The organism is Sphingomonas sp. GC_Shp_5, assembly GCF_026540855.1.
Lineage (GTDB): Bacteria > Pseudomonadota > Alphaproteobacteria > Sphingomonadales > Sphingomonadaceae > Sphingomonas.
Window position 1 is genome coordinate 1 of record NZ_JALNUP010000004.1, and the last position, 114,363, is coordinate 114,363.

The window sequence follows — 114,363 nt, forward strand, 5'->3', positions numbered from 1 at the left end:
CGCCGCCGAGGAGGAACTGGGCGCCGGCGCGACGCTCGACGCGCTGGTGCGGCTGGCGCTGCGCAAAGCGGCGAAATGATCGTCGTGGGCTAGGGAAGGGCGCGAGGCGATCGCGCTCGGCAGCGGCTGGCCGGCAAAGTGCGCGTCGAGGTTGGCGAGCACCAGCGCGGCCATCGCGGCGCGGGTTTCCTCGGTGGCGCTGCCCTGGTGGGGCGAGAGCATGACCTGGTCCATCGCCTTGAGCGCGTCCGGCACCGCGGGTTCGTCGGCGAAGACGTCGAGCCCGGCGCCGGCGATCGTGCCCGCCGCGAGCGCGGCGACCAGCGCGTCCTGGTCCACCAAACTGCCGCGCGCGATGTTGACCAGCACGCCTTGAGGGCCAAGCGCGGCGAGCACCGCGGCATCGACGATCCGCGCGGTGTCGGCGCCGCCGGGCGCGGCGAGGATCAGCACGTCGCTCTGCTCGGCGAGCGCGCGGATGTCGGGCACGAAGCGCCACGGCACCGGCTTGGCGGCGCGCGCGGTGTAGAGCAGCTCGCTGGCGAACGGCGCAGCGCGGGTGGCGATGGCGTGGCCGATCGCACCGAGGCCGAACAGGCCGATGCGGCGGCCGCTCGCCCGGCGCGCGAGCGGCACCGTCCAGCCGCCGGAGCGCACCGCGCGATCGTTGGCGGCGAGCCGGCGCTGGACGGCGAGCATCAGCGCGATCGCGAGATCGGCGACATCGTCGGTGAGCACGTCGGCGGTGATGGTGACGCGGACGCCGCGGGCGCGGGCGGCGGCGAGATCGATGCCGTCATGGCCGACGCCGTTGACCGCGACGATCTCGAGCGCGGGCAGGCGCGCGATCAGCGCCGCATCGACGCTCATGGTGCCGCCGCCGACGATCGCGCGGGTGGTGACGGGGGCCATGTGATCGTGGAGGGTGAAGCGCTCGGCGAGCGCGGCGCGGAGGGTGGCGGGCGCCGGGGAGGCGAGGAACAGGTCGGGCTTGGCGGTCATCATCGGGGTGTAGCATGGTTGCCCATGCGCGGTCAGGCCGACGTGCGCCGACCCATCGTCATCCCAGCGCAAGCTGGGATCTTGCTGGGGAGCGGACTTCCCTCGCCACCAGGAGATCCCAGCTTTCGCTGGGATGACGTTCGGGGAGTGACGGTCGGACCATCGAGCGCCGGTCTGTGGCTCGACCTCGCCGCCGGGAACGCCTAGGGAACGACGCGTGACCGATACCGATCGCCTGCTCACCCCTGCGCGCCGCCCCGAGGATGTCGATGCGGCGTTGCGCCCGCGCAGCCTCGACGAGTTCGTCGGGCAGAAAGCGGCGCGGGAAAACCTGCGGGTGTTCATTGAGGCGGCGCGCGGGCGCGGCGACGCGCTCGACCATGTGCTGTTCTTCGGGCCGCCGGGGCTCGGCAAGACCACGCTGGCGCAGATCATCGCGCGCGAGATGGGGGTGGGGTTCCGCGCCACCTCCGGGCCGGTGATCGCCAAATCGGGCGATCTCGCGGCGCTGCTCACCAATCTCGAGGATGGCGACGTCTTGTTCATCGACGAGATCCATCGCCTCCAGCCGGCGGTGGAGGAGGTGCTCTACCCGGCGATGGAGGATCGCGCGCTCGATCTGATGATCGGCGAGGGGCCGTCGGCGCGCAGCGTGCGGATCGACCTGCCACGCTTCACCCTGGTCGGCGCGACCACCCGCCAGGGGCTGCTGACGACGCCGCTGCGCGATCGCTTCGGCATCCCGGTGCGGCTGCAATTCTACACGGTGGAGGAATTGACCCGGGTGGTGACCCGCGCCGCCGGGCTGCTCGATCTCGGCATCGCCCCCGATGGCGCCGCCGAGATCGCCCGCCGCGCGCGCGGCACGCCGCGCATCGCCGGCCGGCTGCTGCGCCGGGTGCGCGACTTCGCCAATGTCGCCGGCGCGGAGACGGTGGATGCCCGCGCTGCAGACAGCGCGCTCAACCGGCTGGAGGTGGACGGCCTCGGCCTCGATGCGATGGACCGGCGCTACCTGCACATGATCGCCGACATCTATCGCGGCGGCCCGGTCGGGGTGGAAACGCTCGCCGCGGGGCTGTCGGAGCCGCGCGACACCATCGAGGAGGTGATCGAGCCCTATCTGATCCAGCTCGGGCTGGTGGCGCGCACCGCGCGCGGCCGGGTGCTCAACGCCGGCGGCTGGAAGCATCTCGGGCTCAACCCGCCAGCGGGCAGCCAGGACGGATTGTTCGACAGCTAGCGACCGCGCCGGGTCGGACACGCCCTCGCTTGTTCAAGGATCATCCGGCGCACGATCCGATCCGACGCTCTTTCACTGGGGTGTCGGCGAGGGCGCGTCTGTTCCCGGACCAATCCCCCAAGCAACGTCGCGAAGAAAAGATGCGGCGAACCGGATGCAATGTTGCGTGGCACCCGGGGCTTTCATCTGTTAGCCGATGATCATGCCCACCTCGGCCGTCGCCTCCGCCCGCGAAATCCTTACCCGTCTTCATGACGTCATGGCCGGGCGCAACCCCGCCCAGGCCAAGCTCAACGCCGTCGTCGCGATCATCGCCGAGGCGATGGATAGCGAAGTCTGCTCGATCTACCTGCTGCGCGAGGGCGCGCTCGAGCTGTTCGCGACCCGCGGGCTCGACCAGGCGGCGGTCCACGTCACCAAGCTCGCGCTCGGCGAGGGGCTGGTGGGGACGATCGCCGAGGACGTCGAGGTGCTCAACCTCGACGAGGCGGCGAGCCACCCCGATTTCGCCTACAAGCCCGAGACCGGCGAGGATCGCTACCACAGCTTTGCCGGCGTGCCGATCATCCGCCGCGAACGCGCCGTAGGCGTGCTCGCGGTACAGCACAGCGAGCCGCGCAAATATCAGGACGTCGAGATCGAGGCGCTGCAGACGGTGGCGATGGTGCTCTCCGAGCTGATCGTCAACGCCGGGCTGATCGACGAGGCGGGGGCGACCGCGCTGCGCCCGCAGACCACCGCGGCGACGCGGCTGCCGGGGCTGAAGCTGGTCGAGGGCATGGGATCAGGCTTCGCCGTGTTCCACCAGCCGCGGATCCACATCGAGCATACCGTCGCCGAGGACACCGACGCCGAGCGCCACCGCGTCTATGCCGCATTCGACAAGATGCGCGAGCAGATCGAGCGCATGACCCGCGAGGCCGAGTTCGGCGGCGGCGGCGAGCATGAGGAGGTGCTGCAGACCTACAAGATGTTCGCCTATGACGAGGGCTGGTCACGGCGGATCAACGAGGCGATCGATTCAGGCCTCACGGCAGAAGCCGCAATCGAGCGCGTCCAGCAACGTACCCGCCAGCGCATGCGCCAGATCGACGATCCGCTGCTCGCCGACCGGATGCATGACCTGGAGGATCTCGCCAACCGGCTGCTCAGGATCGTCTCGGGGCAGATGGGCACCGCGGCGCAGATGGGGCTGCGCCAGGACACGATCCTGATCGCGCGCAACCTCGGGCCTGCCGAACTGCTCGAATATGACAAGCGCCGGCTGAAGGGCGTGATCCTCGAGGAAGGATCGCTGACCGCGCATGTCACCATCGTCGCCCGGGCGATGGGCATCCCGGTGCTGGGCCGCGTCCGCGACGTCCGCCGGCTGATCGCCGAGGGCGATCTGCTGCTGCTCGATTCGGTGGCGGGCAACGTTTTCGTGCGGCCGTCTGGCGGGATGGAGGAAGCGTTCGAGGCCAAGCTGGCGCTGCGCCAGAAGCGCCGTGCCGCCTTTGCCGCGCTGCGCGACGTGCCGCCCCAAACCAAGGATGGGCATCGCATCACGGTGATGATCAACGCCGGTCTGCGCGACGACGTCGCCGCGCTCGATCTCACCGGCGCCGACGGCATCGGGCTGTTCCGCACCGAATTCCAGTTCCTGGTCTCGGCGACGCTGCCGCAGCGCGAGCGCCAGCAGCGCCTGTACCGCGAGGTGCTGGATGCCGCCGGCGACCGGCCGGTGGTGTTCCGCACCGTCGACATCGGCGGCGACAAGGCCTTGCCCTATCTGACCCACGATACCTCGGACGAGGAAAACCCGGCGATGGGCTGGCGTGCGCTGCGGCTGGCGATGGAGCGCACCGGACTGATGAAGGCGCAGGCGCGCGCGCTGCTCGAGGCGGGGGCGGGGCGGACGATCAACGTCATGTTCCCGATGGTCAGCGAGGCCTGGGAGTTCGACGAGGCCAAGGCCTTGTTCGAGGCGCAGCGCGACTGGATGCAGGCGCGCGGCAAGCGCCTGCCGCTCGAGGTGCGCTATGGCGCGATGCTCGAGGTGCCGGCGCTTGCCGAGCAGCTCGACCTGCTGCTGCCCAACATCCAGTTCCTTTCGGTCGGCACCAACGATCTCACCCAGTTCCTGTTCGCCGCCGATCGCGCCAGCCCCAAGCTCGCCGAGCGCTACGACTGGCTGAGCCCGTCGATCCTGCGCTTCCTGGTCCGCGTGCTCGGGCCGTGCCGCGACGCCGGGGTCGCGGTGGCGGTGTGCGGCGAGATGGGCGGGCGGCCGCTCGAGGCGATGGCGCTGATCGGGCTGGGGGTGGACCGCCTGTCGATCACCCCGGCAGCGGTGGGGCCGATCAAGGCGATGGTCCGCTCGCTCGACCGCGCGGCTTTGAGCGTGTTCATGACCGAGCTGCTGCGCCATCCGGTGCGCGACATGCGCGGCGCGCTGACCGACTGGGCGACGCAGGCGGGCGTCGATCTGGCGTAATCGGTCGCGGAACCGGGGTTCAAGCGGGCGCGGTGCGTTGACACGCTTCCGGGCCTCTGAGAGATGTTGACCCGACAGCCGTCAACCCTCCCTTGGAGATACGAATGGACGAGGTCGATCCCGGCCAGCCTTCCCTCACCCCTGCCGCGGCCAAGGCCGGCGACAGGCTGCGTGCGGCGCGGGAGGCGCGCGGGCTGAGCTTGACGGAGATTTCCGCACGCACGCGCGTGCCGCAGCGCCATCTGGAGGCGCTGGAGAGTGGGGATTACACATCGCTGCCGTCGCCGACCTACGCGGTTGGTTTTTCCAAGGCTTATGCGCGCGCCGTCGGCGCCGACGAGGTGGCGGTGGCGCAGGACGTGCGCCGCGAACTCGACCGGCTCGGGCCGCGCACGCCCGAATATGTGCCTTACGAGACGGCCGATCCAGCACGGGTGCCGAGCCGCGGCGTGACGATCGTCGCGCTCGGCATTGCGGTGGCGGTGCTGGTGCTGGTCGGGCTATGGTATGGCACCAGCCTGTTCCGGGGCGGCACCAGCCAGCAGGTCGCGGCAACCGACACCGCCGCGGCGCCCACCCCCGTGGCGGCATCCGCGCCGGTGCCGGCCGCCAAGCCGGCGGTGCCGACCGGCGGGCAGGTGACGCTGACCGCGAACGATGAGGTGTGGCTGCGCGTCTATGACGCCGACAACAAGGTGCTGCGCCAGGGCACGATGAAGGCGGGCGAGCGCTATGACGTGCCGGCCGATGCCAAGGACCCGATGATCAACGTCGGCCGCCCGGACAAATTGACGGTGACGCTCAACGGCTCGGCGGCGCCGGCGCTCGGTACCGGCGAGCGGCCGATCAAGGACGTGCGGGTGAGCGCCGCGGCGGTGGCGGCGCGGATCGCGGGCACGCCCGAGCCCGCCGCGGCCGCGCCGAGCGCGTCGCAGGCAGCGGGCGCGACGACCGGCAGCAATCGTCGCCGGACCGCGCGGCCGGCGCCGTCGAGCGCGCAGGGCGCGACGGCCGAACCGTCGACCGGATCAGGCGACATCGCCAATTCTGCCACGCCTTAAGGCTGGCGACAGCATGACGGTTGCAGGTAAGAGGCGGTGTGGACCATCGGTGCACCGGGGGGTGTGAGTAGCATGAAGACGTTATTGGCCATGTTGGCGGCGGCGACCGCGCTGATCCCCGCCGCGGCGCTCGCGCAGAGCAATGTCGAGGGTCGCGTCGGCAAGCTCGAGAGCGAGATGCGCGCGGTGCAGCGCAAGGTGTTCCCGGGCGGCGCCGGCCAGTATCTGCAGCCGGAGATCACCCGGCAGGACGTGCCGCAGGAGGCCGGCGGTTCGCCTGCGACCAGCGCGGTCGCCGATCTCACCAGCCGGGTCGCGGCGCTCGAGCAGCAGCTCGCGAGCATGACCAACCAGGTGGAGCAGAACGGCAATTCGATCCGCAAGCTGCAGGACCAGTTCGACGCCTACAAGCGCAGCACCGATGCCCGGCTGTCGGCGATGACCGCGGCGCCGGCGGGGGGCACCGCCGGCGGCGGGATGATGGGTGACGGTCCGGCGATGGGCGGTGGTGGCGATGACGAGGCGCCGCGGCCGTCGGGCACGGTGACGCGGCCGACGACGCGGCCCGAGGCGACCAAGCCCGCAGCCGCGGTGTCGACCGCGCCCGCGGCGACCGGGGTCGACAAGCCGTCGAGCGGCGACACGCCCGAGGACGAATATCTCTACGGCTTCCGGCTGTGGACGGCCAAGCGCTACCCCGAGGCCGAAGCGCAGCTCAAGAAGGTGGTCGCCACCTATCCCAAGCATCGTCGCGCCTCCTATGCGCAGAACCTGCTCGGCCGCGCTTATCTCGACGAGGGCAAGCCGAGCCTTGCCTCCATGGCGTTCTACGACAATTACAAGAAGATGCCCGACGGCGAACGCGCGCCGGACAGCCTCTATTACCTCGCCCAGGCGCTGGTGAAGCTCAACAAGCCGGCCGATGCGTGCAAGGTCTATGGCGAGCTCACCGACGTTTACGCCACCAAGATTTCCTCGCAGATGAAGGCCGATGTCGAGAAGGGCCGTACCACCGCCAAATGCCAGTGAACCGCTCGTCGCCGAAGCCGAGCGCTTTCACGCCGATCTGATCCGCGCGCTGGGGCACGAGCCCCGGCGGCCGGTGCTGCTCGCCGTCTCCGGCGGGCCGGACAGCATGGCGATGCTGACGCTGGCGCAGGCTGCAATGCCCGGGCGCATCGCCGCGGCCTCGGTGGATCACGGGCTGCGGCCCGAGGCGGCGGACGAGGCGGCGATGGTCGCGGCGCATTGCGCCACCCTCGGCGTGCCGCACGTGACGCTGGCGCCGGCGGCGCCGATCGAGGGCGCCAGCATCCAGGCCGCGGCGCGCTGGGCGCGCTATGGCCTGCTCGCCGCCCACGCCAAGGCGATCGATGCCGAGGCGCTCGCCACCGCGCATCATGTCGACGACCAGGCCGAGACCTTCCTGATGCGCGCGGCGCGCGGCTCGGGGCTGTCGGGGCTGGCGGGCGTGCGGCTGCGCGCGGTGATCGAGGAGGTGATCGTGGTGCGACCGCTGCTCGAATGGCGCCGCGCCGAGCTGCGCGCGATCGTGCGGCGGCAAGACGTCCATTTCATCGACGATCCCTCCAACCACGATCCGGCGCATGACCGTACCCGGTTCCGCCGGCTGCTCGACGAGCATGAGTGGCTCGGCTCGGCGCAAATCGCGCGCTCGGCGGCGGCGCTCGCCGAGGCTGATGGCGACGTGCGCGCGATCGTCGACTGGCTGTGGGCCGAGCGCTCGGTGGTTCATGGCCCGCTGGTGCGGGTGGCGATGGCGGGGCTGCCGCGCGAGTTGCAGCGGCGGCTGGCGCGCCGCGCGATCAGCGTGGTTATCGCCGCGGCGGGTATCGAGGCGCCGAAATGGAGCGACTCGGCCAATATCGAGGCGCTGCTCGACGCGCTCGGTGGCGGCAAGCGTGCGACCCAGAGCGGCGTGGTGGTGCTGCCGCAGCAGGGCGAATGGCGCTTCCGCCCCGCGCCGCCGCGCCGCGCGCACTGATCGGCGCCTGATCGGTGGCAGGATCAACTCTGTTCCATTGCCATTAACCTGTGGGCGCCTACATTGGCAGGCGAAAGGTACCCCATGAACGACAACGACAAGCAGCCCGAGAATAACGGCGGCGGTAACCCCTGGATGAAGAGCCTGCTCATCTGGGTCGGCATCCTGCTCGCGCTCGCGCTGTTCGTGACGATGTTCGATCGCCCGAGCGGCGGCACCGGCACCACCGTCGCTTACTCCACCTTCCTCGACAAGGTCGACGAGGGCACGGTGAAGGACGTCAACATCAGCCGCGATGTGATCTCGGGGACCTACTCCAGCGGCGAGAAGTTCCGCACCTATCCGATCCAGGATCCCAGCCTCGTGCCGCACCTGCGCGAGAAGAACGTGGTGATCGCGGCCAAGCCCGACGAGGGCACCTCGATGTGGATGCTGCTGCTCTATCAGTCGCTGCCGTTCCTGCTGTTCCTCGGCATCGCCTTCTTCGTGCTCAAGCAGATGCAGAAGAACACCGGCGGCGGCGCGATGGGCTTCGGCAAGAGCCGCGCCCGGATGCTGACGCAGAAGGAAGGCAAGGTCACCTTCGACGACGTCGCCGGCATCGACGAGGCGCGTGCCGAGCTGACCGAGATCGTCGACTTCCTTAAGGATCCGACCAAGTTCGCGCGTCTCGGCGGCAAGATCCCCAAGGGCGCGCTGCTGGTCGGCTCGCCCGGTACCGGCAAGACGCTGCTCGCCCGCGCCATCGCCGGCGAGGCAGGCGTGCCGTTCTTCACCATCTCGGGCTCGGACTTCGTCGAGATGTTCGTCGGTGTCGGCGCGAGCCGCGTCCGCGACATGTTCGAACAGGCCAAGAAGAGCGCGCCGTGCATCGTCTTCATCGACGAGATCGACGCGGTCGGCCGGCATCGCGGTGCGGGCCTGGGCAACGGCAACGACGAGCGCGAGCAGACGCTCAACCAGCTGCTGGTCGAGATGGACGGCTTCGAGGCCAATGAGGGCATCATCATCGTCGCGGCGACCAACCGCCCCGACGTGCTCGATCCCGCGCTGCTGCGCCCGGGCCGGTTCGATCGTCAGGTCGTGGTGCCGCGGCCGGACATCGAGGGCCGGATCAAGATCCTCGAAGTGCACATGAAGAAGGTGCCGCTGGCGCCCGACGTCGACGCCCGCGTGATTGCGCGCGGCACCCCGGGCTTCTCGGGCGCCGATCTTGCCAACCTCGTCAACGAAGCCGCGCTGACCGGCGCACGCAAGGGCAAGCGCCTGGTGGCGATGGCCGAATTCGAGGAAGCCAAGGACAAGGTCATGATGGGCGCCGAGCGCCGTTCCATGGTAATGACCGAGGACGAGAAGCGGATGACCGCCTATCACGAGGCCGGCCATGCGATCGTGTCGATCCACGAGCAGGCATCGGATCCGATCCACAAGGCGACGATCATCCCGCGCGGCCGGGCGCTGGGCATGGTGATGCGCCTGCCGGAGCGCGATTCGTACAGCTATCACCGCGACAAGATGTACGCGAACCTCGCGGTGGCGATGGGCGGCCGCGTCGCCGAGGAAGTGATCTTCGGTTACGACAAGGTGTCGAGCGGCGCGTCCGGCGATATCCAATACGCCACTGGTCTTGCCCGCGACATGGTCACCAAATGGGGTATGTCGGACAAGGTCGGCCCAGTCGAATATGCCCAGCCCGAGGGTGAATCGTTCCTGGGCTATTCGTCGTCGCAGCCGGTGCGGATGTCGAACTCGACCGCGCAGCTGATCGACGATGAGATCAAGGCGATCGTCGAGGGCGGGCTTGCCCGCGCCAAGACGGTGCTGAGCGATCACCTCGACCAGCTTCACTTGCTCGCCGGTGCGCTGCTCGAATATGAGACGCTGTCGGGCGACGAGATCAAAAAGCTGATCGCGGGTGAGGACATCGGCCGGGTCGACATCGGCCCCAAGCCGACGGTGCCGCGCGCCGGCACGTCGATTCCCAAGACCCGCCGGCCCAACGGCTCGTTCGGCGCACCGACCCCGCTCAGCGCCTGACGCCGCGGCAAACGGCACGGCGGTTCAGCCGCCGGACAGCATGACGATCCTAATCGGCGGCATTCCTTTCGGAGTGTCGCCGATGTCGTTCAAGCCGCTGTTCGTTCCCGTTGCCGCCCTCGCCATGGCGCTGGTCGCCGTGGCACCTGCCGAGGCCGCGATGAGCGTCGGCACCTTCCTCGCCAAGGCGGCGCCGCTGCGCGCCAACCCGTTCGCCGCGCTGACCTCGCCCGATTATCCGGCGTTGAAGGCCGAGGCGGGTGCCGCGACCAAGCAGCTCCGCGCCGAGAGCGCCGCCCGGGTGGCCGTGGGCAAGAAGCCGTATGCCTGCGTCCCCGAGGGCGAGAAGGTTGGCATCATGGAAATGCTCGGCGGGCTAGACGCGCTTCCGGCGGCGGACCGCAAGCTGCCGCTCAAGGATGGCTATGCCAAGGTGCTCGCGAAGAACTACCCGTGCCGGTGAGGGGCATGGCCGGCGTCGGCATCAGCTGACGCGGCGACCTTGGCGGGAAAGAGCAATGCTAGTCCGCCAGCCCGTGCAGCAGCAGCAGGGTGATGAAGGTCGCCAGCGCGAACCAGGCAAAGAACAGCAGCAGCGTCAGCCGCCACAGCGCCGACAGCTTGCCGAGTGAGTAGGCGCCGCGCAGCTGCGCGAACATGTGGACCGGCGGCAGCAGGAACACGGTGAGCGTGATCCAGCCGGCGGGCAGGCCCGCGGCGCCCCCCAGCGTCAGCGCGATCACCATCAGCATCATGAAGGCAAGGCTGTAGGTGACGAATACGGCATGGTCGTACAGCCCGAACCGGCGCCGCCAAAGGAACAGCATCGCCACGAACGGCGTCGAGATCGGGATCAGCAGCCAGCTGTATTTATACGCGCTGCTCTGGAGCTTGTAGATCGCCAGGCCCGGGTTGTTATTGGCCTTGTCGATGCCATGATCGAGGCGCGGCCACCCGGTCTTGATGTTCGAGAAGGTGAACCGATCAGCATCGTCGCCAGCCGCATCCGTGTCTTTCTGCCGGGCGCCGAGCACGTTGGCGGTGATCTCGAGCGCCTTGATGTCGCTATCGATGTCGGTGGTCGACTGGCCGGCGGCGATCAGCGCGGCGCGGCGCTGCTGGCGCTCGGTGACCTTCTGCCGCGCCTTTTCCGCGGCGCGCGCGAACTCGAGATGGCTTTTGCTCAGATTCCCGGGCGACACCGCCTCGGCGAAATCGCCGCCGACCGCGCTGAACGTCGCGAACAGCAGGAAGACGGTGAACAGGAACAAGGCGAGCGGCGAGACGAAGCGGGCGCGCTCGCCGGCGACGTAGCGGCGGGTGAGCGCGCCGGGATGGAGGATCACCATCGGCAGCGTGCGCCAGATCTTGCCCTCGAAGTGGAACACGCCATGCGCGATCTCATGGCCGATCGCGCCGACGGTGCGGTGGACATGGCCGCTCTGGCCGCAGGCATGGCAATGCGCGCCGATCAGCTTGGTGCCGCAGTTCAGGCACAAGGCAGCGCCATGCTCGCCCGAACCATGGTGCCCCCCGGCATCCGGCTCGACGCTACGGGCGGCAAGCGCGCCCGTGATGATGTCCGCTGCTGCGGCAATATCCCCCGACATGGCCGGGAGCGTAACAAGTTCGCAGGCGTGGCGCGAGGGGGCTTGGGATGGTAGGAATACGGGCATGGCCGATGCTGACTCCCCCGCCGCTTTGATCGCCGCCATGGGCGCCCGCGCCCGCGCTGCTGCCGGCACACTGGCGGCGCTGCCGACGGCGACCAAGGCGGCCGGGCTGCGTGCCGTGGCAGCGTCGTTGCGCAACGCGGAGGCCGCGATCCTCGCCGCCAATGCGCGCGACATGGCGGCGGGCGAGGCGGGTGGTCTGTCGCCGGCGATGCTCGATCGGCTGCGGCTCGATTCGCCCCGCCTCGCCGGCATGGCGGCCGGGGTGGACACAGTGGCCGGGCTTGCCGACCCGGTCGGCCAGACGATCGACGCCGCGACCCGGCCGAACGGGCTGGCGCTGGCCCGGGTGCGCGTGCCGATCGGGGTGATCGGGATCATCTACGAAAGCCGGCCCAACGTCACCGCCGATGCCGCGGCCCTGTGCACGATGGCGGGCAATGCCGCGATCCTGCGCGGCGGTTCCGAGGCGGTGCACAGCAATCGCGCGATCCATGCCGCCTTCGTCGCCGGGCTGGTCGAGGCGGGGCTGCCGGCGGATGCGGTGCAGCTGGTGCCGACCACCGATCGCGCCGCAGTCGGCGCGATGCTCGCCGCCGAGGGCGCGATCGACCTGGTCATCCCGCGTGGCGGCAAGAGCCTGGTCGCGCGGGTGCAGGCTGAGGCGCGGGTGCCGGTGCTCGCGCATCTCGACGGGATCAACCACGTCTATGTCGATGCCTCCGCCGATCCGGCGATGGCACGCAGCATCGTCGTCAACGCCAAGCTGCGGCGCACCGGCGTGTGCGGCGCGATGGAGACGCTGCTGATCGATCGCGGCTTCGGCGACGGCACCGCGTTGATCGCGGCGCTGGCGGATGCCGGCTGCGCGGTGCGTGGCGACGCGGCCGCGGTGGCGCTGGCACCGGAGATCGCCGCAGCCGACGCGGCCGATTGGGATACCGAATATCTCGAGGCGATCGCCTCGGTGGCGATCGTCGATGGGGTCGAAGGTGCGATGGCGCACATCGCCCGCCACGGTTCGCATCACACCGATGCGATCGTCGCCGAGGATCAGGCCGTCGCCGAGCGGTTCCTGGCCGCGGTCGACAGCGCGATCGTGCTGTGGAACGCCTCCACCCAGTTTGCCGATGGCGGCGAGTTCGGCTTGGGCGCCGAGATCGGCATCGCCACCGGGCGGCTGCACGCGCGCGGGCCGGTCGCGCTGGAGGGGCTGACCACCTACAAATGGATCGGTCGCGGCACGGGACAGATTCGCCCCTGACCGCGTTCTAGCGGGCTGATGCCGGCCACTCGCCGGCGCCGATCCGAAGGACTTCCCATGCGTTACAACCCGCTCGGCCGCACCGGCCTGTTCGTTTCCGAGCTGTGCCTCGGCACCATGACCTTCGGCGGCGAAGGCTTCTTCGCCTATATGGGCGGGGTGAAGCAGGACGGCGCCGACGCGCTGGTCAAGGCGGCGTTCGATGCCGGCGTCAACTTCATCGACACCGCCAACGTCTATTCGCAAGGCCTGTCGGAGGAGATCACCGGCCAGGCGATCCACAATCTCGGGCTCAAGCGCAGCGACGTGGTGCTCGCGACCAAGGTGATGGGGCCGATGGGCGAGGGGCCCAACGATCGCGGCACCAGCCGCGTTCATGTGCTCGACCAGGCCAAGGCGAGCCTCAAGCGGCTGCAGACCGATTATATCGATCTCTACCAGATCCACGGCTTCGATCCCGCGACGCCGATTGAGGAGACGCTGTCGGCGCTCGATATCCTCGTTCAGCACGGCCACGTCCGCTACATCGGCGTGTCCAACTGGGCGGCATGGCAGATCGTCAAGGCGCTAGGGATTTCCGAGCTCAAGCGGTTCGCGCGCTTCCAGTCGGTGCAGAGCTATTATTCGCTCGCCGGCCGCGAGCTGGAGCGCGAGATCGTGCCGATGCTCAAATCCGAGGAGCTGTCGTTGATGGTATGGAGCCCGCTCGCCGGCGGCTATCTGTCGGGCAAGTACCAGGCGGCGGGGCAGGGCGGCGATGGCGAGGGCGGCCGGCGCGACACGCGCGCGTTCCCGCCGGTCGACGAGGCGCGCGGCGACACGGTGGTCGCGGCGATGCGGCCGATCGCCGAGGCGAAGGACGTCAGCGTCGCGCAGATCGCGCTCGCCTGGCTGCTGCACCAGCCGCAGGTCACCAGCGTCATCGTCGGCGCCAAGCGCGAGGAGCAGCTGCGCGACAATCTCGGCGCGGTGGCGGTCGAGCTGTCGGCGGACGATCTGACGGCGCTGGACGCGGCGAGCGCGCTCCCCGCGGAATATCCCGGCTGGATGATGGAGCTGCAGGGCGGCTATCGCGCACCGCAGCTCGCGCAGATGCGGCATCGGCGGTGATGAGTTGAAGCGTCGCGGAAGCGGGCGTAAGGTATCGGCATGAATGCTCCTGCCTCGATTACTGCGTCCTTGGACCCGAGCGTTGCAGCGATGGTCGAGGAACTGGCGCTCGCGCGGGGCATTACGCGTGAGCAATTCGTCGCCGATGCGATCCGCGAGCAGGCCGAGCGAGGGCTGGCGTGGCGCGCCTTCGTCCAGGAAGGCATCGATGCTGCCGACCGTGGCGACGTGATCAGCCAGGACGAGATGGAAGCCTGGTTCGAGGAGCGCATCGCCGCCCGCCGCCAGGCATGAGCCGAGCCGTCTGGACGCGGCGGGCGCAGGTCGATCTGGTCCGTATCGACTCCTTTTATGAGCAGAACGCCCCGGACTTTGCCGACGCGCTTGGCCGCGCAGCGATCCGGGCTGGCAACTTCTTGGCAGAGCATCCCCATGCCGGCCCGGCGTTGGACGATGGCGAACGCAAGTGGCTGGTCCCTCACACGGACTATGTGCTCGTCTATCGGATCAACGAGCCGGGCGTAGAGATCCTCCGCGTCTGTCATGGACGCGAGGATGGGCGGTGATCCGCACCGGCCTGCTCGGCGGCTCGTTCAACCCCGCGCATCGCGGGCATCGCGCGATCACGCTCGCCGCGATCCGCGCGCTCGATCTCGACGAGGCGTGGTGGCTGGTGTCGCCGGGCAACCCGCTCAAGGCCGATGCGCCCGACATGGCACCGCTCGCCGCGCGGCTCGCCTCGGCGCGGGCGATGGCGCGGCGCGCGCCGATCCGGGCTAGCGATCTCGAGGTGCGGCTCGGCACCCGCTACACGCTCGACACGCTGCGCAAGATCCGCCGTCGCTACCCCAAGAAGCAGTTCATCTGGCTGATGGGCGCGGACAATCTGGCGCAGTTCCACCGCTGGCGGCAGTGGCGCGCAATCGCCCGCACGATGCCGATTGCGGTTATCGCGCGCCCGGGGTATGACGATGATGCCCTCGCGAGCCCCGCGATGGCCTGGCTCGGGCGCTTTGAACGGCCTGCGAGCCAGGCGAAGAACTGGACGATGTGGAGTTTGCCGGCCCTCGTGCTGCTGCGCTTTCGCCCCGATCCGACTTCCGCAACCGCGGCCCGAGCGGCCGATCCCGACTGGCACCGGCGCCTTCCGGCCCAGCAACCCAGGAGCTAACTTGGCGACTTCCACCCCTGCCCTTCGTGCGACCGATCCTGAAGAGGTCGAGGCACTGCTGCGGCTCGTCCTCGCCCTGCTGGACGATGATCAGGCGGTCGAGACCGTGTCGATCCCGCTCGCCGGCAAGACCTCGATCGCCGATCACATGGTGATCGCATCGGGCCGATCGACCCGCCAGGTCGCCTCGATGGCGCAGAAGCTCGCCGAGAAGATCAAGGCCGAGACCGGCCGCCTCGTCCGCATCGAGGGCCTGCCGACCGCTGACTGGGTGCTGATCGACGCCAATGAGGTGATCATCCACCTGTTCCGCCCCGAGGTGCGTTCCTTCTACAATCTCGAGCGGATGTGGCAGTTCGGCGAGACCGGCCCGAACATGTCGACGGCGCCGATCCCGCAGGCCTGACATCCTCCTCCATATCGTCGCGCGCGGGCGGATCGGGCGCTCGCCCGAGGCCGAGCTGGTCGACCGCTATCTCAAGCGGATCGCCTGGCCGACGCGGGTGACCGAGCTGCCCGATACCGGCGGCAAACTGCCTGCGCTCGATACCCATACCCGCCGCGTGCTGCTCGACGAGAAAGGCGAGGTGCTGGGCTCTGTCGCCTTTGCCGACAAGCTCGGGCGCTGGCGTGACGACGGCGTGCGTGAGGCGCGGTTCATGATCGGCGCCGCCGACGGCTTTGGCGATGCCGAGCGCGCCGAGGCGGACCTGCTGGTCTCGTTCGGCCGCGCGACCTGGCCGCACCTGCTCGCCCGCGCCATGCTCGCCGAGCAACTGTTCCGCGCCACCAGCATCCTTGCCAATCACCCCTATCACCGCGAAGGGTGACGCCATGCGGGCATGGGCGCCGATCATCGCGGTAATGCTGGCGGGCAGCGCGACGGGCGCGGTGCCGAGCCTCGCCGATCAGCAGCAGCGGCTGGCGAGCGCCAAGCGCGAGGCGGCGGCGGCGTCGGCTCGCGCGGCGGGGCTGGTGCGCCAGGCGGCGAACGAGCGTGACGCGGCCGACAAAGCGGCGGCCGACGAGGCCGCGCTGTCGGCCAATGTCACCGCGGCCGAGGCGCAGCTCGCGGCGGCGCGCGCGCGCAGCGCGATCGTCGCGCAACTGCTTGCCGCCCGCCGCGCGCAGCTTGGCGAAGCACAGACTCCGGTGGCACGGCTGCTCGCGGCGCTGCAGTCGCTCGCCCGGCGGCCGACGGTGGTGGCGATCGCGCAGCCGGGGTCGGTCGACGATCTGGTCCATGTCCGCGCGGTGCTCGGCGGCGCCCTGCCGGTGGTGCGGGCACGGACCGGGGTGGTGCGCGCTGAGATCGAGCAGACCCGGCGGCTCCAGGCCAGCGCCGCGCTGGCGGCGAGCGCGCTGCGCGATAGCCGGGCGCAGCTCGAAAGTGACCGGGTGGCGCTCGCACGGCTCGAGGCGGCGCACCGTCAGCGCAGTCAAGCGCTCGGCCGCCACGCGATCGGCGAATCCGATCGGGCGCTCGCGCTCGGCGAGCAGGCGCGCGACCTGGTCGATCAGCTCTCGGCGCGCGACCTCGCCCAGGCGACGGCGACCGATCTTGCCCAGCTCGACGGACCGTTGCCGCGGCCGGTGGCGACCGCAGCGGCAATGGCGCGGCCGAGCGGCGCGTACCGGCTGCCGGTCGGTGGGCGGCTGGTCACCGGGCTCGACGAGGTGTCGGCGGCGGGGGTGCGCTCGCGCGGGCTGACCTTTGCGGTCGAGCCGCGCGCGCCGGTGCGGGCCCCGGCGGGCGGGACGGTGCGCTACGCGCGGCAGTTCCGCGATTTCGGGATGATCGTGATCATCGATCATGGCGATGGCTGGACCTCGCTGCTCACCGGCCTTGGCCGGCTGGCGGTAACACCGGGGCAAGCGGTCGCGGCAGGCGCGATGCTCGGCCGCGCCGGCGTCGGCGACGATGCGGCGGTAACGGTGGAGCTGCGCCGCTGCGGGCGGCCGATGGATATCGTCGCGTTGCTCTAGGGCACCGCCGCTCAGCCGCGGTTCAGCCGCGTCCTGCTCTGATCTGGCTTTGCTCCTGCCCGGCAATCCCGCTACACTCGATCAGCATTTCCGCCTTCAGGATTTTCGATGGCCCGTCCGCTGCTTACCGCGACTGCGATCCTCGGCTCGTTGACCCTCATCCCGCTCGCCACCCAGGCGATGGCGGCGGTCGACACCGATACCTACCGCGAATTCGATCAGTTCCTCGACGTGTTCAACCGGATCAAGGCCGATTATGTTGACAAGGTCGACGACCAGAAGCTGATCAAGGGCGCGATCGCGGGGATGCTCGCCAGCCTCGATCCGCACTCGAGCTACGTCGACGCGCTAGATTACGACAACCTCCGCATCCAGACCGAAGGCAATTACGGTGGGCTCGGCCTGACGGTGCAGATGGAGGATGGCGCGATCAAGGTGGTGTCGCCGCAGGAGGATACGCCCGCCTATCGCGCCGGGATCAAGTCCGGCGATTACATCACCCATATCGACGGCAAGCTGATCTACGGCGAGACGCTGGACGAATCGATCGGGATGATGCGCGGCAAGCCCGGCACCAAGATCAGCCTCTCGCTGGTCCGCCCCGGCCGCGACAAGCCGCTCGACGTGACGATGACCCGCGAGGTGATCGTCCAGAAGCCGGTGAAGTGGGAAGTGCGCGGCCAGGTCGGCTATATCAACATCAACACCTTCTCCGAGAGCACCGGCGCGGATACCCGCGGCGCGATCATGGCGATCGACAAGAGCCTGGGCCACCGGCCGCTGGGCTATGTGGTCGACCTGCGCGACAATGGCGGCGGGCTGCTGACCCAGGCGATCGCGGTCAGCGACGCCTTCCTCGACCATGGCGAGATCGTCTCGCAGCGCGGCCGCGAGAAGAGCGACATCGAGCGCTATTATGCCAAGCCGGGCGACGACGCGCATGGCCTGCCGGTGGTGCTGCTGACCAACCCGGGCACGGCCTCCGCCTCGGAGATCGTTGCCGGCGCGCTCCAGGATCACCACCGCGCGCTGATCATGGGCGAGCGCAGCTTCGGCAAGGGATCGGTGCAGACGCTGCTCCAGCTCGGGCCGAGCACCGCGCTGCGGCTGACCACCGCACGCTATTACACGCCATCGGGGCGCAGCGTGCAGGAGGGCGGGATCGAACCCGACATCAAGGTGCCGCAGATCAGCGATCCCGATTTCAAGACTCGTCCGGTGTTCCGCGAGGCGGACCTGCGCCGGCACCTGATCAACGAGGTGAAGGCCGATAACGCCATCCTCGAGGAGGACACCAAGGACGATCCGCGCTTCACCGAGACGCCCGATGCGCTCAAGAAGCAGGGCATCGACGACTTCCAGCTCTATTATGCGCTGAAGACGGTGGCGCGGCTCGGCGGGCCGGTGCAGGTCGCCGCGGCGACCAGGCCCAAGCCCCAGGCGGTGCAGCCATCGGTGTCGGCCAAGTGACCGCACGCCAACGCCTGGCGCGGGCGATCGCGCTGCTGCTGCCGCTGGCGCTGCTCGCCGGTGCCTGGGGATCGCAGCTGATCGGCCATCTCTACCCGTGCGAGATGTGCCATTGGCAACGCTGGCCGCATTATGCCGCGGTGGTGGTCGCGATCCTGGCGTTTGTGGTGCCGCGGCCCGCGCTCGCCAAGACGCTGGTGATCGTCGCGGCGCTGCTGATCGCGCTGTCCGGCGCGATCGGCGTCGCGCATGCCGGGGTGGAATATCATTGGTGGAACGGCTTCACCGCCTGCACCCAGACGGTGGACCTGCGCGGCTTGAGCAGCGCCGATCGGCTGGCGGCGATCATGCACGCGCCGATCGTCCGCTGCGACACGCCGCAATGGACGCTGTCCGGCATCTCGCTCGCGGGGTTCAACGCGATCCTGTCGCTGGGCGGCGCGGTGGTGATCCTGGCATTGACGAGGAAAGCACGATGACGGGCAGCTGGAAGCCGGGCGACCGGCGCGAGCCGACGGCGGCGATGATCCGGGTCGACCAGGCCGGCGAATATGGCGCAACGCGGATCTATGCGGGGCAGCTCGCGGTGTTCGGCGATCGCCACCCAACGGCGCGGGCGATCCATCACATGGCGAGCCAGGAAGAGCGCCATCAGGCGTTCTTCGACAAGATGATCCCCGAGCGGCGGGTACGGCCGACGCTGCTGCAGCCGTTCTGGACGGTGGCGGGGTTCGCGCTCGGCGCGGTGACCGCGGCGATCGGGCCCAATGCGGCGATGGCCTGCACCGCCGCGGTGGAGACCGAGATCGACCAGCATTACCAGGAACAGCTCGATGTGCTCGGCACCAGCGATCCCGAGCTGACCGGCGCGATCGCCGATTTCCAGGCGGAGGAGCTCGAGCATCGCGATCACGCGCTCGCCCATGGCGCCGAGGACACGTTCGGCTATCCGGTGCTGAGCGGCCTCATCCGCCTGGGGTGCAAGGTCGCGATCGCGGCAGCCAAGAGGATCTGAGGAGAGCGTATGCGTAAGCTGTTGATCGCGCTGGCGGTGCTCGCCAGCCCCGCCGTCGCCCAGCAGGCGGCCCTGCCGGGGGCGGTCAAGCCCAAGGCGGACGCCGGCCCCGGCGAAGTCGCCAAGCGCGCACCGATCAATGGCGTGCTGGTGCTGTACGGCAACGAGCGCTGCCCGACCAACAACGACGGCAGCGAGATCGTGGTGTGCGAGCGGCGCGACGCGCAGGAGCAGTTCCGCGTGCCCAAGGAACTGCGCGAATTCCAGGTGACGCCGCAGAACGAGAGCTGGGCAGCGCGCGCGCAGGGTACGCTCGACACCGGCGTCGGCGTCAACGGCATCGGCAGCTGCTCGACCGTCGGCGCCGGCGGCCAGACCGGCTGCTTCGCCCAGCAGGCGAGCGCCGCCCGAGCCGAGAACAAGGCGCGCAAGGCAGAAGAAGCCAGCATCCCGTGATCCCTCCGCCAGGCGCGCTGCGGCTGATGCGGATCGTGCTGTTCGCGCTGGTCTGGTTCAGCTGCGCCTGGTTCGGCTCGTGGGAATGGAACCCCAACAATGCGGTGCGGCTGTTCGCCGCGATCAGCCTCGTCGAGGATGGCGACGCCACCATCGACGAATTTGCCGATCTGACGATCGACAAGGCGGTGTTCGGCGCCCACGCTTATTCGGACAAGGCGCCGGGCATGACGTTGATGTCGCTGCCGGCGGTGGCGCTGGCCGATGCCGTCACCGGCGAGCGCGCCACGGCGCTGCCAAAGATCTTCGGCGGGCTGGAGATGACCCGCTACCTGCGGCTGCGTACCCGGCTGGCGGTGGCGAGCGGGTCGGCGGTGCTGACGGCAATCGCGGCGGTGCTGTTGTTCGATCTGGCCTTGGCGCTGACGGGCAGCGCGGGCGCGGCACTGTTCGCCGCCCTCGGCTATGCGCTCGGCACGCCGGCCTGGGGCTGGTCCACCACCTTGCTGGGCCACGCCCCGGTGGCGGCGCTATACGTGATCGCGGTGGCGGCGTTCTGGCGAGCGGCGCGGACCGCGACGCTGCGATGGGCGGCGGTGGCGGGGCTCGCCTTGGGCTGGTCGGTTACGATCGAATATCAGGCGGTGCTGGCAGGGCTGGTGATCGCCGGCTGGATGCTGTGGCACGTTCGTGCCGCCGCATCGCGGTGGCGGTTGATTGCCGCCGTGGCCGCCGGGGGCCTGCTCGGCCTGCTGCCGCTGCTCGGCTACAATCTGGTCGCGTTCGGGACGCCGTTCCGAATCGCTTATTCGGGCGTGGTCGGCTGGGAGGGGATGCACCAGGGCCTGTTCGGGCTCGGCATGCCGCGGCTTGCGGCGCTGCGCGGCATCACCGTCGGCACGCAGCATGGTCTGGTGTGGGTGGCGCCGGTGCTGCTGCTCGCGATCCCCGGGCTGATGGTGTGGGCCGATCGGGCGCGCACGCGCGATCTCGCCTGGGTCGCAGGCGGGGTGGCGCTGGTCGTGCTGCTGGTCAACGCCGCTTATGTCTATTGGGAGGGCGGCAACGCCACCGGGCCGCGGCTGGCGATTCCCTTGTGCGGGCTGCTCGCGCTCGGGCTGGCGCCGGCCTGGGTGGCGATCGGCGGGCGTAATGTGCGGAGTGCCGCGGCGCTGCTGGCGCTCTCGATCGCGATCAACGCGATGATCGCCGCCGCGGAGGTGTTCGTGCCGCCGCTGTACCGCTTCCCGCTGTGGAGCGGCGTCTATCAGCAGCACGTCGCGGTCGGCGACCTGCGCACGATCGCATCGGAGTATGGCGGCTGGACGCCGTGGCACGGCTTTGTGCTGTGGACGGCGCTCGCGGCGGCGATGATCGGCTGGCTAGTGCGCGAGGCGACGAAGGCCATTGCCTTGCCCCGTTCGTGCTGAGCCTGTCGAAGCACGGCTGAGACCCATGCCCTTCGACAAGCTCAGGGCGAACGGCTGGGCCTTCAGTCAGGCCGCCGGCTTCTTGAGCCCGCGCACCCGGTGCCAGATGTAGAAGGCGACCAGCGCGATCACGACGATGCCGATCGCCAGATCGGCGCGGTGGAACGCCGCCTTGATCCGCGGATCGCTGTTCCACTGGGTGCCGAGCTTCATCCCCACCCAGGCGAGGCCGAAGCACCACGGCCACGAGCCGAGGAAGGTGTAGACGTGGAACGGCACCAGCCGCATCCGCGCGACGCCGGCAGGGAAGGCGATGAACGAGCGGATCACCGGCAGCAGCCGGCCGATCAGCACCGCGATCGAGCCCCAGCGCGCGAAGAAGCGGTCCGCGGTGTCGAGCTCGCCCGGGCCGATCAGCAGGTAGCGGCCCCAGCGCTCGGCAAGTGGGCGGCCGCCGCGCTTGCCGATCTCATAGCCGACGATCGAGCCGATGTTGCAGCCGATCGCGCCGGCGGTGGCGGCGAGGTACAGGTCGAACCGGCCGGTGGAGACGAGATAGCCGGCAAACGGCATGATGATCTCGGACGGCAGCGGAATGCAGGCGCTCTCGATCGCCATCAGGATGCCGATGCCGACGTAGCCGCCGCTGGAGATCACCCAGATGGTGAAGGTGGCGAGGACGCCCAGGATCTTTTCGAACATGGGCCGGAGGCTTGGCCGATCGCTTCTGGGAAGGAAAGGGGGAACCGCGCGGGCGCCGCATGCGCTTGGGGAAGATGACAGATCTCACCCTCAACGATGGCCGCAGCCTGCCGCAGCTCGGCTTTGGTACCTACAAGCTCGCCGATTCGCAGGCGGCGATGGTGGTGCGGCGCGCGCTCGACATGGGCTATCGGCTGATCGATACCGCCGCGATCTATGATAATGAGCGCGGCGTCGGCGATGGCGTCAAGGCGAGCGACGCGTTCGTCACCACCAAATTGTGGAACGATCGCCAGGGCGATCCCGCCGCGGCGCTCGACGAAAGCCTGGCGCTGCTCGGGCGCGACGCGGTGGACCTGTACCTGATCCACTGGCCGTCGCCCGCGCAGGGGCTGTTCGTCGAGGCGTGGAAGGCGCTGGTCGGCCTGCGCGACGCCGGCAAGGCGCGCTCGATCGGCGTGTCGAACTTCCTGCCCGAGCATCTCGACGCCATCATCGATGCGACCGGCGTGACCCCGGCGGTCAACCAGATCGAGCTGCACCCGCATCACCAGCGCCGCGCCGAGCGCGCCTATCACGAGGCGCACGGCATCGTCACCCAGAGCTGGAGCCCGCTCGGCCAGGGCGGCGAATTGCTCGCAGACGACACCATCGGCCGCATCGCCGCCGCGCACGGTCGCTCGCCGGCACAGGTGGTGCTGGCCTGGCACCTCGCCCACGGCCTGTCGCCGATCCCCAAAGCGGCGGACAGCGACCATATGAGCGACAATTTCGCGGCGCTGGATCTGGAGCTCGCCGCCGACGAGCTCGCTGCGATCGATGGCCTCGACCGGCAGGCGCGGATCGGACCGGACCCGCTGACCTTCTGACCCATGGCGTCACCCCAGCGAACGCTGGGGTCCTGTCATCAAGCGACACGCCTGCGGCATGAGATCCCAGCGTTCGCAAGGGATGACGGAGGAGGTTAGCCCAGCGCCGCCTTGGCGAGCTTCAGATCCTCGACGAACTTGGCGAACTCGTCCTCGCGCTGCGCCGGATCAGGCAAGCGCAGCAGATAGCTCGGATGCACGGTGATCCAGGCGTTGCTGCCGTCCGCCAACGCCATCGGCCGCCCGCGTTCGCGGCTGATCGTCACCACCCGGCCGAGCAACGATCGCGCCGCGGTTGCGCCGAGCGCCACCGTCACCTGCGGCTTGATCAACGCTTGCTCCTGCTCGATCCACCAGCGGCACGCCTCGATCTCGCCGGCGCCGGGCTTGGCGTGGATGCGGCGCTTGCCGCGAGCCTCGAACTTGAAATGCTTTACCGCATTGGTGACATAGACTCGGCTGCGATCGATCTCGGCCGCCGCGACCGCGCGGTCGAACACCTGGCCGGCCGGGCCGATGAACGGCTTGCCGGCGAGGTCCTCATTGTCGCCGGGCTGCTCGCCGACGAACATCATCGCCGCGTCCACCGGCCCCTCGCCGAACACCGTCTGTGTCGCATGCTTGTAGAGGTGGCAGCGGGTGCAGCTCATCGCCTCGTCGCGCAGCGCTTCCCAGGCGATCTGCGAATTGCCGCCGACGCCGTCATTGGGTGCGGCGCGTGCCTTGGTGATCATGCCGCTCTCCCGTGCCTGCGCGCCTGCGATCAGCTGCCCGACCAGGGCGGTCTCGGGCATGTTCTTCCAATATTTGCGCGGCATCTCCTTCAGCATCGCGCCGATCTTGACCCGCGCCGGATTGAAGATGCTCGCATAATAGGTCTTCCACACCTCCTCGGTGGGGTCGCCCTCCGGCGCATCGGCCTTGGTCGCGCCGGGGCCCTGGGCCAGCGCCTGGCCGTCCCAGTGCAGCGATACCTCGGGCGTCAGGATCGACCAGCGCATGCTGGCGAAGCGGTTGACGAAAAAGGCGGCGTTGGCGCGGACGATGTGATGCTCGGGCTCGAACCAGGCGACGTAGCGGCTGGTGCCGTCATCGTCGGCGACCTCGCGGAAGCGCAGGAAGGCGCGCATCTTGTGGATGTCCTGGCGCACCCGCTTGGCGATCACCTCGAGCCGGCGGATCAGCGGATCGGCATGGTCCTCGACCAGCTTTGGCTCGCGGCGCAACCGCGCGAGCACGGTGTAGAGCAAGGCGAAGCGCTCTGGCTCCGCCGAGAGGATCACGTCGCGGGCAAGATCGAGGAAGGCGCGCGGCACCGAGAAGCCGGGCGCAGCGGCGGCGGCGGGCTGCGCCGGCGCGGGGTTGGTGGCGAACAGGTCCGCGGCCTTGTCGCCGACCTGCCAGACCACTTGGTCCGGCGGCACGCCATCGGCGATCAGGCCGCGCGCTGCATCGCGCCAGGCATCAAAATCATCGGGTTCGGCAAGGGTAACGACGCGCATTGCGGTGTTAAGCCGCGAACAGCTCCAGCTGTTCCTTCTTGGGCGCCAGCAACGGTGCGACCAGCGACTTGAGCTCGGCCTTGTCCGACAGGATTACCGGCCGCCAATCCTCGGTGATGATGAACGGCCGCACCTTGGCGACCGACACCGTCAGCCGCGCGACATCGTCGAGCCGGAGCTTGCGCCAGCGGCGGCTGGCGATGATCCGGTCGACCGATTTTACGCCGAGCCCGGGGACGCGGAGCAGCCGCTCGCGCGGTGCCCGGTTAACGTCGACCGGGAAGTGCTGGCGAAACTTGAGCGCCCAGGCAAGCTTGGGATCGATGTCGAGCGGCAGCATGCCGGTGGCATCGTCGGCGGCGGCGACCACCTCATGCGGCTGGAAGTCGTAGAAGCGCATCAGCCAGTCGGACTGGTAGAGCCGGTGCTCGCGCATCAGCGGCGGCCGCTGGAGCGGCAGCACCGTGCTCGCATCGGGGATCGGGCTGAATGCCGAATAATAGACGCGGCGCAGCCCGAAGCGGTCGTACAGCGTCGACGCGCGGGTGACGATATCGCCATCGGTCGCAGCATCGGCACCGACGATCATCTGGGTCGATTGCCCCGCCGGCGCGAACTTCGGCGCCGATTTGTAGTGCTTCTGCGCATCCTTGCCGTCGGCGATCGAGCTCTTCACCTCAGCCATCGCCGTCTCGATCCGCACGCCGTCCTTCTCGGGGGCGAGCCGCTTGAGGCCGCTCACCGTCGGCAGCTCGACGTTGATCGAGACGCGGTCCGCATAGAGGCCAGCCTGATGGACCAGCTCGGGATCGGCATCGGGGATGGTCTTGAGGTGGATATAGCCGCGGAAGTGATGATCCTCGCGTAAGGCACGCGCGACCTCCACCATCTGCTCCATCGTATAGTTGGACGAGCGGATGATCCCCGACGAGAGGAACAGCCCCTCGATGTAGTTGCGCTTGTAGAAGGCGATGGTGAGCTTGACGACCTCGTCGGCGGTGAAGCGCGCGCGGCGGACGTTGCTGCTCTTGCGGTTGATGCAATAATGGCAGTCGAAGATGCAGCTGTTGGTCAGCAGGATCTTGAGCAGGCTGATGCAGCGGCCGTCCGGCGCATAGGCATGGCAGATGCCCATGCCCTCGGTGGAGCCCAGGCCCTTGCCGTCGCGGCTGTTGCGCTTGGCGGTGCCCGACGAGGCGCAGGAGGCATCGTATTTGGCCGCGTCGGCCAGGATCTCGAGCTTCTGCTTGGTATCGAGCTGGGCCATCTGTTCCATCTACGTTCTCGTGGCCAGCGATACAAGCACCGCCTCCGCAACGATCCCGACCGGAACGGGTTCGAATAGAACGACTTTGGCACACAATAGTGCGTCATCAAACACTTAGCTCGATTTTTGGTAAGCAGTTGGTGACGAGTTGCCGGTAGGCTCCATGGCATGGACGGACACAAAACCATCGCGCGGCTGCGCGAGCATCAGGCGGCGATCCTGGCCAATTTCGAGGCAACCCGGCGGTTGTTGAGCAAGGAGCGGCCGGAGGATCCACGCGCGCTGGCACGGCTGCGCGGCGACCTCGCGCGGATGCTGACCGCCTATCAATATTTCAAGCATCATGAGATCTTCGATCGGCTGATCGCCGATGGTCCTAGCGACAATGCGCGGATCGGCCGCCGGTTGAAGGCCGAGTGTATCAGCCTCGGCGAGGAGGTGCGCCAGCATGTCGCGCGCTGGAACGCGGTGGGCGCGGAGGAAAGCTGGACGGCCTATCGCCCGGCGGTCGCGGCGTTCATCGATCAGGTCACTACGCACATGGATTATGAGTTGCGCGCCGCCGAGGCGGTGCTGACCCCGCGGGCAGGCGACGGCGCGGTGACGCCACCGGCCGTTCACGCGGCCTGACGGCGTGAAGCCGCGGTCCCTGCTCGATCGGCTGGTGGAGCATCAGAATGTGGTGCGCGGGATCATTGCCCGCGCCGAGACCTGTCTGCGCCATCCGCATCAGCGCGACGCGCTGACGCTCGCCAAGCTGCGTTGGGAAGTGGCGCGCGCGATCGGCGCCTATACGTTGTTCAAGCATCACGAATTGTTCGATCCGCTGGTCGCCCATGGCACGGCCGAGCAGGCCCGGGTCGCCGCCGAGGCCAAGCGCGCCTGCCTGGCGATGGGCGAGCAGTTCCAGGCGCATGTTCGCAAGTGGAGTGGCACCCCGGTCGCCGATCACTGGGATGAATATAAGCCGGCGACGGTGGCGATCCTCGCCAAGCTGCGCGCGCATTTCGACACCGAACGGCAGGTGGTGGCATCGATGCTGGTCGCCGATCCACAGGCGGTGCGGGTGCGGCGGCCGGTCGCGATCGGCGCGGGAGACCGCGCCTAGCCTCATTCGGCGGCGATGAGGCTTTCCGCGCCACCGAGATCGACCGACACCAGCCGGCTGACCCCCTGTTCGATCATGGTCACGCCGAACAGCCGGTGCATGCGGCTCATCGTCACCGCATTGTGGGTGACGATCAGGTAACGGGTGTTGGTCTCGCGCGCCATGCGATCGAGCAGGTCGCAGAACCGCTCGATATTGGCATCGTCGAGCGGCGCATCGACCTCGTCGAGCACGCAGATCGGCGCCGGATTGGTCAGGAACAGCGCGAAGATCAGCGCCACCGCGGTCAGCGCCTGCTCGCCGCCCGACAGCAGGGTGAGCGACTGGAGCCGCTTGCCGGGCGGCTGGGCCATGATCTCGAGCCCCGCTTCGAGTGGATCATCCGAATCGATCAGCGCGAGATGCGCCTGACCGCCGTTGAACAAGGTGGTGAACAGGCGGCGGAAATGGCCGTCGACTGCCTCGAACGCGGCAAGCAGGCGCTGGCGTCCCTCGCGGTTGAGCGTCCCGATCGAGCCGCGCAGGCGGTTGACCGCCTGGCCGAGCTCGTCGCGCTCACGGGCGTTGCCGAGGCTGGCCGATTCGAGATCGGCGAGTTCCTGCTCGGCGACGAGGTTGACCGGGCCGATCCGCTCGCGCTCCAGCGTCAGCCGCTCATGCGTGCCCGCTTCGTCGGTGGGGCTGCGGACGGTGTCGCTGACAAAGCCGAGCCGCTCGGGCAGCACCGGCGCCGGGCATTCGAACCGCTCGCCGGCGAGGCGGCCCATCTCCACCCGCCGCAGCTCCTGATTCTCCCGGCGCGCGACCGCGCCGGCGCGGGTCTCGCGAGCGCGGGCGAGCGCCTCCCCGGTGCGGCGATGCGCGTCGTCGGTGGTGCGTAGCGCCAGCTCGGCGTCGCGTTCGGCGGCCGCGAGCGTGTCGGCGGCGGTACGGGCGGCGGCGTGTTCGCTCTCCAGCGCGGCGATGGTGGCGTCGAGTGCCGCAGGACGATCGGCGATCGCGTCGGCTTCCTCGGCGAGCGCGGCGTCGCGCTTGTCCATGTCGGCGATGCGCTTGGCGGCCTCGCCGGCGCGCGATCGCCAGCTGCGCCCGTCCGCTTGCGCCGCGGCGAGCCGCTCGCGATTGGCCTGCACCGCCCGGTCGAGCGCGCCCCGTTCGCCGCGTGCCTGGGCGACGTCGGTGCGGCGCCGGTCGGCATCATGGCCGAGGCTGGCGACCGCGGCGGCGCTGTCACGGCCATCGGGAAGGGCGTCGCGCGCCGCACGCGCGGCGGCGAGCTCGGCGGCGGCATCCCCGGTGTCGGCAGCAACCCGGGCGGCGCGGGCGTCGAGATCGGCGCGCTGACCGGCGAGCCGCTCGAGCGCGGCAATAGCCCGATCCTCGCTGCGCTGCGCGTCGCGGCCATCCTGGTCGGCACGCTGGAGCCCGGTACGCGCGGCCTGAGCGGCGGCGCGCGCGGCGGCGATCTGCGCGTCGATCGCGGCGCGGGCGGCATCGGCCGCCTCGACCGCCGTGGCGGCGGCCGGCCGTGCCGCCTGCAACGCCTTCAGCCGGTTGAGCCGTTCGAGCCGTTCCGCGGCGGCGGCGCCGCTGCCGGCCGCGACGAACCCGTCCCAGCGGCGCAGCAGCCCGGCGCGGGTGACGAGCCGCTGGCCGACGCTGAGCGGCTGGTCGGCGTCCTCATCGACCACGAACGATTGCTGCAGGCGGCGCGCCAGGCTGGCCGGCGCCGCGACATGATCGGCGAGGCTGGCGGTGCCGGGCGGCGGCGGCGGATCGCCCTCGGTGGGCGCGGCCCCATGCCAGGCGTCGAGCCCTGTTTCGAGGTCGTCGCCGAGCGCCGCGGCCAGCGCGCGTTCATAGCCGGGAGCAGGGTGGATATGGTCGAGTAGCCGGTCGCGGCCGCTGCGCTGCGTGGCGCGGGTCAGCGCCGCGACCTCGCTGTCGATTGCAGCGAGCTCGGCGCGGGCGACGGCGCGGGCATTCTCCGCGGCATCGCGGCCGGCGATCGCCGCACGCTCGGCGGTGTCCGCCTCGGTGAGCGCGGCGCGGGCGTGTTCGGCAGCGATGGCGGCGCTGGTGCGGCGGTGGGCAGCGTCGTCGCGCTCGGCGGCCAGCGGCTCGGAGCGGCCCAGCGCCGCGACCGCCGCGGCGATCGCGGCGCGGTAGCGCTCGCCGCGATCGGCGCGAGCCTGGGCGGCGGCGAGCGCGGCGGTGGCGACGCGCGCCTCCGCGGCCTCACTCGCCTGGCGGCTCAGCGCCTGGGCGAGCGCGACCTCGGCATCGCGGGCGTGGCGCTCGGCCTCGGCGAGCGCGGCGTCGAGCCGCGGTGCGACATCGGCTGCGCCGCCGATCGCCGCATCGAGCGCCTTGATCTCCTCGGCAAGGCGGGCGAGCGCGTCGGCGGCGTCGGCGGCGAGCGTGCCCTCGCGGGCGCGATCCTCGGCGATGCGGCGGCGCTGATCGGCCAGCTCGCTCACTCGCCGTGCGGCGGCGTCGCGCTCGGTGCGCAGCGCGGCAAGCCGGTGCCCGGCCTCGCTCGCCTGGTCGCGTGCGGCGAGCGCCGCCTGGCGCGCCTTGGCGACCGCCGCGACGCCGATTTCCCGCGCGGCCGCGGCCTCGCGCTCGGCGACGCTGGCAACCTCCACCGCGGCGTCGCTCGCCTGCGCCTCGGCCTTGGCGGCATCGGCGGCGGCGACGGCGTCGCGCCAGCGCGCGAAGATCATCCGCGCCTCGGCGACCCTGATCTGCTCGGACAGGGCACGATAACGTTCCGCTTGCCGCGCCTGACGGCGCAGCGCGGCGGCGCGGGCATCCTGGTCGGCGATCACCTCGTCGAGCTTGGCGAGATTGGCCTCGGTGGCGCGCAATTTGGCCTCGGCATCGCGGCGGCGGACGTGAAGGCCGGCGATCCCAGCGGCCTCCTCGAGCATCGCGCGCCGGTCGGCGGGCTTGGCGGCGATCACCGCGCCGATGCGGTTCTGGCTGACCAAAGCCGGCGAATGCGCGCCGGTGGCGGCATCGGCGAACAGCAGCGACACGTCCTTGGCGCGGACGTCGCGACCATCGATGCGATAGGCGCTGCCGGCGCCGCGTTCGATCCGGCGCACCACCTCGCGCTCGTCGGGGCCATCGGGGCCGTCGATCTCGGCGAGGATCGACACCTCGGCGAAGTCGCGCGGCGGGCGGGTGGCGGTGCCGGCGAAGATCACATCCTCCATGCCGGCGCCGCGCAGCGATTTCGCGCTGTTCTCGCCCATCGTCCAGCGCAGCGCTTCGAGCAGATTGGATTTGCCGCAGCCGTTGGGGCCGACGACGCCGGTCAGCCCGCGCTCGATCCGCAGGTCGGCGGCGTCGACGAAGCTCTTGAACCCGGCGATCCGCAGTCGCTTGATCTGCATGTCAGGCGCGCGTCCACGCCATGGCGAGCCGCCGGGTCAAGGTCAGTCGCAGGTCAGGCGCCGGCGGCCTTGATCGCCTGCTGCAGCTGATCCCAGCCGATCGCGTCGAGCTTCTTGCCGTTGAGGATGAAGGTCGGCGTGCCGGTAACGGTGCCGTCGGCGCTCTTGTCCTGGGTCTGCTTGGTCCAGCGATCGATCTGGCTCATATCGGCGAGGCACGCCTTCGCCTTGGCCTCGGGGATGCCGCGCTGCTTGGCGAAATCGACCAGGCCCATCTGCGTCGCCATCATCGCGATCGCATCCTGCGGCTTGGCGGTCTGCAACTGCTGCTGGAGCGCCGGCGGCATCTTCTGGAGGCCGTCGTTGAAGCCCTGCTGGTTCTGGTACATCTGCTCGAGGATCGGGAAGAAGGCGAGATCGTCGACGCAATTGCCGAGCAGCGCCGGCGGCAGATCGGGTGCGCCATGGACCAGGAACTCGCGATATTCGAAGCTGACCTTGCCGCTGGCGACGAACTTGTTGAACAAGGTCTCATAGCCGTCGCGCGCGACCTGGCCGCACATCGGGCACAGCCGCGAGCCATATTCGACGAGCTTGATCGGCGCATCGGGGTTGCCGACGACATGGCCCTCGGCGGTCTTGCTGACCGTCTCGTTCCAGGTCTTGCCGGCAGGTGCGGCGGCGGCGGCGACCGGCGCGGCGGGGGTGCTCGAATTGCCTTCCTGCTTGTTGCAGGCGGCGAGCGCCAGCGGCAGCAGGACGAGCGAGGCGAGAAGCTTCATCGGGGAACTCCAGTTGGGACGCGTCACTTGGCGCCGCGGGCGCGAAGCGTGGTTTCGAGCTCGGCCCAATGGACATTGGGCTGCTGCACGTTGTTGAGATAGAAGGTCGGCGTGCCCTGGACCTCGATCGGGGCATCGCCGGTCATCTTGGTAATGCGGTCGACCTCGGCCTTGTTGGCGAAACAGGCGTTGACCTGGGCGGGGCTGAGGCCGCGCGCGCGCATCGCCGCGGTGAGGCCGGAGCCATCGGCGAGCGCCCGCGCCTGCTGCACCGTCGGCAGCCGCGCGACCTCGGGATGCGCCTGCACGTAAGTGTCGAGCACCGGCACCCATTTGTCTTGGGTCGCGAACACCGCCGCCGAGGCACCGGCGAAGCCGCGGGTGCCGAAGCAGCGGGCGAGGATCGCGGCGCCGAGATCCATCGGATCGCGGATCAGGTGGCGATATTCGAGGCTGACCCTGCCGGACTTGATCATCTGGCCCTTGAGCACCGCCTCGCTCTCGCGCGAAAAGGCGCCGCAATGCGGGCAGGTGTAGCTGCTATATTCGATCAGCTTGAGCGGCGCAGCGGGATTGCCGAGCACGAAGGCGCCGGCCGGCGTCTCGCGCGTCACCGTCGTCCAGTCGGTGGGGGCGGCGGCGGTGAGCAGGCCGAGGCCGAGAACAGCGAGCGCGGCGCGCAAGGGGGCAGGAGTACGCATGGATCAGCCTATCTTGGGAATACCGCGGGTGGCGGCGACGCCGGCGGCCAGTGATTCGAGCACGGCGCGCAGCTCGGGATCGACGATGCCCTTCAATCCCTCACCGAGTTCGGGCGGCACCGCGGTCGGGTTGGTGCGCGGCGCCTTGGGAATGCGCTTGGCGACGTCGCCCTGGCGGATCTGCATCTTGGCGACCGCAGCATAGCCGAAGAAGCGGTTGACCCGCTCCATGATCTCGGGCGCGATATGCTGCATCATCGGCGCATGCGCGCCGCGCACCACCAGCGTCAGCACGCCGCCGCTCTTCTGCCCCATCGGAAAGCGGATCGATTCGGGGCTGGAGGCATTGGCCCAGCGCTCGCCGACGATCTCGGGCCAGCGGCTGACGATAGAACTCTGCACGAATCCGAACCGCTTGAACGCCGCCCCACCGATCGCGGGCAGCAGTTCGGATACCGCCCGGGAGCGGTTCTGGCGTTGCGGTTCATCCTTCGGGGCGCGGGCGCGCTTGCTCATCGCGCCGCTCATGCCATAGCGCGCGGGTGGACGCCACATCGACTTCTCAGCCTGAGGCCGTCGCGCCGGCACTGCTCACCTGGTACGACGGCCACCGCCGCGAGCTGCCGTGGCGTGCCCGCCCCGGCGCGGTGCCGGATCCCTATCGAGTGTGGCTGTCGGAGGTGATGCTCCAGCAGACCACCGTCGCCACCGTGCGCCCGCGGTTCGAGGCATGGGTGGCGCGCTGGCCGGATTTCGCCAGCCTCGCCAGCGCGCGCGACGAGGACGTGATGGCGGCCTGGGCGGGGCTTGGCTATTATGCCCGGGCGCGCAACCTGGTCGCGGCGGCCAAGGCAGTAGTCGCCGATCATGGCGGGGTGTTCCCGCCGACCGAGGCCGAGCTGCGCACGCTTCCCGGGCTTGGCGCCTATACCGCCGCGGCGGTGGCGGCGATCGCCTTCGGCCAGCGTGCGGTGGTGGTCGACGCCAATGTCGAGCGGGTGGTGGCGCGGTTGTTCGCGATCGCGACGCCGCTGCCGGGCGCGCGGCCCGCGATCCGCGCCGCCGCCGATCTGGTCACGCCCGCAACCCGCGCCGGCGATTTCGCCCAGGCGATGATGGACCTTGGCGCGACGATCTGCACCTCGCGCCGCCCGCGCTGCCTGCTCTGTCCGCTGCGCGACCACTGCCAGGGCTTTCGCGACGGCGACCCCGAGCGCTTACCGGTCAAGGCCACCAAGCGCGCGCGGCCGCAGCGTTACGGCACGCTGTTCTGGCTCGAGCGCGACCGCGGGCGCGGCGGCAACGCCGGCCCCGAGGTGCTGCTGGTGCGGCGGCCGGACAAGGGCCTGCTCGGCGGCATGCGCGCGCTGCCGACCGGGCCCTGGATCGAGCAGCCCCCCGGCCTTGCCGAGGCGCCGATGGCGGCCGAGTGGCGGCTGCTCGACGAGGGCGTCGAGCATGGCTTCACCCATTTCGATATCGGCCTTGCGATAGCGGTAGCCACGGCCCCCGCCGATCGGGCAGACAGCGCCGGCGAACCGGGCGGGGAATGGTGGCCGATCGCCGATCTGGCGGCGGCTGGCCTGCCGACGCTGTTCGCCAAGGCCATCCCGGCCGTGAGGAGGAGTGACCGATGAAGCTTGTCCATCGCATCGCCGGCGTCGGCGTCGTTGCCCTGATCGCTACCGCCGCCTTCGGCCAGGCGCAGCGCCAGCCCCAGCTTCAGTCGCCGCCGCAGGGTGCGCCGCAATCGGGCGCGGCGGCGCCGTCACGCACGCTGCTGCCGGCCACCCAGGCGCTGTTCGAGGGCTATGTCCGCGACGGCAAGATGCCGGGCATCGTCGCCGCTTATGGCGTCGGCGATCTGCCGACGCTGTTCCCGGCGGCCGGCGCGATCAGCGCCGATCCGGGCGCGGCGGCAGCGGGGCCGGACACGTTGTGGCGGGTCTATTCGATGACCAAGCCGATCACCGCGATGGCGGCGATGATCCTGATCGAGGAGGGCAAGATCGGCCTCGACGATCCGCTCGCCAAATACATCCCTGCGTTCAAGACCATGCGGGTCGCGACCAGTCCCGATACCAGCCTCGATTCGGTGCCGGCGACCAAGCAGATCACCATCCGCAACCTGCTCACCCACACCGCCGGGCTGAGCTACAACATCAACGCCAAGGGGCCGCTGCTCAAGGAATATGAGCGGCTCGGCATTTTGCCGGCAACCGTCAACGCCACGCTCGAGCAGCAGATGCGCCGCGTCCGCCCGGCGACGCTCGAGGCGTTCGCCAATCAGGTCGCCAAGGCGCCGCTGATCGCCGAGCCGGGCACCACCTGGCATTATTCGATCGGCCTCGACGTGATGGGGCGGGTGATCGAGGTGGCGAGCGGGATGCCGTTCGACCGTTTCGTCCAGACCCGCATCTTCGATCCGCTCAAGATGAGCTCGAGCTATTGGACGGTCCCGGCGTCCCAGGTCGGCCGGTTCGCGACCAACTATACCTTCGTCGGTGATACGATGAGCCCGATCGATCCGGCGCGCTACTCGCCCTGGCTTCAGCCGCCGAGCTTCCCTTATGGCGGCGCCGGGCTGGTGATGTCGGCGCGTGATTATGATCGCTTCCTCCACATGCTCCAGGACGAGGGTACATTGGATGGCGTGCGGATCATGAAGCCCGAAACCGTGCGTCTTGCGATGTCCAACCTCCTCCCTGCCGGCGTCACCTTCTCCGGCGTCGCCGGCACCACCGGCGGCACCCAGGCGACCGCGCCGATGGGCTATGGCGCGGGTGGTTCGGTATATTTGGCCGATGGTCCCGGCGGGATGCCGTCAAAGGGCACCTATGGCTGGGGCGGCGCGGCCGGGACGATCGCCTTCGTCGATCCCGCCAGGCATTTCCGCGGCACGATCATGGTCAACTACTTTCCGTCGGATCGCTGGCCGGTGCGCAAGGAGGCGGTGACCGCGCTGGTCCAGGACATGGCACGGTTACGGCGATGATCGGCTTTACCGGCAGCCCGCTCGATCGCGCCGATCGCCTGCGCCACGACCCGGCGGCGCTGGCCGCGGCGCGAGCCGATCCTGCCGCGCGGCTGCTGGTGATGCACGGCTATGATCCGCTGGTGACGACGGACGGGTGTCTCGGCTGGGTGCCGCTCGCCGAGGCGCCCGCCGGCGCCGAGCTGGCGCTGCTCGGGCTCGCTGCTGATTGCCCGCGGTTCGCCGCGGTCACCGGCGAGCGGGCGCCGCGGGGGCGCAGCCCGGCGCTGTTCGCGGCGCTCGACGACTTGCGGCCGGGCGAGGCGGCAACCTATGCCGCGGCGCGCTCGCTGCTCGATTGGCACGCCCGCCACCGCTTCTGCGCCAATTGCGGCGCCGAAACGGCGCTGTTCCGCGCCGGCTGGGGGCGGCAATGCGGCAATTGCGGCACCGAGCATTTTCCGCGGACCGATCCGGTGGTGATCATGATCGCCGAGCATGACGGGCGGGCCTTGCTTGGCCGTCAGGCCGCCTTCCCGCCGGGGCGCTATTCGGCGCTGGCGGGGTTCCTCGAGCCCGGCGAATCGATCGAGGAGGCGGTTGCCCGCGAGCTCGGCGAGGAGGCCGGGATCCGCGTGCACGACGTGCGCTACGTCGCCAGCCAGCCCTGGCCTTTCCCCTCGTCGCTGATGATCGCCTGCATCGCGCAGGCCGAGGATGACGCGATCACGCTCGACACCCATGAACTCGAGGACGCCAAATGGGTGTCGCGCGCCGAGGTGAGGGCGGTGCTCGCCGGCGAACCCGGCTCGTTCCTGCCGCCGCCGCCCTATGCGATCGCGCACTCGCTGCTGACGGTGTGGGCAGGCGAGGCCTAGTCCTGCTCGACCTCTGTCATCCCGGCGGAAGCCGCGATATCGTGCGGCTCTTGCCCTGCTCAACCGCCGGGATGGCGGCTGTCGGCAGGACCTATCCCCGCTTCCTCGCCTGGCGGTAGGTGCCGAGCACCCGCAGCCATTTGGCGTGGAACCCCAGCTCCTCCAGCGCCCGGTCCAGCCCGGCGTCGCCCGGCTTGCCCTCGACATCGGCGAAGAACTCGGTCGCCGCGAAGCTGCCGTTGCGCTGGTAGCTTTCGAGCTTGGTGATGTTGACGCCGTTGGTCGCGAACCCGCCCATCGCCTTGTAGAGCGCGGCGGGGACGTTCTTCACCTCGAAGATCAGCGTGGTCATCCACGGCCCGTCGCCGCTCGCCGGCTTGCTGCCGCGCGCGAGCACCACGAAGCGGGTCATGTTGTGATCGGCATCGGCGATGTCGCTGGCGAGCAGCTCGAGCCCGTAGATCGCCGCGGCGCCGGGCGGGGCGAGCGCCGCCACCGCGGGGTCGCGCTGCGCCGCCACCACTGCCGCGGCTCCCGCAGTGTCGGGGTAGGAGACCGGACGGATGTCATGCGCTTTGAGCCAATGGCGGCACTGGCCGAGCGCCTGGGGGTGGCTCATCGCCTCGCGCACGCCGTCGCGCGGGCCGACCCCCATCAGCGCATGCCTGATGCCGAGGAAATGCTCGCCGGTGATCACCAGCCCCGATTCGGGGAGCAGGAAGTGGATGTCGGCGACGCGGCCGTGGAGCGAATTCTCGATTGGGATGATTGCGCAATCGGCGCGGCCTTCCTGCACCGCCTCGATCGCGTCCTCGAAGGAGAAGCAGGGCAGCGGCAGGCCGTCGGGAAAGGCCTCCAGCGCCGCGACATGGCTGTTGGCGCCCGGCGCACCCTGGAACGACACCGCGCGATCGGGCGCGGCGGCGGCGGCCGCGGTCATCGCGGCGACGATCGGGCGGGCGGGGGCGGCGTAGCTGTCCATGCCTTGGCCGTTACGGTCGGCATCGCGTGCCAGCAAGCGCGCGCTTGCGGCGCCTCGCCGGCTTTCCTATGAAACCGGCACAATAATAAGAGGGGACCGCTGGCCTTATGGACAACCGTACCAACACCATCGCCGGCTGGACCCTCGCAGCCTGTGGTGCGGCCCTGGGCTTGTCCATCGTCGGCGGCATGATCTTTCACGGCGAGCGGCCAGAGAAGATGGGCTATGCCATCGAGGGCGTCGAGGCCGAGGGCGGCGCCGGTGGCGAAGCCGCCGCGGTGCCGATCGCGTCGCTGCTCGGCACCGCCGATGCCGCCAAGGGCGCCGAGGTGTTCAAGAAATGTGCCGCCTGCCACACCGCCACGCAGGGCGGCCCCAACGGCATCGGCCCCAATCTCTACGCGACGCTCGGCGAGGGGATTGCCCAGGGCAAGGCCGGCTTCGCCTTCTCCGATGCGCTGAAGGGCGTCGGCGGCAAGTGGGACTTCGACAAGATGAACGCTTGGCTGACCAGCCCACGCAAGTTCGCGCCCGGCACCAAGATGACCTTCGCCGGCCTGTCCAACCCGCAGGACCGCGCCAACGTCATCCTCTATCTCAACACCCAGGGCTCCAACCTGCCGCTCCCCGCCGCGCCCGCCGCCGGCGCTGCCGCCCCCGCGGTCAAGCCGGCGACCAACGCCGCCAAGGATTCGGTCACCAACCCCGCCGACACCAACAACCTGTCCAACACCGGCAGCCCCGCCTCGGGTGCGCCCTCGATCGATCCCGAAGCGGCGCGGCGCGGGGCCAAGGTGGGAAAATGAGGCAGTTCCTTCGGCGGGCTGTCGCCGACCATCTAATTCCGTCATCCTGAACTCGTTTCAGGATCCATGCCCACGGTCGCCACGCGCCGAAGCGGTCGGCCATAAATGCTGAAACAAGTTCAGCATGACGATGGAGATGCAGACCGGGTGCCCCCTCAATGCGCCAGGTGCGTCACCACCAGCATCACCATCACCCCCGCCACCACGCACAGGGTGGTGCGCAACCGCGAGTCGCGCGCCAGGCTGCGCGGGACCAGCTCGCAGGCGCCGATGTAGAGGAACACGCCGGCGAAGCAGGCGAGCAGCGGCGCCAGCACCCAGCCGGGCAGCTGTACGGCGAGGCCGAGTGCGACGCCGGCGAGCGGCGCCAGCGCGTTGGCGATCAGCCAGCGCAGCGCGGTCTTCTGCTGGCTTGCCGCCAGCGCCAGGCTGACGCTGTTGACCCCGTCGGCGACATCATGGGTGAGCACCGCCAGCGCGACCACCCAGCCCACCTCCGGCGCGATCTGGAAGGCGAGGCCCATGCCGAGGCCGTCGAGCAGGCTGTGCAGCGTCAGGCTGGCAGGGCCGAGATGCGCCTGCCAGTGCGCGGTGCGCTTGGCGCCGGCGAGCAACCGCGCCAGCAACAGATAGGCTGAGAAGCCGAGCGCCGCGCCGGTCAGCAGCGTCCGCGCGCTGTACATCCCCGCGCCGAACGACAGCGCCTCGGGCAGCAGGTCGAAAAAGGCGACGCCGAGCACGATCCCCGCAGTCGCCGCCAGCAATGGCGCGATCCGGTCGGCGAGCCGCAGCGCGAGCAGGCCGCCCAGCGCGGTCGCCGCGCTCGCCGCCAGCCCGAACAGCAGGGGTATCGCCACCGCCGTGCCCGGCAGGATCGTGGTGGCCTGTGCCGCCGGATGCATCGCGTCTCGTCCCGTCTCTCGTCCCGGCCGCGTCCTTACCGCCGATGGCGAACGGTACAACATATCCCTGGGAGAAAGATACATTATATCTTCAGGGGGCGGACCAGATCCTTGGCTCGGCGGAAAAAACGAGGGCACAACCATGCCGCACCGACGATTCCCGCGTCGTCGACCAAAAATCCTATAGTTTCACCGTGATCTTACGAGCCACGACCCCACGATCCTGCAACGACCTGCCGATAGTCGCACTGATGGCGCCGTCAGCTTGGGGGGGTGCCGATGTTTAGCTGACAATCGGAGTAGACCATGAACGTTAAGAACATGTGGCCCGCGGTCACCGCGGTGTTGGTCGCCGGCGCGCTGCCGGCTCAGGCGCAGACCGTGACCGCGCCCAAGACCATGACGATCAACGCCGAGGTCACCGGCACCTGCTCGCTCGACAGCACGCCCGATATTGATCTCGGCCAGCTGACGATGAATTCGGGCAACACCGGTCAAGGCGCGGTCAACGTCACCTGCACCAATGGCCTGCCCTATGACATTCTCGCGACGCTCGGCGCCAATGCGAACGGCGCCTATGCACAGCTGAAGGGCGACACCACCGGCACGCTGCTGCGCTACAATCTGTACAGCGATGCCACGCACCAGACGGTTTGGCCGCAGGCCGCGGTGTCCGGCACGCCTACGCAGGAAGGCGAGGGCAGCGCGCAATCGATCCCGGTCTACCTCCAGATCGTCGATGCCGATCTGAAGACGGCCAAGGTCGATACTTATCAGGACGCGGTCGACTTCACCGTTTCCTACTGAGCCCGCGATGACCATCGCCTCCAGGTCAGGCTGGGCGATCGTTGCGGCGCTGGGGTTCGGGGCGGCCTGTCCGCCCCGGGCCCTGGCCCAGGCGATCGTCGTCGCGCCCGTCACCCTGCATCTTGCCACCGGTCATCGCGCGACGCTGCTGCGGATCACCAACAGCGGTGCCGCGCCCACCCGGGTGCAGCTGCGCGCGTTCGGCTGGAGCCAGGGAACTAGCGGCGACGACCGGCTGGTGCCCGCCGACGAATTGGTGATCGGCCCGCCGTTCGCGACGCTGGCGCCCCGCGCCACCCAGGTGGTGCGGCTGTTGTTGCGCGCGCAGGACGCGGCCGCCGCGCCGGCGCGCGAACGTGCCTATCGCCTGATGATCTATCGCCTGCCCGATCCCGCCGCGGTCACCGCCGGCAAGCGCGCGATCCAGTTGCGGCTCAACCTGTCGCTGCCGGTGTTCGTCGATCCCGCTGCCGCGCCCGCCGCGGCGCCGCCCGCGTGGCGGATTGAGGGTGCGCCTGGCCATCGCGAGCTGGTGGTCGTCAACCGCGGCGTCCGCCATCTCCGCGTCGATGCGCTGGCGCTGGCGCAGGCTGGCGGCGCATCGGTGGCGCTGGCCGGCAACGGTAGCCGCTATGTGCTCGCCGGTGCCGAACGGCGCTGGCCGCTGCCGACCGGGCTGGCGCCTGGCGCGGCGCCCGTCACCCTCACCGTCAAGGATGGCGATGCCACCACGACGGTCGTGGTCGCGGCGCCCGCCTCCTGATCCGTGCCGTTCGACGTGCCGCCGGCGATCGTCGTGCCCCGCATGGCCATCGCTGACGCCATGGCGGAACCCGCGGCGCCGCTGCCGCCGATGGTGGCCGCGATCGTGCTCAACGGTCGCGACACCGGCGAGATCATCGAACTGATCGAGCGCGACGGCGGGCTGTTCGCCCAGGCCGACGATCTGCGCCGCATCGGCTTGATCCTGCCGGCAGGTGCGGCGGGGCCGGTCCGGCTCGACCGCCTGGCGCATGTTCGCGTCAGCCTCGATCGCGCCACCGGCATCGCCTCGATCGAGGCGGATGCCGGCGCGGTCCCCGCCAGCAGGCTCGGCGCGGGCGCTTCGCCCGCGGTGCTGGCGGGCGCGAGCGCCGGGACCGCGCTGGTGCTCGACTATGATCTCGATGTCGAAGGCGAGGGCACCGCCACGCCCACCATCCAGGGCGCGTTCGACGCGCGCCTGTCCCGGGGGCCATGGGTGGCGGAGACGACGATGACCGCGCGGCTCACCAACGATCCCGAATATCGCCGGCTGGAGACCAGCGTCACCTATTCGGATCCGGTCAGCCTGCGCCGCTACCGCGTCGGCGACGTCATCTCCGGCGGGCTCGATTGGACCCGGCCGGTGCGCATGGGCGGTGTCCAGCTCCAGTCGGATTTCTCGCTGCGCCCCGATCTCGTCACCTATCCGGTGCCGCACGCCAGCGGCACCGCTGCGGTGCCGACCACCGTCAGCGTGCTCGTCGACGGCGTCGAGCGCCTGTCGCAGCAGACGCCGCAGGGTCCGTTCGAGATTCCGCGGCTGCCGGTGATGAGCGGTGCCAACCAGGTCTCGGTGGTCACCCAGGACAGCCTCGGCCGTCAGGTGGTGCAGCAACTCGCTTTCTACGCCAGCCCGTCGCTGCTCGCCGAGGGGCTGAGTTCGCTGAGTGCCGAGGCAGGGCTGATCCGGCGCAACTTCGGCTCGTCGAGCGACCGCTACGGCATGCCGGCCGCCTCCGCGACGCTGCGCCGAGGTCTCGCCGACTGGATTACCGGCGAAGCGCATGGCGAGTTCGCCGAGCGGCTGGCCAACGCCGGGATCGGCGGCGCGTTCACGCTGGGCAGCTGGGCCACCGCCTCGGTCGCCGCGGCGGGCAGTGTCGGTGGCGGCAGCGCCGGGGCGCTGGTGTCGGCGGGGATCGAGCGGGTCACCCGCGGGGTCAGCCTCGGCGTCTCGGTGCAGCGCGCCAGCGACGGTTATCGCGATCTCGCCGCGATCAACGGCGAGCCGACCCCGGCGAGCTTGGTTCGCGCGCGGATCGGCGGCCGGATCGGTGGCTGGGGCTCGTTCGGGGCGAGCTATGCCGCGGCCGGCAGCGCCACCCGGCTCGTCTCGCTGAGCTGGTCGGGGTCGCTCGGCGCCGCGCTGCGCGCCTTCGCCACCGGCTATCACGATCTCGCCGGCCGAGCCGGGACCGGCGCCACCCTGTCGATGTCGCTGCGCTTCGGCGGCCGCACCACCGCGACCGCCTCCGGCATCCTGTCCGATGGCCGCGCGGGGGGCACGATCCAGGTCGCTCGCTCGCTCGATGGCGTCGACACGCTCGGCTGGCGTGCGGCGCTGACCCAGGACGGCGCCGCGACCCGGGGCTTTGGCGAGGTCCGCTACCGCTCGGGCATCGGCGAGTTCGGCGCCGGGATCGACCAGGGCTATGGCATCACCCGCTTCCGCGCGACCGCGACGGGCGCAGTGGTGGTCGCACAGGGCGGGGTATTCGCCGCCAACACCATCGACGACAGTTTCGCCGTGATCGACGCCGATCAGCCGGGCGTCGACGTGTTCCTCGAGAACCGCCTGGTCGGCACCACCGATAGTGAGGGACGCCTGCTCGCGCCGATGCTGCGTGCCTATCAGACCAACCGGCTCAGCATCGATGCCGCCGGGCTCGGTCTCGGCATGACCATCGACACCGTCGCGCAAACCGTGGTGCCGCCGGCCCGCGCCGGGGTGGTGGTGCGCTTCCCGATCCGCGTCGTCCATGCCGCGACCATGATCCTGGTCGATGCCAACGGCGCGGCGCTGCCGGTGGGTAGCACGGTGGCGGTGCGCGGCACCGATCTCGCGACCAGCGTCGGCTATGGCGGCGAGGTCTATCTCGAGGGGCTCGCCGCGCTCAACCTGCTTGACGTCACCGTCGCCGACACCGGCCGCCACTGTACCGCGCGCGCCGATTATCCGGTCGGCCAGCCCGATCTGCCACGGCTCGGAGCGCTCGTCTGCCAGGAGACACCGCCATGATCCGCCGCCTGCTCGCCCTCGTGCCGCTGTTGCTGCTGCTCGCCGCGACGCCGCCCGGCGTCGATTGCAGCGCCGACGTCTCGCCGTTGCAATTCGGCCAGTTCCGCAGCGTCGGCGGCGGCAGCGCCGATATCACCGCGACCATCCTCGTCACCTGCACCGCGACGCTTGCCGCGACGATTGCCTATGACATCCGCATCGCGCCGGCGCCCGGTGGCGCAGGCCGGGTGATGCACGGCGCCGCCGGCGATCTGCGCTACGATCTCTACACCTCGCCCAACTATCGCCAGCCGTGGGGAGACGGCACCGGCGGCACCAGCGTGGTCGGCGGCAGCATGGCGCTCGCCGCGGGCGAGCGGCACAGCGCCAGCTACACCGTCTATGGCCGCATCCTCGCCGATCGCCGCGTCCGCGCCGGAAGCTATGCCGATGCGCCGGCGGGGTATCTGGTGCTGCAGTGAGCGACCCTATTGGCCGTCCGCCATCAGCCCGGCGCGATAGGCGAGGCGGAGCACATCGGAGAGGTTCCGCGCGCCGAGCTTGGCCATCATGTTGGCGCGGTGCATCTCGACGGTACGCACGCTGAGCGCGAGGTGCGCCGCCAGCCCCTTGTTCGACATCCCCATGCCCAGCCCGCGCAGCACGTCGGTCTCGCGCCCGGTCAGCGCGCGCAGCCGGTCTTCTTCCTGGGCCAGCGCGCCGGCGGCCTGGATATGCTCATCGAGCTGGCGGAACACGCGATCGAGCGCACCGGTCAGCATGTCCTCGGCATAGGGCTTTTCGATGAAATCGGTGGCGCCGAGCTTCATCGCGCGCACCGCAATGTCGATGTCGCCATGCCCGGTCATCACGATGGTCGGGAACAGCGGCAGCCGTTCGCCGAGCTGTTCGAGAACCTGCAACCCGTCGCGATCGGGCATGCGGAAATCGAGCAGCACGCAGCCGGGTGGCAGGTGGCTGACATCGGCGAGGAAATCCGCGCCGTTCAGATATGGTCGGCTCTGCATCCCCACCGTGGCGAGGAACAGGCTGAGCGAGCGGCGGATCGCGCGGTCATCGTCGACCACGTACACCGTCCGCTTGTGATTGGCGGCGCGCAGCCCGAACAGGTGCTCGTCATGCTCGCGCGGCGCGGGGTCTACGCCGTCGTCGCCGAACAATGCGCGGCCTCCACCAGGTTCACGATTGTGCGCTTGTGGCGTCATGAAACTCATCAAGCGAGATCGCCTCCGAAGACTGAAGACCAGCGTGGTCGTTACGCACCCAACGCACTTCGCAGGTCAGCGGTCGCATCGTCCCGCAACACACCTGGACGTGCGCGCCGGGGGTGAGCTGGGCGTGGCCGATGATCAGGAAGCCGGTGGACGAGACATTGCCGATCTCGATGGCGAATTCCCGCCCGTCGCCATGGCGGACGGTGCCCGCCCGCGACGTCGAATAGCGCGGCGCGCGCTCGGTTCGCTCGTGGCGGTCGGTATCCTCCAGCACGTCGATCGACAACGGAAAGGGAAATTGGAAGCCGGCGACCTCGCCCTTGCACCAGCGCACCGTCGCCGGCATGCAATGGCCGCTCGCGAACACCATCGCCACCGCCGCGCCGGGCTGAAGCGGCTGGCTGACCTTGCCGGAGGCGCCGCGCAGCGACAGCGTCAGCAGCCGCACCGCCTGGTCGCCGCCATCGTCGATCACCGTTACCGGCCGCAGCATCTGCGCATGGCGCCGCTCGCTGCGCCGCTCGATGCGCGGTCCCGTCGGCACGGCCGCCTCCGCCACCACCTGGTCGGCAGCTTGGCTCGGCATCGAAAGCTTACGTATCGGGTGCATCGCGATCCTCGTCCGGGCCACGCGCGGCCACGTCCTCTCGTCGCCGAAAGGTTCGTATTCGACCTTAAACGTCAACCTCGTAAGACTACGGTAGCTGTCGATTGTTGCCACGAAAGCCGCGCTATCTGGCGCGGCCCGCGCGTGTGCACTGGCCGTCCTATGCAAGGAGCGGGCGGCGCCAAGGGCTTCTGCTTCGTATATAAAATATTCGTCGCGGAATGCTGGACGAAGCCGGGCCGGGCCGCTTATCGCTGCGTCACTCTCGTGATCGGGCCAATGTCGTAAATGCGCGTGTTTCATTGGAGTTGCGTCAGCGAACTGGTCCCCGGCCGGGAGCAGGTGGCGGACACGCTGGCGGCGATCCGCTGCGTCTCGCACGAGCGCAACCGAGAGCTCGGCATCACCGGCACCCTGATCTTCACCGGCCAGCGATTCGCGCAATATCTCGAGGGCAGCCAGGCCTCGTTGGCGTTGTTGCGCGGTAGCATCGAGCGCGATCCACGCCACACCGGCCTCGTCACCATCGCCGAGGGCCCCGCCGCGCGACGCCGGCTTAACCAGTGGGACCTGTCCTACGCCGGCCAATCCTCCTTTGTGGATCAGATTGTCGAGCGCGCGGTGCGTGATGCGGCGGGCTCCGCCCGGGCGCGGCTGGTGCGGCTGCTGGTCGAGCTGGCGGCGGGTGACGCCGACTGATCGGCGCTGCTGCGCTTCAGCGTGAAGCACATGTGGGTGCGGTGATCGCGCACCCGCTCCGCCCAGATCTGCCCGCCATGCGCCTCGATGATCGTGCGGCAGATCGACAGGCCGATGCCCATGCCTTCCGACTTGCTGGTGTTGAATGGCGCGAACAGTCGCTCGGCGATCTCGGGCGCCAGCCCCGGGCCGCTGTCGGCAACGCACACCTGGCACCAGTCGTCGGAGACGATGCTGGTCGAGATCCACAAGCGCCGCTCCTCGCTCTGCTGCACCGCCTCCACCGCGTTGCGCAGCAGGTTGATCAGCACCTGCTCGATCTGCACCCGGTCCACCCGCACGTCGATGGCGGCGGGATCGAGATCGTAATGCACGCGGATCCCGAGGCCCGGCGCGTCGATCAATGCGATTCGCGCGGCGTTGTCGATCAGTTTGGGCAGGCGGCTCAGTTCGCGGCGGCCATCCTTGTGGATCACCAGCTCGCGCAGGTGCCGGATGATGTCGCCGGCGCGCACCGCATTGTCGTCGGCCTCGTCGAGCGCGTCGCGCAGCAGCGCCGCCTCCGCGGCCTTGTCGGGCGTCTCGATCTGGCTGATCATCCGCCGGCCGCCGCGCACGTAATTGGCGATCGCGGTCAGCGGCTGGTTGAGCTCATGCGCCAGCGCCGAGGCCATTGCCCCCATCGCGCTTAGCCGCGAGACGTGGATCAGCTCGCGCTGCATCCGGCGCAGGTTGAAATCGGCCTGCTTGCGATCATCGATATCCTCGACGGTGCCATACCAGCGGACCACCTCGCCATTGGCATCGAGGCGAGGGGCGGCGCGGGCGTGGACCCAGCGGTAGCTGCCGTCGGGCACCAGCCCGCGCACCTCGACATGGTTGGCGGTGCGGCTGCGCAGCGTGTCGCGCCACGTCCGCATCAGCAACGCGCGATCCTCGGGATGCGCCATCCGCAGCACCTCGCGCGCACTGCGCACCGCGCTGTGCACCGCAGCGTCGTGCCACCGGGTGTGGAACGTCACGGTCATGCCGTCGGGCGAGGCGGTCCAGGGGTGGAAGGAGCTCAGCTCGATGGTGTGGCGGTACAGTTCCTCGCTTTCGTGGAGGATCTGCTTGGTCGCCTCGCTCTCGGCATGCGCGGCGTTGAGCTCGCTGGTCCGCGCCACCACCCGCGCCTCCAGCGTGGTCGCGAGCAGCCGCACCTGCTCCTCGGCTGCCTCGCGCTCGTGCAGATAGGCCTCGGCCCGGCGCTGTCGCTCGCGCCCGCGCAGCGCCGCGCGCGCCGCGCTGACCAGCGGTTCCTCGCGCAGCGGCCGGTCGATCAGGGTGAGGTTGCCCAGCGCCTCGATCGGCATCGGATAGGTCGGGCGCTCGATACCGATGCTGGCGAGCACCAGGAACGGACAGTCGGACCAGGGCGGCTGGTTCGCCAGCGCCGCTTTCAGCGCCGGCCATTCGAAGTCGGCGAGCGCCTCCTCGGCGATCACCGCCGCGGCGAGCATCGATCGGTTGATCGCATCGACGATATCGGCGGCGCTGGCAGCGACGTTCTTCATTCCCGCACCGGACAGCATATCGCGCACCAGCGCGCCTCCCAGGTCGTCGGGCACCAACACGAGCATGCGATCGGGCAACAGGTCTTCTCCGGAACCGACAAGGCAATGCGCTGACATCACGACCCCCAACGGTGCAGAGGGCCACGATCAGCTGCCCTAGCGGGCGATCCTAGCACATATGTTAAGGCGTTACGGCATGATCGGCGAGCGAGCGTTTGTGCAAGGGGAGTTGCGCGACGGGCACGGTGCCCGGCATAGGCGGCGCCGTCGCGGCGGTCCGGAGTGTTCATGACGATCAGTGATTCCGGCCTCGTCGTCGGCCTCGATTTCGGTACCACCAACAGCGTCGTCGCGCTCGCCGCCCCCGGCGAGGCGCCGCGGCTGCTGTCCTTTGCCGGCCCGCTGGCGAGCGAGGAGGTGTTCCGCTCGGCGCTGTGCTTCTGGCACGACGATGACGTCAAGGGCGGCCTTGCGGTGGAGGCGGGCCCCTGGGCGATCGCCGAATATCTCGAATATCCGCAGGACAGCCGCTTCCTCCAGTCGTTCAAGTCGGTCGCCGCCAGCGCCAGCTTCGAGACCGCCTCGGTGTTCGACAAGCGTTATCGCTTCGAGGAACTCGGCCGCCGGTTCCTCGCCGGCCTCGCCAGCCATGCCGGCGGCGCGCTCGCGACGCGGCCGCGCCGCCTCGTCGTCGGCCGCCCGGTCGAATATGCCGGGTCGCGGCCGGACGAAGCGCTCGCCCGCCAGCGCTACGATGCGATGTTTTCCGGCTTCGCCGACGAGGTGCACTATGTCTACGAGCCGCTCGGCGCGGCTTATGGTTACGCCGCGCAACTTGACCGCGCCGCGACGCTGCTGGTCGCCGATTTCGGCGGCGGCACCAGCGACTTCTCGGTGGTGCGGGTCGCCGAACCCGGTGCGGGGCGGCGCTGCGTGCCGCTCGGCCATGCCGGCATCGGCATCGCCGGCGACCGGTTCGACTATCGCATCGTCGACCAGCTGGTGCTGCCGATGCTCGGCAAGGGCGGGCTTTATCGCTCGATGGACAAGGAGCTGGAAATCCCGCGCAGCTATTTCGCCGATTTCGCCGACTGGTCGCGGCTGGCGTTGATGCGCAACCGGCGCACGATGGACGAGCTGCGCCGGCTCCAGCGCAATGCGCTCGATCCCGCGGCGATCGGGCGGATGATCGCGGTGATCGAGCATGAGCTCGGCTACCCGCTCTACGACGCCGTCGGCCGCCTCAAGCGTGCGCTGTCCGCCGACGAGACCGCGCATTTCCATTTCGCCGGCGCCGGGCTCGAGATCGAGGCCGATGTCACCCGCGCCGATTTCGAAGGCTGGATTGCCGACGATGTCGCGCGGATCGAGGCGACGGTGGATCGCGCGCTAGCCGCCGCAGCAACCAGCGAGGCCGAGATCGACCGCGTCTTCCTCACCGGCGGTACCTCGCTGACCCCGGCAGTGCGGCGGATCTTCACCCGCCGCTTTGGCGAGGCCGCGATCATGAGCGGCGGCGAACTCACCTCGATCGCCCATGGTCTCGGCCTGATCGCTCAGGAGGACGATCTCGCGCCCTGGACGGCGTGAGGCGTCGCAGTCGTCGCCGTGCCTAACCCTTCAGTGGCGCGAACCCGGCTGCAACAGCACGCCCTTGCCCGACGGCGAGGCTTCCACATCGTCGAGCTGCCGCAACAGATCCGCGAACACATCGTCGCATTCGATCGGAAATAGCCGGTTGAAGCCACCGCCGAGCACATCCAGGTCGCGCTGGGTCAGGAACCCCACTGCTACAATACGCTCGTCGACCACGTCAGCTCCTCCATTCGGAAGACTCTAACCTATGTCGCGCCGGAAGGTGCCATTCGTTACGGCCAAGGCCTGAATATGGATCAGGCGGTGCCCATCACTTGCGCCGCGAACCGTTCCATTTCCTGCTCCTGCGGGCTCATCTGCAACAGCAGCAGATCGAGCCCCGCGCCCTCGTAATCGGCGATGCGCTGCTTAAGCTGCTCGGGCGTGCCGACGAGATTGGGCCTGAGGCCTCGGTTGGACACCGAATATTCCTGGATCTTGAGCTCGCGCTCCAATTGCGTGCCCGACAGCCATTGATCGAAATTGGCATAGCCCGCGGGCAGCTCGCTGACGGTGGTGATCCGCTCCAGCTCGCGCTTGGCCTCGGCCTCGCTATCGCGGACGATCGCATAGGCAGCCATACCGTATTGCATCGGCGCGCCGCCGCCCCTCTTTTCGTTGGCCGCCTCGCGCCGCGCCGCCATGTCGGCGATCTTGGGCGCGATCGCCTCCACGGGGTCGCCGTGCATCACATAGGCGTCACACTGGCCCACGATCATCGCCTTGGCTTTTTCGCTCTCGCCGCCGGCATAGACGGTGGGGCGCTTGGCGGGCTTGGGCGAGCAGATCGCCGCATCGGTCTGGTAGAATTTGCCGGCAAAGCTGAACCGTTCCTCGGTCCACAGCCCGTCGACCACCGTCAGCCATTCCTCGGTGCGCGCATAGCGGTCGTCATGCTGATCGAACTGCAGGCCATATTGCTTGGCCTCGTCCGCCCACCAGGAGGAGACGACGTTGAGCGCCAGGCGCCCGCCCGAGATGCGATCGATGTTGGCGGCCGCCTTGGCGAACAGCGCCGGATGGTGGAAGTTGGGCCGCACCGCGACCATCAGCTCCACCGTCTCGGTGACCGCGGCGAGCGCCGCCGCGGTCGACCAGGCATCGAGCGCGGGCTGCTCGATGCCCTTGATGTCGTTGAGGTTGAGCTCGGCGATCAGGCTGAGGTCGTAGCCCCACTTCTCGGCATTCTGGGTCAGCCGCTTGGCATAGTCCCAGCTCGCGTCCATCCCCTCGTCGGGCACGTTGCGCAGCCAGCCGCCGAACACGGGCATCCAATAACCGTAGCGCATCAGGCTTCCTCGATCCGGCGGAGCAGGTAATCGACCAACTTGTCGTGCGGCTCCCAGCCGAGCACGTCCATCGGTTTGGCGACGAAGTTGGACAACGCATTGATGTCGTAGAAGCGCGGAATCCCGTCGCGATCGTCGATCATCACCTCGATCCCGCCGACATCGAGGTCCACCGCGCGGGCGATCCGCTCGGCGGCGTCGACCAGCGCGGGCGCGGGCTGCACCGCGGCCATGCTGATCCCCGAGTCTTCGACGCAGGCATCCGCCGGGCACAGGTCGAACGCGCCGCCGCCGGCGACGTCGATCGCATAAAAGAAGGCGCGGTCGAGCGTCTCGATCCGGGTGATCGTGCCGTTTCTTGCCGGCACATAATCCTGCACCAGCAGCACGCCATCGACGCTGCTCGGCAGTTCGCCGGCCTCGATCGCATAGTTGAGCTCGGCCATGTTGTCGAAGCGGGTGATCCCCGCGCCCGAGCCGCCGATATTGGCCTTCACCACCAGCGGGAACGACAGGCTAGCCGCCGCCGCGGCAACATCCGCGGCGCGGTGGACCACCCTCGTCTCGGGAATGGCGAGGCCGAGGCCGGCGATCAGCGACAATTGCCGCGCCTTGGAGGCGTCGATCGCGAGCACGTCGGCGCCGTTGACCACCTGCGCGCCCGCGCGGCGCCAATGATCGAACAATGCGGTGGCGTAGAAGATCGGATGCTCGCCGCTACGCAGGAAGCTCGACATCGCGATGCGGTTGAGCACGACACGGGCAGGGGGCGCCTGGTCGGCGGGATCCCAGAACCCCTCGGGGCGCAGCGCGGTGTAATCCACCCCCCGCCGGTCCAGCGCCGCGAACAGCGGCGTGAACCAGGCGGGATGCTCGAAGAGAACGGCAAGATCGGTCATGCCCGTGCGATTACCGGGGGTTGGCCGGCGCGCCAACCCCAGCGCCTGCGATTACCAGTTGAGCCCGGCGCGCACGTAGAGGAAGCGTCCGTTGAACCCGAACGGCGAGTAATAAGGATAGCCCACGGTCCCGGTCGGCGAACTCAGCCGCGCCGGATATTCGGTCGGGTAGACGTCGAACAGATTGTTCACGCCCACCGCGAACTGCGCGCCCTTGGTGGGCTGATAATGCAGCTCGAGATCGGTGATCAGATGCTCGCCGGTATGGACGTCGTTGGCGACCGTGTTGCTCGGCTGGGTGACGTTGCCATAATAGGTCACCCGTGCCAGCGCGCCGAGCTGCTCGAGCGACCAGTCGATCGTCCCCGTCACCTTCTCGCCAGGGGTGCCAGACTGGATGGTGTTGATGCGGCTGCGCGAGAACAGCACCGGCGCTGGGTCGAGCGCGGCCGTCGAGGTCGGCACCTCGGTCACCTCGATCTTGTTGACGTTGCCCGCGAGCGTGAAGTCGAAGCTGCCCGCCGCGTCGGTGCGCCAGCGGTAATGCGCCACCGCGTCGATGCCCTTGGTGTTGGAGCGCACGCCGTTGATGAAGAAGCGCGCCGCCGAGACGTTGTACGGCGCGAGGATGCTCGCCACCTCGGCATTCACCGCCGCGGTCTGGCTGGTCGATTGCTGGATCAGCTCGGACAGCGCGAGCTGGTTGCGCAGGCGGATGTAATAAGCGTCCACCGTCAGGTCGAAGCCGCCGAAGCGGATCACCGTACCGGCCGAGAAGTTGGTCGACTTCTCGGGCTCGAGCGCCTTGCCGCCGAGCGCCACCGCCACCGCGCTGGTCGAGGGATAGGTGCCGCTCAGCACCACACTGCCGTCCTGGATCACCGAGGCGACCGAGGTGAAATATTGCTGCTGGAGCGAGGGCGCGCGGAAACCGGTGGAGGCGGTGCCGCGCAGCGCGAACCACGGCGCGATGTCGTAGCGCAGCGATACCTTGCCGTTGGCGGTGGAGCCGAAGTCCGAATAATCCTCGACGCGGCCCGCCAGCCCGACCAGGAACTTGTCGGTGATCTGCCCCTCGAGATCGACATAGCCGCTGACGTTGCGGCGGCTGGCGTCGATCGCGTTGGCCGGCGAGAAGCCGCCAAAGCCCTGCGCACCTGGCGTACGGGCGTTGGGGCCGCTCGCGGGATAGTCGTAGGACGCCTGTTCGCCGGGGTTGATGGTGAACCACTCACGCCGCCCCTCGACGCCGAAGGCGACGTTGAGCGACTGGAAGACGTCGAACTTGCGGCTGAAATCGGCGCCGGCGACGAATTGCTGATAGACTAGCGAGCCATCGTCGAAGTCGGTCGGCGAGGCGGTGCCATAAGCGTAATTGATCGAATCAAGCGTGCGGAAGTCGATCTTGTTGCGGCCGTAGCTGACGCTGAGATCGACGTTGAAGCCCGCGGCCTCGCCCTTCAGCCCCAGCGCCGAATTGAGGTCGCGCGATTTGGTGTTGATGATCGGCAGGAAGCCGTCGGGGTAGATCGAGCCGACGCCGTTGGCGATCGCCGTCGCGGGGAGCCGCGGGAAGGCGGCGCTGCGGGTGTCGCGATCCTGATAGGTGGCAAAGCCGTACAGGCTCCAGGTGTCGGTGAGCGAGGTGCCGGCGTTGGCGGCAAAGGTATATTGCTCCACCTCGGGATCGCCGAACCGCGCGCGCACGGTGCTCGGGGTCAGCGTCGGGGTGAAGTCGGCGCGGTTGGTCGGCTCGCGCTTGGTATATTCGCCCGAGAGGGTGAGGAAGCCGTCACGCCCGAAGCCCAGGCCCTGCCATGCCGAGACGGTGGTGGTCGGCTCGCCCGTGGTGCGGCGGTCGCCGTTGGCGGTGTCGATGTCGGTGTTGTAGAAACCATAGGTCACCTGCGCGCCGCCACCCGAGCGCGCCTCGCGCAGTCGCAGGTTGATCACGCCGGCGATCGCGTCCGAGCCATATTGCGCCGAGGCGCCGTCGCGCAGCACCTCGATCCGGTCGAGCGCGGTGGCGGGGATGGTGTTGAGATCCACCGCCGCCGACCCACGGCCCACCGAGCCGCCGACGTTGAGCAGCGCCGAGGTATGACCGCGGATGCCGTTGATCAGCACCAGCGTCTGGTCGGGGGACAGGCCGCGCAGCGTCGCCGGGCGGATCGCGTCGGTGCCGTCGGTCGCCGAGGGGCGCGGGAAGTCGATCGACGGCGCGACGCTGGCGAGCGCGGCGCCGAGTTCGGTGGTGCCCTGCTGGCGCAGCGCGGTGCCGCTCAGCACGTCCACCGGCGATGCGCTGTCGAGCCTGGTGCGGCCCTCGGCGCGGGTGCCGGTGACGATGATATCGTTCTGCTCGGCGGCGCGCGGCGCGGTCCCCGGTTCGGAGTCGGAGGCGGCCGGCGGGCTCGCCTGGTCCTGGCCGGCAGCGTCCTGCCCGGCGGTCTGGGCGGCGGCGTCCTGGGCCGCGGCGGCCTGGGCGGCGAGCAGCGCGAGGGAGGAGCCGGCGATCGCCAGCACGGCGCGGTTAAACTTCACGAATGTCACCCTTTTATCCTGATCGGGCCAGGATAGCCGAGCGCGCGCGGGCAATCTCCATCATCTGTATAGGCGATGGCACAGATTTTCTTTGCGCCGGGGCGAGCCGCGCAGGGGATGAAAGGCGGCAATGCCGCCTAGTCGCCGCCCATTGTCACGAGCCGCCCGTCGACGACCTCTACCGGCCATGCCGTCAGCCGCGTGCCCGGGCAGGGGCCGCCGACGCACGCCCCGCTGGCGACGTCGAACAGCGCCGCATGCCAGCTGCACGCGATCAGCCCGCCGTCGGGTGTCAGATAGGCGTCGAGCACCTGCGCCAGCGGCAGCCCCATGTGCGGGCAGCGATCGACATAGCCGAACACGGCATCGCCGCGCCGGACCACGAAGCCGTGGAACCGCCCGGCGCGCAGCTGCAACACGAAGTTGCGCGCGCCGTCGTCGGGGACGATGTCGAGCGCGCCCAGCGTCACCCCCGCCGGCGTCGCCGCCAGCCGCGCATCGGCGCTCACCCTGGCAGCACTGCCTTGGGGAAGTCCGCCCACACCGCGTCATAGTCGAGCTGGGCATGGTCGAGCGCATAGGGCGTCGGCCGATAGGGCCAGCAGCTCTCGACCATGAACGCCATGGTGCCGTCGATCTTGTGCGGCGTGAGGTCGGCGGCGCTCGCACCCTGCCAGCTGGCGAGATCGGGCCCATGCCCCGCCATCAGATTGTGCAGCGACAGCCCGCCCGGCGCGAAGCCTTCCGCCTTGGCGTCATAGGCGCCGCGGATCAGCCCCATCGCCTCGCTCATCACATTGCGGTGGAACCATGGCGGCCGGAACGTCCCTTCCGCCACCATCCACCGCGGCGGGAAGATCACGAAATCCGCATTGGCGCGGCCGGGGACGTCCGACGGCGAGGTCAGCAGCGTGAAGATCGAGGGATCGGGGTGATCGAAGCTCACTGTGTTGATCGTGTTGAACCGCGACAGGTCATAGCGCCACGGCGCGAGATTGCCGTGCCAGGCGACCACGTCGAGCGGCGAATGGTCGAGCGTGGTGGTCCACAGCGACCCCATGAACTTCTGGATCACCTCGGTCGGCGTGTCGCGATCCTCGAACCAGGCCACCGGCGTCTCGAAGTCGCGCGGGTTGGCGAGGCCGTTGGCGCCGATCGGGCCGAGATCGGGCAGCCGGAACAGCGCACCATGATTTTCGGCGACATAGCCGCGCGCTTCGCCATCGGGCAGCAGCGCGCGAAACTTCACCCCGCGCGGCACCAGCGCGATCTGCCCGGGCGCGACCTCGATCCGGCCGAGCTCGGTGAGCAGCTCGAGCCGCCCCGCCTGGGGGATGAACAGCAATTCGCCGTCGGCGTCGGTGAAGACGCGGGTCGTCATGTCCTTCCCCGCGGCATAGAGATGCACCGCGACGCCCTCGAGATCGGCGGGGTCGCGATTGGCGATCATGGTCACCAGGCTGTCGACGAGGTCGAGCGGCTCGCCTGGCGCGGCAAGCGGGTCCCAGCGCAGCCGGTTGGGCGCGAGCGGCGCGTCGCCGGTGCCTGGCGCGAACAGCCTCGCCCCCTCGTAGCGCCGGTAGGGCGGATGCTCGGCTGTGGGCCGCATCCGGTACAGCCACGAACGCCGGTTCTCATGCCGCGGCGCGGTGAAGGCGGTGCCCGAGAGCTGCTCGGCGTAAAGGCCGAACGCCGGCCGCTGCGGCGAATTGCGCCCGATCGGCAGCGCGCCGGGCACTGCCTCGGTCGAGACATGGTTGCCGAAGCCGGGAATATAGTCGCTCACGGGCCGTCCTTCCTGCCGCACGCCTCGAGGGAGGAGCGGCCTCATGCGTCGACGGTGATCACCCCGCGGCGGATCTGGTCGAGCTCGATCGATTCGTACAGCGCCTGGAAGTTGCCGTTGCCGAACCCCTCATTGCCCTTGCGCTGGATGATCTCGAAGAAGATCGGCCCCACCATCGTCTCGGTGAAAATCTGCAGCAGCAGGCCTTCCTCGCCGACATTGCCGTCGATCAGGATGCGGTTCTTGCGCAGCCGCTCGAGATCATGGCCATGGCCCGGCACGCGCTTGTCGACGAGCTCGTAATAGGTCTCGATCGTGTCCTGCAGCTTCACCCCGCGGGCGCGCAATTTCTCCACCGTCTCGAAGATGTCCTCGGTGGTCAGCGCCAGATGCTGGATGCCCTCGCCATTATAGTCGCGGATGAACTCCTCGATCTGGCTCTTGTCGTCCTGGCTCTCGTTGAGGGGGATGCGGATCGCGCGGTCGGGCGCGATCATCGCCTGGCTGAACAGACCCGTCGCCTTGCCCTTGATGTCGAAATACTTCTGCTCCTCGAAGCCGAAGATCTGGCCGTAGAAGGCAGACCAGGTGCGCATCTGGCCGCGGCGGACATTGTGGGTGAGATGGTCGAGCAGGTCGAGCCCGACGCTGTTCTCCGCCTCGGCCTGCTCGGCGCCGGGCACCTGGTGCCAGTCGTCGTACAGGGTGGCGCCATTGCCGTGGCGGTCGACCAGATACAACAGCGAGCCGCCGATCCCCTCGAGCACATAGCTGTTCTCGCCGAGCGCGCCGCCCGCCGCATCGCCGGGCTTCGCCCCGCGCGCCAGCGCCGCCTCATAGGCCTCGCGCGCATTGCCGACGCGAAACGCCATCCCGCTCGCCGATGGCCCGTGCGCGGCGCGGAAGTCCGCGGCATGGCCGCTCGGTTCCTGGTTGAGCAGCAGGTTGATCCGGCCCTGCTTGTAGCGCGTCACCGCCTTGGTCGGGTGCACCGAGGCGGCGACGAACCCCAGTTGCTCGAACTGGTGCGCCAGCGCATCGGGATCGGGCGAGGTGAATTCGCAGAACTCGAACCCGTCGAGGCCCATCGGATTGACGTCCATGTGATCCATGACGGCATTCTCTCCTAATATTTTTTGGTATCGTTCGTTACCAACTCTTCTGCGTGATTGCCCGGATCGTGTCAACTGATACTAACCTGGAGCATGACCGGACTGGCGCTCGACGACTTCATCCCCTTCCGCCTCTCGGTGACCTCCAACCTGGTCAGCGACTCGATCGCGCGCGCCTATGAGGCACTGTTCGCGCTGACCATTCCCGAATGGCGGCTGGTCGCGGTGATCGCCGAGACCGGCGGCATCACCCAGCAGGCGATCGGCCAGCGCACGCTGATGGACAAGGTGACGGTGAGTCGCGCCGCGATCGCGCTGGTCGAGCGCGGGCTGCTCGCCCGCCGCGCCAACCCCGACGACCGCCGCTCGCACCTGCTCGATCTCACCGACGCGGGGCGCGACCTCTATGCCGCGGTCGCGCCCAAGGCGCTCGACCTCGAACGGCGGCTGTTCTCCGGCTTCTCAGCGCAGGAGATCGACGGCTTCGTCACCATGCTGCGCCGCATCGACGCGGTGACGCTGGCGCTACGTAACGAGCGCGACGGGCGCCCCGGCTAGCCGCAATCCGCCGGCACGCGCTGGCGCACGAGCCGATCATCCCGCCTTCACCCGCGCGCGAAAGCGGTGCAGCACCGGCTCGGTATAGCCGTTTGGCTGGCGCGCACCCTCGAACACCAGCGCCCGCGCCGCCTGGAAGGCGAGGCTTTCGCCGTCCGGCCCGGCCTCTAGCCCGATCAGCGGCCGGTAGGCAGGGTCGCCGGCATTTTGCGCATCCACCTTGGCCGCCATCCGTCGCAGCGCACCTTCGGCCTCGTCGGCGGTGGCGACGCCGTGCAGCAGCCAATTGGCCATGTGCTGCGAACTGATCCGTAGCGTCGCGCGATCCTCCATCAGCCCGATGTCGTGGATATCGGGCACCTTGGAACAGCCCACCCCCTGGTCCACCCAGCGCACCACATAGCCGAGAATGCCTTGCGCGTTGTTGTCGAGCTCCGCGGCAATCTCGTCCGGCTGCCAGTTGCGCCCACCCGCCACCGGCGGCGTCAGCAGCGCGTCGAGCCCGGCGACCGGCTCGGCGGCGCGCGCCTGCTGCCGCGCCGCGACGTCGACGCCGTGATAATGCATCGCGTGCAGCGTCGCCGCGGTGGGGGAGGGCACCCAGGCGGTGGTCGCGCCGCTCAGCGGGTGGGCGATCTTTTCCGCCAGCATCGCCGCCATCCGGTCGGGCGCCGCCCACATCCCCTTGCCGATCTGCGCGCGGCCGGCGAGCCCGCAGGCGAGGCCGATCTGGACGTTGCGATCCTCATAGGCGCGGATCCACGCCGCCGCCTTCATCTCGCTTTTGCGCACCATCGGCCCCGCCGCCATCGCACTGTGGATCTCGTCGCCGGTGCGATCGAGAAAGCCGGTGTTGATGAAGACGATGCGGTGGCGCACCGCGTTGATGCAGGCGGCGAGATTGACCGAGGTCCGCCGCTCCTCGTCCATCACCCCCACCTTGATCGAATGGCGGGCAAGGCCGAGCAGATCCTCCACCGCGTCGAACAGCGCATTGGTGAACGCCGCTTCCGCCGGCCCGTGCATCTTCGGCTTGACGATGTAGATTGATCCGGTGCGGCTGTTCGCCAGCGGGCCGCGGTGCTGGAGGTCGTGGAGCCCGATCAGGCTGGTGACGATCGCATCGAGGATCCCCTCGGGCGCCTCGCCGCCATCGGGGAGCAGCACCGCCGGCGTCGTCATCAGATGGCCGACGTTGCGCACGAACAACAAGCTGCGCCCCGGCAGCACGATGTCTTCGCCGGAAAGGCCGACATAAGGGCGATCCTCGGCCAACCGCCGGGTCATGGTGCGGCCCGCCTTGGCGAACGTCTCCTCGAGCGTGCCGGTCATCAGCCCCAGCCAATTGCCATAGGCAGCGACCTTGTCGGCGGCGTCCACCGCGGCGACCGAATCCTCGAAGTCGACGATGGTGGTCAGCGCCGATTCGAGCAGCACGTCGGCAACCCCCGCCGGATCGTCGCGCCCGATCGGATGGCGGTCGTCCACCACCAGCTCGATGTGGAGGCCACGATGGCGGAACAGCCAGTTCGCGCCGCGCCGCCCGATCAGCTGCGCATCGTCCATGATCAGCGCCGGTATCTCCTCCGCGGCGACCAGGTCCGCCCAGTCGATCGCGAGCGGCACCGCCTCGTCGAGAAATGCCTTGGCCCGCGCCACCACCGCGGCGCCGCGCGCCCCGTCGTAGCCGCCACCCACCGGCGGCGCGCCGAGCGCGTCGGTGCCGTACAGCGCGTCATACAGGCTGCCCCAGCGCGCATTGGCGGCATTGAGCAGGAAGCGCGCGTTGAGCACCGGCACCACCAGCTGCGGGCCCGCTAGGCTTGCCACCTCGTCGTCCACCCCGCGCGGGTCGATCGCGAACGGCGCCGGCTCGTCGACCAGATAGCCGATCTCGCGCAGGAACGCCTGATAGGCTTTCTGATCGACCGGCTGCCCGGCATGGGCGCCATGCCATTGGTCGAGCGCCGCCTGCAGCCGGTCGCGGGTGTCGAGCAGCGCCTGATTCTCGGGCGCGAACGCCGTGAAAATCGCCGCCGCCCCTTCCCAGAATGTCTCGGGCGCGATCCCCGTGCCCGGCAGCGCCTGCCCCTCGATGAACGCGGCCAGTTCCTCGGCCACCTGCAATCCTGCTCGCTCGATCATCCCGGTCCTCGTTCGTGGGTGGGTGTGGAGGAACTATAGCATGCCCGCGAGGAGTCGACCCGTCTCCAACCGTCCGGCCGCAGCACCACGAGCCAGGGCTCTGGCTAGCGGTCACCCGGCGATCGGTGGTGACATCAGCCACAAAATCGTCATCCCAGCGAAAGCTGGGGTCTCCCGCGGCTACTTCCCCGGCGAGACCCCAGCTTCCGCTGGGATGACGGTCGATCTCGTTACCGCAAACCCCTTGCCTCGCTCCCCCGAGCGGCGCAGAGCCGCCCGAAAAATAGGAGAGCATGCCATGCGCATCATCGACCATCACATCGTGGGTGGCGGCGCCGGATCGAACGTTGGCGGTGGCGCCAGCCGCACCGGTGACGTGTTCGATCCCAACACCGGCCAGGTCCAGGCCACCGTCACCCTCGGCACCAAGGCCGATCTCGATCGTGCGGTCGCCGCCGCGCAGGCCGCGCAGCCTGGCTGGGCCGCGACCAACCCGCAGCGCCGCGCCCGCGTCATGTTCCGCTTCAAGGAACTGGTCGAGGCCAGCATGGACGATCTCGCCCACCTGCTCTCGTCGGAGCATGGCAAGGTAATCGCCGATTCCAAGGGCGACATCCAGCGCGGGCTCGAGGTGATCGAATTCGCCTGCGGCATCCCGCACATCCTCAAGGGCGATTATACCCATGGCGCCGGCCCCGGGATCGACGTCTATTCGATGCGCCTGCCGATCGGTATCGGCGCCGGCATCACCCCGTTCAACTTCCCCGGGATGATCCCGATGTGGATGTTCGGCGTCGCCATCGCCTGCGGCAACGCCTTCATCCTCAAGCCGTCCGAGCGCGATCCGTCGCTGCCGGTGCGCCTCGCCGAGCTGATGCTCGAGGCCGGCGCGCCCGAGGGCATCCTCCAGGTCGTCCATGGCGACAAGGAGATGGTCGATGCGATCCTCGATCATCCCGCGATCGGTGCGGTCAGCTTCGTCGGCTCGTCCGACATCGCCCATTATGTTTACCGCCGCGGCGTCGAGGCCGGCAAGCGTGTCCAGGCGATGGGCGGCGCCAAGAACCATGGCGTGGTCATGCCCGATGCCGATCTCGACCAGGTCGTCGCCGATCTCGCCGGCGCCGCCTTTGGCTCGGCCGGCGAGCGCTGCATGGCGCTGCCGGTGGTGGTGCCGGTCGGCTACAAGACCGCCGACGCGCTCCGCGAGAAGCTGATCCCCGCGATCGACGCGTTGCGCGTCGGCGTCTCGACCGATGCCGAGGCGCATTACGGCCCGGTGGTCAACGCCGCGCATCGCCAGCGCATCGAGCAATGGATCCAGACCGGGGTCGACGAGGGCGCCGAGCTGGTGGTCGACGGCCGCGGCTTCGCGCTCCAGGGCCATGAACAGGGCTTCTTCATCGGCCCGTCGCTGTTCGACCATGTCACCCCGCAGATGAGCGCCTACCAGGAAGAGATCTTCGGCCCGGTGCTGCAGATCGTCCGCGCGCCCGATTTCGAGACGGCGCTGCGCCTGCCGAGCGATCACCAATACGGTAACGGCGTCGCGATCTTCACCCGCAACGGCCATGCCGCGCGCGAGTTCGCGGCGCGGGTCAACGTCGGCATGGTCGGGATCAACGTGCCGATCCCGGTGCCGGTCGCCTATCACAGCTTCGGCGGCTGGAAGCGCTCGGCGTTCGGCGACACCAACCAGCATGGCCTCGAGGGCGTCAAGTTCTGGACCAAGGTCAAGACGGTCACCCAGCGCTGGCCCGACGGCTCGGCGCTCCCCGGTGGCAGCGAGGACGGCGGACCCTCGCGCGTCCAGGATGCGTTCGTCATCCCGACGATGGGCTGACCGGCCCGCAACGGATGAGGACTTCCATGCGCACCCACCTGACCGCGACCCTGCCGATCGCCACCGCCCTGCTGCTCGCCGCCTGTGGCGGTGGTGGCGCTGCGGGGGGCAATGGCTCGTCGCAGTCCGAGCCCGCGGCGGCACAGGCCCAGTCGCAGCCCGACGATCTGATGGAGGACCAGCAGAATACGCTGGTGCCGGTCGCGGCGCCGTCGCCGAGCCCGGTGGCCGGCATCCCTGCGGGCTTCCAGGGCCGCTGGGGCCTCACCGACAGTGATTGCGAACCCGGCCGCGCCGACGCCAAGGGGCTGATGACGATCGCCGGCGACAAGCTCTCCTTCTACGAATCTCGCGGCACCGCGACCGCGATCAAGGCGGTCGCCGCCACCACGCTCACCTTTACCCTGCCGGTCAGCGGCGAGGGCCAGACCTGGAACGAGGCGACCACGCTCACCCTGCTCGACGAGGGCAAGACGCTCCAGCGCCAGGTCGCCAAACCGGCTGGATCCTTCCGCTACTCGCGCTGCCCCAGCTGAGGACCATCATGCAATTCGACCTCACCGACGATCAGCGCGAGATCCAGGAGCTCGCGCGCCGCTTCACCGCCGATCGGATCACCCCCCACGCCGGCGAATGGGACGAGAAGCACATCTTCCCGCGGCCGACGATCAAGGCCGCCGCCGATCTCGGTTTCGCCGCGATCTACGTCTCCGAGGAGTCGGGCGGCATCGCGCTCGGCAGGCTCGAGGCGGCGCTGATCATGGAGGCGATGGCCTATGGCTGCCCGTCGACCTCCGCCTTTATCTCGATCCACAACATGGCGAGCTGGATGATCGACCGGTTCGGCTCGGCGAGCGTTAAGGCCAAATACCTGCCCGATCTCGTCACCATGGATCGCCTCGCGAGCTATTGCCTGACCGAGCCGGGCTCGGGCTCGGACGCTGCCGCGCTCAAGACCCGCGCGGTGCGCGACGGCGACGACTATATCGTCACCGGCACCAAGCAGTTCATCTCGGGCGCCGGCGAGAATGAGGTCTATGTCGCCATGGTCCGCACCGGCCCAGATACGCCAGAGGGGCAGGGGCCGAAGGGCATCTCCGCGCTGGTGATCGAGAAGGGCATGCCCGGCGTCAGCTTCGGCGCGCAGGAGAAGAAGCTCGGCTGGCATTCGCAGCCGACCGCGCAGGTCATCTTCGACAACGTCCGCGTGCCCGCCGAGAATCTGGTCGGCGCCGAGGGCGAGGGCTTCCGCATCGCGATGATGGGGCTCGACGGCGGCCGGCTCAACATCGGCGCCTGCAGCCTCGGCGGCGCGCAGCGCTGCCTCGACGAGGCGATCCGCTACACCAAGGATCGCCAGCAGTTCGGCAAGCCGATCGCCGATTTCCAGAACACCCAATTCACCCTCGCCGACATGGCGACCGAGCTCGAGGCCGCGCGCGCTCTGCTCTATATCGCCGCCGCCAAGGTCACCGCCGGCGCGCCCGACCGGACCCGCTTCGCTGCCATGGCCAAGCGCCTCGCCACCGACACCGGCTCGGCCGTGGTCGATCGCGCGCTGCAGTTGCACGGTGGCTACGGCTATCTGCAGGATTATCCGATCGAGCGCTTCTGGCGCGACCTGCGCGTCCATTCGATCCTCGAGGGCACCAACCAGGTAATGCGGATGATCGTCGGCCGCGACCTCACCCGCCAGTAATCAGGAGAGACTTATGGCACGCGTCGCCTTTATCGGCCTCGGCAACATGGGTGGCGGCATGGCCGCCAACCTTGCCGCCAAGGGCCATGACGTTCGCGCCTTCGACCTCAGCGAGCCCGCGCTCGCCAAGGCTGAGGCGGCCGGTTGCCTCCGCGCGGCCAGCGCCGCCGCGGCGATCGAGGGCGCCGAGGCGATCGTCACCATGCTCCCCGCCGGCAGCCATGTCGCGGGCGTCTATGCCGACGCGATCTTCGCCGGCGCGGCGCCCTCGGCGGTGCTGATCGATTGCTCGACGATCGACGTCGCCACCGCCCGCGCGCTCGGCGAAGAGGCCGCGACGCGGGGCTTTGCCGCGGTCGATGCGCCGGTCTCGGGCGGGATCGCCGCCGCCCAGGCGGGCACGCTCACCTTCATGGTCGGCGGCAGCGCCGCAGGCTTCGAGCGCGCGCGCCCGTTTCTCGACGCCATGGGCAAGGCGGTGATCCACGCCGGCGCGAGCGGTGCCGGTCAGGCCGCCAAGATGTGCAACAACATGATCCTCGGCGCGACCATGATCGCCACCTGCGAGGCGTTCGCGCTCGCCGACAAGCTCGGGCTCGACGCGCAGCGCTTCTACGACATCGCCTCGGTGAGCTCGGGCCAGAGCTGGTCGATGACCACTTACTGCCCGGTCCCCGGCGTCGGCCCGGAGACGCCCGCCGACCGCGACTACCAGGGCGGGTTCGCCGCGGCGCTGATGCTCAAGGACCTGCGCCTCGCGAAGGAGGCCGCCGCGCAGGCCGGCGCCACCGTGGCGCTGTCCAGCGAGGCGACCGAACTTTACGAGCGCTTCGTCGCCGCGGGGCAGGGGAGCACCGACTTCTCCGGCATCATCCGCACGCTCTAGCTGCCCCCGTCATCCCAGCGAACGCTGGGATCTCGCGCCGCGAGGGAAACCCTCCGGGAGACCCCAGCTTCCGCTGGGGTGACGGCATCGCCCGCAGGGTCCGCGACCTTTACTGCGCCGCGCCGGTCAGCTGATCGCCATTGGCATTGGCGGTCTCGGTGCTCGAATCATAGGGCACCGGCGGCGACCAGCCCTCGCCGGCGGGAAGATCGGTCACCTCCACCATGCTGCCGACGCTGGTCACCGCGAACAGCTTCTTGGCGAACGCGGTCGGCACCCGGATGCAGCCGTGGCTCGCGGGGAAACCGGGGTTGTTGCCGGCATGGATGGCAACGCCATCCCAGGTCAGCCGCTGCATGAACGGCATCGGCGCGGAATCGTACAGGTTGCTCTTGTGGCTCTCCTCCTTCTGGAGGATCGGGAACACGCCCACCGGCGTCTCCTTGCCATCCTTGCCGGTGGAGACGGTCGACGCCGCGATCAGCTTCTCGCCGCGATAGACATAGGCCTTCTGGTCGGCGATCGAGATCACCACGCTGACCGGCTGCATCGAGGCGCCATCGGCCCAGACGAACTTGTTGGGGCCGAGCGTGGCGGCCTCGCCCGCCAGCGCGACTCCGGAGTCGCCGCCGCCGCTGCCGGCCGCCGTCGCCGCGAGCACGCTCGCCGGCGCGATGATGAAAAGCGCCGCGCCGCAAGCGGCAAGCAATTTCTTCATCTTTTCAGTTCCTTCGTAACCCAGAAGACTCGCCGGCCCAACGCACCGCGGCCGGGTTGGTGCCATCGCCCAAGTCGGCCAGGCGGAGGCCGCAATGCGGCCAATGGAGGGACCGCTGCGGCAACCTGCGGATAAGGTTGCGGAAATTTAAGGTAGAAAATGCTATATAAAGTCTCGCGGGAAACGACCGGGGCTTAGATTAACTCGATGATGAACGAGCGTGATGTGGCGCGTGATCGGCGCGCGATTGTGAAGAACGGCCTGCTGCTGGCAGGCGTGTTGGCCGTGCCGGGCACCGTGTCTGCCGCCGCACGCAAGTTGACGCAGCGTGATCTGAGGCCGATCGGCGAACCGCCGGTGCCGGCACCCCGCGCGATCGCCGTCGCGGCGCGTCCGATCACCTCGCCCAAGGTCGTCCGCCCCGATCTGATGCGCCAGGCGATGGCCGCGCTCGATCGCCACGCCGGCAGCATCACCCGTCGTGACCGGATCGCGATCGCCGACATGTCGGCGCCGTCGGGCCAGGCGCGCTTCCACCTCGTTGATCTCGCCAACGGCAAGAGCCAGTCGTTCCTGGTCGCGCATGGCAGCGGCTCGGATCCGTCGCACACCGGCTATCTGCAGCGCTTCTCCAACGCCGAGAATTCCAACGCCAGCTGCGAAGGCGCGTTCGTCACCGCCGATTACTATGTCGGCAAGCACGGTCGCTCGCAGCGCCTGATCGGCCTCGACCGCACCAACGACAACGCCCTCGCCCGCGCCATCGTCGTCCACTCGGCCTGGTACGCCAACGCCGATATGATCAAGTCGCACGGGATGCTCGGCCGTAGCCAGGGCTGCTTCGCGGTCGGCGAAGGCGAGCTCGACAAGGTGTTCGCGCTGCTCGGCCCGGGCCGGATGATCTACTCCGCCAAGGTGTGACGCCGCTGGGCCCGTCATCCCAGAGGATGCCGTAACAATGTGCCCCAGCTGTATCGCTCCCCGCCAAAGACCCCAGCTTTCGCTGGGGTGACGGATTGGGGGGCGGACCGTCATCCCAGCGCAAGCTGGGATCTCGTGCCGCGGGCGTGTCGTTCGCCCGCCACGCACCCAACCCAGCATTGCTACGGGATTGGCATCCGCCAACGCCGTCCATAGCCTCCCCCGCATGGCACCGGCCGGCTGGACCTACATCATGGCGAGCAAGCCGCGCGGCATGCTCTACACCGGCGTCACGGCCCATCTCGCCGCGCGGATCGACCAGCACCGCCGCGACAGAGGCTCGGCCTTCTGCCGTCGCTACGGCATCAAGACGCTGGTGCTCGCCGAACCGCACGCGACAATCGCCGATGCGATCCACCGCGAGAAGATGCTCAAGGCCTGGCAACGCGCCTGGAAGATCGCGCTGATCGAGGCGAGCAATCCCCGGTGGCGGGATTTGTACGACCAGATCGCGTGATGCAACGTCATGCTCCCTCGTGAAAGACCCCGGCGTTCACTGAGGTGACGGGTGGGGGCACTCCGTCATCCCAGCGAAAGCTGGGATCTCGCGCCGCAGCGTCTCGCTTTCCGCCAAGCACCAGCCCCCGGGCGGGCGTCCTCACCCCCGCCAGCGCCGCACCGCGCCGACCGCGCCGCTCCACAGCAAGGTCTCGATCCCCGCATAACCCAGCCCCAGATGCGCTGGCCGCGCCGCGAGCACGTCGGCGACGCTTATTGTGCCCGAGCGTAGGCCGGCGCGGCCGATCGCGCGCCAGCGGCGGGCGGTTTCCCAGCGGATCAGCCTGAGGCTTTCGGCATCGGGCCGCTCGGCCGCGACGAACGCCGCCTGCAGCGTCGTGATCGCCGCGCCCAGGCGGATCAGCGTCGCGCGGTCGGGCACCGGCTCGCGCGCCATATTGTGCCGCACCATCAGCCGCGCCGCCGCGTCGCTACCGTCGCCCAGCACGGGCCGATAGCGATCGGCGAGCACCTGCGTCGCGCTCGTCTCCATGCTGTCGACGAAGCGCTTGGAGATGCCGCCGGCGTGCTGGCGGTAGAGCAGCAGCGGCGCGTCGAGCCGGGCGACCGCGCCGAACGTCGCGATGCGATGGTAGAGATCGAAATCCTCGGCATAGAGAACCTCCGGCCGGGTGAACGGCGTCAACGCTCGCGCCGCGCTGCCGCGCACCGTCACGGTCGACCACACCAACGGGTTCTCGATCCACAATAGCCAGGCGATCAGCGCCGGCGTGCTGTGCGGCGCATGCGCCATCGCCGAGACGCGCCCGGCGGCGAGCTGCTCGGCCTGGGTGCCGAGCAGCACCACATCGGGATGCGCCTCGAGATAGGCGACCTGCCGCGCCAGCCGCTCGGGCCGGCACAGATCGTCCTGGTCGAGCCCCGCGATATAGCGACCGCGCGCCGCGGCGACACCGCGGTTACGCGCCTTTACCGGGCCGCCATTCTCCGGCTGTTCGAGCAGCCGCACCCGCGGGTCCGGCCAGGCGCGCACCAGCGCGCGCGTGTCGTCGCTCGAGCCATCGTCGATCACGATCGCCTCGAAATCGGTGAGGGTCTGCCGGCCCAGGCTGTCCAGCGTCTCGCCGATCAGCCCGGCCCCATTGTACGCCGGGATGACGACGCTGACGATCGGATCGGTCATGCCGCGGCGCGGGCCTCCCGCGCGAGCAACTGGTCGACGATCATCTGGCCGACGTCATTCTGCCACAGCCACAGCCCGTTGGCCTGGCCGGTGAAGCTCGCCTCGCCGCCGAGCGGCCCCCACGGCACGAACCCCGCCGACAGGCCGATGCCATAGGCACCGGGCACGGGCCGGTCCTGCGCGTCGAGCAGCCGGCAATGCTTGTCCACCATCGGCCGCCCCGCTTCCCAGGCGAGCGCCAGCGGCGTGCCGTCGCTCGCGAACAGCGGCAACGACAGCGGCCGATAGCCGAGCGCGCCGATCACCAGATCGGCCCGCTCGATCAGCGCGCGTGCCGCGAGATCGTCGTCGCGATCGATCCGGTGGGTCGCCACCCGCGGATCAGGCGTGCGCCCGCCGAGCGACAGCATCCGCAGCACCAGCTCGCGCGATTCGAGCCGCAACCCGGCCAGGCGCAGCACGAAGCCGCTCACCGGACAAATGTCGTCGTCGTCGAAATCGTGAAAGCCGTCGGCATGCGCGGCTTCGCGGGTCGGGTAGAAGGGCTTCAACGGCTGGCGATGGAGCAGCGTCACCGCCCCGGCACCGAACGCGAACGCCGGGTTCGCCTTGAGCAGCAGCACCGCCGCGGCGATCGCGCTGGTCGAGGCGCCGATGATCGCCACCCGCGGTGCCGGCCGTGCCGCCAGCCGATCGCGGACTGCCTCGATGCCACCGAGGCGCAGCAGCGTGTCCGATCCGATCAGCCGGTCGCCGGCAAGATCACCCAGCCGGGCGCCCGCCACGGTCTTGTCGGCGATATCCGCGAGCGGCTGGTGGCCGCCGGTCGCGACCACGATCGTGTCGGACAGGAGCACGCGGCTGCCGCCATCGGGCGTCCGCAGCGTCGTCCGCCAGCGGCCGTCCGGGGTGCGCTGCGCGCCGGTCGCCTCATGCCCGGTCAGCACCGCGCCGCCCTGGTCGGTGACGATCCCCGCCAGCCGGTCGGCGGTCGCGTCGAGCAGCGGCGCCGCCTCGGTCAGCGGCGCGCCGAGCGCGCCGATATAGCGTGCCATCCGTTGCCCCGCCGGGTGATGCTCGAGCGCCGCCAGCGCCGGATCGGGATGGTTCTTGACCGCGCTGAGGAAGGTCTCGGCGGTGGTGTCGGAGGTGATCGCATAGCCGCCGATCCGGCCGGCGCCGAGCCGCGGCCCGCGCTCGACGATCGCCAGCCCGGCGCGGGCGAGCGGCGCGAGCTTGCCCTGCCTGCTCGCCGCGGTCAGCATCGCGGTGCCCGCCGGGCCGCCGCCGATCACCACCGTGCCATGGTCGCTCGTCGTCATCCTGTCTCCCACCCGCTGCGCCTGCGCATCGGCGACCCGCTCGATCGCCGCCACCAGCCGGCCGGCGATCACGCCGGCGTCGGCAGGGGTCATCGCGTCGGTGATCGGCAGCGACAGCATCCGCGCGCCGATCGCATCGGCCACCGGGGTTGGCTCGATCTGCGCGGTGGTGCGCAGATAGGGCTGCTCGCCGAGATGCGGGCTGAAATATTGGCCGCTGCCGATCCCCTCGGCCGCCAGCGTTGCCGCGATCGCGGCGCGGTGCGGCGCCAGGGCAGGGGGCAGCAGCATCGGCATGAACTGCGTCGCCTGCCGCCGCCCGGTCGAGCGCTGCAACCCGAAGCCGTCGAGCGCGGCGCGATAGGCGGTGTCGATGGCGGCACGGTGGTCGCATACCGCATCGATCTCGCCGAGCTTGGCGCGCGCCATCAGCGCGATCACCTCGGGCAATTTGGCGTTGATCCCGGGCAGGGTGGCGGTGCGCCCGGCCTCGAAGCCGAAGTTGATCATGCTGCGCAGCTGATCCACCAGCCGCGCGTCGCCGCTGTAGACCAGCCCGCCCTCGGCAACCGCGAAGGTCTTGGTGGCATGCATCGAATAGACGATCGCGAACGGCGCGCCGGTGCCGAAGCCGCGGCCGGCGTCGTCGATGGTGCCGAGCGACGCCGCGGCGTCGATCACCACGCCGACGTCATGGTGCCGCGCCAACCAGGCATAGCGCTCGAGGTCGATCGCGGTGCCGAAGGTCGCATAGGGCACGATCACGCCGATCCGCGCGCCATGGCGGCGCAGCAGCGCCTCTTCCTGCTTCGGGTCGGCGGTCCAGCCATCGGGCTCGACGTCGCACACCAGCGGGGTGAGCCCCACCCAGTCGGCGGCCTGCGCGGTGGCGGCAAAGGTCAGTGCCGGCATCAGCGCCAGCGTTCCGGGCTTGGGCCGCATGCCCGCCGCCTGGCGGATCGCGACCATCAGCCCCAGCGTCGCGTTGCACACCGCGAGGCTCGCGCCCTCGCCGCCGAACATCGTCGCGGTGATCTCCGCCTCGAACGCGCGCACCTCTGGACCGTTGTTGCTGAACACGCCCGAGGCCTCGACACGCCGCAGCCCGTCGACATGCTCGCTCAGTCGCGGCGGCCGGGGGGCAATCAGCGGGTATCTCATCGGGCGGGCGTCCTGTAGCGGTCGCCCCTTTCCTAGGAAGGTGCCCCTAAGAAGCCGTTACCCGTGATTTACCACTCTTTTGCGAATCGTGTTTGCCCGCCGTTCCAGCAACATAGCGTCACACTATTGACTGCCGAGGCAATGGTTGCCAAAGCAACGACATGGGTTTCTACTCCGAATCGTCCACGCCTGAATTCTGCCAGGATAATTCGATCGGCTATCTGTCGCGTCGCGTGTTCCAGCTCGCCCAGGTCAATCTCGAGGCGGTGTTCGCGCCGGAGGGGATCAGCTATCTGCAATGGTCGGCGCTGTCGTCGATCGGCACCGGTCAGGGCAACACCTGCGCCGAGCTCGCCCGCGACATTGTCTATGACAAGGGCGCGACGACGCGGCTGGTCGATGCGCTGGAGGCGAACGGCTGGGTGACGCGCCATCGCGACGCCGACGATCGCCGCATCGTCAACCTGGCGTTGACGCCCGCCGGCACCGCGATCGCCCAGCGCTGCCGCAGCCGCGTCATCCAGCTTTGGAACGGCTGGCTAAGTGACTGGGAAGAAACAGAAGTTAATCAGCTGATCCGCCTCCTCCAGCGCCTCCGCGGCACCCTTCAGCAGGCCGCAACCGATAGGTCATTTGCGTGAACTTAGCCAAGTTATCCCCCGCGCTGCTGCTCGCCGGCTGCGCCATCCCGCACACCCAGCCGGCGGTCGCGCCGGTCGCCCCGTCGAGCCTCGGCCTTGCCGCCGAGGCCGCGCCGACGATCGGCGAGCGCTGGTGGGCAGGCTTCGCCGATCCGCAGCTCGATCGCATCGTCGACGAGGCCACCGCGGGCAACCCGACGCTGGCGGCGGCGCTCGCGCGCATCGCCCAAGCCCAGGCGGTGCTCTCCAGCCGCCGGGCGGACAACGGCCCGGACGTGGCGCTCGACGCCAACGAGCAATATGCCCGGCTGTCGGGCCGCTACACCATCCCGCCGCCTTATGCGGGAACCACCCGGTTCGTCGGCCAGGGGCTGGTCAACCTCAACTGGAACCTCGATCTGTTCGGCCGCCAGAAGGCGGCGATCGAGGGCGCGCGCGCCTCCACCCGCGCCGCCGCGCTCGATCTCGCCGCGGCGCGGCTCGCCATCGCCGGCTCGGTGGTGCAGACCTATATCGATCTCGCCCGCGCCGAAAATGAGGCCGCGCTCGCCCGCCAGTCGATCGCCACCCGCGAGAATTCGCTGCGCCTCACCAACATCCAGATCCGCAACAAGCTCGCGAGCAACCTCCAGGCCGCCGCCGCGCAGACCTTGCTCGCACAGGCGCAGGGCGAGTTGGTCCGCGCCACCGGTGCCCGCGCGATCGCCGCCAACGCGCTCGCCGCGCTGGCCGGCCGCGGTACCGATTATGCCGCCGCGCTCGCGCCCACCGCGATGCGGCTCGATGCCGCGTTGCCGCTGCCGGCACAGGTTCCCGCCGATCTGCTCGCCCGCCGGCCGGACATCGCCGCCGCGCAGGCGCGGATCGATGCCGCGGTTGCCGGCCGCCGCGTCGCCCGCCAGGCCTTCTATCCTAACATCAACCTCGCCGCGATGGGCGGCTTCCAGGCGCTGGGGATCGGCAATCTGTTCAGCCTCGATGCCGGCACGGTCGGCGCAGGCCCGGCGATCCACCTGCCGCTGTTCGACAATGGCCGGCTCAAGGCCGATTATGCCGGCGCCACCGCGGCGCTCGATCTCGCCACCGCCGATTACAACGACCGCGTGATCGGCGCGGTGCGCGAGGCGGCCGACGCGATCGCCCAGGTGTCGAACCTCGCCGCCCAGCGTGACCGCAACGCCGCCGTCGTCCGCGGCTTCGCCGAGACCAACCGATTGAACGCGATCCGCATCTCCAGCGGGCTCGAGAGCCGGCTCGACGTGGTCGACAACGACATCCGCCTGCTCGACGCCCAGCTCGCCCAGACCAACCTCGCCGCCGACGCGGCCCGCCAGCGCGTCGCGCTGGTGCTGGCGCTCGGCGGCGGCTTCACTCCCCAGGAACCCCGCTGATGACCGACAATCGCGCTCCCGATCAGGCCTCGGACAACCAGCCCGCGGCCGAGCCAGCACCGCCGCCACCGCCGCCGCCCCCACCGCCGGCCAAGGGCAATGCCAAGGGCCGCAAGCGCTGGCTGCTGGTGCTCGGCGTCATCGTCGCCATCGGCCTGATCGTCTGGGCGGTGTTCCACTTCCTGCTCGCCAAGCCAGAGGAGGAGACCGACGACGCCTATGTCGCCGGTGACGTCATCGCCATCACCGCGCGCGATCCGGGGCAGATCACCGCGATTCATGCCGATAATACCCAGACGGTGAAGGCCGGGCAGCCGCTGCTCGACCTCGACGCCGCCACCGCCGACGTCAACCTCGCCGCCGCCGAGGCCGATCTCGCCAAGGCGGTGCGCGCCACCCGCGCCGATTTCTCGCAGGTCAATGCGAGCGGCGCCTCGGTGGTCCAGGCGCGCGCCTCGCTCAGCGCCGCGGTCGCGGACTATGGCCGCCGCCAGGGCGCCGCGGCGCAGGGCGCGATCTCGGGCGAGGAACTCGCCCATGCCGCCGATGCGGTGAAGGTCGCCCGCGCCAACCTCAATCTCGCGATCAGCCAGCAGGCGCAGTCGCGCTCCGCGGTGCAGGGCACCAGCACCTCGAACAACCCCGCGGTGCTCGCCGCGATCGCCGCCTACCGCCGCGCCGCGATCGTGCGCAGCCACATGCACATCGCCGCGCCGATCGATGGCGTCGTCGCCCAGCGCACCGTGCAGATCGGCCAGCAGGTCGCGCCGGGCACGCCGCTGATGGCGGTGGTGCCGCTCAACCGGGTGTGGATCGACGCCAACTTCCGCGAGACCCAGCTCAAGGACCTGCGCATCGGCCAGCCCGCCACCGTCACCTCGGACACCTATGGCGGCGACGTCGTCTATCACGGCAAGGTGATCGGCGTCGGCGCCGGATCGGGCAATGCCTTCGCGCTGCTGCCGCCGCAGAATGCCAGCGGGAATTGGATCAAGATCGTTCAGCGCGTGCCGGTGCGCATCGCGCTCGACGTCCGCGAACTGCAGCGCAGCCCGCTGCGGGTCGGTCTGTCGGTCGATGTCACGGTGGACACCGCCAATGTGTCCGGCGCGCTGCTCGGCGAGCCCGCGACCCAGGCCTATCAGGGCCGCGCCACCGACGGCAACGATCCTGCCGTCGAAGCCAAAATCCGCCAGATCATCGCGGCCAACCGGTGATGAGCCTGGCCATGTCACCCTGCCTCTCCCAGGCGGAGAGGGGCGAGCCAGCGCAGCCGGCGCAGCGCGCGGGTGACGCCTGATGGCCTCCGCTCCTCCCATGCAGGCCCCGCTCACCGGCGGCAAGCTTGGCCTGGTCGCCTTCGCGCTCGCGCTCGGCACCTTCATGATGGTGCTCGACACCACCATCGCCAACGTCTCGCTGACCACCATCGCCGGCAATCTCGGCGTCTCCAGCGACAACAGCACTTGGATCATCACCGCCTTCGCGGTGGCGAACGGAGTCGCGGTGCCGCTCACCGGCTGGCTGATGGGCCGGTTCGGCGTGGTCCGCACTTTCTGCACCGCGGTGGCGCTGTTCACGCTCGCCTCCTTCCTGTGCGGCATCGCCTGGAGCCTGCAATCGCTGATCTTCTTCCGCATTCTCCAGGGTGCGGTGTCTGGCCCGATGATGCCCGGCAGCCAGGCGCTGCTGATCTCGGTGTTCCCGCCCGACAAGCGCTCCACCGCACTTGGCGTCTGGTCGATGACGACGCTGGTCGGCCCGGTGATGGGCCCGATCCTCGGTGGCTACATCTCCGACAATTACCACTGGAGCTGGATCTTCCTGATCAACGTGCCGTTTGGCATTTTCACCGCTTTGGTGTGCTGGAACGGCCTCAAGAGCCGCGAGACGCCGACCCGCAAGCTGCCGATCGACACCGTCGGCCTCGGCCTGCTCGTCACCTGGGTCGGCGCGCTGCAGATCATGCTCGATCTCGGCAAGAATGCCGATTGGTTCAACGATCCGGCGATCTGCGTGCTCGCGGTGATCGCGGTGATCGGCTTCCTTGCCTGGGTGATCTGGGAACTGACCGACGCCAACCCCGCGGTTGATCTGTCGCTGTTCAAGAGCCGCAACTTCGCGATTGGCAACATCGCCTTCTGCCTCGGCTATGCGGTGTTCTTCGCCAACATCCTCATCCTGCCGCTCTGGCTGCAGACCCAGGTCGGCTATACCGCGACCTGGGCGGGGCTGATCGCGGCACCAAGCGGGATGGTCGCGGTGGTGCTGTCGCCGTTCGCGGCACGCCTGTCGGGCAAGGTCGACGCGCGCATCCTGGCGACGATCTCGTTCCTCGCCTTCGGCCTCTCCTATTGGATGCGCTCAGGATATACGCCGAGCGCCAGCGCCTATGATTTCATGCTGCCGCTCGCCGTCCAGGGCGTGGCGATGAGCATCTTCTTCCTGTCGATGCTGACCATCTCGCTGGACAAGATCCCGCCCCAGCAACTGCCCTCGGCGACCGGCCTGTCCAACTTCGCGCGCATCGTCGCCGGCTCGTTCGCCGCCTCGATCATCACCACGGCGTGGGACCGGCGCGAGGCGCTGCACCAGAGCCGGCTCGCCGAGACGATCGGCCAGGGCATGCCGCTGCAGATGGCGTTCCAGTCGCTGCAGAAGCTGGGCATGACTTCCACCCAGGCGGCGGGTGCGGTGACGCGGCAGATGGTCCAGCAGGCCTATCTGCTCGCTTCCACCGATCTGTTCAGGCTGTCGGCCTGGCTGTGCGTCGGGCTGACGATCATCGTCTGGTTCACCCGCCGGCCAGGAGCGATCAGCGGGCATGTGGCGGCGGATTGAGGTTGTTCGCATCGGCCAGCAAGTGAGGGCCGCCGTCCTCGGTCAAAGGCGGACGACGACCCTCACCTGTGTTACAAAACGTTACTGGCGGTATCCCGTTCCGCGCCGGCCCCGGGGGGGAAGAGGCAGGGCGCGGAACGAGAAGTCAGTCGCGCGCAGTGACAGCGGCTAGCGGGGTGGGGCGAAGCTTGTCGTTGGCGGCGATCGTCTGCGCCTTGGTCTTGCAGAAATAGACGGGCGCGTGGCTGCCGATCTTGCCGGCGGGCATATGCACCTGCTGCTTGGTGCAGCCGGCGGCGACCTTGGCGTCGCTCGGCGCGGCGAGGGCGGGGGCGGTGGTCAGCAGCGCGGCGGCGGTCAGGGCAATGCGAATCATGGGTCATCTCCTCGGGGATGGTCTTGCCCTCATCATCTAAGCACCCGTGATGTCGCACCATTGGCCCGCCCGTGACGAAGTGTGTCCTTGTCGCCGCCGCGTTGACCCCCGCCGGCGCCGCGCCTACCTCTGGGCCATGACCGCCCCTACCATCCTCCTGGTCGAGGACGATCCCGCACTCCGGACCCTCACCACCCGCGCCCTCCAGGAAAACGGCTACACCGTGCGTCCCGCCTCGGCGGCGCCGGAGATGTGGCTGGCGCTGGACGCCGGCCCCGTCGACCTGATCCTGCTCGACATCATGCTGCCCGGCACCAGCGGCATCGATCTGTGCCGCAGCCTGCGCCAGAAGAGCGACGTGCCGATCATCTTCATCAGCGCCAAGGGCAGCGAGACCGACCGGGTGGTCGGCCTCGAGCTCGGCGCCGACGATTATCTCGCCAAGCCGTTTGGCACCCGTGAGCTGATCGCCCGGGTCCGCGCGGTGCTGCGCCGCGGCAGCCTCGATCGCAGCCAGGGCGAGCGCGAGCAGGGCGTGCTCACCTTTGCCGGCTGGACGGTGACGCTGCCGCGCCGCGAGCTCAAGTCGCCGACCGGGGCGATCGTCGATCTCACCGGCGCCGAATTCGATCTGCTCGTCAGCCTCGCCGACCATGCCGGCCGGGTGATCGCGCGCGAGCGGCTGATCGAACTCTCCCGCACCCGCCTCGGCGACAGTTCGGACCGCAGCATCGACGTGCTGGTCAGCCGCCTGCGCCGCAAGCTGTCGAGCGCGGGCAACGAGGCGCCGATCATCACCGTCCGCGGCGTCGGTTACATGTTCAACACCGAGGTCACGCGCGTATGATCCGGGGCCAAAGCTCCGGGGGCCAATGATCCTGCGTGACTGATGCTGGCCAGCGCGCCTTGAAGCGGCTGGTGCGCCCCTCGATCGGCCTGATCGGCCAGATCGTCGCCATCCTGCTGCTGACGATGGTGATTGAGTTCGGCGTCAGCACGCTGCTCTACGAGCGCGCCAGCCAGTTCGCGGTGCGCGACGACGAGGCGCGCCGGCTCGCCGAGCATCTGGTGATCGCGCGCCGGCTGGTCGCCGAGCAGCCTGCCTCCAATCGCGCGCAGATGGCGGAGGATCTCACCACCGAACGCTATGCGATGCACTGGCAGCGCGCGCTGCCGCCGCCGCCGCCGATCGCGCCGGCGCTCGACAGCATGCGTCACCAGGTGGTCGAGTGGGAGCCGTCGCTCGCCGAAAGCGATATCCGGCTGCGCTTGCTGCGCCCGGGCCGTAGCTCGGTGGTGAGTGGCGGAGTGCGGCTGACCGATGGCAGCTGGCTCTATTTCCGCACTCTCGAGCCGATTCACAACCTCAACCTCGCCGCCGAGCGGATCGCGCTGGCGCTGATCCCGGCGCTGGCGCTGATGATCCTCGGCGGGCTGCTGATCCGCCACGCGTTGCGGCCGATGCGCCAGCTCGCGGTCGCCGCCGACAGTTTCGGCGACGGCGCGCACGAGCCGGTGCCCGAGGCAGGGCCCGCCGATGTCCGCCGCGTCGTCGCCGCGTTCAACCGGATGCAGGCGCGGATCCAGCGGCTGATCGCCGATCGGACGCAGGCGCTCGCCGCGGTTGGCCACGACCTGCGCACGCCGCTCGCGCGGCTGCGGCTGCGCACCGAGCGGGTCACCGACACTGAGATCCGCACCGCGATCGACCATGACATTGCCGAGATGGAGGCGATGGTCGCCTCGCTGCTCGCCTTCCTCGGCGGCGACAGCGACCCCGAGCAACCCGCGCTGACCGACGTCGCGGTGCTCGCGGCGACGCTGATCGACGGCGTCGAGGACCGCGGCCTCGAGGGCTGCTACGTCGGCCCGGATCATTGCGAGATCACCGTCCGCCCCACCGCGCTCAAGCGCGCGCTCGGCAACCTCGTCGACAATGCGCTCCATTATGCCGGCAGCGTCACGCTGGCGATCGACAGCACGCCCGCGGGTGTCACCTTTCGCGTCGAGGACGATGGCCCCGGTATTCCGGACGAGGCGCTGCGCCGCGTGCTCGATCCGTTCGTCCGCCTCGACACCGCGCGCCCGCGCGACACCGTCGGTTTCGGCCTCGGCCTGCCGATCGTCGCCCGCATCGTCGACACCGAGGGCGGCACGCTGACCCTCGCCAACCGCCGCGAAGGCGGCCTGCGCGCGGCGATGTTCCTGCCGCGCTGATCCCGGCGATCCCGGCGGCGGCAACAATTCCTAACGAACGTGCGGCGCTGCAGCAAAACGTGCCGGCTACATACCATCCTCAATGCGGCCGCCTCGGTCGCGGGTGAAGGAGTAGGCCCCGTGAACGAACTGCTAGGCCGGGTTGTCAGTTTCGAGAAGAAGGTGTTCCAGGATCAGCACGCGCTGTACCACACCCTCGCGCACAACGGTCAGAGCCCCAAGGCGCTGATGATCTCCTGCGCCGATTCGCGCATCGTTCCCGAACATATCATGCAGGCCCAGCCGGGTGACCTGTTCGTGTGCCGCAACGCGGGCAACATCGTGCCCCCTTATGCCACCCAGCTCGGCGGCGTTTCGGCGACGGTGGAATATGCCGTCACCGCGCTCGGCGTGCGCGACATCATCGTCTGCGGCCACAGCGATTGCGGCGCGATGAAGGGCCTGTCGGGCGATCCCGCCGATCTCGCCGCGATGCCCAACGTCGTCGGCTGGCTGCATCACGGCGCCGCCGCGCGACAGGTGGTCGACCAGAGCTATCCCGAGCTTACCAACGGCGAGCGCGTCCGCGCGCTGAGCCTCGAGAATGTTGTCGCCCAGCTCGCCCATCTGCGTACCCATCCGTCGGTCGCCGCCGGCATCGCCAAGGGCCATATCTCGCTCCACGGCTGGTTCGTCGACATCCACGAGGGCGTGGTGCTCGGGCTCGACGGCCGCACCGGCCGCTTCGTGCCGATGCGTGACGGCAACGACCTGCCCGTGGCGCATCCCGCCGCGCAGCGTCTCGCCTCCGACGTCGACTATCCCGAGGCGGCGGAATGACCAGCCAGGGGAAAAGGGGGCTGACGCTTCCTTCCTTTCAGACGGTCACGCGTGATTTCACCGCGTCGATCGTCGTCTTCCTGGTGGCGATGCCCTTGTGCATGGGCATCGCCATCGCCTCGGGCGTCCCGCCCGAAAAGGGCCTGATCACCGGGATCATCGGCGGTCTCGTCGTCGGCGCGCTCGCCGGCTCGCCGCTCCAGGTCAGCGGCCCCGCCGCGGGCCTAGCCGTGGTGGTGTTCGAGCTGGTTCGCGATCACGGCCTTTCCGCGCTCGGGCCGATCCTCGTCCTCGCCGGGCTGATCCAGTTCGTCGCCGGCGTCGCCCGGCTCGGCGGCTGGTTCCGCGCGATCTCGCCCGCGGTGGTCCACGGCATGCTCGCCGGAATCGGCGTGCTGATCGTCGCCGGCCAGTTCCACGTCCTGTTCGATGCCAAGCCGCTGCCGAGCGGCGCACAGAACCTCGCCGCCATGCCCGGTCGCCTGCTCGGGCTCCAGCCCGGCAACGCTCAGGCCGCCGAGCTCGCCTTTGCGGTCGGGCTCGTCACCATCGCCGCGATGCTCGGCTGGGAAAAGCTGCGTCCCGCGTCGCTCAAGCTCGTCCCCGGCGCGCTGATCGGCGTGCTCGCCGGCACCTTCGTCGCGCTCGGATTCGGGCTGCAGGTCGCGCATGTCGCGGTCCCTGAATCGATCACCGCGGCGCTGGCGCTGCCCGATGCCACGCTGTTCGCGCGCTGGCTCGATCCCGCCGTGATCACCGCCGCGATCGCGATCGCCTTCATCGCCAGCGCCGAGACGCTGCTCTCGGCCGCCGCGGTGGACCGGATGCACGACGGCGTCCGCACCAACTACAACAAGGAGCTGCGTGCCCAGGGCATCGGCAACCTGCTGTGCGGCTTCGCCGGCGCGCTGCCGATGACCGGCGTCATCGTCCGCAGCTCGGCCAACGTCCAGGCCGGCGCCACCAGCCGGCTCTCGACCATCCTCCACGGCGCCTGGATCCTCGGCTTCGTCGCGCTGCTGCCCTGGCTGCTGCGCGAGATTCCGATGGCGGCACTAGGCGCGATCCTGGTCGTTACCGGCGTTCGCCTCGTCAGCATCGCCCATGCGCGTCACCTGTTCACCCATTATGGCGTGCTCCCGGCGCTGATCTGGGCGGCGACGCTGGTCACGGTGGTGGCGGCGGATCTGCTCACCGGCGTGCTGGTCGGCATCGGCCTGTCGCTGCTCGAGCTGGTGCCCCACCTCCGCGGCCTCAAGCTCAACGTCGCCGAGCGTCAGGAGAATGGCGCGCACGAGATCGATCTCGCCGGCGCCGCCACCTTCGTGTCGCTGCCCAAGCTCTCCGACACGCTCGATCGCGCGCCGCAGGGCTCGACGGTGCGGCTCGATCTGTCCAGGCTGCGCACCGTCGATCATACCTGCGCCGAGCTGCTCAAGGAGTGGTTCCAGCGCCGCCGCGCCGCCGGCGACCTGATCGAGGTGACCGGCGCCTCCGGCCGCATGGTCGCCTTCGCCCACTGACATGCCTGACTGACCTTCCCCCTCCGTTCGTGCTGAGCCTGTCGAAGCACCTGAGTCTCATGCCCTTCGGCAGGCTCAGGGCGAACGGGGGCGGGGGGCGCACCCGGCTGTCGCTGACCCCGAGCAACACTTCGTCACCCATCGGCAACCCGCCGGCAGTACCGCTGCCTTAGCGTGGCCTGCGTCCGGGAAAGACCGGCACCCGTCTCATCCTCCTCCGAGACGAGCGTGCCGGCGGCCCGGACGCAGGAGGGATCTCCCGTCCATCATGTGCCAAGGGGTCCCAATGTACCGTTCGCTACTCGTTGCCGCCGGCCTGCTGGCCGCCGCTCCCGCCGCCGCGCAGGATACCGCGCCGCCGGCGCCGATCACCGTCACCGGCAGCGTCGCCCTCGTCTCCGACTATCGCTTCCGCGGCGTCTCGCAGAGCGACGAGGAACTCGCCGTCCAGGGCGGGCTCACCGTCACCCACAAGAGCGGCCTCTACATCGGCGCCTGGGCGTCGAACCTCGCCGGCTGGGGCACCTTCGGCGGCTCCAACACCGAGCTCGATCTGATCGGCGGCTACAAGCTGCCGCTCGGCGGCGGCGCGCTCGATGTCGGCCTCACCTGGTACATGTACCCCGGCGGCGCCTCCAAGACCGATTTCGCCGAGCCCTATGTCAAGCTCTCGGGCACGCTCGGCCCTGCCTCGCTGCTCGCCGGCGTCGCTTATGCCCCCAAGCAGCAGGCGCTCGGCAATTGGTACGCCACCGGCGCCGCCGCGCAGAGCGGGGGCTACACCGATCCCGGCGACAAGGAGGACAATCTCTATCTGTGGGGCGACGCCACGGCAGGGATCCCCACCACGCCGCTCACCGCCAAGGCGCATATCGGCTATTCACACGGCAACCCCGGGCTCGGCCCCAACGGCACCTCGGTCACCCCGACGGGCAGCTATTGGGACTGGATGATCGGCGCCGACTTTGCGGTGAAGGGCACGCCGCTCACCCTCGGCGTCGCCTATACCGATACCGACATCAGCCGCCGTGGTTCGGCCTATCTGCTGCCCAACTTTTCCAACACGGAAGATGGCAGCAGCATCGCCGGCCCGCAGGTGGTGTTCTCGGTCGCGGCGGCGTTCTGACGCCGTCGCCGCCGCCCCGGATCACCTCTGGGGTGGCGGACGACGATGGGCGAGGTGGTCGTGTCGCCCCGTAACGAAGGAGGGAGCAAGATCGGAGGCGAGGGAACCTCACCCCCGCCGTGTCGGTACTGCCCCCATGGCCTTGCACGACGCGCTGATCTTCACCCCCGACCAGGTCGATCTGACCCGCTCTCCCCTCCGCCGCGGCATCGCCGAGCCCACCTATGTGCTCGGCGCCTTCAATCCCGGCTTCACCCGGCTCGCCAACGGCAATCTGCTGCTGATGGTCCGCGTCGCCGAGGCGCTCAGCCAGCCGGTCAGCGGCGCGCATGTCCGCGCGATCCGCTGGACGCCGGCGGGCTATGTGCTCGACAACCACCGGTTAAGCGGCGTCAACATGGCCGATCCCCGCCAGTTCGAATTGGGCGGCTCTAAGCACCGCATCCTCGGCCTCACCTCGCTGTCCTGGCTGCTCCCGGTAGAGCTGAACGCCGACGGCACGGCCATCGTCGCGATCCATTATGACGCCGCGATCGAGCCCGCCGCGGCCTTTCAGGACTATGGCGTCGAGGACGCGCGCATCACCCGGATCGGCGACACCTGGTACATGACGACCTGCTCGGTCAGCGCCGAACGCCATTGCACCACGCTCCACACCTCGCGCGACGGGTTGCATTACCGGCTCGAGGGCATCGTCCTCGATCACCAGAACAAGGACATGATCCTGTTCGAGGGCAAGGTCGGGACCAAGTTCATGGCTCTGACCCGGCCGCTCGGCGAAGTCTATTTCGCCTATCCGGAAGACAGCCCCTATGTCGGCGGCCCCTCGATCAACTTCGCGCAAAGCCCCGACGCGCTCCACTGGAAGCCGCTCGACGCGCCGGGCCTGCGCGCACGCAAGGGCTCGGCCTCGGCGATGAAGATCGGCGGCGGCACCCAGCCGGTGCTCACCGCCGATGGCTGGATGATGATCTACCATGGCGTCGAGGCGCGCGAGACGGTCGGGATCTACCGCAGCTTCTGGGCGCTGCTCGACCGCGACGATCCCGCGCGGATCCTGCGGGTGGAGGACGAGGTGCCGCTGCTCGAGGCAAACCCGGCGCTCATCGCGCCGATCGCCCACCAGATGTACCTGCCCACCCCGGTGGTGTTCACCACCGGGGTGGTCGAGGCCGGCGACGACTATCTGGTGGCGAGCGGCGAGGCGGATCTGGCGTGCCGGATGACACGGATCGCCAAGGCGCGGTTCCAATGACCCGTCCGTCACCCCAGCGGAAGCTGGGGTCTCAAGCCACTCCTTCTTGTCCTCCCTCGCCAGAGATCGCAGCGTTCGCCGGGATGACGATCAACGCCGCAGGAGCGCAGCCATGACCGACACTCCCTGGTGGCAGACCGGCACCATCTACCAGATCTACCCGCGCTCGTTTCAGGATAGCGACGGCGACGGCGTCGGCGATCTTAAGGGCATCGAGGCGCGGCTCGACCATCTCGTCGCGCTCGGCGTCGACGCGATCTGGATCTCGCCGATCTTCCCCTCGCCGATGCGCGACTTCGGCTATGACGTCGCCGATTACTGCGACGTCGATCCACGGTTTGGCACACTCGCCGATTTCGACAGCCTGCTCGCCGCCGCGCACGCGCGCGGGCTGAAACTGCTGCTCGATTTCGTCCCCAACCACAGCTCCACCGATCACCCTTGGTTCCAGGAGAGCCGCTCGTCGCGCGACAACCCCAAGCGTGACTGGTACATCTGGCGCGACGCCAAGCCGGACGGCAGCCCGCCCAACAATTGGATCAGCGATTTCGGCGGCTCGGCCTGGGAGTGGGACGCCCACACCGGCCAATATTACTACCATGCCTTCCTCAAGGAGCAGGCCGACCTCAACTGGCGCAACCCGGAGCTGCGGCAGGCGATGATGGACGTGCTGCGCTTCTGGTTTGCGCGCGGCGTCGACGGTTTCCGCATCGACGTGCTCTGGCACATGATCAAGCACGCCGAGCTGCCCGACAACCCGGCCAACCCCGCCTATCTGCCGCAGATGGGCGAGATGCACGCGGTGCTTCAGCTCCACTCGACTGACCAGCCCGAGGTCCATGGCATCGCCGCCGAGATGCGCGCGATCACCGACAGCTATCCCGGTGACCGCGTGCTGATCGGCGAAATCTACCTGCCGATCGAGCGGCTGATGCATTATTACGGCCTCGAAGCCCCCGAAGTGCATCTGCCCTTCAACTTCCAGCTGATCGAGGCGCCGTGGCACGCCCGCGAGCTCGCCGCGATGATCGGCGACTATGAGGCCGCGTTGCCGGCGGGCGGCTGGCCCAATTGGGTGCTCGGCAACCACGATCGTCCGCGGATCGCGACCCGCGTCGGTGAGCCCCAGGCCCGCGTCGCCGCGGTGCTGCTGCTCACCCTGCGTGGGACGCCGACGATCTATTACGGCGACGAGCTCGGCCTTTCCGATGTCGCGATCCCCTCCGACCGGGTCCAGGACCCGCGCGAGCTGCGCGAACCGGGGCTCGGCCTCGGCCGCGATCCGGTGCGCACGCCGATGCCGTGGAACGCCAGCGACCATGCCGGCTTTTCCACCGCCGAGCCGTGGCTGCCGCTCGGCCCCGACTGGCCGACCCGCAACGTCCAGGCCGAGGGCGCGGACCAGGGCTCGATGCTCGCGCTCCACCACCGGCTGCTCGACCTGCGCCGCAAGCACGCCGCGCTGGCGGTGGGCGACTTCCGCCTGCTCGACGCCGAGGGCGACGTGCTCGCCTATGAGCGCCGCCACGGCGACGAGCGGATCGCGGTGGCGCTCAATCTCGGCGCTACCGACCAGCGCGTCGCCGTGCCCGCCGGCGAGGCGCTGCTCTCCACCGTCGATCTGTCGCTGATCCGCGACGAGGGCGATCAGCTCGTGCTGCGGCCCGACGAAGCTGTCATCCTGCGCATAACCGGCTAAGCCCCCGCGCATGAAGATCGCGATGCTCGCCCCCATCTCGTGGCGCACCCCGCCACGCCACTATGGCCCTTGGGAGCTGGTGACGAGCCTGCTCACCGAGGCGCTGGTCAAGCGCGGGGTCGATGTCACCCTGTTCGCCACCCAGGACAGCCTCACCGCCGGTACCCTCGCCGGGGTCGTCCCTGCGCCTTATTCCGAAGACCCGTCGATCGACGCCAAGGTCTGGGAGTTCCGCCACCTTGCGCATCTGTTCGAGCGCGCGGGTGAGTTCGATCTGATCCACAACCAGGCCGATTTCCCGGCGCACGCCTTTTCGCATCTCGTCGACACGCCGATAGTCACCACCATCCACGGCTTCTCGTCGGATCGCATCCTGCCGATGTACCAGCCCTATCAGGATCGGGTGCATTATGTCGCGATCAGCGAGGCGGATCGCTCGCCCAAGCTGCGCTACGCCGCGACCATCCACCACGGCATCGTCCTTGACGAATTCCCGTTCAACGCCGCGGGCAGCGACGACCTGCTGTTCTTCGGCCGCATGCATCCCGACAAGGGCGCCGCCGAGGCGATCCGCGTCGCGCACGCCACCGGTCGCCGCCTCGCCATGTACGGCATCGTCCAGGATTCGGGCTATTACGAGCGCGAGGTCCAGCCCCATCTCGACGGCATTCGCATCACCCATCCCGGCGCGGTCGGCGGGCCTGAGCGGGTGAGGGCGCTCGGCGCGGCCGCGGCGTTGCTCCACCTGATCAGCTTCGACGAACCCTTCGGCCTGTCGGTGATCGAGGCGATGGCCTGCGGCACGCCGGTGATCGCGATCAACCGCGGCTCGATGCCCGAACTGATCGATCATGGCGTCACCGGCTTCCTCGTCGACAGCGAGGCCGAGGCGATCGAGGCGGTCGCGCGTTTGCCCGAGATTGATCGCGCCGCCTGCCGTGCCGCTGTCGCCGACCGCTTCACCGTCGAGCGCATGGCCGATCGTTATCTGGAGCTCTACCGACGCATCCTGGGCTGATGGCCGCGCCTGCCGTGCCGCCGCTCTCCTCCTAAGTCATGCGATTACCGACCGCTCGTTTTCGGCGGATCGCTCGGGCCGCCGATACGTTGGGCGCGCGCAAAGCTGGTTTTCCGCGGTGGATCGGGCCGCCGGTGCGAGCGTGCCACGCCCGCCGTCGTGACAGGTCGGCGCGAGCTGGCTAGGCAGCGGTGGCCGTATGGCCCGGCAAGTGACGTGCGTTTGAGAGGCGAGTATTCATGCCCGAGGGGGTTGAGGACAGCGAGATCGGCGAGCGCCGCGGCAGCGGTGCCACCGCGCGCAGCATCGGCAGCTGGGAGTGGGACGTGGTCGCCGACCGCGTCACCGCCGATCCTGGTTTCGCACGCCTCTATGGCGTTGATCCTGATCTCGCGCGGCGGGGTGCCCCGATCAGTGCCTTCTTCGCCGGCATCCATCCGGCCGACCGCCCGCGCCTGGAGACGGAGATCGCCGCGACGCTGCGCGCCGGCGGCGAGTTCGAAAGCGAATACCGCCTGCTCCAGCCGGACGGTCGCGCGCGCTGGGTGGCGGCGCAGGGCTCCTGCGAACTCGATGGTGCCGGCACGCCGGTCCGCTTCCCCGGGATCAGCTTCGATATCGATGCTCGCAAGACCCAGGCGATCCGCTCCGCCGCGCTGGTGGAGCTCAACGATCGGCTGCGGGCCGGCGGCGATCCCGCCGACCTCGCCTTCGCCACCGCGGAGATCCTCGCCCGCACCCTCGAGGTCAGCCGGGTCGGCTATGGCACCATCGATCGCGTCGCCGAGACCATCGTCACCGATCGCCAATGGTGCGCGCCCGGCGTTGCGGCGCTGCCGACGACGCTGCATTTCCGCGACTATGGATCCTATATCGAGGATCTGAAGCACGGCCACACCGTGGCGATCGGCAACGTATTCGATGACGATCGCACCCGCGCCACCGCCGAGGCGCTGCGGGGGCTCGCCGCGCTTGCCTTCGTCAACATGCCGGTTACCGAGCAGGGCGGCTTCGTCGCCCTCCTCTACATCAACAACGCCGAGCCGCGCGCCTGGCTGCCCGAGGAGATCGCCTTTATCCGCGATGTCGCCGAGCGCACCCGCGACGCCGTCGAGCGCCGCCGCGCCGAGGCCGATCTCGCCGATCTCACCGCCAGCCTCGAGCGCCAGGTGGAGGATCGCACCCGCGAGCTGATGATCGCCGAGGAGCATCTGCGCCAGGCGCAGAAGATGGAGGCGGTCGGCCAGCTCACCGGCGGCCTCGCGCATGATTTCAACAATCTGCTCACCGGCATCTCGGGCGCGATCGAGATGATGCAGGTGCGCATCAAGCAGGGCCGGATCGGCGAGCTGGAGCGCTACGCCAATGCCGCGCAGGGCGCCGCGCGCCGCGCCGCCGCGCTCACCCACCGCCTGCTCGCTTTCTCGCGCCGACAGACGCTCGATCCCAAGCCGACCGACGTCAACAAGCTGGTCCACGGTCTGCACGATCTCGTCCAGCGCACCGTCGGCCCGCAGATCGGCGTCGAGGTGGTCGGCGCGGTCGGTCTGTGGCCGGCGATCGTCGATCCCAACCAGCTCGAGAATGCGCTGCTCAACCTGTGCATCAACGCGCGCGACGCGATGCCCGATGGCGGCCGCATCACCATCGAGACCGCCAACAAATGGCTCGACGAACGCGCCGCGCGCGAGCGCGATCTGCCGCCGGGCCAGTATCTGTCGCTATGCGTGTCGGACACCGGCACCGGCATGACCCCCGAGGTCCAGGCCCGCGCCTTCGATCCCTTCTACACCACCAAACCGCTGGGCGAGGGCACCGGCCTCGGGCTGTCGATGATCTACGGCTTCGCGCGCCAGTCCGGCGGGCAGGTGCGGATCTATTCGGAGCTGGGGGAGGGCACCACCATGTGCATCTACCTGCCGCGCTATTACGGCGAGACCGACAATGCCGACGAGCATCAGGTCGTCCGCGCCCATGAGGCAAGCGGCGATGACCGCCGCACCGTGCTGGTGGTCGACGACGAGCCGACCATCCGCATGCTGGTGATCGAGATCCTTGAGGAACTCGGCCACACCGCGCTCGAGGCCGGCGACGGCGCCGCGGCGCTGCGCGTGCTTAACACCGGCGTCGGCATCGATTTGCTGATCACCGATGTCGGCCTGCCCGGGCAGATGAACGGCCGCCAGGTCGCCGACGCCGCGCTGGCGCTGATCCCCGATCTCAAGGTGCTGTTCATCACCGGCTACGCCGAGAATGCCGTGATCGGCAACGGCCAGCTCGCCCCCAACATGGCTGTGGTCACCAAGCCCTTCGCCATGGACGCGATCGCCAGCCGGATCAGTGCGCTGCTGGATCAGGCTTAAGGCACGTCGCGCCCGACCGTCATCCCAGCGAAAGCTGGGAGCTCAGGCCACACGGGAAGCCCCCGACAAGATCCCAGCTTTCGCTGGGATGACGGCACGTGGCTAGCGGCCGCCCTCACGCCGCCGCCCAGCGCACGATCCGCCGCGCCTCGTCGAGGTGCAGCCGCTCCACCATCGCGCCGCCGAGCTGGATCGCGCCGCGATCGGCATTGGCAGGGCTGTCGAATGCCGCGATCACCTCTTGCGCCCAGGCGATCTCCTCCACCGCCGGCGCGAACGCCCGATTGGCGATGTCGATCTGCGAGGGGTGGATCAGCGTCTTGCCATCGAACCCGAGCATCGCGCCCTGCGCGCATTCCGCCGCCAGTCGCTCGGGCGCGTGCAGCGCGTTGCACACCCCGTCGAGCACCGCGAGATTGGCGGCGCGCGCGGCGGTGACGATGGTCGCCAGCGCCGGCACCAGCGGCGCGCGGTCGGTGCCCGGGCGGCAGCGCATCTCCTTGGCGAGATCGTTGGTGCCCGCGATCAGCAATTCGGTGCGGGTCGCCGCCGCGGCCGCGACGATCGCCGGCAGCTGGAGGATCGCGCCGCAGGTCTCGATCATCGCCCAGATCGGCGGGCCATGCTCGCCGAGCGCCGCGCGCGCTGCGGCAAGATCGTCGACGCAACCGACCTTGGGCAGCACCGCCGCCTGCGCGCGCGACTGGCTCACCGCCGCGGCATCGTCGAGCCCCCAGGGCGTGTCGAGCGCGTTGAGCCGGATCGCCCATTCGCGCGCGCCGAACCCCTCCACCGCGACCGCCGCGCCGCGCGCCGCGAGCTTGGCGTTGGGCGCCACCGCATCCTCGAGGTCAAGGATCACCACGTCGCATGCCAGCTCGCGCGCCTTGGCGATCGCGCGCGGGTTTGATGCCGGCATGAACAGGGCGGATCGCCGCCGCACGCTCGCCGCCGCGGTCATGAGCATTGTGCCGCGGGCAGCGCAGCGCCCGGTGCAGGGATCAGATGGTCTGCGGCCGCTGTCGGCGCAGCGCGAACGAAAGCGCGGTCGATCATGGCGCAAGTATAGCGCAGCGAAACGCTCGCGCAAATAGGCCGATCGAAGCGACGATCGGCCATGATCATGCCTTACATAGGTTAACCATGGCAGCCGATTCAGGTGTCCCGGACATTAGCTGCGAGTAACCGACAATGACATCTATCAACAGCGCAGCGCCAAGATGCAAAAGATCCAAGACTAATCAGCGAAACGTCTCGACCGGCGACTGTAGTGATCGGTAGCGTTAAACCGCTTCGCCCACCGCAGCCGTATTAGTACGGCATGCCCCGCCGACGCGCCTCCATGGCGCACCACGCGTGGCCAAAGCAAGGCGCCGACCTTGTCGACCGGATCGGTCGCGACTCGCCCGGCGTCAGCCGACCGCCTTCCACTGCTCGCCGACGATCAGCCCCGGCACCACCGCCGCCGGCACCGCGCGGCCGAACAGATAGCCCTGGCCCTCGTCGCAGCCGCCCTCGCGCAGGTGGCGCGCCTGCGCCAGCGTCTCGACGCCCTCGGCGACCACCTTCATTCCCAGCCGGTGGCCGAGCCCGACCACCGCGTCGATGATCGCGGCGTCGCCGGCATCGGTATCGAGGCTGCTGACGAAGCTGCGGTCGATCTTGATCACATCGACCGGAAACGCCTTGAGATGGGTCAGCGAGGCATAGCCGGTGCCGAAATCGTCGAGCGCGATGGTCACCCCGGCGCGGCTGAACGCGTCGAGCGTCTGGCCGACGCATTCGGCGTCGCGGCCGAGGAACACGGTTTCGGTCACTTCCAGCTCGAGCCGCGATGGCGGCACCCCGGCGCCGTGCAGCCGTTCCATGATCCGGTCGGCAAGGCTCTCGTGTCGGAATTCGGCGGGCGACAGGTTGACCGCGACCCGGCCGAAATCGATCCCGCGGTCCAGCCAGTCGCGCATATCGACGACGATCCGCTCCAGCATCCGCTCGCTCAGCGCCACCGCGAGGTCGAGGTCCTCGAACGCCGCCGCGATCGTGCCCGGCAGGTGCAGGCTGCCCTGGCGGTCGCGCCAGCGCAGCAGCGCCTCGAACCCGCTCACCCGGCCGCTCAGCAGCTGCACCTTGGGCTGATAGAAGGGGGTGATGCGATCGTCATGCGCGGCGTCGCGGGCGATGCTGATCATCGACGAGCGGCGCTGGACATCGGCGCGCATGTCGGCGCGGAACATCAGCAGCCCGCCGCGCTGGCGGCCCTTGGCCGCATAGAGCGCCATGTCGGCCGCCTTGAGCAGTTCGGCGGCGTCGCGGCCGTTGACCGGAAATATCGATCCGCCCGCGGTCGCCTGGCAGTCGAGGATCCGCCCCTCGTGCGTGAACGGCTCGCGCAGCACGCGCAGCACGCGCAGCACCAGCTCGCTCACCGTCGCTTCGCCGTCGACGTCGGTCAGCACCGCGGCAAACTCGTCGCCGCCGAGCCGCGCCACCGCGCAGTCAGGCCCCAGCGCCTCGCGCAGCCGCTCGGCGAAGGTCCGCAGCAGCAGGTCGCCGGCGTCATGGCCGATGGTGTCGTTGGTTTCCTTGAGGTGATCGACGTCGAACAGCACCAGCGCCAGCCGGCTGCCGTCGCGTTCCGCCTGCGCGATGCCGCGCTCGAGCCGCTCGCCAAACGCGGCGCGGTTGGGCAGCCGGGTCATCGCATCGTGGCTCGCCGCCCAGCGGATGCGCTGCTCGGCGGTGCGCTCCTCGGTGACGTCGCGGACGGTGACGAGCACGCGGCCGAGCTGCCCCGCCGCGCCCTCGATCCGCCAGCCGCCGGTCTGCATCCAGCGCAGCGCGCCGTCGTCGGCGCGGTGGATGCGCAGCGTCACCTCGAAGCGGTGGCCGCCGTCGCCCGCCGCCACTGCGGCAACCAGGCTTTCCAGCGCGTGGCGGTCTTCGGGCACCACCAGCGCCAGCGCGGTGGCGACGTCGGGCCGCGCATCGAGCGGCACGCCCATCATCCGCTTCAACTCGTCGGACCATTCGCGCCGGTCATGGACCGCGTCATAATCCCAGATGCCGAGCCCCGCGGCATGCGCGGCGAGGCGGAACCGCTCCTCGCTTTCACGCAACGCATTCTCGGCAAGCTTGCGGTCGTCGATATCCTCGAGCGTGCCGTACCAGCGCACCGCGCGGCCCTCGCCGTCCAGCCGCGCCGCGGCGCGCGAGCGGAACCAGCGATAGCTGCCGTCGCGGGTGCGCAGCCGATATTCGATGTCGACCGGCCGGCAGCTCGCCAGCGCCTCGGCCCAGGCGGCCATGGTCGGCGCCACATCGTCGGGGTGGAGCGCCTCCACCCAGCGCTCGCCGAGCGCGTCGGCGGGCGCGCCGCCGGTGACGTCCTCCCACCGCGAGCTGACCTCTTCGATCGCACCCTCGGCAGAACCGATCCAGTTGATCGTCGGGCTGAGGTCCACCGAATAACGGTAATGCCGCTCGCTCTCGCGCAGGCCCTCCTCGGCCGTCCGCCGGCTGGTGATGTCGCGCAGCACGGTGATCGTCGAAATCGCCTGGCCGGCGGCGTCGCACACATAGGAAATCGAGATCACGCACCACACCACGCTGCCGTCGCGGCGCACGAAGCGCAGGTCGCGGTCGTAGGGCGTCGCGGTGGCGGTATGATGATTGTATTCGGCGTTGGCGGCCGCGGCGTCGTCGGGGTGGATGTAGGCCTCGAGCGACACGCCCGCCAATTCGTCGACGCTGCGTCCGATCAGCTCGCAGAACCGCTCGTTGACCGCGAGCACGCGGCGTGCCGAATCGCGGTGGAGGATGCCGATCCGCACCCGGCTCAGCGCCCGATCGAGATCGGCGCTGCCAAGGTCGCCGGTCGACCCCCATGGCGTTGACGGCTGGTCGGCACCGGCGGCGGCCAGCGCAGGGTGGCGGGCAAGCGTGTCATAGATATCGGCCAGCGTGGCGGAGATTTCGCCCCCGTCATCGCCGCTGTCGACGAAACTGCGACCCTCCACCTGATCCATCCGATCTCTGCCCTCTTCACCTGGCCCGGTCCGAGCCTCGTCCGCTTTCCCCGTTTGCTGCTTAATGAACTGTAACAGAACCGTTTTGGGTAGACGGGCAGCGTTATCTTGGCCCGCAACAGCGCCGCCGCTACACGCCGAGCGGCGTCGCGCAATTGCTCTTCACCGGGTGCGCGCTGTCGCCGGAAACGCTGAACTGGTTCTTGCGCATCCGGAAGTCGGCGGTGCGGGTGATCACCAGCGGCGCCTTGAAATAGCTGAACACGCTGGTCGGCAGCAGCGGCTGGTAGCGATAGCTCACCTGCGCGTGCGCCATGATCTCGCCCACCGGCAGCACCCGGCTGAAGCTCGGCAGCGTCTGGGTGGTGTGGCAGCCAAGCTTGGGCGTCGCCGCGACATAGCCGCCGTCGAACTGCTGGGCGTAGGTCGCGTCGGCAAAGACGTTGCGCACCACCCCGTCTGACTGGCGCTCGGCGCGCACCACGGTGAAGATCACCCGGCCATATTGGCGCATCTTGAGCGGCTGCGCGGAGACGTCGATCGCCTGGAACAGATCGTAGATCTGCGCCTCGGAGGTGGCGATCCCGCCCACCCCGGTCTGCGCGACCATGTCGGCGACCATCGTCGCCAGCCGCTGCGTGGTGTTGGAGGCGAGGATGTAATTGGCCATCTCCAGCCCGCCGAGCGCGAAGCCGAGCAGCAGCGGCATGGCGAGCGCGAACTCGATCAGGCTCACCGCGCCGCGATCGCGCGCCAGCCGCGCCAGCAAGCCGGGCGGCCGCGCAGCCGGGGCGGGTGAAGGGGGCGGCACCAGGCTCATTGTGTCTTCACCGGCTCGTTGCGCACCACCGAGGCCGCGCGCAGCGTCACGCCGCGCGCACCGGGGCCGCCGAGGTTGAGGAAGCCGAACAGATGCTGCACCGGGAAGGTCGCGGTATAGGTGACGACATCGCCCTCGGCGCCCACCGTGCTGTTGGCGATCGGCAGCGCCGGATCCCACACGCCATTGCCGTTGCGATCGGTATAGGGCTCGCCGACGAACGATCCCGAAGGGCCGTCATATTTGCCGTTGCCGTTGGTGTCGGTGTAATCCTCGGGCCGGGTCTCGCTGAAGTTGCGATAGGCGGTGGCGACGACGTTGAGATGCTGGCCGGGGACGAGCAGGAACCGGTTCATCGTCCGCGCAATCGCGGTCTGCATCGCGGCGTTGCGATCGGCCTGGCTGCTCTCCTGGGTGGCGCTGCTCGCACGCGCCGCCGCGGCGACGGCGCCGGTCAGGCTGCTCTGCGCGACATAGATATAGCCCAGATCGATCGTCCCGCAGATCAGCAGGATCAGCACCGGCGCGAGCATCGCGAACTCAACGGCGGAGATGCCGCGCAGGTCGGCCGCGAGCCGGCGGAGCGGAAGCAGCGCGATCATTGCGTGAGATGCACGTCGACGAGGGTGCGGGCGATCTGGGTGAAGGCGTTGCTGAGATCGGTTGGCGTGGTGCTCAGCCAATAGCCGTTCTTGCCGCAATTCTTAAGGCGTGCCTGGCTGTCGGCATCGATGTCATTGGCCCGGTTGATGGCCACCACGTAGATCTGGGCGGCTTTCTGACTGTCCGGAAAGACATAGGAGTTGGCGATTGCACAGGCTTTGGCGAAGCGTAGATTGGCCGCGTCGCCGATCTTGGTGGTATTCTCGGTTGCGGTGGTGATCGACTGGTCGTTCACTGAGCCGTAGGCGGTGTAGACCTTGTCATTCTCTTTGCTGCTGCCGCCCAGCTCCGTCTTGCCGTCGGTCATGAACACCATTGCCCTCACCGGTGCGCCTGAGCCGTCGGGCTTGGTGCGCACGAACTTCGTGTAGCGCGACAGGATTCGCCAGCCCCAGATGAAGCCGGTGTGGTGCATGGTGCCGTTGGCGGGCAGGATGGCCCAGACCTTCTGGTCGATGAAATTATCGAAGGTCGCGCGGCTGACGTTGTAGGTAATCGGCAGGCCGGGCTCCGGGCACTGCCAGTTGGGCGAGGGCATGTTGGTGTTGTTGGATGTCACCACATAAGGGGCGGCGGCCTTGAACGAGCTCAGATAAGGAATTTTGTCGGCGCGAACATAGAAGTCGGTGCCGGTATTGGTGAGCGGATTAAACGCATTTGGCGCGGTTGGGTCATAATAGCTGGTCTTGTCGGCGGCGACGATCACGTCATTGGTCATATCGGCTGCGCCATTGTTGATGGCGATGTAGTAGCGGTAGAAAAAACGCTTGAACGAAGCTGAATTGGCCAGTGCCGACACTGCTGCCGTTCCGGTCCCCGCCTTGGGGTCCCAGTACAGGTTGTTGGTGGAATTAGGGTTGTAATAGCTCGATGTCGTGGTCTGGTCATAGTCGTTGTAGGTAGACAGCCACAGCGGCGGCATGATGAGCGGCCGGATGGGGTTCATCGCGTGGGGCGAGCCTGGGCGGGGCGTGTCGCCGGGCAGCTCATTCGTGACGTCATAGGCGCCCGGCTCGATGGTGGTGGCGGAACTGGACATGGTGTTGACGGTCTCGTCGTTGGCGACGCACCCCTTCCAGCCCATTGCGTCACCGGATGCCCAATCGCGATCGGAGAACCCTGGGATCGTCTCGATCGGGATGTTGGCCGCTTTCAGCAGCGAGCCGACGTTCACCTGATTGGTATAGTTGATGATCCCCATCGCCAGGTTCGGCTGAGCGTTCTGCGAGCCCTGGTAAAGTACGTTGATGAAGCTGTGCATGGCCGATTTGAGCGCGTCGATCTTGGCGACGCCGTTGATCGTCTGTTGCATCGATCCGGTATTATCGAGCACCACCATCACCTCCAGCGGGTGCGGCTGGAATTCGGCGTGCGCGGTGACGGACACCGTGTGCGGCGCGATCCCGAAGATGCTCATGAACGTCATCGGCACCAGCCCGACGGCGTTCACCACCGTCTGGCTGACGCCGTTGTTGGTGGTGAAGATCGGGTCCTCCAGCGCCTTGGTGCCGCCGATCGGCGGGGTGCCGCCGCCTTGCTGGACGCCCATGTAGCTGTCCGGGAAATTGTCCCGGAAATAGGCGATCACCTGCTGCTTGCGGCCGTTCGGATCGCTGTCATCCTTGTTGTCGAAAGCATTGGCGCCAGCCAGCGCCGCCGCGTCGACGCCGGCCTGCATCTGGCTGGTGGTGATGTAGAGCCGCGCCAGGTCGATCGCGGCCCCGACCGAGGCGATCATCGGAAACAGGCCTGCCGCCATCAGCGCCAGTGTCGAGCCGCGCCGGTTGCGGCGCAGCGCGCCGACCGCCAGCACCAGCCTCGCCACCATGGTGCCGCGCGCTAGCGGCCACTTTCCCAATGACACCGTCATCTTGCCCCGCGACGTAATCTTCGCCGCTGGCAATTGACCCAATTCGGTTAATATCCAGTATGGACAAAACTTAGTTTGGTATTGATCCGTATCATCTTCACGTTGCTTTGCCACTCAACTCAGGGGCTTGGCGTTGCTGGAAGCATGCGGCGGCGCCCGGCGGTAACATGATATCCCGGCGCTCCTACGGTATGCGCCCGGCAGCGATGTTTACCGGCCCGCGTCGGAACCGCACGACAAGGGGCGACGGTCACGACCGCCGCCCCAACAGCATCGACCATCCGGCCGATCCCAATTGCCTCTAGAACTTCAGCCGCGCGCCCATCGTGAACGATCGCCCGATCGGATCGTACAGCGTCGGAAAGGTGTTGCCGCTGTTGAAGGCGGTGCCGCCGACGCCCGAGCCGGCCGCTGGCGGATCCTTGTCGAGCAGATTGTCCACGGTCAGGCTGAGCTCGAGATTCTTGGTCGGCATCACCCGCACCGCGAGATCGAAGTAGTTGTACGCGGGGATATTGCGATAGGCGGCAAGCACCGTGCTCGGATTGGGCCCGCCGGGTTGCGCCGTGTCGCCGGGCAGCCGCGTTGCCAGGAACGGTTCGAGCGATACCGGGCTGATGTGCGTCCATAGCAGCGAGATGTCGAACGTCTCCTGGCTGTAGGTCAGCCGCCCGTTCCACTTCCACTCGGCCCGCGGGTTGGTGCAGCCGCTGGCGCTGTAATAGCCGGTGCAATCACGGTTGATCGCGTTCGGCGTCGCCTGGAAATGATAATAATCGAGCCAGGTGGCGTTGAAGCTCATCGCCAGCTCGCCCGGCACGTTGACGCCGAGATCGTCGAGCTTGGCGCGCTGGCTCACGCCGAAGTCGATCCCTGCCGTCTCGATCCGGCCGAGGTTTGAATAGCTCAGGATCACGCCCGCGGTCTCGCCCGCGCCGTTGAGCGAGCCGGTCAGCGGGTTGCGCTGGATCAGCGCGCAGAAGGCGTTGTTGGTGAAGCCTGGATTGAGCGACGCCGAATAGCAGCCGTTGAGGATGTCGGCCTGCGCCGGCTGGGTGATCGCATTCTTGACGACGATGTTGAAATAGTCGGCGTTGAAGGCGAACCCCGGCAGGAAGCTCGGCTGGAGGATCCCGCCGAGCGTGTAGGTGGTCGCCCGCTCGACATCGAGGTCGTTATTGCCCTGGGTGGTGACGTTGATCTGGCCCGAGGTCGGCGCCGGGATCTGGCCGATGGTGTTGGTCGGCGCACCGGTGGCGACGCACAGCGCGGCAATACCGGGATTGGCCGCGGCGTTCGCCAGCTGGTTCGCCTGACAGGGATCGACGGTCAGATTGCCCAGGCCCTGGACGGCAGACTGGAACAGCTCCTGGATATTGGGCGAGCGCACCGCCTTTTGATACATCGCGCGGAACTTGAAGCCCTGGAACGGCTCCCAGCCGCCGCCGGCCTTCCACGTCGTGCTGCTGCCGGTGGTCGAATAGTCCGAATAGCGGATGCCGCCTTCTGCCTGCAGACTGTAGAAGAAGGGCACATTTTCGACGAGCGGGACGATCAGCTCGCCGAACACTTCCTTGACGTTGTAGCGGCCGCGATCGGGCGGGGTGCGCGCACCGGTGCCGAGCACCTCGCCCTGGATCTGCGATGGTGCATCGGGCGTGCTCGCCGCGGAAAGGGTGCGTACCTCGCCGCCGATCGAGAAGCCCACCACCTTGGAGGCGAACGGCGAAGTCAGGCCGAACAGGTCGCCGCCGATGTTGCCGGTGATCACCGACAGCTTGGTCTTGCGGTTGATCAGCGCGTCGAGGTCGATGAACGCCAGCTGGTCCGCGGTGATCGAGCCGTTGGGGCCGAACAGGTTGAGCGGGACGCAGCCGTTGGCACCGTCGGTGCACACCGCCTGGCCGCCGGCGGTGCGATAGGCGCGCAACGCCTGCTGCACCTTGCTGAACGATCCCCAATTCTCGCGGACCTGATTCTGCGTGGTCTCGCCATATTGGCCGGAGAGATCATAATGGAGGGTAGGGGTGATGTCGCCGCGCACGCCGCCCTGGATCTGGAACACCTGGCTGGTGATCGGATTGCCGCGCGGCCCATATTCGGTAAAGCGCCGCTGCGCGATCACCGGCACCTCCACATAGCCGGCCGTGCCGGGGCCACCCTGCGCAGCGGCTGCGGCGTTGCAGGCAGCCACCGAGATCGAGCGTGCCGTGCACAATTGGCTGCGGACGCCGGCGGGCAGATAGGGGTTGTTGAGCGACAGCTGATAGGTGTTGCCGAAGGTGCCGGACGGCGCCAGCTGCAGCCGCACCTCGTTGCGGACGTAGAAGGCGCTGGTGTACAGTTCGATGCCGTCGGTCAGCCCGTAATGCGCTGCGGCATAGACGTTGATCCGCTCCAGGGGAGTCTGGAAATAGGTGCCGTTGTTGGTGTTGTAGGTGTCGGCCGCCGTCGCCGCCTGCAGCCGCCCGGTAGCGGGATTCACCACCGCGCCAAAGCTGCTCGCGGGCAAGCCGAGTTGGGCGTTGGTCGGCGCGGCGAAGATCGTCACCTGCGCCGCCGTCGCGCCAGAGAACAGCCCGGTGGTCGAGCTCACCGGAAAGGCGCTGATCGCTCGCTGGGTGTGGAGCAGCGGGTCGGCCTTGGTATAGCCGATGCCGAGCACGGCATTGCCGCGGCCGTCTCCCAAGTTGCCACCGATCGTGATGTCGCCGTTGAAGCGCGCCGCATCGCCGCGTTCGGCGATGCGATATTGAGCCGAAGCATCGACGCCCGAGAAATCGCGACGAGTGATGAAGTTGACCACGCCGGCCACCGCGTCGGCGCCGTAGACTGACGAGGCACCGCCGGTGACGACGTCGACCCGCTCCACCAGCGCCACGGGAATGACGTTGGTGTCGGTCAACCCGTCCAGCCCGAACGGCACGATGCGTCGTCCATCGAGCAGCACCAGCGTCCGGTTGCTGCCGATGCCGCGCAGGTCCAGCGTCGATGATCCATCCGAACCATTGTTGACGCCCGGGCCCAGCGACGGGCGGATCGCCGGCAGATCGCGCAGCAACTCTTCGGCCGTGGCGGGCTGGCGCAGGGTGATTTCCTGCTGGCCGATCACGCTCACCGGGCTCGAGGTTTCAAGATCGGGACGACCGATCCGCGAGCCGGTGACGATGATCTCACGGTCGTTCTCGGCCGATGCCTGCGCCACTTCGGGTGCGGCTTCTGCCGGCACGGTCTGGGCCAGCGCTGGTCCGGTCAGCGCCGCGGCACCGGCAAGAAGCGTAGACGCAAGTAGAGAACGCTTAAAAGCGAGTGTGATCATGTAGTTTACCCCCGTTTCAACCATATCCCTGTGTGGGATTACGGCCGAATCGGAAGTTGCCTGATGATCTCTCGCGTAACAACATGAATCATATTGTTACAAGCCATGGCCAGATGGCGTGACATTGCCGTCACAAAGCGGCAGCGCATCTGCCACTTTCACAGGCCTAGTAATTATACGGTAGTAAGGTGGCTGATCAGACTGTGGTCTTCAGGCGAAACGACTGTTGCTGCGACGATGGCCGCTGCGGCGCTCAGCGACGCGTCCCGCCGAACAACCGACCCAGCATTGCTTCGGCAGCCTTGCCGACGGCCTCGGCAATCGCCTGCGGGTCGGGCTGGGTCTGGGTGCCCTGCGCGCCGGGCGGCGGTGTTGATGCATCGGCCGCCGGCCCGTCGGGGGCTGGGGACGTAGGCCGGGCGGCCTGCCGCTGCGCCTTGCCCTTGGCCACCGCCGCGCTTGCTGCCGCAGCCGCCATGGTCAGCCCCGCCGCGAGCATCTCGCGCCCGTGCGGGCTGTTGGCCTTCTCGAGTAGCGCGCCACCCACCTCGCGCACCTCCTTGGGCAGCCGGATTCCCAGCACTTCCTTGGGGAGCTTCGCCTTCTTCTGCTTCTTGTCCTTGGCCATGCCGGTGCCTCTCGTTCGTGTGTCGCCAACATAAGACACTGGCGCAGGCTTTCAATTGCTGCCGGGCGCGGGTGCTGGCAGCGGCTCCCGTGCGTTCCTATCTGCCAGACTAGCCTCGCCCCCAGAACAGAAGTAGAACTGCCTCCATGAGCCTCACCAAGATCTCCGTCCGCGGCGCGCGCGAGCACAACCTCAAGGACGTCGACGTCGACATCCCCCGCGATACGTTGACGGTGATCACCGGCCTGTCGGGGTCGGGCAAGTCGAGCCTCGCGTTCGACACCATCTATGCCGAGGGCCAGCGCCGCTATGTCGAGTCGCTGAGCGCCTATGCCCGCCAGTTCCTCGAGCTGATGCAGAAGCCCGATGTCGACCATATCGAGGGGCTCAGCCCCGCGATCTCGATCGAGCAGAAGACCACCAGCCGCAACCCGCGCTCGACGGTGGCGACCGTCACCGAAATCTACGATTACATGCGCCTGCTGTGGGCCCGCGTCGGCGTGCCCTATTCGCCGACCACCGGCGAGCCGATCGCCGCGCAGACGGTCAGCCAGATGGTCGACCGGGTGATGGCGCTGCCCGAGGGCACCCGGCTGTACCTGCTCGCGCCGGTCGTCCGCGGCCGCAAGGGCGAGTATAAGAAGGAGATGCTCGAGTGGCAGAAGGCGGGCTTCACCCGCGTCCGCGTCGACGGCCAGATCCACGAGATCGACGAGGCGCCTGCGCTCGACAAGAAGTACAAGCATGACATCGAGGTGGTGGTCGACCGCCTCGTCGTCCGCCCCACCGACGGCGACCATTCGATCGCGACCCGCCTCGCGGAAAGCTTCGAGACCGCGCTGAAACTCGCCGACGGCCTCGCCTATGTCGACCCCGCCGACCCGGTTGAGGCCCACACCCCCAAGTCCGAGGTGCTCGGCGACAACGCGCCCCCCGGCCGAATCGTCTTTTCCGAGAAGTTCGCCTGCCCGGTGTCGGGCTTCACCATCGCCGAGATCGAGCCGCGCCTGTTCTCGTTCAACGCCCCCCAGGGCGCGTGCCCGGCGTGCGACGGCCTCGGCGAGAAACTGATCTTCGACGAGGACCTCGTCGTCCCCAATCACGCGCTGTCGATCAAGAAGGGCGCGGTGGTGCCCTGGGCCAAGTCCAACCCGCCGTCGCCTTATTACATGCAGGTGCTCGGCTCCCTTGCGCGCGCCTATGACTTCAGCCTCGACACGCCGTGGGACGATCTCGCCCCCGCGGTCCAGGACACCATCCTCCACGGCACCAAGGGCAAGCCGGTCGTCCTCACCTTCGTCGACGGCAAGAAGAAATATGACGTCAACAAGCCGTTCGAGGGCGTGATCGGCAACCTCAACCGCCGCCTGCTGCAGACCGAGAGCGCGTGGATGCGCGAGGAGCTCGCCAAATACCAGTCGTCGCGCCCGTGCGAGGTCTGCCACGGCGCGCGGCTCAAGCCCGAGGCGCTCGCGGTCAAGATCGCGATGCGCGACATCGCTTATGCCACCCATCTCTCGGTGGTCGACGCGCTCGCCTTCTTCACCGACATGCCCCGGCACCTCGGCGACCAGCAGAATGCGATCGCCGAGCGCATCCTCAAAGAGATCGTCGAGCGCCTGGGCTTCCTCAACAACGTCGGGCTCGATTACCTCAACCTCGATCGCACCTCGGGCACGCTGTCGGGCGGCGAATCGCAGCGCATCCGCCTCGCCAGCCAGATCGGCTCGGGGCTGTCGGGCGTGCTCTACGTGCTCGACGAGCCCTCGATCGGCCTCCACCAGCGCGACAACGACATGCTCCTCGCCACCCTCAGGCGCCTGCGCGATCTCGGCAACACCGTGCTCGTCGTCGAGCATGACGAGGATGCGATCCGCACCGCCGATTATGTGATCGACATGGGGCCGGGCGCGGGCGTCCACGGCGGCGCGATCGTCGCGCAGGGCACGCTCAAGCAGATCCTCAAGAGCAAGACCAGCATCACCGCCGATTACCTCAACGGCACCCGCGAGGTGCCGGTCCCCGCCACCCGCCGCGCCGGCAACGGCCGCGAGATCACCGTCCACAACGCCACCGCCAACAACCTCACCGGCGTCACCGCGTCGATCCCCTTGGGCACCTTCACCTGCATCACCGGCGTCTCGGGGTCGGGCAAGTCGAGCTTCACCATCGACACGCTGTTCGCCGCCGCCGCGCGGACCCTCAACGGCGCGCGCATCAGCCAAGGCAAGCACGACAAGATCACCGGCCTCCAGCACCTCGACAAGGTGATCGACATCGACCAGTCGCCGATCGGCCGCACCCCGCGGTCGAACCCGGCGACCTATACCGGCAGCTTCACCCAGATCCGCGATTGGTTCGCCGGCCTCCCCGAGAGCCAGGCGCGCGGCTACAAGCCCGGGCGCTTCTCGTTCAACGTCAAGGGCGGCCGCTGCGAGGCGTGCCAGGGCGATGGCGTGCTCAAGATCGAGATGCACTTCCTCCCCGACGTCTACGTCACCTGCGACGTCTGCCACGGCGCGCGCTACAACCGCGAGACGCTCGAGGTGAAGTTCAAGGGCAAGAGCATCGCCGACGTGCTCGACATGACGGTCGAGGATGCCGCCGAGTTCTTCAAGGCGGTGCCGCCGATCCGCGACAAGATGGAGATGCTGGTCGAGGTGGGCCTCGGCTACGTCAAGGTCGGCCAGCAGGCGACGACGCTGTCGGGCGGCGAGGCGCAGCGCGTCAAGCTCGCCAAGGAGCTCGCCCGCCGCGCCACCGGCAACACGCTCTACATCCTCGACGAGCCGACCACGGGCCTCCACTTCGAGGACGTGCGCAAGCTGCTCGAGGTGCTCCACGCGCTCGTGGAGCAGGGCAACACCGTGGTGGTGATCGAGCACAACCTCGATGTCATCAAGACCGCGGACTGGGTGATCGACCTCGGCCCCGAAGGCGGCGTCAAGGGCGGCGAGATCGTCGCGGTCGGCACGCCCGAGGATGTGGTCAAGGAACCGCGGAGTTACACGGGCAAGTATCTCAAGCCGTTGCTCAAGGGGCGCGGGCCGGAGGCGGTGGCGGCGGAGTAGGTCGCTGTTGACGACTGCTGGTGAAGACGGCAGCATATGCCATAAGCGGAGAGTATATGGCAGAAGATGAAGATTGGGACATCGAGCCTACGGAAGAACCTCCGGAGGACGAGCAAGAGCCTAAGCTTGAATATGAGATTATGAACTACCCAGCTGATATCACGCTGGGCGGGTATGTTGACCTTTGGGACAGAAAAGAGCTGGAAGTTCCAGAGTTCCAAAGAATGTATGTTTGGGATAGAATAAAAGCGAGCAAGCTAGTTGAGAGCTTTTTGCTTGGGCTTCCTGTTCCGGGCACGTTCTTGTATAAGAAGCGCGTTAAAGCGGGTTACTTGATAATTGACGGTCAGCAGAGGATAACCTCGGTTATCAGGTTTATAAAAGGTACGTTTGAAGAGTCTGTTTTCAGACTAAAAAATGTCCATCCGCGCTACGAAGGTAAATCCTTTGGCGAGCTATCTGAAGATGATCAGTTCAAGCTAAAGGGCGCAACTCTGCGTGCTACTATCATCCAGCAGATAAATCCAAACGATGATACCAGCATTTATCAGGTATTTGAACGGCTAAACACGGGAGGCGTTAATCTCAACCCCATGGAGGTTCGCCAATGTGTTTCATATAGCCCATTCGTAGCAGCTCTTAAGCAGATGAACAGTGACCAAAACTGGCGTCTGATCGTTGGGCAGCCCAAGGTCGATAAGCGATTGCGCGACGTTGAATTGGTGCTGAGGTGTATAGCTCTTTCCGAAGACGGCGCTTCCTATGAGAAGCCGATGAAAGGGTTTCTAAACAAATATATGGAGAGCCGGAGGAATGATAGTGATGATTACTCCGATCTAATTGACAACTTCGAACGCTCGACGGCCTATGTGGTTGAGCAGCTGGGGCAAAAGCCTTTTCACTTGCGTGGGCGACTTAATTATGGCGCCTTGGACTCGATGATGGCCGCCGTCCTTGCTGACGTTGCGCCCGAAGACTTGAGTGATCGTTATGAGCGGTTGCTTAATGATGAGGACTACGATCAAGCTACAAGCTTCAACACTAGTGATGAGGCAGTGGTACAGTTGCGGCTCGCCAAAGCAGTCGAGTATTTGAGCTAATATGCGGCTGCAGCGGACAAGTTTTGCGTATGAGGAGACGTTATCGCATTTGCAAAACGTTGGGCGAAACCCGCTGATAGAAATATATCTAGTCCAATTTCTACTTGTTGCCTTTTATGCGGAAGTTGAAGAGAAGGTTAAAGAGATCGTCTCCGCAAGGCTAAATAGCATCAGTGACCCGAAGGTGGCTTCGTTTATATTTAAATCACACGAGGGCATGTTAAAGAGGGTAAAAAAGGCAGATATAAATGATGTGTTGCAGCGGTTCGACTGTGGCACGGGGGATATTATTTCTGGTCTTGTCGATGGGATGAACCTTCAGCCATATTTCGATGCAATCACGAATCGGCATAAAGTTTCCCATGATGATGGGGCTTCAATGACGCTTGAGTACTTTGGGCAAGCGCTGCCGTGTGGTGAAGCGATTCTCGAAGCTCTTGAAAGCGCTTTGGCGGCATAAGCGTACGTTGAGCACCTATTGGGCTACAATCCCGCCGCCCTTCGTAGCGCCTCGTTAATCCGCCCCTGCCACCCCGGCCCGCCCTCACGAAACCACTCGATCACATCCGGATCAAGCCGCAGTGTCACCTGCCGCTTCGCCGCCTCACCCAATGGCGGCCGCCCGACTCGCGTCAGCGTACCCTGCGCCGGCCGCACCACGTCGGCACCAATCGCCAGTTCCGCCCGGTCGAGCTGATCGTCGGTCCATTCCGGCGTATCCTCGTCATCCCAGCCGGGGGATGACGCGGCGGCTTTCCTTGTCATGACAGTTCCTCATCGACATCACGCGGATGCCCGTTTCGGTTGGGGTCCACACCACCAGCACCAGCCGCTCACTGAGCCAGCCATAGGTCTGGAACCGCGGCTCGGGATAATCGAACCGATCGTCCTCCTGGGTCAGCCTCGCGCCGGCGAACACCTGGTCGGCGTCAGTGAAGTCGAGACCGCGCTCGGCCAGCGTCCATGCCCGCTTGGCGGGATCGAAGCTGATCGTCACCGCTAATATGTAGTTACAAAAACAAGGCCGTCAATGCGCATCGCCGCCAATCCCCGTCCGCCCCTGCAACGATGGCGGAGCAGGGCGGTCGGAACAACATGATCGATCGGGGAAGGCGCCGGAATGGATGCAAAGCTCCGCCGCGGCAAAGCCGTGTCGTCAGTCGGCGCTGCAGCGCCGCTGGCCGATCGCGCCGGCGCCGTCGCGCCGCGCTGGCTTTAGCTGGCGCTAAACCCTAGCGTTCGCGCGATGTGCAACGAAGTCGCCCGCCGCATCGCGCTCGGCCAGCTCCGCGAGGACTGGTCGGAGCTCAAGGTGCCGCTGCTCTTTCCCGAGGGGCTGCCCAATCTCGCCACGCTCGACTCGATCCGCATCACCGACCCCACGCTGATCCTCCGCGCCGCGGCCGACGGCGCCGGCGTCGACGGCGTGATCCGCCGCTGGAGCTGGCCCGGGCCGAGCGGCAAGCCAGTGTACAATTATCGCTCGGAGGGCCGCGCCTTCGCCGCCGGGGACAAATCCGGCCGCTGCCTGATCCCGGTCGACGCCTTCTACGAGTTCACCGATCCCCCCGCCGACCTGCTCGGCGCCAAGCCCAAGCGCGCGCGCAAGACCAAATGGCGCTTCACCGCCACCGACGATGCCTGGTTCTGCGTCGCCGGCTTCTGGCGCACCGAACCCGCGCTCGGCGAAGGCAGGGCAGGCGAGGCCTTCACCCTGCTCACCTGCGAGCCCGGGCCGGACATCGCCCCCTATCACCACCGCCAGATCGTCCTCCCCCCGGCTGAGCAATGGGCCGGCTGGCTCGACGGCTCGCTCGCCGCCGCCGACGTCTGCCGCCCGGCGGCCGCCGGCCGGTTCGCGGCGGAGCAGATGGGGTAGGGATCCCGGGCGCCTGCGCCCGCCGCAGCCCGCCGCGGCGAAGCGGCGATGGTCGCGTGCCGGCCTAACGCGGCTCGATCACGACGCCACGGCGATCGACAGCGCCCCAGCGCCTCCCCCCGTTCGCCCTGAGCCTGTCGAAGGGCCTGAGACTCACCACGCTTCGACAGGCTCAGCGCGCACGACGTGGGGGATGGCCTTCCCAAACCCAACACCACGCCACCCCCAAAAAACCCGCTGTCCTACAGCCCCGCGTTCCGCATACGTTCCCCATCCTCCGCGCCATCGCGCGCCGCACAGGAGGAAAGGCTCGTGCTCGACGACTATCCCATCCCCGCCGCCATCCCGCTCCCCGACGCCGCGCGGGTCCCCGCCGACCCGCTCGGCGACGAGCCCTCCGCCACCGACAGCTTCGGCCGCGCAATGCGGCATGACGGCTGGACCCCGGGCCGCCAGCGCCGCTTCCTCGAATTCATCGCCGACGGCCACACCGTCGATCATGCCGCGCAGATGGTCGGGCTTACCGCCACCTCGGCCTATGCGCTGCGCCGCCGCCCGGCCGGCGCCGGCTTTGCGCTCGGCTGGCGCGCCGCCAATCTCGTCGCGCGCGATCACCTCGCCGATACCATGCTCGCGCGCGCGCTCCACGGCTCCACCGAGACGATCACCCGGCCCGATGGCTCGACCGTCGAGCGCCACCGGCTCAACGATCGCCTCGGGCTGCAGCTGCTCGCCCAGCTCGATCGCCAGGCCGAGGCCGCGGCGACGCCCGGCGCGGTCGGCGAGGCCGCCGCCGCGCGCCTCGTCGCCGGCGATTTCGAGACCTATCTCGATCTCGTCGCCGGCGCCGCGGGCCCGGCGCGCGCCGGCCTGTTCCTCGCCGCGCGCACCGATGCCGCCGCCGATCTCGCCGACATCGCCGCGCTCGCCCGCGCCGATCGCGCCCGCCGCGCGCTGCCCGACGGCACCGGCGACGATCTCGATCCCGCCGAGCGCCACCGCTGGACCGCCGAGCAATGGGCCCGCGCCGAGGCCGCCGGGCTGATCGCGCTCGCACCGCCGCCGCCCGAACCGGCGCCCGAGCCCGAGCCCGAGCCTGCCGCTGCCGCGGGAGCGTCTCAACTTCCTCAACTTGTCACCGACGCCGCGGCCCAGGAGGCGTTCGAGCGCAACGTCTGGTGGTCGTCCGAGGCGGACGATTACCGCACCCATTTCCCGCCGCCCGACGATTTTCTCGGCGACGAGCAGGGCAGCTGGGGAGACGACGATTATGAGCGCGCGCTCTCCGACGAGGAACGCGCGCTGCTCGATCTGCCGGAGTATGATCCCGATCGCCCCTGGCTCGAGGCCGCCGCCGAGCGCGACGCCTGGTTTGCCGCCAATGCGGTGACGGTCGACGACGATCCCGCGCCTGATCCCGCGCCTGATCCCGTCGCTGGTGCGGCGGCCGAGGCCGTGACCTGGGCCGCGCCGTCGGCGGGCGAGACCGGAACACCCCCGTCACCCGCCCGTTAACCGTCCACGATCAGCGACAACGGAGTGACGCCATGGATATCAAGAAGATCGGCATCGGCCTTGGCGCCTTTGCGGTGGGCGCGGTGGCCTGGACGGTGGGCACCGCCAAATTCGGCCCCAAGCCCGGCAGCACCCGCGGGCTGCGCGCGCCGCGCCAGCCGCGCCCGACCACGCCGATCGATTACAGCGGCCAGGCGGCCGCCGACACCGGCCCCGACGCGGGCGCCGGCGCGGTCGTCGGGGACAGCATCACCGCGCCGATCGCGCCCAAGCCGGCGGACATGGCCGCCGCACCGGTCGGCATGGCCGAGACCGAGAAGCATTTCCACGAGGGCACGGCCAATCCCGCGGCCGAGCACGTCCCGAGCGATCTGATCGGTGGCCGTCACCCCGGCGCCGGTGACCGCGCGCCCGAGGCGTTCCGCCCGGACCCGACCGCGGTGCCGACCGACGCCGAAAAGGAAGCGCTCCGCCCCGCCACCGGCCCTGCGCCGACGCTGGTCGCCGATCGCGGCAGCGGCTTCAGCGAGGCCGCCGGCGCGGCGTGACGCTGGTGGATGCATGGTGCGAATCGGGACTCCCACCCCGTTCGTGCTGAGCCTGTCGAAGCACGGTGAGTCTCAGGCCTTTCGACAGGCTCAGGGCGAACGGGAAACTCCCTCCACCCGTTCGTGCTGAGCCTGTCGAAGCACAGTGGGTCTCAGCGCCGTTCGACAGGCGCAGGACGAAGGTAAGGTGACAAGCCTGGATTGGGTGGCTGGAACGGGGGAAGGCGGGCACAGCCTCCCCCCGTTCTGCACCTGCCGCGGGGAGGACGCGACCGGTGCGATCCGCTGCGAGTTCGCGCCTGAAGGGGAGGGGGGCACGAACCGCGACGTCATCCGCGGCACCGCCGGGCGCCGCGACTCCTTCATAGCAACGGGAGCGATAAGAAACCGTCAACTATTACAACAGCTTCCGGTGTAAATCCGGCTCATTCCGGGGGCGAATTTGGGGAGGGCGCCAGCATGTGGCTTGTGGCGGTGGGCGCAGCCGCTAAGCATCGCGGCTCCCCTTTCGGAGACCCCGATGCGCCTCACCGCCGCCGCTGCTGTTGCCACCCTGCTCGCCACCACCGCCGCCATCGCCGGCCCGGCGGCGCCGATCCCGCCGCTCCATCAATATGGCGGGCTGATGATCTCGCCGCGGGGCGACCGGCTGGCGGCGATCGAGTCGAGCGGCGGCCGCGGCGGCCATGCCGCGATCACCCTGCGCTCGGCCACCGACGGCCATGTCCTGCGCACCCTCGACCCCTGCACCGCCTGTTCCTATGCCGGCCTCGCCTTCGCCCCCAATGGCGACCTCGTCTTCCTCAGCCGCGATCGCACCGCCGGCACCGTCTCGCTCCAATTGGCCACCGACAAGGCAATCCGCACCCTCGCCACCATCCCCGGCATTGCCCAGACCCCCCGGGTCTCGCCGGACGGCCGCCGCGTCGCCCTGCTCGTCACCCTCGGCGCCGCCAAGGAGAGCGGCGCCACCCAGGCCGGCGCCCGGCAAGTCGGCGAGATCGGCGAGAAGAGCGACGAGCAGCGGCTGGCGGTGTTCGACATCGCCGCCACCGTTCCGGCGGCGGCGGTCACCCCGGTCTCCCCGGCCGGCCGCTATGTCTATGAATATGACTGGACGCCCGACAGCCGGGGCTTCGTGGCGACCACGGCACTCGGCAACGGCGACAACAATTGGTGGGTCGCCACCCTCGACGCCATCGACGCCGCCACCGGCGCCGTCCGCCCCATCGCCAAGCCCGCCACCCAGCTCAACCAGCCCCGGGTGTCGCCCGACGGCAAGACGGTGGCCTATATCGGCGGGTTGATGAGCGATTTCGGCTCGGTCGGCGGCGACGTCTTCACCGTCCCCTTCGCCGGCGGCAAGCCCCGCAACCTCACCGCCGGCGCCAAGTCGACGGTGACCACCATCGCCTGGACGCAAGGCGGCCTGCGTACCGTCAGCCTCGCCGGCGACGCGGTCGAGCTCGCCTCGCTGACCCCCGGCGCCGCCCCGGTCGTCGGGTTCAGCCGCCCGGTCAGCACCGCCGCCGGCGACGGCCGTGCCGTCTTCTCGGCCGACGGCAGGGTGGCGGCCGCCGTCGTTCAGGATTTCGAGCATGCCCCGGCGATTTACACCGGCCCGCTCGCCGCGATTCGCCAGTTGACCCATGACAATGACGCCGCCGGCTCGCTCGTCGCCGCCCGCAGCATCAGCTGGAGCAGCGAGGGCCACAGCGTCCAGGGCTGGCTGCTGGCGCCTCGCCAACCCGCGACGGCGTCGGCCGGGGCGAAGGCGCCGATGATCGTCAGCGTCCACGGCGGCCCCGCCGCCGCCTCGACCCCCTCCTATGTCACCGCCGGCAGCTCGACTGCGGCGATGCTCGAGGGCGGCTATTATCTGTTCCTGCCCAATCCGCGGGGCAGCTATGGCCAGGGCGAGGCGTTCACCGCCGCCAACCGCCGCGACTTCGGCGGCGGCGACCTCCGCGACATCCTCGCTGGCGTCGATGCCGCCGAGCGCGTCGCTCCGATCGACGATGCCCGACTCGGCCTTGCCGGCTGCAGCTACGGCGGCTTCATGGCGATGTGGGCAAACACCCAGACCAACCGCTTCAAGGCGATCGTCGCCGGGGCGGGACTGTCGAACTGGGTGAGCTATTACGGCACCAACGGCATCGACCAGTGGATGCTGCCTTATTTCGGCAAATCGATGTACGACGACATGAAAGCCTATGAAGATGCCTCGGCCATCTACCAGGCCGGCAAGGCGAAGACGCCAACCTTCATCTACGTCGGCGAACGCGACATCGAGGTGCCGCCGACCCAGTCGATCGAATGGTGGCATGCCCTCAAGGACCGCGGCGTCCCTGTCAGTCTGGTGATCTACCCCGATGCCGGCCACTGCGTGACCGCTCCTGACCAGGCCGCCGACGTCCGCAAACGCTCGCTCGCCTGGTTCGACACCTATGTGAAGAATGCAAAATAGGGCGGGTTAGAACAGCGGCTTGCCCGAATCCTTCCACCGGTCGAGCACCTGCGCGGCCGGTGGAAGATGGTCGTCGGCTGCGACAGGCACTGGCGCCGCGGCCATTGATTTGGCATCGGCCAACGGCATCGCCGCCAGCGGCGCGGTTGCCGCAATGATCGTGGCGGTCGGTGCTGTCGGCAGATGCGGCCCTGGCATCGGCTCGCCACCCCGGTACACCTGACGGAACGCTGCCGCGGTACCCCAATAGCCCTTCCAGCGATGGAAGAAATGGGCGCCCACCACGTCGGTCATCACCATACTGCGGTTCCACGCCGGCGTCACAGCATAGGTGTGGTAATGCGTCGCCAATCCCACCGGGGCGTAGACATAACCGGCGAGCGCCATCCCGGCAGCCCGCCCGGCCCGCAACCAAGCTGCCCTCGCTGGGATCCTGGCCAACGCGCCGTCGCAAGCGAAGCTAAACTGGCAGCCGGCGTGCTCGGACCCCTGATAAACCACCCCGCACACCGTCGCCGGAAACGCGGGGAGGCGAACCCGGTTGAGGATCACTTGTGCCACTGCGGACTGGCCCGCATCCGGTTCGGACGCGGCCTCATAGTAGATCGCCGCAGTCAGGCATTCGAGCGCGCGGGCTTGATCGACATAGCTTGCCGACCGCATCGAGAATGGAGCCGCCGGCACCACGCCACTGTCTCCCATCCCCGTGGCGGCAGCCGCCTCTGCACCAGCTGGCAGAGTCGGCAGAGCAATCGTCCCTGTGACTCCTGCCGCGGGCGCGGCCGTCTCGGCCACCGGCTGGGCGTTGCCGATCGGGGTGCCGCCGGTGGGATTAGCAGTGGTCTCGTCGCTAGCGGCGGTCGAGGAGCGCGAGCCCTGGTGCTCGATCACTGCTCGACAGGCGGCTTGGGCCGACAACAACGCAAGCAGCAGCAGTCCGGTGCCGGCGAGCATCAGCCAGACCCGCATCATTGTCCGGAACGTCTGCTGCCGTACCCTCAAGCCTGCCTCCGCGGCTGCCCCGTGCAGCGCGGCCGCGGCGTAGCGCATAATGGCGGCATCGTCCGCCCCGGATTCCGCTGCGTCCCGGGCTGGGACGCAGCGGATCGGCGGTAAGACTTTTACTTCAACGTCGCGCTGTCGAGCTTGAGCTCGGCCTCCGTCAGCGTTTCGACTTGCGGATAGGACCGACGCAGCGGATCAATGAACTGCTTGGCGTCGCCGACCACGACGATGCTCGCCGCCTTGGGATCGAGGAAGGCGGCGGAGGCGGCCTGCACCGCTGCCGGGGTGACCGCTTCCACCTTGGCGGTGAACTGCTGCAATTCGCCGAGTGGGACGTCGTTCTGGACGTAGGCGCCGATGATGCCGGCGATGCCGCCGGTGGTCTCGATCGTCCGCCCAAAGTTGCCGACCAGCACCGCCTTGCGGGTGCTGAGCTCGTTGGCCGACACCGGCGCCTGCCCCATCTTGGCCATTTCCGCCGTCATCAGCGTCGCGACGTCGGCCGCCGTCTGGTTCTTGGTTTGGGTCCGCGCGGCGATGGTGCCCTGGACCCGACCGGCGTCAAACCCGCTGCCGGCGCCATAAGCCAGCCCGCGCTTGATCCGCACTTCCTGGTTGAGCCGCGACGAGAAGCCGCCGCCGAGCACGGTGTTGGCGACCCCGAGCGGGTAATAACGGGGATCCGAGCGGGCGATCGCCGGACGCTCGACGACGACGCCGGCCTGCCCAGCGCCGGGCATGTCGATGACGATAACGCGCGGTGCTGGATAGGCGGCCGGTGCGGTGGCGGCGGCGGGGGCGCTGCCAGCGGCTCGCCAACCGCCGAGCTGGCGCTCGGCAAGCGCCTCGGCCTGGGCCGGGGTGACATCGCCGACCATGATCAGGGCGCTTCGCTCGGGACGGAAGGTGCGGGCGTAGGCGGCGGTTACGTCGGCGCGGGTGATCGCCTTGAGCGAAGCCGGGGTGCCGCCCTCGGGCGCGCCGAAGGAGGAGGCACCGAAGGTTGAGCGGTCGGCCACCAGAGCCGCCAATTGCGACGGGTTCTTGAGCGAGACGGTGACGGCGTCGATCCGCTGGGCCCGGGCACGCTCCAGTTCTGCTGGAGCGAACACTGGATGGGTGGCGACATCGGCGAGGATCGCCATTGCCGGGGCAAGCTGATCGGACTTGACGGTGACGTTCACCGAGCCGCCGTCGGTGGCGATGTCGCTGTCGATCGAGGCGCCGAGGCTCTCGATCTGGCGGGCGATGTCGGTCGCCGAGCGGGTCGTCGTGCCCTTGGTGAGCAGCTCGGCAGTGAGGTTGCCGACCCCGGCCCGGTTTGCCGGGTCGAGCGCCGATCCGCCGGTGGAGACCAGATAGGCGGTGACGATGGGCAGGTCATGCCGCTCGACGGTGATGACCCGCAGGCCGTTGGCGAGACGGGTTTCCACCGGTTGCGGCAGGCTCGCGGCGACGGGTGCAGCCGGCGCCGGCGGGGCGATCCGCTGGCTGTCGGGTGCCGGGGTGACGATTGGGATGTCGGCGGGCGGCGTCAGCGCCGCGGTTTGGACGCTGGCTGCGACCTGGATGACGTCACCGGCGACGCCGGCGGGCTTGGCGGTGTCGGGCAGGTAGCGAATCGTCGCCGACTGGTTGTCGCCGAGATACTGGCGGGCAACGCGCTGGACATCGGCGGCGGTGACCCGGGCGATCGCGGCGAGCTGGCGGTCATTGTCGCGGGGGTCGCCGTCGATGATCACCGAGGAGGCGAGCACCCGAGCCTTGCCCTCGGCGGTCTCACGCTGCTTGATCGCGGCGGTAAGGATCTCGTTTTTGGCTTCGGCGAGTTCCGCCGCGCTCACCGGAGCGTCGCGGAAGCGACCGATTTCGCGCTTCAACGCCGCCTCGCCCTGGTCGACGGTCTTGCCGCCGGCGAGGATGGCATAGGCGATCAGATTGCCGGTGCCCTGCTTGCTGTCGAGGAACGACGACGCATCCTGGGCAAGCTGATCGCGATAGACGAGGCTTTCGTAGAGCCGCGAGCTTTCGCCGGTGGAGAGGATCCCCTGGAGCACCGTCAACGCCGGGATGTCGGCGGCGCGGTCGGCGGGGATGTGCCAGCTGATCAGCACCGCGGGCAGCGGCGTGTTGGGTTCGTAGACGGTGTAGCTGACCGCCTTGGTGCGGTCCGGCTCGGTGACGGTGACGCGGGGGATGACGGCGGCCGGCTTCTTGATGCCGGCGAAATACTGGTCGATCCAGGCATTCAGCTGCTGCTCGTCGAAATTGCCGGAGACGACCAGGATGGCGTTGTCCGGCCGGTAATAGGTCGCATGGAAGGCGCGGACGTCGTCGATCGATGCGGCTTCGAGATTTTCGATGCTGCCGATCGTCGAGCGGGCATAGGGATGGGTCGTGTAGGCGGCGGCCGACGAATAGGTGGAGAACAGCTTGCCATAGGGGCGGGCGAGCGTGCTCTGGCGCAGTTCCTCCTTCACCACGTCGCGCTCCGAGCCGAAGCTGGTGGGCTCGACCACCAGGCTCGCCATCCGGTCTGCCTCGGCGAACAGCAGCCGCTGCAGGTGGTTGGCGGGGATCACCTCAAAATAGTTGGTGTAATCGTCGTTGGTGGAGGCGTTGTTATAGCCGCCGACATCCTCGGTGAGCCGATCCATCTGCTCGGAGACGAGATTGCGCGTCGCCTTGAACATCAGGTGCTCGAACATGTGGGCGAAGCCCGAGCGGCCCTTGGGATCGTCCTTCGAGCCGACGTCGTACCAGACCTGTACCGCCACGTTGGGTGTCGAGGTGTCGCGCAGCGCATAGACGCGCAGGCCGTTGGCGAGCGTGCGCTCGGTGAATGCCAGCGGCTTGACCGCCGCCGCCGTCGTCGTCCTCGCGGGCGCGGTTTGCGCGGCAGCGGCGATCGGGAGCAGCGCTGCACCCAGCAGCAGGGCGGCACGAACTAGGCGCATGGGGGTCTCCGGTCGGGCAGGATGGAGCCTGGCGTTCAACCGGAGCGGGAGCGGGGTGTCAATCGGCCGCGATCATCGCGCGGCCGATTCGCTCAATCGTTCTTCTTGCCCGAATTGGCGAACAGCACCGCGGCGGCGACCGCGGCTGAGCCGATCCCGACACCGATGATCCGCATCGGCCAGCGGCTCTTGCTCGCCGGATCGGCGGTACCGGCCGCGGCATGGTCGCGCGCGTGCTTGGCCGCGGCGGCTGCTTCCAGGATCTCGTTGGGTTGATCGGCCATGTTACTCTCCCTGTCCTCCGCCATAACGCGCGCGGAAGTCACTGGCGAAGGTGGTTAATTGCGCCGCTGCAATGGCCTCCCTGAGGTCCGCCATCAAGGCCTCGTAGAAGCAAATATTATGCTCGGTCATCAGCATTGCACCGAGAATCTCGCCGGCGCGGACGAGATGATGGATGTAGGCGCGGCTCCAGGTGGCGCAGACCGGGCAGCCGCAGGCGGGGTCGAGCGGACCGGTATCCTCGCCGAACTTGGCGTTGCGCAGGTTGATCGGACCGGTGCGGGTGAACGCCTGGCCGGTGCGGCCCGAGCGCGTCGGCATGACGCAGTCGAACATGTCGATGCCACGCTCGACCGCGCCGACGATGTCGGTGGGCTTGCCGACCCCCATCAGATAGCGCGGCTTGTCCGCGGGGAGCTGCCCAGGCGCGAAATCGAGGCAGCCGAACATCGCCTCCTGGCCCTCGCCGACCGCCAATCCGCCAACCGCATAGCCATCAAAGCCGATGTCGATCAGCGCATCGGCCGACGCCTTGCGCAGGCCTTCGTTGAGCGCGCCCTGCTGGATGCCGAAGATCGCATTCTCGGCGCCATGTGCGCCCCCGGCATCGAACGCGGCGCGGCTGCGCCTGGCCCAGCGCATCGAGCGCTCCATGGCGGCGGCCTGCACCTCGGGCGTCGAGGTGGTGGGCACCAGCTCGTCGAACGCCATGACGATGTTGGAGCCCAACAGCCGCTGGATCTCGATCGAGCGTTCGGGGCTGAGCAGGTGCCGGGTGCCGTCAAGGTGCGACTTGAACGACACGCCCTCTTCCGACCGTTTGGTCAGATCGGCGAGACTCATTACCTGATAGCCGCCGGAATCGGTAAGGATCGGCTTCGACCAGCCCATGAAGCCGTGCAGCCCGCCGAGGCGCGCCACCCGCTCGGCGCCGGGGCGGAGCATGAGGTGATAGGTGTTGCCGAGGATGATATCGGCGCCGCTGGCGGCGACATCCGCCGGCTTCATCGCCTTGACGGTGGCGGCGGTGCCGACCGGCATGAACGCAGGCGTGCGGATGGTGCCGCGGTGCATCTCAATCGTGCCGGTGCGCGCACGCCCGTCGGTGGCGGCGATGGTGAAGGCGAAACGCGAGGTCATGGCGGCGGCTTCTGGCGGAGCGGAGCGATGGTGTCGAGCCGCGGCGTGGTGAGTCGGCGCCTCGCCGGCGTGGGTCGAGTACCGTAATTATGCGGTGGTTTTGGCGACAAGTTGAGAAAGTTGTCAGTCACGGACGAACCGGTTGCGGACAATCGGTTCGTATCGTTTGACGATGGCAAAGAGCGGCAGCGTGTTGCGGCGAAAGCGTAGCAATAATGCGCGGCTGTAGGACAGCGGTTGTTCGGCGTAAGTCCAACAACGCCGTTACTCCGGCGCAGGATGGTCGCGTGCGGCGTCTGTGCTGCGCTTGCGGGTCAAGATCCCAGCTTTCGCTGGGAAGACGGGAATTTGGCTGACCGATCGTTGCGGGCGTGGTCGGCGACGACTTTTGGCCTAGCGCTTCTTCTTGCGGCTCGGCCGGTCGGCGGCGTTGGTCATGGCGCGGATGGTGAGCAGTTCCTTGCGGGTGACATAGCCGTCGTGGTCGCGATCGAGCCGGTCGAAGGTGTGGGCGAGGTTCGCCTGCAGCTCGGCGAGGGTGATGCGGTTGTCGCCATCGGCGTCGATCTCGAACGGGCTCGGCAGCGCGTTGCGATCCCCAAGCCAGCGCTCGGCCCAATCGGCGAAGGCGATATAGCCGATCGCGCCGGCATGCGCGGTGTCGATCGCGGCGAAGCTGCGCCGCACCCCGGCCTCGAGCTCGGCGCGGCTGGTGCGGCCATCGCCATCGGCATCGAAGGTGGCGATCGCCATCGCGATCGGCTCCACCACCATGGTCGCCGGCGGCTGACCGGGGCCGGCGGGTGGCAGACCGGGCGGACCCGCGGCCTGGCTGGGCGAGGCGGCTTGGAGCAGCAGGGCAAGCAGCATGGAAACCTCGATGTTCGGCGACGCTACCCTAGTGCGGGCAAGCGACCGGCCGTGCAAGCGCAGCGTCGCGGCACGGCGTCGGCGGCATTTGCGATGCAACATGCGCGGCGCTGCCGGGTTGGGAGACGCTGAACCTGCGGATAATCGGAGCCTCTTCATGCAGATCGACCTCAGCAACCGTGTCGCGCTCGTCACCGGCGGTGACTCGGGCATCGGCGCCGCCTGCGCACGGGCGCTCGCCGAAGCCGGCGCGGATGTCGCCATCATCTATCATTCCGACGAGGAGGGCGCGCAGCAGACCGCGCGGGCGATCCGCGCCGGTGGCCGCAACGTCGAGGTGATCCAGGGCGATGTCGGCCGCGAGGAGGATGTCGAGCGCGCGTTCGACACCACCGTCGCGGCGCTCGGCGCGCCGACCATCCTGGTCAATTCCGCCGGGCTCAACATGAGCGACACGCCAGTGGCGGAGATGGACCTTGCGCAATGGGAGCGCGTGCTGCGCACCGATCTCACCGG

The 114,363-nt window shown here is 68.7% G+C and carries 100 protein-coding genes and 2 pseudogenes (1 of these 102 only partly in view); 62 read left to right on the forward strand and 40 right to left on the reverse strand.

All coding sequences use genetic code 11. The features are described 5' to 3' along the window. Nucleotides 1–79, forward strand: a pseudogene (locus OXR60_RS19955) (Holliday junction branch migration protein RuvA); the annotation flags it as partial. Between the two features lie 41 nt (nt 80–120). Here OXR60_RS19955 and OXR60_RS04250 read toward each other — a convergent pair. Continuing rightward, nucleotides 121–1,005 (reverse strand): annotated as a pseudogene (locus OXR60_RS04250) (2-hydroxyacid dehydrogenase); the annotation flags it as partial. Between the two features lie 214 nt (nt 1,006–1,219). Here OXR60_RS04250 and ruvB point away from each other — a divergent pair. From ruvB to OXR60_RS04285, 7 genes are all read left to right on the forward strand, one after another. Continuing rightward, entirely contained in the window at nt 1,220–2,245 is a 1,026-nt protein-coding gene (gene ruvB / locus OXR60_RS04255) for a Holliday junction branch migration DNA helicase RuvB (protein ID WP_267394398.1), read from the forward strand. 202 nt (nt 2,246–2,447) lie between these two features. Then, nucleotides 2,448–4,721, forward strand: coding sequence for a phosphoenolpyruvate--protein phosphotransferase (ptsP, locus tag OXR60_RS04260; RefSeq protein WP_267394688.1), 2,274 nt, complete (start codon nt 2,448–2,450; stop codon nt 4,719–4,721). A 104-nt stretch (nt 4,722–4,825) separates the two neighbouring features. Then, complete coding sequence (locus OXR60_RS04265; RefSeq protein ID WP_267394400.1) at nt 4,826–5,782, forward strand: helix-turn-helix domain-containing protein; 957 nt, start codon at nt 4,826–4,828, stop codon at nt 5,780–5,782. A gap of 72 nt (nt 5,783–5,854) precedes the next feature. Beyond that, nucleotides 5,855–6,811: a hypothetical protein gene (locus OXR60_RS04270; protein ID WP_267394402.1), complete on the forward strand. Its 957-nt coding sequence runs from the start codon at nt 5,855–5,857 to the stop codon at nt 6,809–6,811. After that, nucleotides 6,774–7,787, forward strand: coding sequence for a tRNA lysidine(34) synthetase TilS (gene tilS, locus OXR60_RS04275; protein WP_267394404.1), 1,014 nt, complete (start codon nt 6,774–6,776; stop codon nt 7,785–7,787). The genes OXR60_RS04270 and tilS overlap by 38 nt, the downstream gene beginning before the upstream one ends. Nucleotides 7,788–7,871: 84 nt before the next feature. Then, entirely contained in the window at nt 7,872–9,824 is a 1,953-nt protein-coding gene (gene ftsH, locus OXR60_RS04280; RefSeq protein ID WP_267394406.1) for an ATP-dependent zinc metalloprotease FtsH, read from the forward strand. Between the two features lie 40 nt (nt 9,825–9,864). Then, nucleotides 9,865–10,287, forward strand: a complete 423-nt coding sequence (locus OXR60_RS04285; RefSeq protein WP_267394408.1) for a hypothetical protein — start codon at nt 9,865–9,867, stop codon at nt 10,285–10,287. Nucleotides 10,288–10,345: 58 nt separating this feature from the next. Here OXR60_RS04285 and OXR60_RS04290 read toward each other — a convergent pair whose 3' ends face one another. Further along, nucleotides 10,346–11,434, reverse strand: a complete 1,089-nt coding sequence (locus OXR60_RS04290) for a DUF3667 domain-containing protein (RefSeq protein WP_267394410.1) — start codon at nt 11,432–11,434, stop codon at nt 10,346–10,348. A gap of 64 nt (nt 11,435–11,498) precedes the next feature. Between OXR60_RS04290 and OXR60_RS04295 the strand changes: the two genes are divergently transcribed. The 13 genes from OXR60_RS04295 to OXR60_RS04355 all read left to right on the forward strand — a co-directional run bounded on the left by OXR60_RS04295 (nt 11,499) and on the right by OXR60_RS04355 (nt 21,399). Continuing rightward, a complete protein-coding gene (locus OXR60_RS04295; protein WP_267394412.1) occupies nt 11,499–12,761 on the forward strand; it encodes a glutamate-5-semialdehyde dehydrogenase in 1,263 nt (420 codons plus the stop codon). A gap of 57 nt (nt 12,762–12,818) precedes the next feature. After that, nucleotides 12,819–13,871 carry an aldo/keto reductase gene (locus OXR60_RS04300; RefSeq protein WP_267394414.1) on the forward strand — a complete coding sequence of 351 codons (1,053 nt, stop codon included), beginning with the start codon at nt 12,819–12,821 and terminating at the stop codon, nt 13,869–13,871. Nucleotides 13,872–13,910: 39 nt separating this feature from the next. After that, nucleotides 13,911–14,165 (forward strand): ribbon-helix-helix protein, CopG family, encoded by a 255-nt coding sequence (locus tag OXR60_RS04305; protein ID WP_267394416.1) that lies wholly within the window; start codon nt 13,911–13,913, stop codon nt 14,163–14,165. Next, nucleotides 14,162–14,437, forward strand: coding sequence for a type II toxin-antitoxin system RelE/ParE family toxin (locus tag OXR60_RS04310; RefSeq protein ID WP_267394418.1), 276 nt, complete (start codon nt 14,162–14,164; stop codon nt 14,435–14,437). Before OXR60_RS04305 ends, OXR60_RS04310 begins: the two co-directional genes overlap by 4 nt. Continuing rightward, nucleotides 14,437–15,042: a nicotinate-nucleotide adenylyltransferase gene (locus OXR60_RS04315; protein WP_267394689.1), complete on the forward strand. Its 606-nt coding sequence runs from the start codon at nt 14,437–14,439 to the stop codon at nt 15,040–15,042. The genes OXR60_RS04310 and OXR60_RS04315 overlap by 1 nt, the downstream gene beginning before the upstream one ends. Before the next feature lies 1 nt (nt 15,043). Beyond that, entirely contained in the window at nt 15,044–15,448 is a 405-nt protein-coding gene (gene rsfS, locus OXR60_RS04320; RefSeq protein WP_267394420.1) for a ribosome silencing factor, read from the forward strand. A gap of 1 nt (nt 15,449) precedes the next feature. Continuing rightward, complete coding sequence (locus OXR60_RS04325; RefSeq protein WP_267394690.1) at nt 15,450–15,872, forward strand: 23S rRNA (pseudouridine(1915)-N(3))-methyltransferase RlmH; 423 nt, start codon at nt 15,450–15,452, stop codon at nt 15,870–15,872. Between the two features lie 4 nt (nt 15,873–15,876). Then, nucleotides 15,877–17,028 carry a peptidoglycan DD-metalloendopeptidase family protein gene (locus OXR60_RS04330; protein ID WP_267394422.1) on the forward strand — a complete coding sequence of 384 codons (1,152 nt, stop codon included), beginning with the start codon at nt 15,877–15,879 and terminating at the stop codon, nt 17,026–17,028. Nucleotides 17,029–17,136: 108 nt separating this feature from the next. After that, nucleotides 17,137–18,498 carry a S41 family peptidase gene (locus OXR60_RS04335; protein WP_267394424.1) on the forward strand — a complete coding sequence of 454 codons (1,362 nt, stop codon included), beginning with the start codon at nt 17,137–17,139 and terminating at the stop codon, nt 18,496–18,498. Beyond that, a complete protein-coding gene (locus OXR60_RS04340) occupies nt 18,495–18,977 on the forward strand; it encodes a disulfide bond formation protein B (protein ID WP_267394426.1) in 483 nt (160 codons plus the stop codon). The genes OXR60_RS04335 and OXR60_RS04340 overlap by 4 nt, the downstream gene beginning before the upstream one ends. Next, complete coding sequence (locus tag OXR60_RS04345) at nt 18,974–19,513, forward strand: demethoxyubiquinone hydroxylase family protein (RefSeq protein WP_267394428.1); 540 nt, start codon at nt 18,974–18,976, stop codon at nt 19,511–19,513. The genes OXR60_RS04340 and OXR60_RS04345 overlap by 4 nt, the downstream gene beginning before the upstream one ends. 9 nt (nt 19,514–19,522) lie before the next feature. Further along, a complete protein-coding gene (locus OXR60_RS04350) occupies nt 19,523–19,969 on the forward strand; it encodes a hypothetical protein (RefSeq protein WP_267394430.1) in 447 nt (148 codons plus the stop codon). Further along, complete coding sequence (locus tag OXR60_RS04355; protein WP_267394432.1) at nt 19,966–21,399, forward strand: hypothetical protein; 1,434 nt, start codon at nt 19,966–19,968, stop codon at nt 21,397–21,399. Before OXR60_RS04350 ends, OXR60_RS04355 begins: the two co-directional genes overlap by 4 nt. Before the next feature lie 66 nt (nt 21,400–21,465). On the opposite strand, the gene OXR60_RS04360 is transcribed toward OXR60_RS04355, so the two are convergent. Next, on the reverse strand, nt 21,466–22,101 hold the full coding sequence (locus OXR60_RS04360; RefSeq protein ID WP_267394434.1) for a DedA family protein: 636 nt from the start codon (nt 22,099–22,101) through the stop codon (nt 21,466–21,468). A gap of 74 nt (nt 22,102–22,175) precedes the next feature. Between OXR60_RS04360 and OXR60_RS04365 the strand changes: the two genes are divergently transcribed. Continuing rightward, on the forward strand, nt 22,176–22,970 hold the full coding sequence (locus OXR60_RS04365) for an aldo/keto reductase (RefSeq protein WP_267394436.1): 795 nt from the start codon (nt 22,176–22,178) through the stop codon (nt 22,968–22,970). Nucleotides 22,971–23,065: 95 nt separating this feature from the next. On the opposite strand, the gene OXR60_RS04370 is transcribed toward OXR60_RS04365, so the two are convergent. Both OXR60_RS04370 and OXR60_RS04375 read right to left on the reverse strand, forming a co-directional pair. After that, entirely contained in the window at nt 23,066–24,472 is a 1,407-nt protein-coding gene (locus tag OXR60_RS04370; RefSeq protein ID WP_267394438.1) for a UdgX family uracil-DNA binding protein, read from the reverse strand. Nucleotides 24,473–24,479: 7 nt separating this feature from the next. Further along, nucleotides 24,480–25,739, reverse strand: a complete 1,260-nt coding sequence (locus OXR60_RS04375) for a putative DNA modification/repair radical SAM protein (RefSeq protein WP_267394691.1) — start codon at nt 25,737–25,739, stop codon at nt 24,480–24,482. A 168-nt stretch (nt 25,740–25,907) separates the two neighbouring features. Here OXR60_RS04375 and OXR60_RS04380 point away from each other — a divergent pair, with 168 nt between their 5' ends. Continuing rightward, nucleotides 25,908–26,369, forward strand: coding sequence for a hypothetical protein (locus OXR60_RS04380; RefSeq protein WP_267394440.1), 462 nt, complete (start codon nt 25,908–25,910; stop codon nt 26,367–26,369). Between the two features lie 4 nt (nt 26,370–26,373). Next, complete coding sequence (locus OXR60_RS04385; RefSeq protein ID WP_267394442.1) at nt 26,374–26,847, forward strand: hypothetical protein; 474 nt, start codon at nt 26,374–26,376, stop codon at nt 26,845–26,847. A 2-nt stretch (nt 26,848–26,849) separates the two neighbouring features. Here OXR60_RS04385 and OXR60_RS04390 read toward each other — a convergent pair whose 3' ends face one another. Genes OXR60_RS04390 through OXR60_RS04405 form a run of 4 tightly spaced genes read right to left on the reverse strand, consistent with a single transcriptional unit; the run spans nt 26,850 to nt 32,247 of the window. Then, the gene (locus OXR60_RS04390; protein WP_267394444.1) at nt 26,850–30,248 is read right to left on the reverse strand and encodes an AAA family ATPase; all 3,399 of its coding nucleotides are present in this window, start codon (nt 30,246–30,248) and stop codon (nt 26,850–26,852) included. A 53-nt stretch (nt 30,249–30,301) separates the two neighbouring features. Next, the gene (locus tag OXR60_RS04395; RefSeq protein WP_267394445.1) at nt 30,302–31,030 is read right to left on the reverse strand and encodes a thioredoxin domain-containing protein; all 729 of its coding nucleotides are present in this window, start codon (nt 31,028–31,030) and stop codon (nt 30,302–30,304) included. A gap of 23 nt (nt 31,031–31,053) precedes the next feature. Further along, nucleotides 31,054–31,731, reverse strand: coding sequence for a thioredoxin domain-containing protein (locus OXR60_RS04400; RefSeq protein ID WP_267394447.1), 678 nt, complete (start codon nt 31,729–31,731; stop codon nt 31,054–31,056). A gap of 3 nt (nt 31,732–31,734) precedes the next feature. Continuing rightward, entirely contained in the window at nt 31,735–32,247 is a 513-nt protein-coding gene (locus tag OXR60_RS04405) for a DciA family protein (RefSeq protein ID WP_267394449.1), read from the reverse strand. A 26-nt stretch (nt 32,248–32,273) separates the two neighbouring features. Here OXR60_RS04405 and OXR60_RS04410 point away from each other — a divergent pair, with 26 nt between their 5' ends. From OXR60_RS04410 to nudC, 3 genes are read left to right on the forward strand one after another with little or no spacing between them, the layout of a single operon-like run. After that, complete coding sequence (locus OXR60_RS04410) at nt 32,274–33,368, forward strand: A/G-specific adenine glycosylase (RefSeq protein WP_267394451.1); 1,095 nt, start codon at nt 32,274–32,276, stop codon at nt 33,366–33,368. Beyond that, the gene (locus OXR60_RS04415) at nt 33,365–34,726 is read left to right on the forward strand and encodes a serine hydrolase domain-containing protein (protein ID WP_267394453.1); all 1,362 of its coding nucleotides are present in this window, start codon (nt 33,365–33,367) and stop codon (nt 34,724–34,726) included. The genes OXR60_RS04410 and OXR60_RS04415 overlap by 4 nt, the downstream gene beginning before the upstream one ends. Then, nucleotides 34,723–35,583, forward strand: a complete 861-nt coding sequence (gene nudC / locus OXR60_RS04420; protein WP_267394454.1) for an NAD(+) diphosphatase — start codon at nt 34,723–34,725, stop codon at nt 35,581–35,583. Before OXR60_RS04415 ends, nudC begins: the two co-directional genes overlap by 4 nt. Nucleotides 35,584–35,674: 91 nt before the next feature. Here the strand turns inward: nudC and OXR60_RS04425 are convergent, their stop codons facing one another. Next, nucleotides 35,675–36,565 (reverse strand): prephenate dehydratase, encoded by an 891-nt coding sequence (locus OXR60_RS04425; protein ID WP_267394456.1) that lies wholly within the window; start codon nt 36,563–36,565, stop codon nt 35,675–35,677. Between the two features lie 107 nt (nt 36,566–36,672). Here OXR60_RS04425 and OXR60_RS04430 point away from each other — a divergent pair, with 107 nt between their 5' ends. Continuing rightward, nucleotides 36,673–37,371, forward strand: a complete 699-nt coding sequence (locus tag OXR60_RS04430; protein WP_267394458.1) for a cytochrome c family protein — start codon at nt 36,673–36,675, stop codon at nt 37,369–37,371. 155 nt (nt 37,372–37,526) lie between these two features. Here the strand turns inward: OXR60_RS04430 and OXR60_RS04435 are convergent, their stop codons facing one another. After that, nucleotides 37,527–38,273 (reverse strand): ZIP family metal transporter, encoded by a 747-nt coding sequence (locus OXR60_RS04435; RefSeq protein WP_267394460.1) that lies wholly within the window; start codon nt 38,271–38,273, stop codon nt 37,527–37,529. A 306-nt stretch (nt 38,274–38,579) separates the two neighbouring features. Between OXR60_RS04435 and OXR60_RS04440 the strand changes: the two genes are divergently transcribed. The 4 genes from OXR60_RS04440 to OXR60_RS04455 are packed head-to-tail and all read left to right on the forward strand — an operon-like array spanning nt 38,580 to nt 42,584. Further along, complete coding sequence (locus tag OXR60_RS04440) at nt 38,580–39,080, forward strand: spore coat U domain-containing protein (RefSeq protein WP_267394462.1); 501 nt, start codon at nt 38,580–38,582, stop codon at nt 39,078–39,080. A gap of 7 nt (nt 39,081–39,087) precedes the next feature. Next, nucleotides 39,088–39,843: a fimbria/pilus periplasmic chaperone gene (locus tag OXR60_RS04445; protein WP_267394464.1), complete on the forward strand. Its 756-nt coding sequence runs from the start codon at nt 39,088–39,090 to the stop codon at nt 39,841–39,843. Between the two features lie 42 nt (nt 39,844–39,885). Continuing rightward, complete coding sequence (locus tag OXR60_RS04450) at nt 39,886–42,123, forward strand: fimbria/pilus outer membrane usher protein (RefSeq protein WP_267394466.1); 2,238 nt, start codon at nt 39,886–39,888, stop codon at nt 42,121–42,123. Next, nucleotides 42,120–42,584: a spore coat U domain-containing protein gene (locus tag OXR60_RS04455; protein WP_267394468.1), complete on the forward strand. Its 465-nt coding sequence runs from the start codon at nt 42,120–42,122 to the stop codon at nt 42,582–42,584. The genes OXR60_RS04450 and OXR60_RS04455 overlap by 4 nt, the downstream gene beginning before the upstream one ends. A 6-nt stretch (nt 42,585–42,590) precedes the next feature. Here the strand turns inward: OXR60_RS04455 and OXR60_RS04460 are convergent, their stop codons facing one another. Further along, a complete protein-coding gene (locus OXR60_RS04460) occupies nt 42,591–43,283 on the reverse strand; it encodes a response regulator (RefSeq protein ID WP_267394470.1) in 693 nt (230 codons plus the stop codon). A 19-nt stretch (nt 43,284–43,302) separates the two neighbouring features. After that, complete coding sequence (locus tag OXR60_RS04465; RefSeq protein ID WP_267394472.1) at nt 43,303–44,058, reverse strand: PilZ domain-containing protein; 756 nt, start codon at nt 44,056–44,058, stop codon at nt 43,303–43,305. A gap of 174 nt (nt 44,059–44,232) precedes the next feature. Here OXR60_RS04465 and OXR60_RS04470 point away from each other — a divergent pair, with 174 nt between their 5' ends. Next, entirely contained in the window at nt 44,233–44,643 is a 411-nt protein-coding gene (locus tag OXR60_RS04470; RefSeq protein WP_267394474.1) for a BLUF domain-containing protein, read from the forward strand. Here OXR60_RS04470 and OXR60_RS04475 read toward each other — a convergent pair. Further along, nucleotides 44,547–46,277, reverse strand: coding sequence for an ATP-binding protein (locus tag OXR60_RS04475; protein WP_267394476.1), 1,731 nt, complete (start codon nt 46,275–46,277; stop codon nt 44,547–44,549). The genes OXR60_RS04470 and OXR60_RS04475 overlap by 97 nt on opposite strands. Nucleotides 46,278–46,487: 210 nt before the next feature. Between OXR60_RS04475 and OXR60_RS04480 the strand changes: the two genes are divergently transcribed. Continuing rightward, nucleotides 46,488–47,789, forward strand: a complete 1,302-nt coding sequence (locus OXR60_RS04480) for an Hsp70 family protein (RefSeq protein ID WP_267394478.1) — start codon at nt 46,488–46,490, stop codon at nt 47,787–47,789. 30 nt (nt 47,790–47,819) lie between these two features. Here the strand turns inward: OXR60_RS04480 and OXR60_RS04485 are convergent, their stop codons facing one another. The 7 genes from OXR60_RS04485 to hppD all read right to left on the reverse strand — a co-directional run bounded on the left by OXR60_RS04485 (nt 47,820) and on the right by hppD (nt 55,464). Then, nucleotides 47,820–48,011, reverse strand: a complete 192-nt coding sequence (locus OXR60_RS04485) for a hypothetical protein (protein ID WP_267394480.1) — start codon at nt 48,009–48,011, stop codon at nt 47,820–47,822. 80 nt (nt 48,012–48,091) lie between these two features. Then, complete coding sequence (locus OXR60_RS04490; RefSeq protein ID WP_267394482.1) at nt 48,092–49,123, reverse strand: LLM class flavin-dependent oxidoreductase; 1,032 nt, start codon at nt 49,121–49,123, stop codon at nt 48,092–48,094. Beyond that, a complete protein-coding gene (locus OXR60_RS04495; RefSeq protein ID WP_267394484.1) occupies nt 49,123–50,022 on the reverse strand; it encodes an alpha-L-glutamate ligase in 900 nt (299 codons plus the stop codon). Before OXR60_RS04495 ends, OXR60_RS04490 begins: the two co-directional genes overlap by 1 nt. A gap of 51 nt (nt 50,023–50,073) precedes the next feature. Beyond that, nucleotides 50,074–52,566, reverse strand: a complete 2,493-nt coding sequence (locus tag OXR60_RS04500; RefSeq protein WP_267394486.1) for a TonB-dependent receptor — start codon at nt 52,564–52,566, stop codon at nt 50,074–50,076. A 137-nt stretch (nt 52,567–52,703) separates the two neighbouring features. Further along, nucleotides 52,704–53,075 carry a Rieske (2Fe-2S) protein gene (locus tag OXR60_RS04505; protein WP_267394488.1) on the reverse strand — a complete coding sequence of 124 codons (372 nt, stop codon included), beginning with the start codon at nt 53,073–53,075 and terminating at the stop codon, nt 52,704–52,706. After that, a complete protein-coding gene (hmgA, locus tag OXR60_RS04510; protein ID WP_267394490.1) occupies nt 53,072–54,352 on the reverse strand; it encodes a homogentisate 1,2-dioxygenase in 1,281 nt (426 codons plus the stop codon). Before hmgA ends, OXR60_RS04505 begins: the two co-directional genes overlap by 4 nt. Nucleotides 54,353–54,393: 41 nt before the next feature. Continuing rightward, nucleotides 54,394–55,464, reverse strand: coding sequence for a 4-hydroxyphenylpyruvate dioxygenase (gene hppD / locus OXR60_RS04515; protein WP_267394493.1), 1,071 nt, complete (start codon nt 55,462–55,464; stop codon nt 54,394–54,396). 93 nt (nt 55,465–55,557) lie between these two features. Here hppD and OXR60_RS04520 point away from each other — a divergent pair, with 93 nt between their 5' ends. Then, nucleotides 55,558–56,022, forward strand: a complete 465-nt coding sequence (locus OXR60_RS04520) for a MarR family transcriptional regulator (RefSeq protein WP_267394495.1) — start codon at nt 55,558–55,560, stop codon at nt 56,020–56,022. A 36-nt stretch (nt 56,023–56,058) separates the two neighbouring features. Here OXR60_RS04520 and OXR60_RS04525 read toward each other — a convergent pair whose 3' ends face one another. Continuing rightward, nucleotides 56,059–58,167: a malate synthase G gene (locus tag OXR60_RS04525; protein WP_267394497.1), complete on the reverse strand. Its 2,109-nt coding sequence runs from the start codon at nt 58,165–58,167 to the stop codon at nt 56,059–56,061. A 298-nt stretch (nt 58,168–58,465) separates the two neighbouring features. Here OXR60_RS04525 and OXR60_RS04530 point away from each other — a divergent pair, with 298 nt between their 5' ends. Genes OXR60_RS04530 through mmsB form a run of 4 tightly spaced genes read left to right on the forward strand, consistent with a single transcriptional unit; the run spans nt 58,466 to nt 62,595 of the window. After that, on the forward strand, nt 58,466–60,010 hold the full coding sequence (locus OXR60_RS04530) for a CoA-acylating methylmalonate-semialdehyde dehydrogenase (protein WP_267394499.1): 1,545 nt from the start codon (nt 58,466–58,468) through the stop codon (nt 60,008–60,010). Between the two features lie 26 nt (nt 60,011–60,036). Then, nucleotides 60,037–60,546, forward strand: a complete 510-nt coding sequence (locus OXR60_RS04535) for a hypothetical protein (protein ID WP_267394501.1) — start codon at nt 60,037–60,039, stop codon at nt 60,544–60,546. Between the two features lie 8 nt (nt 60,547–60,554). Beyond that, a complete protein-coding gene (locus OXR60_RS04540) occupies nt 60,555–61,709 on the forward strand; it encodes an acyl-CoA dehydrogenase family protein (RefSeq protein ID WP_267394503.1) in 1,155 nt (384 codons plus the stop codon). A gap of 13 nt (nt 61,710–61,722) precedes the next feature. Then, nucleotides 61,723–62,595: a 3-hydroxyisobutyrate dehydrogenase gene (gene mmsB, locus OXR60_RS04545; protein WP_267394505.1), complete on the forward strand. Its 873-nt coding sequence runs from the start codon at nt 61,723–61,725 to the stop codon at nt 62,593–62,595. A gap of 109 nt (nt 62,596–62,704) precedes the next feature. Here mmsB and OXR60_RS04550 read toward each other — a convergent pair whose 3' ends face one another. Continuing rightward, complete coding sequence (locus tag OXR60_RS04550; RefSeq protein WP_267394507.1) at nt 62,705–63,313, reverse strand: L,D-transpeptidase family protein; 609 nt, start codon at nt 63,311–63,313, stop codon at nt 62,705–62,707. 207 nt (nt 63,314–63,520) lie between these two features. On the opposite strand from OXR60_RS04550, the gene OXR60_RS04555 reads away from it, so the two are divergent. Next, complete coding sequence (locus OXR60_RS04555; protein WP_267394509.1) at nt 63,521–64,234, forward strand: murein L,D-transpeptidase catalytic domain family protein; 714 nt, start codon at nt 63,521–63,523, stop codon at nt 64,232–64,234. 226 nt (nt 64,235–64,460) lie between these two features. Continuing rightward, complete coding sequence (locus OXR60_RS04560; RefSeq protein ID WP_267394511.1) at nt 64,461–64,751, forward strand: GIY-YIG nuclease family protein; 291 nt, start codon at nt 64,461–64,463, stop codon at nt 64,749–64,751. A 141-nt stretch (nt 64,752–64,892) separates the two neighbouring features. Here OXR60_RS04560 and OXR60_RS04565 read toward each other — a convergent pair whose 3' ends face one another. Together OXR60_RS04565 and OXR60_RS04570 are read right to left on the reverse strand one after the other, a co-directional pair. Continuing rightward, nucleotides 64,893–65,936: a glycosyltransferase family A protein gene (locus tag OXR60_RS04565; protein ID WP_267394513.1), complete on the reverse strand. Its 1,044-nt coding sequence runs from the start codon at nt 65,934–65,936 to the stop codon at nt 64,893–64,895. Next, entirely contained in the window at nt 65,933–68,419 is a 2,487-nt protein-coding gene (locus OXR60_RS04570; protein WP_267394514.1) for a DegT/DnrJ/EryC1/StrS family aminotransferase, read from the reverse strand. Before OXR60_RS04570 ends, OXR60_RS04565 begins: the two co-directional genes overlap by 4 nt. Before the next feature lie 161 nt (nt 68,420–68,580). Between OXR60_RS04570 and OXR60_RS04575 the strand changes: the two genes are divergently transcribed. The 4 genes from OXR60_RS04575 to OXR60_RS04590 all read left to right on the forward strand — a co-directional run bounded on the left by OXR60_RS04575 (nt 68,581) and on the right by OXR60_RS04590 (nt 73,292). Next, a complete protein-coding gene (locus tag OXR60_RS04575; RefSeq protein ID WP_267394516.1) occupies nt 68,581–69,060 on the forward strand; it encodes a MarR family winged helix-turn-helix transcriptional regulator in 480 nt (159 codons plus the stop codon). Beyond that, on the forward strand, nt 69,057–70,451 hold the full coding sequence (locus OXR60_RS04580; protein WP_267394518.1) for an efflux transporter outer membrane subunit: 1,395 nt from the start codon (nt 69,057–69,059) through the stop codon (nt 70,449–70,451). The genes OXR60_RS04575 and OXR60_RS04580 overlap by 4 nt, the downstream gene beginning before the upstream one ends. Beyond that, nucleotides 70,451–71,668: an efflux RND transporter periplasmic adaptor subunit gene (locus OXR60_RS04585; protein WP_267394519.1), complete on the forward strand. Its 1,218-nt coding sequence runs from the start codon at nt 70,451–70,453 to the stop codon at nt 71,666–71,668. The genes OXR60_RS04580 and OXR60_RS04585 overlap by 1 nt, the downstream gene beginning before the upstream one ends. Nucleotides 71,669–71,768: 100 nt before the next feature. Further along, nucleotides 71,769–73,292 (forward strand): DHA2 family efflux MFS transporter permease subunit, encoded by a 1,524-nt coding sequence (locus tag OXR60_RS04590; protein WP_267394521.1) that lies wholly within the window; start codon nt 71,769–71,771, stop codon nt 73,290–73,292. A 145-nt stretch (nt 73,293–73,437) separates the two neighbouring features. Here the strand turns inward: OXR60_RS04590 and OXR60_RS04595 are convergent, their stop codons facing one another. Further along, nucleotides 73,438–73,668: a hypothetical protein gene (locus OXR60_RS04595; protein WP_267394522.1), complete on the reverse strand. Its 231-nt coding sequence runs from the start codon at nt 73,666–73,668 to the stop codon at nt 73,438–73,440. A gap of 136 nt (nt 73,669–73,804) precedes the next feature. Between OXR60_RS04595 and OXR60_RS04600 the strand changes: the two genes are divergently transcribed. From OXR60_RS04600 to OXR60_RS04640, 9 genes are all read left to right on the forward strand, one after another. Further along, the gene (locus OXR60_RS04600) at nt 73,805–74,515 is read left to right on the forward strand and encodes a response regulator transcription factor (RefSeq protein WP_267394524.1); all 711 of its coding nucleotides are present in this window, start codon (nt 73,805–73,807) and stop codon (nt 74,513–74,515) included. A gap of 59 nt (nt 74,516–74,574) precedes the next feature. After that, the gene (locus OXR60_RS04605) at nt 74,575–75,885 is read left to right on the forward strand and encodes an ATP-binding protein (protein ID WP_267394692.1); all 1,311 of its coding nucleotides are present in this window, start codon (nt 74,575–74,577) and stop codon (nt 75,883–75,885) included. 120 nt (nt 75,886–76,005) lie between these two features. Then, on the forward strand, nt 76,006–76,704 hold the full coding sequence (locus OXR60_RS04610; RefSeq protein ID WP_267394526.1) for a carbonic anhydrase: 699 nt from the start codon (nt 76,006–76,008) through the stop codon (nt 76,702–76,704). Continuing rightward, the gene (locus OXR60_RS04615; RefSeq protein ID WP_267394528.1) at nt 76,701–78,227 is read left to right on the forward strand and encodes a SulP family inorganic anion transporter; all 1,527 of its coding nucleotides are present in this window, start codon (nt 76,701–76,703) and stop codon (nt 78,225–78,227) included. Before OXR60_RS04610 ends, OXR60_RS04615 begins: the two co-directional genes overlap by 4 nt. A gap of 286 nt (nt 78,228–78,513) precedes the next feature. Continuing rightward, on the forward strand, nt 78,514–79,353 hold the full coding sequence (locus tag OXR60_RS04620; protein WP_267394530.1) for a TorF family putative porin: 840 nt from the start codon (nt 78,514–78,516) through the stop codon (nt 79,351–79,353). A gap of 136 nt (nt 79,354–79,489) precedes the next feature. Beyond that, nucleotides 79,490–80,608: a glycosidase gene (locus OXR60_RS04625; protein ID WP_267394531.1), complete on the forward strand. Its 1,119-nt coding sequence runs from the start codon at nt 79,490–79,492 to the stop codon at nt 80,606–80,608. 112 nt (nt 80,609–80,720) lie between these two features. Beyond that, nucleotides 80,721–82,307 (forward strand): alpha-amylase family glycosyl hydrolase, encoded by a 1,587-nt coding sequence (locus tag OXR60_RS04630; protein ID WP_267394533.1) that lies wholly within the window; start codon nt 80,721–80,723, stop codon nt 82,305–82,307. A gap of 10 nt (nt 82,308–82,317) precedes the next feature. Then, complete coding sequence (locus tag OXR60_RS04635) at nt 82,318–83,325, forward strand: glycosyltransferase family 4 protein (protein ID WP_267394535.1); 1,008 nt, start codon at nt 82,318–82,320, stop codon at nt 83,323–83,325. Nucleotides 83,326–83,564: 239 nt separating this feature from the next. Continuing rightward, on the forward strand, nt 83,565–85,688 hold the full coding sequence (locus OXR60_RS04640; protein WP_267394537.1) for an ATP-binding protein: 2,124 nt from the start codon (nt 83,565–83,567) through the stop codon (nt 85,686–85,688). A gap of 115 nt (nt 85,689–85,803) precedes the next feature. On the opposite strand, the gene OXR60_RS04645 is transcribed toward OXR60_RS04640, so the two are convergent. The 7 genes from OXR60_RS04645 to OXR60_RS04675 all read right to left on the reverse strand — a co-directional run bounded on the left by OXR60_RS04645 (nt 85,804) and on the right by OXR60_RS04675 (nt 97,013). Continuing rightward, nucleotides 85,804–86,649 carry a CoA ester lyase gene (locus tag OXR60_RS04645; RefSeq protein ID WP_267394693.1) on the reverse strand — a complete coding sequence of 282 codons (846 nt, stop codon included), beginning with the start codon at nt 86,647–86,649 and terminating at the stop codon, nt 85,804–85,806. A gap of 451 nt (nt 86,650–87,100) precedes the next feature. Then, the gene (locus OXR60_RS04650; RefSeq protein WP_267394538.1) at nt 87,101–89,713 is read right to left on the reverse strand and encodes an EAL domain-containing protein; all 2,613 of its coding nucleotides are present in this window, start codon (nt 89,711–89,713) and stop codon (nt 87,101–87,103) included. Between the two features lie 130 nt (nt 89,714–89,843). Then, nucleotides 89,844–90,524, reverse strand: coding sequence for a TadE/TadG family type IV pilus assembly protein (locus tag OXR60_RS04655; protein ID WP_267394540.1), 681 nt, complete (start codon nt 90,522–90,524; stop codon nt 89,844–89,846). 5 nt (nt 90,525–90,529) lie between these two features. Next, on the reverse strand, nt 90,530–91,135 hold the full coding sequence (locus tag OXR60_RS04660; protein ID WP_267394542.1) for a TadE family protein: 606 nt from the start codon (nt 91,133–91,135) through the stop codon (nt 90,530–90,532). After that, nucleotides 91,132–93,066: a pilus assembly protein TadG-related protein gene (locus OXR60_RS04665; RefSeq protein ID WP_267394544.1), complete on the reverse strand. Its 1,935-nt coding sequence runs from the start codon at nt 93,064–93,066 to the stop codon at nt 91,132–91,134. Before OXR60_RS04665 ends, OXR60_RS04660 begins: the two co-directional genes overlap by 4 nt. 301 nt (nt 93,067–93,367) lie before the next feature. Next, the gene (locus OXR60_RS04670) at nt 93,368–96,295 is read right to left on the reverse strand and encodes a TonB-dependent receptor (protein WP_267394546.1); all 2,928 of its coding nucleotides are present in this window, start codon (nt 96,293–96,295) and stop codon (nt 93,368–93,370) included. 343 nt (nt 96,296–96,638) lie between these two features. After that, nucleotides 96,639–97,013 carry a hypothetical protein gene (locus OXR60_RS04675; RefSeq protein WP_267394548.1) on the reverse strand — a complete coding sequence of 125 codons (375 nt, stop codon included), beginning with the start codon at nt 97,011–97,013 and terminating at the stop codon, nt 96,639–96,641. 146 nt (nt 97,014–97,159) lie between these two features. Here OXR60_RS04675 and uvrA point away from each other — a divergent pair, with 146 nt between their 5' ends. Genes uvrA through OXR60_RS04690 form a run of 3 tightly spaced genes read left to right on the forward strand, consistent with a single transcriptional unit; the run spans nt 97,160 to nt 101,644 of the window. After that, nucleotides 97,160–100,084, forward strand: a complete 2,925-nt coding sequence (gene uvrA, locus OXR60_RS04680; protein WP_267394550.1) for an excinuclease ABC subunit UvrA — start codon at nt 97,160–97,162, stop codon at nt 100,082–100,084. A 56-nt stretch (nt 100,085–100,140) separates the two neighbouring features. Continuing rightward, a complete protein-coding gene (locus OXR60_RS04685; RefSeq protein WP_267394552.1) occupies nt 100,141–101,184 on the forward strand; it encodes a DUF262 domain-containing protein in 1,044 nt (347 codons plus the stop codon). Nucleotide 101,185: 1 nt separating this feature from the next. Further along, nucleotides 101,186–101,644: a hypothetical protein gene (locus OXR60_RS04690; protein WP_267394554.1), complete on the forward strand. Its 459-nt coding sequence runs from the start codon at nt 101,186–101,188 to the stop codon at nt 101,642–101,644. Nucleotides 101,645–101,667: 23 nt separating this feature from the next. On the opposite strand, the gene OXR60_RS04695 is transcribed toward OXR60_RS04690, so the two are convergent. Together OXR60_RS04695 and OXR60_RS04700 are read right to left on the reverse strand one after the other, a co-directional pair. Then, nucleotides 101,668–101,949, reverse strand: coding sequence for a BrnA antitoxin family protein (locus OXR60_RS04695; protein ID WP_267394556.1), 282 nt, complete (start codon nt 101,947–101,949; stop codon nt 101,668–101,670). Continuing rightward, nucleotides 101,909–102,181, reverse strand: coding sequence for a BrnT family toxin (locus OXR60_RS04700; RefSeq protein ID WP_267394558.1), 273 nt, complete (start codon nt 102,179–102,181; stop codon nt 101,909–101,911). Before OXR60_RS04700 ends, OXR60_RS04695 begins: the two co-directional genes overlap by 41 nt. A 249-nt stretch (nt 102,182–102,430) precedes the next feature. On the opposite strand from OXR60_RS04700, the gene OXR60_RS04705 reads away from it, so the two are divergent. The 4 genes from OXR60_RS04705 to OXR60_RS04720 all read left to right on the forward strand — a co-directional run bounded on the left by OXR60_RS04705 (nt 102,431) and on the right by OXR60_RS04720 (nt 107,593). Then, nucleotides 102,431–103,063 (forward strand): SOS response-associated peptidase, encoded by a 633-nt coding sequence (locus OXR60_RS04705; RefSeq protein ID WP_267394560.1) that lies wholly within the window; start codon nt 102,431–102,433, stop codon nt 103,061–103,063. 312 nt (nt 103,064–103,375) lie between these two features. Next, entirely contained in the window at nt 103,376–104,578 is a 1,203-nt protein-coding gene (locus OXR60_RS04710; protein ID WP_267394562.1) for a hypothetical protein, read from the forward strand. A 32-nt stretch (nt 104,579–104,610) separates the two neighbouring features. Further along, nucleotides 104,611–105,126 (forward strand): hypothetical protein, encoded by a 516-nt coding sequence (locus OXR60_RS04715; protein ID WP_267394565.1) that lies wholly within the window; start codon nt 104,611–104,613, stop codon nt 105,124–105,126. A 520-nt stretch (nt 105,127–105,646) separates the two neighbouring features. Further along, nucleotides 105,647–107,593, forward strand: a complete 1,947-nt coding sequence (locus OXR60_RS04720) for a S9 family peptidase (RefSeq protein ID WP_267394567.1) — start codon at nt 105,647–105,649, stop codon at nt 107,591–107,593. Nucleotides 107,594–107,599: 6 nt separating this feature from the next. Here the strand turns inward: OXR60_RS04720 and OXR60_RS04725 are convergent, their stop codons facing one another. From OXR60_RS04725 to OXR60_RS04745, 5 genes are all read right to left on the reverse strand, one after another. Then, entirely contained in the window at nt 107,600–108,565 is a 966-nt protein-coding gene (locus OXR60_RS04725; RefSeq protein ID WP_267394569.1) for a cell wall hydrolase, read from the reverse strand. Between the two features lie 149 nt (nt 108,566–108,714). Then, entirely contained in the window at nt 108,715–111,555 is a 2,841-nt protein-coding gene (locus tag OXR60_RS04730; protein ID WP_267394571.1) for a pitrilysin family protein, read from the reverse strand. Between the two features lie 92 nt (nt 111,556–111,647). Continuing rightward, nucleotides 111,648–111,839 (reverse strand): hypothetical protein, encoded by a 192-nt coding sequence (locus OXR60_RS04735; RefSeq protein WP_267394573.1) that lies wholly within the window; start codon nt 111,837–111,839, stop codon nt 111,648–111,650. 1 nt (nt 111,840) lies between these two features. Beyond that, nucleotides 111,841–112,977: a tRNA guanosine(34) transglycosylase Tgt gene (gene tgt, locus OXR60_RS04740; RefSeq protein ID WP_267394575.1), complete on the reverse strand. Its 1,137-nt coding sequence runs from the start codon at nt 112,975–112,977 to the stop codon at nt 111,841–111,843. Nucleotides 112,978–113,370: 393 nt separating this feature from the next. Further along, a complete protein-coding gene (locus tag OXR60_RS04745) occupies nt 113,371–113,847 on the reverse strand; it encodes an EF-hand domain-containing protein (RefSeq protein ID WP_267394577.1) in 477 nt (158 codons plus the stop codon). Nucleotides 113,848–114,004: 157 nt separating this feature from the next. Here OXR60_RS04745 and OXR60_RS04750 point away from each other — a divergent pair, with 157 nt between their 5' ends. Continuing rightward, nucleotides 114,005–114,363, forward strand: partial view of an SDR family oxidoreductase gene (locus OXR60_RS04750; protein WP_267394579.1) — the start only. Its footprint extends 421 nt past the window's final position; the window shows 359 of its 780 coding nt (coding positions 1–359); the start codon lies at nt 114,005–114,007; the stop codon falls past the right edge of the window.

Bases quoted from the DNA above. Each gene is read 5' to 3' on its own strand.
- ptsP (WP_267394688.1), top strand. From the start codon at position 2,448: ATGCCCACCTCGGCCGTCGCCTCCGCCCGCGAAATCCTTACCCGTCTT.
- OXR60_RS04265 (WP_267394400.1), top strand. From the start codon at position 4,826: ATGGACGAGGTCGATCCCGGCCAGCCTTCCCTCACCCCTGCCGCGGCC.
- OXR60_RS04270 (WP_267394402.1), top strand. From the start codon at position 5,855: ATGAAGACGTTATTGGCCATGTTGGCGGCGGCGACCGCGCTGATCCCC.
- tilS (WP_267394404.1), top strand. From the start codon at position 6,774: ATGTCGAGAAGGGCCGTACCACCGCCAAATGCCAGTGAACCGCTCGTC.
- ftsH (WP_267394406.1), top strand. From the start codon at position 7,872: ATGAACGACAACGACAAGCAGCCCGAGAATAACGGCGGCGGTAACCCC.
- OXR60_RS04285 (WP_267394408.1), top strand. From the start codon at position 9,865: ATGACGATCCTAATCGGCGGCATTCCTTTCGGAGTGTCGCCGATGTCG.
- OXR60_RS04290 (WP_267394410.1), bottom strand. From the start codon at position 11,434: ATGTCGGGGGATATTGCCGCAGCAGCGGACATCATCACGGGCGCGCTT.
- OXR60_RS04295 (WP_267394412.1), top strand. From the start codon at position 11,499: ATGGCCGATGCTGACTCCCCCGCCGCTTTGATCGCCGCCATGGGCGCC.
- OXR60_RS04300 (WP_267394414.1), top strand. From the start codon at position 12,819: ATGCGTTACAACCCGCTCGGCCGCACCGGCCTGTTCGTTTCCGAGCTG.
- OXR60_RS04305 (WP_267394416.1), top strand. From the start codon at position 13,911: ATGAATGCTCCTGCCTCGATTACTGCGTCCTTGGACCCGAGCGTTGCA.
- OXR60_RS04310 (WP_267394418.1), top strand. From the start codon at position 14,162: ATGAGCCGAGCCGTCTGGACGCGGCGGGCGCAGGTCGATCTGGTCCGT.
- OXR60_RS04330 (WP_267394422.1), top strand. From the start codon at position 15,877: ATGCGGGCATGGGCGCCGATCATCGCGGTAATGCTGGCGGGCAGCGCG.
- OXR60_RS04335 (WP_267394424.1), top strand. From the start codon at position 17,137: ATGGCCCGTCCGCTGCTTACCGCGACTGCGATCCTCGGCTCGTTGACC.
- OXR60_RS04345 (WP_267394428.1), top strand. From the start codon at position 18,974: ATGACGGGCAGCTGGAAGCCGGGCGACCGGCGCGAGCCGACGGCGGCG.
- OXR60_RS04350 (WP_267394430.1), top strand. From the start codon at position 19,523: ATGCGTAAGCTGTTGATCGCGCTGGCGGTGCTCGCCAGCCCCGCCGTC.
- OXR60_RS04360 (WP_267394434.1), bottom strand. From the start codon at position 22,101: ATGTTCGAAAAGATCCTGGGCGTCCTCGCCACCTTCACCATCTGGGTG.
- OXR60_RS04365 (WP_267394436.1), top strand. From the start codon at position 22,176: ATGACAGATCTCACCCTCAACGATGGCCGCAGCCTGCCGCAGCTCGGC.
- OXR60_RS04370 (WP_267394438.1), bottom strand. From the start codon at position 24,472: ATGCGCGTCGTTACCCTTGCCGAACCCGATGATTTTGATGCCTGGCGC.
- OXR60_RS04375 (WP_267394691.1), bottom strand. From the start codon at position 25,739: ATGGCCCAGCTCGATACCAAGCAGAAGCTCGAGATCCTGGCCGACGCG.
- OXR60_RS04380 (WP_267394440.1), top strand. From the start codon at position 25,908: ATGGACGGACACAAAACCATCGCGCGGCTGCGCGAGCATCAGGCGGCG.
- OXR60_RS04390 (WP_267394444.1), bottom strand. From the start codon at position 30,248: ATGCAGATCAAGCGACTGCGGATCGCCGGGTTCAAGAGCTTCGTCGAC.
- OXR60_RS04395 (WP_267394445.1), bottom strand. From the start codon at position 31,030: ATGAAGCTTCTCGCCTCGCTCGTCCTGCTGCCGCTGGCGCTCGCCGCC.
- OXR60_RS04400 (WP_267394447.1), bottom strand. From the start codon at position 31,731: ATGCGTACTCCTGCCCCCTTGCGCGCCGCGCTCGCTGTTCTCGGCCTC.
- OXR60_RS04405 (WP_267394449.1), bottom strand. From the start codon at position 32,247: ATGAGCAAGCGCGCCCGCGCCCCGAAGGATGAACCGCAACGCCAGAAC.
- OXR60_RS04415 (WP_267394453.1), top strand. From the start codon at position 33,365: ATGAAGCTTGTCCATCGCATCGCCGGCGTCGGCGTCGTTGCCCTGATC.
- nudC (WP_267394454.1), top strand. From the start codon at position 34,723: ATGATCGGCTTTACCGGCAGCCCGCTCGATCGCGCCGATCGCCTGCGC.
- OXR60_RS04425 (WP_267394456.1), bottom strand. From the start codon at position 36,565: ATGGACAGCTACGCCGCCCCCGCCCGCCCGATCGTCGCCGCGATGACC.
- OXR60_RS04430 (WP_267394458.1), top strand. From the start codon at position 36,673: ATGGACAACCGTACCAACACCATCGCCGGCTGGACCCTCGCAGCCTGT.
- OXR60_RS04435 (WP_267394460.1), bottom strand. From the start codon at position 38,273: ATGCATCCGGCGGCACAGGCCACCACGATCCTGCCGGGCACGGCGGTG.
- OXR60_RS04440 (WP_267394462.1), top strand. From the start codon at position 38,580: ATGAACGTTAAGAACATGTGGCCCGCGGTCACCGCGGTGTTGGTCGCC.
- OXR60_RS04445 (WP_267394464.1), top strand. From the start codon at position 39,088: ATGACCATCGCCTCCAGGTCAGGCTGGGCGATCGTTGCGGCGCTGGGG.
- OXR60_RS04450 (WP_267394466.1), top strand. From the start codon at position 39,886: ATGGCCATCGCTGACGCCATGGCGGAACCCGCGGCGCCGCTGCCGCCG.
- OXR60_RS04455 (WP_267394468.1), top strand. From the start codon at position 42,120: ATGATCCGCCGCCTGCTCGCCCTCGTGCCGCTGTTGCTGCTGCTCGCC.
- OXR60_RS04470 (WP_267394474.1), top strand. From the start codon at position 44,233: ATGCGCGTGTTTCATTGGAGTTGCGTCAGCGAACTGGTCCCCGGCCGG.
- OXR60_RS04480 (WP_267394478.1), top strand. From the start codon at position 46,488: ATGACGATCAGTGATTCCGGCCTCGTCGTCGGCCTCGATTTCGGTACC.
- OXR60_RS04490 (WP_267394482.1), bottom strand. From the start codon at position 49,123: ATGCGCTACGGTTATTGGATGCCCGTGTTCGGCGGCTGGCTGCGCAAC.
- OXR60_RS04495 (WP_267394484.1), bottom strand. From the start codon at position 50,022: ATGACCGATCTTGCCGTTCTCTTCGAGCATCCCGCCTGGTTCACGCCG.
- hppD (WP_267394493.1), bottom strand. From the start codon at position 55,464: ATGGATCACATGGACGTCAATCCGATGGGCCTCGACGGGTTCGAGTTC.
- OXR60_RS04520 (WP_267394495.1), top strand. From the start codon at position 55,558: ATGACCGGACTGGCGCTCGACGACTTCATCCCCTTCCGCCTCTCGGTG.
- OXR60_RS04525 (WP_267394497.1), bottom strand. From the start codon at position 58,167: ATGATCGAGCGAGCAGGATTGCAGGTGGCCGAGGAACTGGCCGCGTTC.
- OXR60_RS04530 (WP_267394499.1), top strand. From the start codon at position 58,466: ATGCGCATCATCGACCATCACATCGTGGGTGGCGGCGCCGGATCGAAC.
- OXR60_RS04535 (WP_267394501.1), top strand. From the start codon at position 60,037: ATGCGCACCCACCTGACCGCGACCCTGCCGATCGCCACCGCCCTGCTG.
- OXR60_RS04540 (WP_267394503.1), top strand. From the start codon at position 60,555: ATGCAATTCGACCTCACCGACGATCAGCGCGAGATCCAGGAGCTCGCG.
- mmsB (WP_267394505.1), top strand. From the start codon at position 61,723: ATGGCACGCGTCGCCTTTATCGGCCTCGGCAACATGGGTGGCGGCATG.
- OXR60_RS04550 (WP_267394507.1), bottom strand. From the start codon at position 63,313: ATGAAGAAATTGCTTGCCGCTTGCGGCGCGGCGCTTTTCATCATCGCG.
- OXR60_RS04555 (WP_267394509.1), top strand. From the start codon at position 63,521: ATGATGAACGAGCGTGATGTGGCGCGTGATCGGCGCGCGATTGTGAAG.
- OXR60_RS04560 (WP_267394511.1), top strand. From the start codon at position 64,461: ATGGCACCGGCCGGCTGGACCTACATCATGGCGAGCAAGCCGCGCGGC.
- OXR60_RS04565 (WP_267394513.1), bottom strand. From the start codon at position 65,936: ATGACCGATCCGATCGTCAGCGTCGTCATCCCGGCGTACAATGGGGCC.
- OXR60_RS04570 (WP_267394514.1), bottom strand. From the start codon at position 68,419: ATGAGATACCCGCTGATTGCCCCCCGGCCGCCGCGACTGAGCGAGCAT.
- OXR60_RS04575 (WP_267394516.1), top strand. From the start codon at position 68,581: ATGGGTTTCTACTCCGAATCGTCCACGCCTGAATTCTGCCAGGATAAT.
- OXR60_RS04585 (WP_267394519.1), top strand. From the start codon at position 70,451: ATGACCGACAATCGCGCTCCCGATCAGGCCTCGGACAACCAGCCCGCG.
- OXR60_RS04590 (WP_267394521.1), top strand. From the start codon at position 71,769: ATGCAGGCCCCGCTCACCGGCGGCAAGCTTGGCCTGGTCGCCTTCGCG.
- OXR60_RS04595 (WP_267394522.1), bottom strand. From the start codon at position 73,668: ATGATTCGCATTGCCCTGACCGCCGCCGCGCTGCTGACCACCGCCCCC.
- OXR60_RS04600 (WP_267394524.1), top strand. From the start codon at position 73,805: ATGACCGCCCCTACCATCCTCCTGGTCGAGGACGATCCCGCACTCCGG.
- OXR60_RS04615 (WP_267394528.1), top strand. From the start codon at position 76,701: ATGACCAGCCAGGGGAAAAGGGGGCTGACGCTTCCTTCCTTTCAGACG.
- OXR60_RS04620 (WP_267394530.1), top strand. From the start codon at position 78,514: ATGTACCGTTCGCTACTCGTTGCCGCCGGCCTGCTGGCCGCCGCTCCC.
- OXR60_RS04625 (WP_267394531.1), top strand. From the start codon at position 79,490: ATGGCCTTGCACGACGCGCTGATCTTCACCCCCGACCAGGTCGATCTG.
- OXR60_RS04630 (WP_267394533.1), top strand. From the start codon at position 80,721: ATGACCGACACTCCCTGGTGGCAGACCGGCACCATCTACCAGATCTAC.
- OXR60_RS04635 (WP_267394535.1), top strand. From the start codon at position 82,318: ATGAAGATCGCGATGCTCGCCCCCATCTCGTGGCGCACCCCGCCACGC.
- OXR60_RS04640 (WP_267394537.1), top strand. From the start codon at position 83,565: ATGCCCGAGGGGGTTGAGGACAGCGAGATCGGCGAGCGCCGCGGCAGC.
- OXR60_RS04645 (WP_267394693.1), bottom strand. From the start codon at position 86,649: ATGACCGCGGCGGCGAGCGTGCGGCGGCGATCCGCCCTGTTCATGCCG.
- OXR60_RS04650 (WP_267394538.1), bottom strand. From the start codon at position 89,713: ATGGATCAGGTGGAGGGTCGCAGTTTCGTCGACAGCGGCGATGACGGG.
- OXR60_RS04660 (WP_267394542.1), bottom strand. From the start codon at position 91,135: ATGATCGCGCTGCTTCCGCTCCGCCGGCTCGCGGCCGACCTGCGCGGC.
- OXR60_RS04665 (WP_267394544.1), bottom strand. From the start codon at position 93,066: ATGACGGTGTCATTGGGAAAGTGGCCGCTAGCGCGCGGCACCATGGTG.
- OXR60_RS04675 (WP_267394548.1), bottom strand. From the start codon at position 97,013: ATGGCCAAGGACAAGAAGCAGAAGAAGGCGAAGCTCCCCAAGGAAGTG.
- uvrA (WP_267394550.1), top strand. From the start codon at position 97,160: ATGAGCCTCACCAAGATCTCCGTCCGCGGCGCGCGCGAGCACAACCTC.
- OXR60_RS04685 (WP_267394552.1), top strand. From the start codon at position 100,141: ATGGCAGAAGATGAAGATTGGGACATCGAGCCTACGGAAGAACCTCCG.
- OXR60_RS04690 (WP_267394554.1), top strand. From the start codon at position 101,186: ATGCGGCTGCAGCGGACAAGTTTTGCGTATGAGGAGACGTTATCGCAT.
- OXR60_RS04695 (WP_267394556.1), bottom strand. From the start codon at position 101,949: ATGACAAGGAAAGCCGCCGCGTCATCCCCCGGCTGGGATGACGAGGAT.
- OXR60_RS04705 (WP_267394560.1), top strand. From the start codon at position 102,431: ATGTGCAACGAAGTCGCCCGCCGCATCGCGCTCGGCCAGCTCCGCGAG.
- OXR60_RS04715 (WP_267394565.1), top strand. From the start codon at position 104,611: ATGGATATCAAGAAGATCGGCATCGGCCTTGGCGCCTTTGCGGTGGGC.
- OXR60_RS04720 (WP_267394567.1), top strand. From the start codon at position 105,647: ATGCGCCTCACCGCCGCCGCTGCTGTTGCCACCCTGCTCGCCACCACC.
- OXR60_RS04725 (WP_267394569.1), bottom strand. From the start codon at position 108,565: ATGATGCGGGTCTGGCTGATGCTCGCCGGCACCGGACTGCTGCTGCTT.
- OXR60_RS04730 (WP_267394571.1), bottom strand. From the start codon at position 111,555: ATGCGCCTAGTTCGTGCCGCCCTGCTGCTGGGTGCAGCGCTGCTCCCG.
- OXR60_RS04735 (WP_267394573.1), bottom strand. From the start codon at position 111,839: ATGGCCGATCAACCCAACGAGATCCTGGAAGCAGCCGCCGCGGCCAAG.
- tgt (WP_267394575.1), bottom strand. From the start codon at position 112,977: ATGACCTCGCGTTTCGCCTTCACCATCGCCGCCACCGACGGGCGTGCG.
- OXR60_RS04745 (WP_267394577.1), bottom strand. From the start codon at position 113,847: ATGCTGCTTGCCCTGCTGCTCCAAGCCGCCTCGCCCAGCCAGGCCGCG.